This is a genomic window from Pseudomonas sp. TH41 (assembly GCF_016650695.1).
Classification (GTDB): domain Bacteria; phylum Pseudomonadota; class Gammaproteobacteria; order Pseudomonadales; family Pseudomonadaceae; genus Aquipseudomonas.
Genome location: NZ_JAEKFH010000001.1, coordinates 343,939 through 459,281, shown reverse-complemented (window position 1 = coordinate 459,281; position 115,343 = coordinate 343,939). Strand labels below are relative to the sequence as shown.

Below are 115,343 nucleotides of genomic sequence, written 5' to 3'. Positions count from 1 at the left end.
GTCTACCAGTGACTCTGCCAGTCAAGTGCGAGCCTGGTGCGCTGACGTCGCAGCCCTCACACGCTCTGTTGGCAAACGAGTCCCCTCCGGCAATTTGTCCTGTGTCTGTGGCTTCGGGTCCACCGCATGGGACACCTTGTTTGGCAGCCCGCGCCCCGCTTCACTGCACGGGTTTCGCGAGTTCGGTGCGCAGGGACGCCGAGCCGTTGCAACGCCTGGCGATATTTTGCTGCACATTCGTGCAGACCAGATGGATCTCTGTTTTGAATTGGTGACGCAGCTACTCTCAGCACTTGGCGAGGCAATCTCGGTCGTCGATGAAGTCCAGGGTTTTCGCTATTTCGATATGCGCAGCATCATCGGCTTTGTCGATGGCACCGAAAATCCCGTCGGCCGCAAGGCGGTCGACTTCACGATTGTGGGCAATGAAGATCCGGCGTTTACCGGCGGTAGCTATGTGCTGGTGCAGAAGTACTTACACAACATGACCGCCTGGAACGCGTTATCCGTTGAGGCCCAGGAGCGGATTATCGGGCGAACCAAATTGTCCGATATCGAACTTGATGACGCGGTCAAACCGACCTCTTCGCACAGTGCCCTGACGACAATCACCCAGGACGGGCAAGAAGTGAAAATCTTGCGCGACAACATGCCCTTTGGCCGGCCTGGCGCCGGCGAGTTTGGCACCTACTTCATAGGGTATGCGCGCTCGCCTGCCCCGCTTGAACAGATGCTTGAGAACATGTTTGTCGGCAGGCCGCCGGGTAACTATGACCGGCTGCTTGATTTCAGCACCGCGGTCACCGGAGGTTTATTCTTCGTACCGTCATCAGACCTGCTGGAGGAGCTGGCTGATCGTGTGCCTTAGGGCTGGCGATCAAGGATCAACTTGCCCCATCAGTTCAGCCACCGACTCCTGGCGCTTGGCATAACGTTGCGCGAGCACCGCACAGATCATCAGCTGAATCTGATGGAACAGCATCAGCGGCAGGATCAACACGCCAATGGTACTGCCGGCGAATAGCACCTGGGCCATCGGCACCCCGGTCGCCAGGCTTTTCTTCGAACCGCAGAAGAGGATGGTGATGCGGTCTTCCTGATTGAAACCAAAGGCTTTGCCCAGCACGGTAGCGGCCATTAACACCAGCCCCAGCACCACGCAGCAAGCGACCACCAAACCGGCCAGGTCCCGCAGCGGAATTTGCTGCCAGATGCCTTCGTTCACCGCTTCGCTGAACGCACCGTAGACCACCAACAGAATCGAGCCCTGATCGACGAACTTCAACCAACTCTTGTTACGCCCCACCCAGGCGCCGATCCAGCGCCGCGCGATTTGCCCGGCAATGAACGGCAGCAACAGCTGCACGCTGATCTTCACAATCGCATCGAGGGTCGAGCCGCCGTCGCCATGCACATTCAACAGCAGCGTCACCAACAACGGCGTCAGGAAAATCCCGAACAGGCTGGACGCCGCCGCGCTGCAAATCGCTGCCGGAATGTTTCCGCGAGCCAGAGAGGTAAAAGCAATCGCCGACTGCACCGTGGCGGGCAGCGCGCAGAGGTAGAGCATGCCCATGTACAGATCATCGCCGATCAGCGGAGACAGCAACGGCTTGAGCGCCAGACCCAGCAGGGGGAACAGCACGAAGGTCAGGCCGAACACCAGCAAATGCAGGCGCCAGTGACCGGCACCGGCGATGATCGACTCGCGCGACAGCTTGGCGCCATGCAGAAAAAACAGCAGAGCAATGGCGATGTTGGTCAGCCAGCCAAAACCCACCGCGACGTGCCCGGTGGCGGGCAGAAAACTGGCAAGCGTCACCACGCCGATCAGGGTCAGGGTGAAGTTGTCGGGTAAGAAACGGGGGCGGGTCATTGGGATCATCCGGGTTTGCCAGGAACGTGACCCCGACTCTAACGCGTCTGCAGATTACCGACTAACGCTAATAAGCCAGTAGATGTCGCCTAAAGGACATGACGCCATTCCGCGCGGGTCATTGATCGGAATACCTTCAGCAGGTCCAGCAATCGCACTAACCTGAACTGAGTGCTGCGAAAATGCACATTCAACTGCAATATCGCAGCACTCTTGATTAGCCACGCCCTCGCTCCCCAATGTTCGCGGGCATTTTAGTTGGCATGCGATATGCCCTTGTCTTAACCGCCTGAGTATTCAGCCAGGTTCCCCTAAGCCAAATCGAGCCGATCCACCGATGGATATACTGAATTTACTGGCCAACAAGGCGCAGCCCCTTTCCAGTACCGTCAGCGCTGACGGACACCTTGTCAGTCTGTCCGCCAGCCTGAGTGACCAATTGGGCTATGCGCCAGCAGAGCTACTGAATCAGCCGATCGAACGCATCTACAGCGTCGAGTCAGTGCGCACCTTGCAACTGCTGTTCACCAATCCCCCTGCCGACGAGCACATCCACAGCCTGGAGCTGACCTTGATTCGGCGCAATGGCGGTCTACTGCAGGTCGTCGCTTGCGGGCTGTTGGAGTGGCGCGCGGTTCAAACGGCGCGTCTGCATCTGCTGAAAATACCCCTCGGGGCGCTGGGCCATCGACTGCGGGAAATGCACAACGCCAATGAGGTGATGAGCCAGATGCTGCAGAGCGCCAAAGTTGCCTACTGGTGCATCGAGTTCGCCGAGGCGGTGGATATCAACAATTCCCCGGATGAAATCGTCCGCCAGGTCTTCGAAAACGACTCGCACTGGCGTTTGTGCAACCGTGCCATGGCCGAAGTCTACGAGATGCCGTCGGATGTCGATTTCAACCAGCAACCGGTACGCCTTTACTGGCCCCGCAGTCCGGCTAATGAAGAGTTCGTGCGGCGCCTGATCGAAGCCGGGTTCAGCGTCGATTGCGCACTCTCGGTGGATCGTCGGCACGATGGCTCCCCGGCCTACGTGGAAAACGATGTACGCGCGACCATCGTCAACGGGCACCTCCTTCGGATGTGGGGAAGCATCCGCGACGTCAGTCAGGAGTTGCGCATGCAGCACGACGCCGAGCAGCGCATCGACGCCTTGCGCCGGGTATTCGATGCGGTGCCTGACGCGGTGCTCGTGATCGATGAACACTTGCAACCACAATGGCGCAACGCCGCGTTCGAAGAGACCTTTGGCATCACCCATGGCGCCGGTATCGCCCGTTTGCTGTTGGATAACGCCCTCCCCGAGCGCACCTGGCACAGCGTGCCTCTCCCGGACCTGAGTGGACGCAACCTGAACTTCAATGTGCATTGTTCACGCATCCTGATTCGTGAAGGCGTGGCCTGGCGAGTCGCAGTATTCCGCGAAAGCCAAGGTGTGCGCTACGCAGAAGAGTTGCACCCATGAACGAAAAGAACCTGCCGCCCACGTTGCAGATGGGCATGCGGTCTTCGGTCAACGTCAGCAGCGAAGTCCTGGGGGCATTGCTGGAAACGCCCGCGCTGCATGCATTGCTCGACAGCTTCAGCGAAGCCTTGATCGTGACGGACGGTGAAGGCCGGGTGCGCTTTATCAACCTGGCCGCCGAGCGCGTCAATCGACTGTCCAAACAGCAAGCCGTCGGGCTGTTCGACAGTGATTTCTTCCAGCGTTCCGCGTTGAATTACGACGACTTGCAGGCGGCGTTGAATCGCGGGGGCAACAGCGCCTTGACCCGCTCACGGGAAGGCCGGGTTCTGCTCAGCAGTACCCACGCCATCCCCACCGGCGCCTACGAAAAACCGTTCAGGATGCTGACCCAGAAAGACTTCGACGGTAGCCAGCCGCAGCGTCGAGCATCGCTGGGCAACCGCCCCGTCGAGCCCCAAGGCCTGCGCGATCCCCAGGACAACGCGCTGCATCTGTCACCCCAGCTATCGAGCATCGCCGACACCGGGGTCCGAGCCTTCCGGCGTCGCGCGCGGTTGCTGTTGCTCGGCGAGCCGGGTGTCGGCAAGACCGCCATCGCCCGGCACATCCACCGTGCGGCCGGTTGGGGAGATCGCCCGTTCATTCACGTCAACTGCGGGAGTATTCCGGAGAGCCTGTTCGAGTCGGAGATGTTCGGCTATGAGCGCGGCGCTTTTACCGGCGCACTACAGGGGGGCAAGCAGGGATACATCGAGGCCGCGGCGGGCGGGACTTTGTTCCTTGACGAGATCGGCGAGATCCCGTTGCACGTTCAGGCCAAACTGTTGAAGTTCCTCGAAGACAGCACCATTCAGTCCGTCGGTTCGCCCTTGAGCAAAACGGTTCAGGTGCAAGTCATCGCCGCCACCAACAAGGACCTGCGACATCTTGTGAGTACCGGCGAGTTCCGCGCCGACCTCTACTATCGCCTGGCCGTCCTGCCGGTGGAAATACCGCCGTTACGCCAGCACCGGGATGATTTGCCGTTTCTCATCGACATCCTGCTGAGCCGCATCAACGGTGATCGCGAGCCGTCGCTGAGCCTGTCCGCCGGTTGCCGAAAGCGCCTGATGAGTTACGATTTTCCGGGCAACATCCGCGAGTTGGTGAACATTTTCGAGCGGCTGGCGGTCCTCGCCGACGATGAAGCGCAAGAGCATCATTTACCGGCCGAACTGCTTGAGCCGGCACGCCCTCAGGACCGCATGAAACAGGGGGGCGTGGACAGTGAAACGGAAGAAGACCCAGAGCAAAACCTCAAGCTCCAGGTGCAGCAGTTCGAACGGCAGGTCATCCTCAAGGCCGTGGATGTGTGCGGTAGCAAACGCAAGGCTGCGCAGCATCTGGGCATCGACATCGGCACGTTGATCCGCAAGCTTCAGCGCGATTGACTTCATGAGCCGTACCCGGTCTCTGTAGGAGCTGTCGAGTGAAACGAGGCTGCGATCTTTTGATCTTGATCTTCGAGAAATTGAAGCAGCCAAAAGATCGCAGCCTCGTTTCACTCGACAGCTCCTACAGGAATTCAAGGGTTCAGGAGTTCAAAGGTTCAAAGGTTCAAAGGTTCAAAGGTTCAAAGGTTCAAAGGTTCAAGGGTCCGCTTCCTGCGTATAAGCGCTGCGAAAATACCTACATACCTGGTTATTTCTGCCTGTCCCCTCCGCAATAAATAAAACAATTTCCTTTAAATTCAAACAGTTGAATATCTGGCACGACCTGTGCTCCTGCTATTGGCAACCCAGCGTCGTGGGTTTTGCATCAGAGCCGGCTTCCATCAGCGAGCCGATAGTCAGGAGATAATAAAAATGTTGATCACCGGGATCAAAAGCCGACCGATCTATGACCGGTTGCAACCGCTGCCGGGAGGCATCCGGCACATCATTGCCGGCCAGGGCAGCGGCGGTCAGGCCATGTTACGCCTGTTGAATGATATGGCCGGCCTGGATCGACCGATCACCCTGCTGTACTCCCTGGAGTCGTTTTCCGGCCAGGACTTCCTCGCCCAATTGCAGCAGCATCCTCAACACCCCTTACACGTTCACCCGACTAACCAGGCATTGATCGACGCACTGAATACCTTGCTCGGTGAAGCCCGCATGGGCACCCGCTTGTACCTCGCAGGTTCGGAAAGTTTCCTGGGCAGCGCCATGCAAGTGGCCACGCATTTCGACCTGAACCGCGACGAGGTGCTGCGCGAACACTCCGGTACTTTGGTCCGTCGAGTGTGGTGCGTGCACTGCGATACCTATACCGAAAATGTCACCCAGCGCGTCTATGACTGCCCCGGCTGCGGCCTGACGCTGGTGGTGCGCGATCACTATTCGCGGCGGCTGGCGGCTTTTCAAGCGGTCAAGGCCGATGCCGAAGTGCCGGGTGAATTGCCAGAAGCCGAGGAGCTCGACACATGAGCCAGAACAATGGGACGTTGAACCTGCGAGTCGCCCGAATCGAATCGGTGACCCCGGAAATCAAGCGCTTTACCCTGGTCTCGCCGACCGGTGCGCACCTGCCGGCATTCTCCGGTGGCAGTCACGTCGTGGTGCTGATCGCCAATCAACACAACACGTTGCGTAATTCCTATTCGTTGCTGAGTTCGCCTTACGACACCAGCAGTTATCAGATTGCCGTGCGCCGCGTGGACAGCGGTCGCGGGGGTTCGGTGTCGCTGCATGACAACGTCGGTGAAGGCGACCTGATCGAAGTCACACCACCGGTCAACCTGTTCCCGCTGATCAAACAGGCGCGCCTTCATGTGTTCATCGCCGGTGGGGTCGGGATCACGCCGGTGATTTCCCAACTGGAAGAATTGCGCCTGAGCAAGGTGCCTTTCGAACTGCATTACGCGGTTCGCGGCGAAGCGCATGCGCAGCTCGGCAAAGAGTTGCAGGCCACTTACGGCGAGCAGGTTCACCTGTACCGCAAGGGCGTCGAATCGCGCCTGGAGATTGGTCGGGTACTTGCCGACCGTCCACTGGGCAGTCACGTCTACGTGTGCGGCCCGGACAGCATGATCGACGCCACGCTGGCCTGTGCCCGCGACCTGGGCTGGACCGATAGTCATGTGCATTTCGAACGCTTCCTTGAACAAAGCAGCGGAGGCGAAGCCTTCAGTTTCACGCTCGGCCGCAGCGGCACCACTGTCGAAGTCTCGCCTGACCAGACCATGCTCGAAGCAGTTGAAGCCGCCGGCTTCACCATGCCCTACCTGTGCCGCGGCGGCGCCTGTGGTCATTGCGAAACCGACGTGCTGGAGCTCGATGGCGAGCTGCTGCACAGCGATGACTGGCTGTCCGACGAAGACAAAGCCAACTGCAAAAAAATCATGCCCTGCGTATCCCGCGCCAAGTGCAATCGCCTGGTCATCGACCTCTGATCGACGGAAAAAAACAATGAATATCAAATTCAATCCCGACGAAACCTATCGCGACGACTATACCTTCGCCAACAGCCCGGAAACCATCGCCCGCGCGCCCTTCCCGTTCCCCGACGACGACTACATGTACTCGATGAACCTCGAGCCGCATGTGTCGGTGGGCGATGGTGCGTTTCGCGCCGCGTTCGATATTGATGAACACTACATCAGCGAATGCCGGGACCGCGCGATCACCCTGGAAAAAGACCCAGGCATGCACTACGTCTCGGCGCCGCACATGATGGAGGCGCAATGGGACCTGCTCGAACTGATCATGGAATCCTACGCCCGGGACTATCCGCAGTACTTCAGCCTGGCGCGTGAAGGCCGGCAGTGGCATTGGACCAACCGCCTGCTGGACATCGACGATCACTTCACCTTCGGCGATCCGGCCACTCTCCCCTATGAGCCTATGGAGTACGTGACCCGTCAGGCCCAGGGCGATTGGGTGCTGCAAGAGGAACGTGACGGCACGCTGTACTGGGGCGCCGGCATCGCGACCCAACGGGCCGATTATTCGCTGCGTTTCAACCTGGGCATGAGCTGGGAAGAGTTCCACGGTCCGGTGCCGTTGGTGAAAGAAATCGGCATGCTCGACCGTGCCCTGAAGTTCCTGTTGCGCCTGCGCACTGGCCATCCGGTGCGTCGTCTGAACTGGTCGCTGACCGTCAACCCGCGCCTCGAAGTCTCGGCCGAAAGCTTGCCGGAATGGGCACCGGACCGGACCGTCGTGACCGCTGAAAATGCCGGCAAGCTGGTTTACCTGCGGATCGAATTGCAGCCGCTGCATCGTTTGCCGCGCAGTAACGCCATTGTCTTCCCGATTCGCACCTACTTGCTCAGCCTGGAAGACATTGCCACCAACCCGGCATGGGCCCGGCGCATGCACCGGGTCCTGCGGGACTTGAACCAGCAACTGGTGGATTACAAGGGCTTCAGCCGCTACCGCGATGCTGCGGTGGAGTGGCTCTCCCAGTACGACGACGAACCCAAAGCCTGACGCGCTCCTGTAGCAGCTGGCGGAGCCTGCGTCCGGCTGCGTAGCAGTCGTGAAATCAGGCCACATGGTCCTTCAGGAAAACCGTGGGCTCACGTTTTACGACTGCTTCGCAGCCGGACGCAGCCTTCGGCAGCTGCTACAGGATCGGCATCGCGATTAAGCCTGGTATCAACACAACAACAAGCGCGAAACGAGCATTGGCGGGCCGACCCGCCAGCAATAATCCACTGCCATTGATAATGAGGAAATAACATGAGTGGCTCACCCAATACGCGTGCAAGTGTCAGCGCCGATCAGGATGCGGAACAGCTCCGCGCCCTCGGCTACAGTTCGGATTTCAATCGCAGCATGAGCCTGTGGGAGAATTTTTCCCTCGGGTTTACCTACCTGTCGCCGGTAGTCGGCGTCTACACCTTGTTCGGTTTATGCCTGGCCGCCGGCGGACCGCCGATGTTCTGGTCCTATCTGTTGATTGGTGCAGGTCAGTTGTTGGTGTGTCTGATTTTCGGCGAAATCGTCTCGCAGTTCCCGATTTCCGGTGGTGTCTACCCTTGGGCGCGTCGCCTGGTGGGCAAGCGCTGGGCGTGGATGGTCGGCTGGGTCTATGCATGGGCCTTGTGCGCAACCATCGCAGGGGTAGCGGTGGGTGCCGGACCGTACCTGGCCATCATGCTGGGTTTCAACCCCGGTCCCGAGGCCAATACCTACATTGCCCTGACGATCATTCTGCTCTCCACCGCCCTGAATCTGGTGGGCACCAAACTGCTGGCGCGGGTGGCGATGTTTGGCTTCCTCTGCGAACTGGTCGGGGCAATTCTGGTCGGCGGCTACCTGTTGATCTTCGAGCGTCATCAACCCTTCAGTGTGTTGTTCGACACCTTCAATCTTCAAGTCAATGGCTCGTACTTGCCAGCGTTCCTTGCGGCGTCACTGGCAGGCCTGTTCCAGTACTACGGTTTTGAGGCCTGCGGCGATGTCGCCGAAGAAACCCCGAACCCGGGCAAGCGCATTCCCAAAGCCATGCGCATGACCATTTACATCGGTGGTGCAGCGGCGATGTTCGCGTGCCTGGCGCTGATCCTTTCGGTGCCGGACATGGCCAAGGTTCTGGCGGGCGAAGACACCGACCCGGTTGCCACTATCCTGGCCAACGCCTTCGGCCCGGTCGGTTCTCGTCTGGTGATGGCAGTGGTGATGGTGTCGTTCATCTCCTGCGTCCTCAGCCTGCAGGCCGCGGCCAGTCGGTTGCTATTCGCTTATGCCCGTGACGAAATGATCGTTGGCAGTTCGCTGCTCAAACGCCTCTCGGGCAACCACGTGCCATCGTTCGCATTGCTGATCAGCGGAGTGGTGCCGGCAGCGATTGTCTGCCTGGGGATGTTCATGGCCGATGCCGTGGCAACCATCGTCGGCTTCGCGGCGATTGGTATCTACGTCGCGTTCCAATTGATTGTCATCGCCGCGTTGATCGCCCGAGCCAAGGGCTGGCGCCCGAACGGTCAATTCACCCTCGGCGCCTGGGGTCTGTGGGTGAACGTGGCCGCACTGATTTATGGCGTGTGCGCGATCACCAATATGGTCTGGCCTCGTTCGCCGGATGCGCCGTGGTACATCAACTACTCGATGATCCTGACCACCCTGGTGGTGATGGGGGCCGGCGTCGTTTACATGCTGCTGGGCAAGCCTTACGACAAAGGCACGGCACCGGCGGGCGATGCGTGGAAGTTCTCCAAACCGCTGGCCAAGGCTGCTGATATTTCCGGCGCAGCGGTAAATAGATCAACGATCTGACAACGGCGATCCCTTGTAGGAGCTGCCGCAGGCTGCGATCTTTTGATCTTTCGCTTGGAGTTCGGGCGAACTCTAAAAAGATCAAAAGATCGCAGCCTGCGGCAGCTCCTACAGGGATCCGGTTTCCACAGAAGAACAATAGTTTTGAAGAGGACAATGGCATGCAAACCAAATTACTGATCAACGGCCAACTGCTCGACGGCGAAGGTCCCGCACAACCCGTGTTCAACCCGGCCCTCGGTCGGGTGCTGGTGGAAATCAACGAAGCCAGCGAAGCCCAGGTCGATGCCGCCGTGCGCGCCGCCGCTGCCGCCTTCGACAGCTGGTCGCACACCCCGCCAAAAGAGCGCTCGTTGTTGCTGCTCAAACTGGCTGACGTCATCGAAGCCCACGGTGAAGAGCTGGCCAAACTGGAATCGGACAACTGCGGCAAGCCTTACAGCGCCGCGCTGAACGACGAAATCCCGGCGATTGCCGACGTGTTCCGCTTCTTCGCTGGTGCCAGCCGTTGCATGAGCGGCTCGGCGGGCGGTGAATACCTGCCGGGCCACACGTCGATGATCCGCCGTGATCCGGTGGGCGTGATCGCCTCCATCGCGCCGTGGAACTACCCGTTGATGATGGTCGCCTGGAAAATCGCCCCGGCCCTCGCCGCCGGTAATACCGTGGTGCTCAAGCCGTCGGAACAAACCCCGCTGACCGCCCTGCGTCTGGCTGAGCTGGCGTCGGAAATTTTCCCGGCCGGCGTGCTCAACCTGGTATTCGGCCGGGGTCCTACGGTGGGCAGCCCGCTGGTCACGCACCCGAAAGTGCGCATGGTGTCGCTGACCGGTTCGATCGCCACCGGTTCGAACATCATTTCCAGCACCGCCGACAGCGTCAAACGCATGCACATGGAACTGGGCGGCAAGGCCCCGGTGATCATCTTCGACGACGCCGACATTGACGCTGCGGTGGAAGGCATCCGCACCTTCGGCTTCTACAACGCTGGCCAGGATTGCACCGCCGCTTGCCGCATCTATGCGCAGGAAGGTATCTACGACCAGTTCGTCGAGAAGCTCGGTGCGGCCGTCAGCAGCATCAAATATGGCTTGCAGGATGATCCGTCGACCGAGCTGGGTCCGCTGATCACCGCGCAACATCGCGACCGCGTGGCCGGGTTTGTCGAGCGGGCCGTGGCGCAGCCGCACATCCGTTTGATCACCGGTGGCAAAGCGGTGGACGGCAATGGCTTCTTCTTCGAGCCGACGGTGTTGGCCGACGCGCAACAGGACGACGAAATCGTGCGTCGCGAAGTGTTCGGGCCGGTGGTGTCGGTGACCAAATTCACCGACGAAGCGCAGGTGCTGGGCTGGGCCAACGATTCGGACTACGGCCTGGCGTCGTCGGTCTGGACCTCGGATGTCGGCCGTGCGCATCGCTTGTCGGCACGCTTGCAGTACGGCTGCACCTGGGTGAACACGCACTTCATGCTGGTCAGCGAAATGCCCCATGGCGGTCAGAAATTGTCCGGTTATGGGAAAGACATGTCGATGTATGGGCTGGAGGACTACACCGTCGTACGGCATGTGATGTTCAAGCATTAACAGCGAAAAGATCGCAGCCTTCGGCAGCTCCTACGCGCCTGTGGGCGCCTCCGCAGGCTGCGATCTTTTCAAGCTTCACAGTGTCCGTTGGCTGTTGCCGATACCTTTCGCGATGTCGATGCCCCAGTCCAACGCAGCTTCCATGTCCAGCAGATGCGGCTTTGGGTCGTGATCCTCGAAAATGACCGAGTTGTCTGGCCGGTAAACACCGATGAACATCTCCAGCGACCCATCCCTCAATATCTCGGCTTTGACCTCGATTTTGCATCCGTTCGACAATGTCTCCTTGTGGACCTCATGACGCTCAGTCATTGCTGCACTCCTCTCGTCGTTGACACTCGATTCACGCAAACACCCATTGGCCATGTTAGCTCACTGAAGTCCGCCATCAGTGCTCATTCAGGGTAAATGAGGCCCACCCTGACAGCGGCGTAATGCCATCTATACTCAAAGCCACCGCCCCCATGGGGTCTGCACGTCCAACAATAAAAAGCAGAGGTGGAACATGGTCTGGCAGCAAGTCTACGATCCATTCGGCAACCCGGTGATTTCGACCATCATGGCCGCAGTCCCGGTCGTGGTGATGCTGGCCTCCCTGGCGTTTTTCCACCTCAAGGCCCATATGGCGGCCTTGCTCGCCCTCACCTCCGCCCTGCTGATCGCAATCTTCGCCTTCGGCATGCCGGCGAACATGGCTGGCTCGGCGGCGTTATTCGGTGCCGCCAACGGGCTGCTGCCGATTGGTTGGATTGTGCTGAATATTATTTTCCTGCACCGGCTGACCACCGAGAACGGCTCGTTCAAGGTCCTGCAAGACTCTCTGGCGCGCATCACTGACGACCGACGCCTGCAATTGCTGCTGATTGCCTTCTGCTTCGGCGCGTTCTTCGAAGGGGCCGCCGGTTTCGGTACGCCGGTGGCGGTGACCGGGGCGATTCTGATCGGGCTGGGGTTCTCGCCGCTGGCCGCGTCGGGCCTGGCATTGATCGCCAACACCGCACCGGTGGCATTTGGCGCCTTGGGCACGCCAATCATTACGCTGGCCAAGGTGACCGGGCTGGATGAAATGGAGCTGTCGATGATGGTCGGCCGCCAATTGCCGTTTTTCTCGGTGCTCGTGCCGTTCTGGTTGATCTGGGCTTTCGCCGGCTGGCGCAAGATGCTGGAAATCTGGCCGCCGATTTTGGTGGCCGGGGTCAGCTTCGCTGTGCCGCAGTTCCTGGTGTCCAACTACCACGGCCCGATGCTGGTGGACGTGATCGCCGCGCTGATTTCCATGGCCTGCCTGACCGGCTTTCTCAAGGTCTGGAAACCCGCCATTGTGTATACCTCCGCCGCCCTGTCCGGGCGAGTCGACAACTCGAAAATCGATGCGGAGCATGAGGATAAACCCACCGCCACGGCGACGTTTTCCGCCGATGCCAAGCCTGCCGTGATGCGGGCGTGGATGCCGTGGATCATCCTCACGGTCTTCGTCTTCGCCTGGGGCACCCAAGGCTTCAAAAACATGTTCGATACCCGCCCGGCAATCGATCCGCAAACCAACTCGGCCAAGCTCGACCCTCAGGGCAAGCCGATGCGCGAAGCGAACCCGATTTTCTCGCCAGCGCTGACCTTCACCACCCTGCACCTGCAAGTCGAAAAGGTGCCACCTGTGGTGCCTGCGCCTAAAACCGAGGAAGCGATTTACAAGTTCACCTGGTTCACCGCTACCGGTAGCGGAATCTTGCTCTCGGCCATCCTCGGCGGTTTGCTGATGGGCTACTCCATTCCCCAGTTGGCACGCCAATACCTGCGAACGCTGTGGGTGGTGCGTTATTCGCTCATCACCATCGCAGCCATGCTTGCCCTGGGCTACCTCACCCGTTACTCGGGCCTTGATGCGACGATGGGACTGGCCTTTGCGGCAACCGGCATTTTCTACCCCATGTTCGGCACCCTGCTCGGCTGGCTCGGCGTGGCCCTGACCGGGTCGGACACCGCCTCCAACGTGCTGTTCGGTGGCTTGCAACGGGTCACGTCCGAACAATTGGGCATCAGCCCGGTGTTGATGGCTGCTGCCAACAGTTCTGGCGGGGTCATGGGCAAGATGGTCGACGCTCAGTCAATCGTGGTCGCCTCCACCGCCACCCGCTGGTACGGCCATGAAGGGGAAATCCTGCGTTACGTGTTCTTCCACTCGATCATCCTGGCGATTCTGGTCGGCGGGCTGGTGACGTTGCAGGCGTATGTGGCGCCATTCAGTCATATGGTGGTGGGCGGGCATTGACCGGCAAGATCAAAAGATCGCAGCCTTCGGCAGCTCCTACAGGGCGTACGCGTTCCAGTGTAGGAGCTGCCGAAGGCTGCGATCTTTTGAACTTCGCCCGGGCTTTCGTGAACGGAGTATCGTAAAGCGACTATGAACATTCTCTACGATGAACGTGTCGACGGTGTCCTGCCCGACGTGGACAAAACCGCGCTATTGCAGGCCTTGCAGGCGCAGTGGCCGGATCTGGAAGTCCTGCATCAGCAGGAAGAGCTCAGGCCGTACGAGTGCGATGGACTCTCCGCTTACCGCACCACGCCGATGCTGGTGGTGCTGCCCCGTCGCATCGAACAGGTGCAAGGCGTGCTGCGACTGTGTCATGAACGGCAGGTGCCGGTCGTCGCCCGTGGCGCGGGAACCGGCTTGTCCGGCGGTGCATTGCCCCTGGAAAAAGGCGTGCTGCTGGTGATGGCGCGCTTCAACAACATCCTGCACATCGACCCTGCCGCCCGCACGGCGCGGGTCCAGCCAGGGGTGCGCAACCTGGCGATTTCCCAGGCGGCCGCACCGTTTGGCTTGTATTACGCGCCGGATCCCTCCTCGCAGATCGCCTGTTCGATTGGTGGCAATGTCGCGGAAAACGCTGGCGGTGTGCACTGCCTGAAATACGGCCTGACGGTGCACAACCTGCTCAAGGTCGAGATCCTGACCGTCGACGGTGAACACCTGACCCTGGGTTCGGAAGCGCTCGACACTCCCGGCTTCGACCTGCTGGCGTTGTTCACCGGCTCCGAAGGCATGCTCGGGGTGATTACCGAAGTCACGGTCAAGCTGCTGCCCAAACCGCAGACTGCCAAGGTGTTGCTGGCGGCATTCGATTCCGTCGAAAAGGCGGGCCGCGCCGTCGGTGACATCATTGCCGCCGGCATCATTCCCGGCGGCCTGGAAATGATGGACAACCTGGCCATTCGCGCTGCCGAAGACTTTATCCACGCCGGGTATCCGGTCGACGCCGAAGCCATTCTGCTGTGCGAGCTCGATGGCGTTGAAGCCGACGTCCACGATGACTGCGACCGCGTGCGCCAGGTGCTGGAACAGGCCGGCGCCACCGAAGTGCGCCAGGCCCGCGATGAAGCTGAACGTGTGCGCTTTTGGGCCGGGCGCAAGAATGCCTTTCCGGCGGTGGGTCGCCTCTCGCCGGATTATTACTGCATGGACGGGACAATCCCGCGCCGCGAGTTGCCCGGGGTGCTACACGCCATCGCCGCGTTGTCGGCCGAGTACGACCTGCGGGTGGCCAACGTTTTTCACGCGGGCGACGGCAACATGCATCCGTTGATTCTGTTCGATGCCAATCAACCGGGTGAGCTCGATCGCGCCGAAGCCCTGGGCGGCAAAATCCTCGAACTGTGCGTGAAGGTCGGGGGCAGCATTACCGGTGAACACGGGGTGGGTCGCGAGAAGATCAATCAGATGTGCGCACAGTTCAACAGCGATGAATTGACCGTGTTCCATGCCGTCAAAGCCGCCTTCGACCCGAGTGGCTTGCTCAATCCCGGCAAGAACATTCCGACGCTGCATCGCTGCGCCGAATTTGGCGCCATGCACATTCACCTCGGTCAGATGCCCCACCCTGATCTGGAGCGCTTCTGATGCACAGTGAATGGGATCTCGATGACAGCGCTGCCCTGCTGGAGCAGGTCAATCAGGCGCTGGAAAACGCCACGCCGCTGCGCATCCAGGGTTCCAACAGCAAGTCGTTTCTGGGGCGCATCGTGGCCGGTGAAGTCCTCGACACACGCGCTCATCGGGGCATCGTCAGCTACGACCCGACCGAGCTGGTGATCACCGCACGCTGCGGCACGCCATTGGCAGAGCTTGCTGAAGTACTGGACGCGGCGCACCAGATGCTGCCGTGTGAGCCGCCCGCCTTCGGTGAAGGTGCCACCGTCGGCGGGATGATTGCCTGCGGGCTGTCGGGGCCTCGGCGGCCCTGGTCAGGCTCCGTGCGCGACTTCGTCCTCGGAACACGCGTCATCACCGGCCATGGCAAGCATTTGCGCTTCGGTGGCGAGGTCATGAAAAACGTCGCCGGCTACGACCTGTCGCGCCTGATGGTCGGCAGCTACGGTTCCCTTGGTGTCATCACTGAAGTCTCGCTCAAGGTCCTGCCCAAACCACGTCAAGTCTTAAGCATCAGCCTGGACATGGACAGCGATCGCGCCTTGCTGCGCCTCGCGGAATGGGGCCAGCAACCGCTCCCGATCAGCGCTGCGTGCCACGACGGGCAGCGCCTGCACCTGCGACTTGAGGGTGGCGAAGGCTCGGTGTCAGCCGCGCATGACCGTTTAGGCGGCGAGCTACTGGACGATTCGTATTGGGATGATCTCAACGAGCATCGATTGAGCTTCTTCGATGAGGATCAACCCCTGTGGCGCTTGTCATTACCGCACAACACCGCTCGGCTTTCCCTGCCCGGCCGGCAATTGATCGATTGGGGCGGTGCGCAGCGCTGGCTCAAATCGAACGCAGAAGCCGCGTTCATCCGCGAGGTCGTGGAGGACGTCGGCGGGCATGTGACCTGTTACAGCCACGGGCTGATCGACAGTCCCTTCCAACCGCTGCCGGCCGCGCTGTTGCGCTATCACCAGAACGTGAAGCATCAACTCGACCCACGGGGCATCTTCAACCCCGGGCGCCTGTACGCGGAGCTTTGAACCATGCAGACGACCCTGAGTGAACGCGCCCGCCAACTGCCTCGAGCCGCAGAAGCCGAAAGCATTCTGCGCACGTGCGTGCACTGCGGTTTCTGCAATGCCACCTGCCCGACCTATCAACTACTCGGCGATGAACTGGACGGGCCACGGGGCCGTATCTACCTGATCAAGCAAGTGCTGGAGGGTCACGAGGTCACTCAGAAAACCCAGCAACATCTTGATCGCTGTCTGTCATGTCGCAATTGTGAAACCACCTGCCCCTCTGGCGTCGACTATCACAACTTGCTCGACATCGGCCGCGCGGTGGTGGATGCAGCGGTGCCACGGCCACTCGGTCAGCGACTATTACGCGAGGGTTTGCGCGCGGTCGTCCCCAATCCGGAGTTGTTCAAGCGGATAGTCGGCAGCGGGCAGGTTTTCCGTGCATTTTTACCCAACACCCTGCAAATCAAATTGCCGCGCACCGTGTATCCGGCAAAGCCGCGGCCCCCCCTCCGGCATGCCCGGCACGTGTTGATGCTCGAGGGCTGCGTACAGCCGAGCCTGTCGCCCAACACCAACGCGGCCACCGCGCGCGTCCTGGATCGACTGGGAATCAGCGTGATCCCGACCCGCGAGGCCGGTTGCTGTGGCGCCGTGGATTATCACCTGAACGCTCAGGCCGCCGGCCTTGACCGTGCCCGCCGCAATATCGACGCCTGGTGGCCGAGCATCGAACAAGGTGCCGAGGCGATTGTGCAAACCGCCAGCGGCTGTGGTGCGTTTATCAAAGACTATGGTCACTTGCTCAGCACCGACCCGGCGTATGCCGATAAGGCGAAAAGGGTCAGTGCGCTGGCCAGGGACCTGGTTGAAGTGCTGCGCGAGGAGCCACTGGAAAAGCTCGGCGTCCACAGCGATCAACGCCTGGCCTTCCATTGCCCTTGCACGTTGCAGCACGCGCAAAAGCTCGGCGGCGCGGTCGAGGCGATGCTGACGAGTCTGGGGTTCAACCTCACGTCCGTTCCCGACAGCCACCTGTGTTGCGGCTCGGCGGGCACCTATTCGCTGACCCAGCCCGAACTGTCCCGGCAACTGCGCGACAACAAACTCAATGGGCTGGAAAGCGGACATCCCGACATCATTGTCACGGCCAACATCGGCTGTCAGTCCCACCTCGATGGCGCAGGCCGAACGCCAGTCCGGCACTGGATCGAACTGGTCGAAGCCGCGTTGCCCTCACCCAACACAGGAGAAACCCCATGAACAGTAAACCCGTACTGAGCCAGATCGAAGTCAGCCAGATTCTCGCAGCCGCCCGATCCGAAGCGCAAAACAATCAATGGGCCGTGACCATCGTGATTGTCGATGACGGCGGCCATCCCCTGGCCCTCGAACGCCTGGACGGCTGCGCCGCTTCCAGCGCCTACATCGCCACCGAAAAAGCGCGCACCTCCGCGCTGGGCCGCCGTGAGTCCAAAGGCTATGAAGAGATGGTCAACGGCGGGCGATTCGCCTTTCTGTCAGCGCCGTTGCTGACCTCTCTGGAAGGTGGCGTGCCGATCATCGTCGACGGCCAGGTGATCGGCGCGGTCGGTGTGTCCGGCGTCAAGTCCGAGCAGGATGCACAAGTGGCCAAGGCTGGGGCGCACTGCCTGAACTGTTGAATCGGGTGAGGCGCCGAACCTGATCCAACTCAAAAAATACCCGTATATGAGCCACAAGATGCCTTTGTTACTCGTATATAGGTAAAGAAAGGCCCAAGGAGGACACGCATAAATGCCCCGTCTCACTGCGAAAGACTTTGCCCCGGAACTGCTGGAGCTCTACGACTACTACGCCCACGGCAAGATCAATCGGCGAGAGTTTCTCGATCGGGCGGCGTTGTTCACGTTGGGCGGTTTGACGGCCAGCGCGTTGCTCGCCGCCCTCAGTCCGAACTATGCAATGGCCGAGCAAGTTGAATTCACCGACCCGGACATCCTTCCCGAGTACATCACCTATCCCTCACCCAAGGGCAACGGGCAGGTTCGTGGTTACCTGGTGCGCCCGGCGAAAGCCACCGGCAAAGTGGCGGCCGTGGTGGTCGTGCATGAAAACCGCGGGCTCAACCCTTACATCGAGGACGTCGCCCGCCGTTTGGCCAAGGCCGGTTTCATCGCCCTCGCCCCCGATGGCCTGACCTCGGTTGGCGGCTATCCGGGCAATGACGACAAAGGCCGGGCGCTGCAAGAGACCGTCAATCCTGAAAAGCTCATGAATGATTTTTTTGCCGCCATCGAGTGGCTGATGAAACACGACGCGACCACCGGGAAAGTCGGCATCACCGGGTTCTGTTATGGCGGCGGTGTCACCAATGCTGCGGCGGTGGCGTATCCGGAACTGGGCGCCGCAGTGTCCTTTTATGGCCGACAACCTGAGGCCAAGGATGTCGCCCGAATCAAGGCGCCGCTCATGCTTCACTACGGCGAACTGGACACGCGCATCAACGAAGGGTGGCCCGCCTTTGAGCAGGCCTTGAAAGCCGCGGGCAAGACCTACGAAGCCTACATCTACCCTGGCGTAAACCATGGTTTCCATAACGACTCCACACCTCGATACGACGAGGCGGCAGCCAAACTGGCCTGGGACCGCACGCTGGGGTGGTTTCGGCGCTACCTGGTTTAAACGGTCACCCTGTCGAACACACTACAGGGTGACCATTACCATTGATCGGTTACTTCGGCTGCGCCACGGTACGCAAATACGGTTTCAGCGTTTTGAAGCCTTGCGGGTACTTCTTCCTGGCGTCCTCGTCAGACACCGAGGTAGGAATGATGACGTCGTCGCCCGGACGCCAGTTCACCGGGGTGGCGACTGTGTGCTTGGCGTTCAACTGCAGAGAGTCGAGCAGACGCAATACTTCATCGAAGTTGCGCCCGGCACTCATTGGATAAATCAGCATCGCCTTGACCTTCTTGTCCGGGCCGATGATGAATACCGAACGCACCGTGGCATTGTCCACAGCGGTGCGCGAGCCGCCGCTGGCATTCGGGTGAATCATGTCGTAGAGCTTGGCCACCACCAGATTGTCGTCGCCGATCATGGGGTAGTTGACCGCATGCCCCTGGGTTTCTTCGATGTCATCAGCCCAGGCTTTGTGATTACTGACAGGGTCAACACTGAGCCCGACGATCTTGGTATTACGCTTGTCGAACTCCGGTTTGAGTCCGGCCATGTAACCCAGTTCAGTGGTACAGACCGGTGTGAAGTCTTTCGGATGCGAGAACAGAATGGCCCACTTGTCGCCAATCCACTCATGAAAGCGAAGGGTGCCTTCAGTACTTTCGGCGGTGAAATCCGGGGCTTCATCGCCAATGCGAATAGTCATGTTCGATCTCCTTTCAGTGGCTGATAAGGACGCTGTGTCTGCGTTGTGTCTGTCAACGCGGATCAGTATAGGAGAGGCGCTGGAAAAGGCTGAGAAACAGGAGCGAGGTGCAGGTGCGAATGGAGTTGCCGGTACGCGCCAACCAGTTGATCCAAGGTAAACGCACGATTTCGCCCACTCGGATTGGGCAATACCCATACCGCAGCATTGCCAAACGTCTTTGGCTGAAGCCCCCACGAAACCTCTCGCTGGCCAGACAACGCGCAATACGCCGCTTTACCGAGAAACGCCACGAAGCGTGGCGCATAGCGCGCGATCTTCCGTTCAAAATCCGCGGCGGCAGCCATGAATTCATGTAATGACAACTGATCCGCTCGCGCCGTAGGCCGTTCCACCACGGCCGTTAATCCACACTGATACTGCAAGATCGTCCGATCGTTTTCCGGGCGTATTTCCTCGGGGGTAAAACCGGCGAGATGGAGTGTGCGCCAGAAGCGATTACCCCTGCCTGCAAAATGATGGCCTTGGGCGGCCGCCATCACGCCCGGGTTAATGCCACAGAAAATCACGGCCAGTTGCCCAGCCAGAATATCGTCGAGTTTTTCTTCCACCCTTAAACCCCTCAACCACAGATGACGCTGACTGCATTGCGTGCAAGCTCGGTTAATTCAGCGCGGGATTTGCCCGCCCGTGCACGTATCGAAATGCTATGCAGCAGGGAAGACGCGAGTACCGCCAGGGCCGCTGGGTCCACGTCGCTTTTCAACTCGCCGGAATCGACGGCCGCTCGCAGCCGCGTTTCGAGATCGGTATCGAGCCGGCTCAGCCGATCAGAAAGAACCTCTCGTATTTCAGAATCCTCGACGGCTTCGGTTGTCGCCGTGCCGATCGCAAAGCAGCCGCGCGGTTGGCCTTCTCCCGAAAAATAAATCGATAGCTGCCCTTCGTAGAAACGCATCAACGCCTCGCTCAATGTCAGCTCTTTGTCGGTCAACGCCTCATGCATGGCCGCCGCCGCAAACTCCCAATACTGCTCAAGCGCTTTGATATAGAGCGCGTGTTTGTCACCGAATGCCGCATAGAGGCTGGGGCGATTCATCCCGGCCGCCGTAGCGATGCTGTCCAGCGAAGCGCCGGAATAGCCGGTGCTCCAAAACACACCAAGCGCTTGCTGCAGCGCTGTCTGCGGGTCATACGCGCGAGGGCGGCCGCGGCCTTTTCCCTCTGCAATCTTTTTTTGTGCCATGTCGTACAAAATCCTTGAATGAAGGTGGGTGAGTGGATATTCTTACACCATCGCACAAAATTAAGGAACCAAAAATTCCTTGATTTACGGTTTGTTGAAGCGGAGCTCGAACTGAGTGTTGCGGCGACGAAACAGGTGCGGCGGAGCGATCCTCTTGGCCGCGCTCGGGCTTGATTCCTCACAGCAACTATTGACGTCAACGCCGCAGGCGATTTCTGCGGGCACGACTTCCCGGTTAAAGGTGTATTCGATCATGACTAAACAGTTCGACATCCCAGCTTCGCAGACCTTCGAACACCCCCTGCCGAACCCGCCTGGCGCGCCGTTCAAGAAACCGTTCAAAGAGAAACTGCGCCCCTTCCTTATTGTCGGTTTGCCGGTGCTCTTCGCAGCGATTGGCTACACCCACTATCAGGCGGGCGCAGCGATTATTTCGACCGACAACGCCTACGCCCGAGTAGCGAAAGCTTCGATCAATGCCCGCATCTCCGGACAAGTCGTGGAAATCGCGGTTGAGGATAACCAGCCGGTTCGCAAGGGCCAGGTGCTGTTCCGGATCGATCCGAAGCCATTCCAGATCGCGGTTAACCGCGCAGAAGCCCAGCTGAGCGTTGCACGGCTGCGCATCGATGGACTCAAGGCCAGTTACCGCCAACAACAGGCCGAACTGCAATCGGCCAAAGAATCGGCCGATTTCGACCAACGAGAATTTGGCCGCAAGAAAGCGCTGGTCGCTACCGAGTTCGTCTCGCGCGCCGTTTACGAACGCGCCGACACCGATCTTAAAGTTTCACGGCAACGAATCGCTTCGATCGAACAACAGATCGCGAGCACGGTCGTTGCATTGAACGGCAATCCAAACATCGAAGCCGATACTCACCCGACGGTTCGCGAGGCCAAGGCCCAACTCGACGAGGCGCAGCTCTACCTTTCGTATACAACGGTCTATGCGCCGGACGATGGCATTGTGGCCAAGGTCGACGATTTGCAGGTTGGCAACTACGTCAACAACGGCGCGCCCGCCTTTGCGCTGCTGTCCGCTCGCGAGATTTGGGTGGAGGCCAACTTCCGCGAAACGGAGGTGACCCACATGCGTCCAGGCCAGGAAGCGACTATCAGTATCGATACGTACCCTGATCACGTATTCAAAGCCCACGTGACCAGCATGAGCCCGGGAGCCGGATCGGACTTCGCCCTGCTGCCGCCGGAAAATGCGACCGGCAACTGGGTCAAGGTGGTCCAGCGGGTTCCGGTCCGACTCGAACTCGATGAGACCGATCCTGCCCTGCCCCTTTTCTCGGGCACCAGCGCCACGGTCAAGGTTGATACCGGGTATCACACGCCTTGGTGGCACCCGCTTAAAGCGTTGTTGACCGCAGGTAACGACCGATGAACGCCCAACTTGCCGGACCTCAAGGCCCGGGGACGTTAAGGTTCGCCGCGTTGCTCGCGACCTACATGCAGTCGGCGAACCTGCCTTTGCCGAACGCGGTGCTCAGGTTTATCCAGGGCAGCCTGTCGATGACCGACGACCAGGCTGGCTGGGTGTTCACCTCGTACCTCGCGGCGAGTGCGATCACCCTGCCGATTGCGCAATGGCTTGCCGGGCGCTATGGCCTGAAGCGGATTTATCAAACCGCATTAGCCTTCTTCGTCCTGGGTTTGCTGCTCGCTACGCAGGCAACGACACCGCTGGAATTCGTCGGTGTGCGCATCATTCAAGGCCTGGCGAGTGGCGTGCTGGCGCCCCTTTCAATGGCGATTTCAATGGAGACATTGCCACTGGAGAAGCGTGCGAAGTTTGGCGCGACATGGACGGCAATCGTGCTCTTCGGCATCGTCAGCGGCCCGAGCATTGGGGGTTGGATCAGCGAACATTTCGGATGGCGCCCGATTTTCTACATCAGCGTTCCGCTGTCGGCGTTTATCTTTCTGGTGATGGCGCTTTTGCTTGCCGAGAAAAAGGCCGAGAAACGTCCAACGTTCGATTTCCTGGGCTTCGGCAGTTTCACGCTCGCGTTGATCAGCCTGCAAATGTTACTCGACCGTGGTGAACGCCTGGACTGGTTTTCCTCGACCGAGATCTGGCTGGAAGCGATGGGCTGTGCACTGGGTCTCTACCTGTTCGTTGTGCATGTACTGACCACCAAGGTGCACTTCCTCAACAAGCGTTTGTTCAACGACCGCAACTTCGTGCTGTCGACGGTCATCTTTTTCGCTGTGGGTTTCGTGCTGTTGTCGACCATGGCCCTGACGTCGCCCATGCTGGACGAAATTCTCGGCTACCCGCCTGACATCACAGGTTCCCTGACGATACCGCGCGGGGTGGGACTGGTCGGTGCGTTCCTGCTGATGGGCCGTGTTCCCGAGCGTTTCGACCGCCGGCTGTTCGTGGCGGCAGGCGTCGCCGTGGTGATTTATGCCAACTGGCTGATGCTCGGCTATTCGCCGTTGATGGACTGGTCGCCCGTGGCGGTGGCCGGTGCGATCCAGGGCATTGGCATCGGCATCTTGATGCCCTCGCTTACCAAGGTCGCGTTCAGCACGCTCGACCCCACGTTACGCCCGGAAGGTACCGGTTTTTTCAATCTGTCACGGGTGTACGGGAGCACCCTCGGCGTTGCGATTGTGCAACTGTTCTTCTTCAACAATACCCAAGCGATGCACATGGCGCTGGCCAGCAATCTGACGCCCTATCGCGCCGCTGCGCATTCCGTGCCGACATCGCTGCAAGCACTGGCGGGGCTCAACGAAATGATTACCGGCCAGGCGGCTTTTATCGCCGTGATCGACCAATTCAAGATTTTGATGTTCGCGATGCTGGTGGTGAGTCCACTGGTGATCTTTCTTCGCAAGCCCGTTCCGACCAACTAGTTATAGTGGAGTTTGCCAAATGAAATCCAATGCGCTCTTCATCAATAGTCATCTGTTCAAAACCACGTTCGGTGCGGTGTCGGCGCTGGTGTTCCTGACCGCCTGTACCGTCGGCCCTGATTATCAAATGCCCCCACCAAGCCTGTCGCAACACTACGACCAACAGGCCGAGCAGCGCCTCGACCAACGCGGCAACAAGCCCGGTGAACAACACATTGACCTTGGCAAGAAGGTCAGCGGTGACTGGTGGACGGCCTTCCATTCGCAGAAGCTCGACAAGGTTGTACGTCGCGCCATTGAAGGCAATCTTGAACTGGTGGCGGCAGATGCAACGATCCGGCAAGCAGCCTCCTCCGTCGCGGCGGCGGAAGGGGCGCTGTATCCGCAGGTCGACTTTGGCGCGACTGCCGGCCGCCAGCGGGTACACACCGCAAAAGAACCGTCCATCTCCAATTTCTATGCGATTGGACCACGGGTCGGTTTTGACCTTGACGCGTTTGGCGGTAACAAGCGGCTGGTCGAACAGCAGGAAGCGTTTACGGACCTGCAGAAGCATCGCTACGACGCGGCGTACCTGACCCTGACGGGCAATGTTGCCAGCCAGGCATTGTTGGTCGCCTCTGCAAATGCGCAGATGAAAGCTGTCGAAAAGCTGCTCGCCAATGACACCAGGAACCTCGACCTCGTGCGCATGGCCCACATCAATGGCACCACCACGCAGATCGATGTTTCGCTGGCCGAGACCCGGCTCGCTCAGGACCGCACGCTGCTGCCGCCCCTCGCCCAGCAGCGTGATGCGGCACGCCATGCGTTGTCGATACTCACGGGTAAAGGCCCGGGTGACTGGATCGCGCCTGACTTCGATTTTGCCGAGTTTGTATTGCCGGCAAATGTGCCCGTCAGCTTGCCTTCGGAAATGGCCCACGGCCGGCCCGATGTGCTGCAAGCAGAAGCCGAACTGCACATGGCCAGCGCGGCCGTTGGCGTCGCGACCGCGAACCTCTATCCCCATGTAACGCTGTCCGCATCGCTCCTGCAGGCCGCTTCCGGCAATGGCGGCGCCGCGCTCTGGGGCTTCGCTGCGGGGTTGGCGGGCCCGATCTTCGATGGCGGAACACTCAAGGCTGAACGTCAGGCTGCCGTCGACGGCTACAAGGCGACGCTCGCCGGTTACCAGCAGACGGTCATTAGCTCGTTTGGTCAGGTCGCAGACTCGTTGCAGGCGATCAACCATGACGCTGAGGAAAACCTGGCACAGGAAGACGCGTTACGCGCGGCCGACACCAGTTTTCGGTTGAACCAGCAAGCTTACGCGCAAGGCGAGAACAGCATCCTTCAGGTACTGGAAGCGGAACGCGCCTACGAGCAGGCATTGCTGGGCCAAATCCGCGTGAAGACCGCACAGTATCTCGACACCGTGCAGTTGTATGTGGCACTCGGCGGCAACTCTGCAGGCGCGTTCGAGCAACGAGTGGCCAGTCGCGACGAGCAGAAACCTTCATATCAATAGCGGCTGCGGCCCCGGACGTTGGAGTACAGACATGCCATACGAATCATTTTACGACGCGCTTCGCGACACGAAATTTCCGCTGAACCATGGCTCTGGTGAAATACCGGCCGTTGGATTTGGCACACTGTTCCGCGATCCAAGCGTCACCACACAAGCGGTCAAGGACGCGCTGGAAGTCGGGTTTCGTCATTTCGATTGTGCCGAGCGCTATCGAAATGAAGAACAGGTCGGCGTTGCACTACAGGAAGTTCTGTCAGCGGGAACAGTTCGCCGGGAGGACGTGTTTATCACCACGAAACTGTGGAACACCAACCATCGTCCCGAGCGTGTCCAACCTGCGTTTGAGGCCAGTTGCCGACGGCTTCAGGTTGACTACATCGACTGCTACCTGATCCATACGCCCTTTGCCTTTCAACCCGGCGACAACCAGGACCCGAGAGACGAACAGGGTCACGTCATCTACGACTCAGGTGTAACACTCTTAGAAACCTGGCGAGCGCTTGAGCGCCTAGTGGATGAAGGCCGGTGCAAGGCCATCGGTTTGTCTGATATCACGTTGGAGCGTTTACGAGAGATCGTGGCCGTGGCGCGGATAAAACCCGCCGTCGTGCAGGTCGAGTCCCACCCTTTTCTGCCGGAATGGGAACTGCTGGAGTTTTGCAAACAGCATGGAATCATCGTCCTTGCGTTTGCGCCACTCGGCCATGGCATGGAGCCGAATGTACTGGAAGACCCGGTGATGACACAGATCGCGCAACGCCTGCAGAAGACCCCGGCTCAAGTGGCGTTGGCCTGGTCTGTACAGCGAGGAGTCGCTTTCCTGACCACTTCTGCAACACTGAGCCATATCCGGGAAAACTTTGATATTTCAACCCTGCCTCATAGGGCCATGCTTGAAATCAAGGAAGAGATTACGACCCGAGTGCGATTCAACTCGGTAGTGGAAACGGGTGTGCCTGGATTTATTCCGCGCAAGAAGTAATACACCACAAGGGGCGGACTTCTGCAGGACCGCCCCTTTACGCACTCCCAAAGAGGTGAAAACGATGGACGTTTTCCAGACCCTGCGTGTTTTCGTTGCTGTCGCTCAAAGCGGCAGCTTTACGGCGGCCGCGGATATTTTGGACACCACGACAACCAACGTTTCCAAAGCTGTCTCCAGTCTGGAGGCCAGGCTTCAAACGCGGCTGATTAACCGCACGACCCGACGCTTGGCGTTGACTGAAGCAGGCACGCGTTATTTGCATCGATGCGAGCGGATTCTTGATGAGGTCCGTGAAGCCGATGAGGAAGCAGGTACGGCTCATACCCTGCCCGTTGGCCGGCTGAAAATTCACGCCATGTCAGCCATTGGCAACCATTACGTGATCGATGCGATCGCCCGGTATAGAGCGACTCATCCCTCGGTCATGTTTGATTTGACCCTGACCAATCGGCTACCCGATCTGCTGGAGGAAGGGTATGACATGTCGATTGTTTTAGCGCGGGATCTACCCGATTCAGGATTTGTAGCTCAGCAACTCGGCATCACTTACAGCATTCTCTGCGCCTCGCCAACGTACTTGAAGAAACGCGGGCACCCTGCTTCGCCGAGTGATCTTTGCTCACATGATTGTTTGAGAATTGTTAATACGGTCATGCCGGTTGAAAACTGGGCATTAGAAGGGCCTGAAGGCGTGGAGACGGTGCACATCCCGCAATCTCCCTTTCACGTCAACACCGCCGATGCGATGACCGTCGCTATAGCGAATGGGATGGGGATTGGTATTCAGCCGATTGCTTCTGCAGTTGACGGCCTGAGGGCAGGCACCTTGGTGCGGGTGTTGCCGGGGTATAAATTTGAGCAGTTCAATTTATTTGCAATATACCCATCACGAAAATTCGTCGATGCGAAAACAAAGACATGGGTAGCGTTTCTCAAGGATCACATACCGGGGTTATTGGCAGCCGATCAAAAAATCGTAGGCTCATAACCAAATAAGCAATCTTGATTCACCGTTGCTGCAGGCATGGAGTGTCGACCCTCCATCGTCCGCACCGTACTCAACCGTTTGAACAACCAGTGCCCATCACTTGGTACTGCATGACATGTTGTTGACCGTGAGAGTCTTCATAAGTCATTTGAACCGGAACCGGGGCACACTCGTCCGGGATCTCAGAAATCGTAATGACTTTGCTGATGTCCAGTTTTGTGCCGTAGGTATAAATTTCGACAGGTGCGTTGCTGGCCGCCTCCGTTGAATGGCTCTCGTCTGCAAAGGCCTGTGCGCCTATACCGGCAAGAGCAAGAACTACCGCCAACTTCAAGATCCTCATGATATTCACCGTCTCGTTTAAGGCTCACTCTGCGACCGGGATGATCGTAAAGGTCGCATTGGATTTCCGATTTCTCGCCTCGTGAGTTAGTTGATACCTACTCGGTTTGCTCACGGGGTAGAGACGATGCTAGGTGTTTACCCTTCCCCCAAACAGCGACCTACTGGACAAAGACTGTTGCCAGATTTCGCATGAATGGTGGGTGACTTTCCAAGAAAGGTAACGTGAACGAATGCTGCGTCTGTAACAGGGGTTCTCACGCAGGATGATTCAGTCAGTGAGAACGCCTGCAGGGATGCAGTGAAAGGAACATCAGGACAAATTCGTATACCATATCGCCAACTCATTCCGAACGACCGCCGCCGTGACCCTACCCAAATTCAATGCTCCAGACCTTGGCAATGCGCCTTCGACGTCGGAAATCATCACCCGTCATCTGCGGGACGCCATCGTCGCCGGGCATTTTGCCGAGGACGAGCCGATTCGGCAGGACGACATTGCCCGTCAGTTCAACGTCAGCAAGATTCCGGTGCGCGAGGCGCTCAAGCGCCTGGAGGCCGAAGGCCTGGTGATGTTCCAGCGCAATCGCGGGGCGATGGTGACGCGGGTGTCCGATGCGGAACTGGCGCAGATGTTTGAAGTGCGCATGTTGCTCGAAGACAAAGTGCTGCGCCTGGCCATTCCCAACATGACTGAAGAAACCTTCGCCCGTGCCGAACGTATTTGCCAGGAGTTCATTGGCGAAGATGACGTGGGACGCTGGGCCGAGCTCAACTGGGAACTGCACGCCTGCCTGTACGAACCGGCGCAACGGCCGTTTCTGGTCGGCCTGATCCGCTCGGTCAACGATAAGCTGGAGCGTTACCTGCGCATGCAGATGAGCCTCTCGGCCGGCAAGGATCGCGCCGATCATGAACACCGGGAAATCCTTGCCGCCTGTCGCGCCGGCGATGTGGACCTGGCGGTAAAGCTGCTCGACGAGCACATTGCCGGGGTGTGCAAGACGCTGTTCGAGCACCTGCCTCACCCTCACTGATCGCTCACCGCACTGTGCCGATTTCGTCATCGGCACTGGATAAAACCATCAAGCCGGCAAGCCCCGGTACAAGCCACTCTTTCGTTCACTCATCTAAATGGACGTGGCCATCTTATGAAACGCATCAGCGTGATCGACTCCCACACCGGCGGCGAACCGACCCGCCTGGTGACGGCCGGTTTTCCAGACCTGGGCAGCGGCAGCATGGCCGAACGTCGACAGCGACTGGCCGAACATCATGACCAATGGCGCGCCGCCTGTGTGCTCGAACCACGGGGCAGCGACGTGCTGGTCGGCGCCCTGCTCTGTGAGCCGGTCGACCCGTCGGCCTGTGCTGGGGTGATTTTCTTCAACAACAGTGGCTACCTCGGCATGTGCGGCCACGGCACCATCGGCCTGGTGGCTTCGCTGGCGCACCTGGGCAAGATCGGCCCCGGCGTGCACAGTATCGAGACGCCGGTGGGCACCGTGCAGGCGACACTGCACGAAGACCATTCGGTGAGCGTACGCAACGTGCCGGCCTATCGTTACCGCAAAGCGTTGGTGCTTGAAGTGCCAGGTATCGGCCAAGTGGTGGGCGATGTTGCCTGGGGTGGTAACTGGTTTTTCCTGATCGCCGAACATGGTTTGCGGGTTGCCGGCGACAACCTCGATGCATTGACCGCGTATACCTTTGCCGTGCAGCAGGCACTGGAAATACAGGGGATTCGTGGCGAGGACGGCGGGCTGATTGACCACGTCGAGCTGTTTGCGGATGACGAGCAGGCCGATAGCCGTAACTTCGTCCTCTGCCCCGGAAAGGCCTACGACCGTTCGCCCTGCGGCACCGGCACCAGTGCCAAACTGGCGTGCCTGGCGGCCGACGACAAGTTGCAGCCGGGACAGATCTGGCGCCAGGCCAGTGTCATTGGCAGCGAGTTCGAAGGCTCCTACGAACTTCAAGGCGAGCGCATCGTGCCGACCATTCGTGGACGCGCCTACATCAGCGCCGAAGCCAGCCTGATCATCGAACAGGACGACCCGTTTGCCTGGGGCATTCGCCCGTGAGCGAAGGCCTGGTGGCCGATGTGATCGTAATCGGCGCCGGCATTATCGGCGCGGCCTGTGCCCAGGCGTTAGCGCGGCGTGGCTTGCGCGTGCTGGTGCTGGATGCCGGGCTGCCCGGCGCCACGGCCGCGGGCATGGGTCACCTGCTGGTCCTCGACGATAACCCGGCCGAGCTGGCCCTCAGTCAATATTCCCTGCAACGCTGGCGCGAGCACGGGCCGGACCTGCCAGACGGCTGCGCCTACCGCAGCAACGGCACACTCTGGCTGGCGGCCAATGCCGAAGAAATGGCGGTGGCCCACAGTAAATACCTGAACCTTCAAGCCCGAGGCGTCACCTGCGAGCTGATCGCCCGCCGTGCCTTGCGCGAGCGCGAGCCCGAGTTGAACGAGGGTTTGGAAGGTGGCTTACTGATCAATGGCGACGGCATTCTGTATGCCCCCGCGACCGCCAACTGGATGCTCGAAACGCCGAACATCAGCCAGCGCCGGGCGCGGGTCGGCGAAGTCGATGGCGACCGCGTGCGCCTCGATAATGGCCAGTGGTTGAGGGCTGAAGCGGTGATTCTGGCCAACGGCATTCAGGCCAACGATCTATGCCCGGAACTGCCGATCGAGCCGAAGAAAGGCCATTTGCTGATCACCGACCGCTACCCCGGAAAAGTCACCCACACCCTGGTGGAACTCGGTTACGTCACCAGTGCCCATAACGCCACCGGCCCTTCGACGGCGTGCAATATTCAGCCTCGGCCGACCGGCCAATTATTCATTGGCGCCTCCCGGCAATTCGGCACCACCGATCCGCAGGTCGAAGGCTGGATGCTCGCGAAAATGCTCAGGCGCGCCACCGAGTACATGCCTGGTCTGGCGCAACTCAATGGCATCCGCGCCTGGACCGGGTTTCGTGCCGCCAGTCCCGACGGCTTGCCGCTGGTAGGCCAACACCCGCAACGCAAAGGCCTATGGTTGGCAGTCGGCCACGAGGGGCTGGGCGTTACCACGGCCCCCGGCACGGCTGATTTGCTGGTCGCCCAACTGTTCAACGAAACGCCGCCGCTGGCTGCACAACCCTATCTGCCACAGCGTTTTCTCGGAGAACCTGCCTATGCCTGAATTGATGCTGGACGGCCGTGCCCTGCGCGTTGTCGAAGGCACGAGTGTCGCCGCTGCGCTGGCCCTGGGCGGCGACGGTTGCAGTCGAACCTCGGTCAGTGGCCAACGCCGCGCCCCCCTGTGCGGCATGGGCATTTGCCAGGAATGCCGGGTGACCATCGACGGTCGACGGCGCCTGGCCTGCCAGACGCTGTGCCGTGACGGCATGCATGTGGAGACGCGCCCATGAACGAATACGCCGACCTGCTGATCATCGGTGCCGGTCCTGCCGGTATGGCCGCCGCGCTCGCCGCCGCGCCAAGCGGTGCACGCATCGTCCTGCTCGACGACAATCCACTGCCGGGCGGGCAAATCTGGCGCGATGGTCCGCAGGCCAAACTGCCGAAACAGGCACGCCAGATGCGCGAACGACTGGAGGTATGCAGCAACATTCGCCGCCACGCCGGCACCCGTGTGATCGCCTGCGCCGCGCCAAAACAACTGCTGGTTGAAGACGCTGAGCGCGGTTGGCTGATCGCTTACGACAAACTGATTCTGTGCACCGGCGCCCGCGAGTTGCTGCTGCCCTTTCCCGGCTGGACGTTGCCTGGCGTAACGGGCGCGGGCGGCCTTCAGGCACTGATCAAGGGCGGTCTTGCGGTGCAAGGCGAACGATTGGTCATCGCCGGCAGTGGGCCGTTACTCTTGGCGAGTACTGCCACCGCAAAACATCATGGCGCAAAAATCCTGCGCATCGCCGAGCAGGCCTCCACCGCCGCTGTCGCCGGTTTCGCCGCGCAACTGCCACGCTGGCCCAACAAACTGCTGCAGTCGTTCACCTTGTTCGACCGCCATTACCGCACCGCAACCCACGTGCTCGCAGCCCTGGGCACTGAGCGACTGGAAGGTGTGCGTCTGCAACAGCAAGGCAACATCATCGAACTGGAATGTGATCGCCTGGCCTGTGGCTTCGGTCTGATCCCCAACACTCAACTTGGCCAGGCCCTGGGCTGTGATCTCGACGGCCAGACACTCGCCGTCGATGCCTGGCAAACCACAAGCCGCGCCGATCACTACGCGGCAGGTGAGTGCACCGGGTTCGGTGGCAGTGAACTGGCGTTGGTCGAAGGTGCGATTGCCGGCCATGCGGCCGTCGATGAACATGAGGCGGCCCAGGCATTATGGCCGCGTCGTGCACGCTGGCAGGGTTTCGCCAACGCCCTGAACGCAGCGTTTGCCCTCGACCTGCAACTCAAGTCACTGGCGCAGGCCGACACCCTGGTGTGCCGTTGCGAAGACGTGCCCTACGCGGCACTGACCGGGCACACTGACTGGCGCGCAGCCAAACTGGCCAGTCGCTGCGGCATGGGCGCCTGTCAGGGGCGGGTGTGTGGCGGCGCGTTGCAGCACCTGTTCGGCTGGCAACCTTCGGCGCCACGCCCGCCGTTCAGCCCGGCGCGGATCGAGACACTGCTGTGCCTGGACGACACCCCGCCAGTTTGATTACCGGGCCAGGGCTTTCGGGAGCGCGGCCGAGTCTTTATGATCCCGAGGATTACCACCAGACGCCCAGCGCCATGTATGCCTCGCTCACGACCTTCAAACCTTGCGACCTGCCGACCCTGCTGAGCAGCCTGCAGCCCATCGCGGCGCTGTTCGACACCCTGTCGGACGTGGTGTTTTTCATCAAGGACAACGAGGCCCGCTACGCCTTCGTCAATCAGACCCTGGCCCGGCGCTGTGGCTTCAAACACCGTGACGAGTTGCTCGGGCTCACCGCCGAAATGGTCTTTCCTGCGCGCTACGGCCCGTTGTACACCGAGCAGGACCGGCGCGTGCTGTCCACCGGCCGTGAATTGGCCGACCAACTCGAACTGCACCTGTACTTCGGAAACCAGCCCGTGTGGTGCCTGACCCACAAACTCGCGCTGCAGGATGAACAGGGTCGAATCGTCGGCCTGGCCGGCATCTCCCGTGACCTGCAATTGCCCCAGTCCAGCCATCCGGCATTCCAGAAACTTGCGGCGGTGGACGCGCATATCCGCAGCCACTTCGCCCGCCCTATCAGCCTTGCCGAGCTGACTGCGATCGCCGGGTACTCCGTGGCGCAACTGGAGCGCCACTGCAAACGCGTGTTCCAGCTCACCCCACGGCAGATGATTCACAAGGCCCGCCTGGAAGAAGGCTCGCGGCTGTTGTTGCACACCGACCTGCCCATCACCGAAATCGCGCTGCGCTGTGGTTACACCGACCACAGCGCCTTCAGCCGACAGTTCCGCGCCTTGACCAGCCTGGCGCCGAGCCAGTTTCGCGACAACCGCCGTTAGAGTGTTCCTTTAAGGGGCGCCAGAGACCGGTGGTGCTCCCTTCTGTAACACCTCCCTGATCCGCACCACGGTGCTGTTTTTGGCCACCCTTCTCTGAACCCCCTCTGACTCAAGGGCTGACAATTAATTCTGTCCACGGGAGGAAAACAGGCACGTCCGTTGCTATGGTTAATATCGTATACGAAATCCCCAATACGATATCTGACAGCACACCAACCACAACGAGGCCTCTATGAAAAACCCCGCATTTGCCGTAGCCCTCAGCGCTGTTCTCAGTACTTCCTTTATCGCCACCGCCCAGGCCGACAAGCTCGACGACATTATTGGTTCGGGCAAACTGCGTTGCGCCGTGACCCTGGACTTCCCGCCAATGGGTTTCCGCGATGAAGGCAACAACCCTGCCGGGTTCGACGTGGACTACTGCCGGGACCTGGCGAAAATCCTCGGGGTCGAGGCCGAAGTGGTTGAAACGCCCTTCCCTGATCGCATTCCGGCGCTGGTCTCCGGGCGTGCCGACGTGATCGTCGCGTCCACCTCCGACACCCTCGAACGGGCCAAGACAGTCGGTCTCACCGTGCCGTACTTTGCCTTCCAGATGGTGGTCCTGACCCGCGATAACACCGGCATCAACAGCTTCGCCGATATCAAAGGCAAAGCGTTGGGTAACACCAGCGGCACCTATGAAGCCATCGCCCTGGAAAAAGACGTGAAGAACTGGGGCAGCGGTTCCTTCCGTGCCTACCAATCGCAAAACGACACGCTACTGGCGGTTGCCCAGGGCCACATCGACGCCACCGTCGTGACCAATACCGTGGCCGCCGCCACGATCAAATCAGGCAAGTACAAGAACCTGAAAATCGCCGGTAATGCGCCGTACACCATCGACTACGTCTCCCTCGGCGCCAAGCGCAACGAGTATGGCCTGCTTAACTACCTCAATCTGTTCGTCAATCAGCAGGTGCGCAGCGGTCGTTACAACGAGTTGTTCACCAAATGGGTCGGCACCGAAATCTCGCCCTCCGACCTGACCGTGCCTAAGGTCTACTACTAAGGTGTCCTGCATGCCTAGGTTCACTTCTCTGACCGGTCGCAGTCTGGTCGCGGGTGCCGCCCAAGGCGCCCTGTTGTTCGCCGATGTCGGGCTGAGTTTCTGGGGCGGCGTTGACCCGTTTAGTGGTGAGGTCATTGACCGTCATCACCCCCTCAGCGGCGAGCACCTGGCCGGCCGTGTGCTGGCCATTCCCAGTGGCCGCGGTTCGTGTACCGGCAGCAGTGTGCTGATGGAGTTGATCAGCAACGGTCACGCACCGGCCGCACTGGTACTGGCCGAACCCGATGAGATCCTGACCCTGGGCGTGCTCGTGGCACAGACCCTTTTTGAGCGTTCCCTGCCGGTGCTGTGCATCGGCCGGGAAGCCTTTGCCGCGTTGCGCGGCAAGGCCTTCGCTCGGGTCGAAGACACATCGCTGACACTGTTCGATCACCTGCCCGGCAATGCCTGGCAGGCACTCGGCACTCCATTGAACACAGCAGAAACAAGCACCTCGATCGAGCTCACCGAGCACGACCTGGCGCTGCTTGATGGCAAGCATGGCAAGGCCACGCAGATCGCCATGCAGATCGTCCTGCGCATGGCCGAGATACAAGGTGCCCGGCGCTTGGTGGATATCACTCAGGCACACATTGATGGCTGCATCTATACCGGTCCGGCAAGCCTGAAATTTGCCCAACAGTTGGTGCAGTGGGGCGCAACAGTACGGGTGCCGACCACGCTCAATTCGATTTCCGTCGACCAGCGCCGCTGGCGTGAATTGGGCATCGACCCGGCATTGGGCGTACCGGCCAGCGCCTTGGGCGATGCTTACATGGCGATGGGCGCACAGCTCAGTTTTACCTGCGCGCCCTACCTGCTGGACAGCGCGCCAACGGCGGGTGAGCAAATCGTCTGGGCCGAATCCAACGCCGTGGTCTATGCCAACAGTGTGCTCGGCGCACGGACCCTGAAATACCCGGACTACCTGGACATCTGCATCGCCCTGACCGGCCGCGCGCCCCTGATCGGTTGCCACCTGGATGCCCAGCGCAAAGCGCGTCTGCACATCGAGTTACCGGCATTGGGCGAGCTGGATGACTCGTTTTATCCCCTGCTTGGTTATCACATCGGCGCTCTGGCAGGCAGTCGGATCCCGCTGGTGTCCGGGTTGGAACAGCGCAAGCCAAACCTCGACGACCTGAAAGCCTTCGGCGCGGCGTTCGCCACCACCTCCGCCGCACCGTTGTTCCATATCGCCGGGGTCACGCCGGAAGCACTCGATCCGACACAGGTTCTGGAGCCGGGTGAAACCTTGCCGGTGGAAAAAATCCACCTGCGAGACCTGCTGCTCAGCTGGCGCGAACTTAACAGTGCCCGCGACAACCGGGTAGACGTGGTCTCGCTGGGCAACCCGCATTTCTCCCTCAGCGAATTCGCCCACCTGGCGCGGCTATGCCGCGGTCGGCACAAGCACCCTGACGTGGTTCTCGCCATCACCTGCGGCCGCGCGGTGCTGGAGCAGGCCCGCGAAGCCGGGCACATCGCCGTGATCGAGGCGTTCGGTGCGACTCTGGTCACCGACACCTGCTGGTGCATGCTCGGCGAACCGGTGATCCCGCTGGCCGCAAAAAACTTGATGACCAACTCGGGCAAGTACGCCCATTACGCACCCGGCCTAGTGGGTCGAAAGGTGCACTTCGCCAACCTCGCCGAATGCGTTGACGCCGCTTGCCGCGCCACGGCCAGCGGTCGACTGCCAGCCTGGTTGCAACCGGCCGCCCTCCTGGAGAACCCCGCGCATGTTTGATTACACCTTCCAATGGCGCTCGGCCCTGCGCGCCTTGCCCGACATGCTCGCCGGTGCCCTGGTCACGTTCGAGACCGCTGCGTTGTCGATGATCCTGGGTGTGCTGATCGCCCTGGCCCTGACCGTGATGCGCGAAGCCAAAAACCCGATGCTGCGCGGCATCGGCAACGGCTGGGTGTCGATCGCCCGTAACACCCCATCGCTGTTTCAGATCTACGTCCTCTACTTCGGGCTCGGTTCGCTGGAGTTACACGTCAGCTCATGGTTCGCGCTATTGGCGGGGATCACGTTCAACAACGCCGGTTATCTCGCGGAAAACTTCCGTGGCGGCCTCAAGGCTGTGCCCGACACGCAAGTGCGTGCCGCGCGCTCGCTGGGCATGAGTGCCTTTCAGGCCTACCGGATGATCATCGTTCCGCAGTTATTGCGGATCGTGTTCTACCCGTTGAGCAATCAAATGGTCTGGGCGGTATTGATGACATCGCTGGGCGTGATCGTCGGGCTGAACAATGACCTCACCGGCGTGACCCAGGACTTCAACGTCAAAACGTTCCGCACCTTCGAATACTTCGCCATCGCCGCGGTGCTGTATTACCTGATTGCCAAGGCGATCGTCGCGACGGCCCGGCTGATGGCCTGGCGGCTGTTCCGTTACTGAGGACGTGAGTATGTTTACCACCAGCTTTTCCTGGAATGACCTGCATTTCCTGCTCAACGGCGCCTGGGTCACTCTGCAACTGACGTTCTGGTCGATCATCCTCGGCTCTTTCGCCGGGCTGTTATTCGGCGTAGTGCGGGCGCTGTTGCCACGGGCCAGTCTGCCACTGGCCTGGGTGCTGGACGTGTTTCGCAGTGTGCCGTTGCTGATCCAGTTCGTGCTGTTCAACTCGCTCAAGAGCATCGTCGGTTTGAACATCAGTGCCTTCAGCGTCGGCTGCATCGTGCTCGGGGTCTACGCCGCCGCGTACTTCACCGAGATCGTGCGCGGCGGCGTGCTGGCGGTGCCGTTTACGGTGCGCCGGGCCAGTCGTTCGCTGGGCCTGAGCTTTCTGCAGGACCTGCGCTGGATCGTCTTGCCAATGGCCACGCGAGTGGCGTTCCCCGGCTGGCTGAACCTGGTGCTCAGCGTGATGAAAGACACCGCGCTGGTGATGTGGATCGGCATCGTCGAACTGCTGCGCGCCTCGCAAACCATCGTGACCCGCATCCAGGAGCCGTTGCTGGTGTTGTGCATCGCGGGCCTCATCTACTACGTCATGAGCCTGGTGGTTGCCCGCCTCGGCGCTCGTCTGGAAAGAAGGTGGCAAGAAAATGATTGAGATCGACAACGTACACAAATCCTTCGGCGACCTAGAAGTGGTCAAGGGTGTGAACCTGACGGTGAGCAAGGGCGAGGTGGTGTCGATCATCGGCGGCTCCGGTTCGGGCAAGTCGACCCTGCTGATGTGCATCAACGGCCTGGAGCCGATCCAGAAAGGCAACATCCGCGTCGACGGCGTCGAGGTCCACCACGGCGCCACTGACCTCAACCGCCTGCGGCAAAAGATCGGCATCGTGTTCCAGCAATGGAACGCCTTCCCGCACCTGACCGTGATGGAAAACGTGATGCTGGCGCCGCGCAAAGTACTGGGCAAGAGCAAGGCCGAAGCCGAGGAACTGGCGGTGCGGCAACTGACGCACGTTGGTCTCGGTGACAAGCTCAAGGCTTTCCCGGGCAAGTTGTCCGGTGGTCAGCAGCAGCGCATGGCCATCGCCCGCGCCTTGGCCATGTCCCCGCACTACATGCTGTTTGACGAAGCCACCTCGGCCCTCGATCCGCAATTGGTAGGTGAGGTGCTGGACACCATGCGCATGCTCGCCGAAGACGGCATGACCATGGTGCTGGTGACCCACGAGATCCGCTTCGCTCGTGATGTGTCGGACCGCGTGGCGTTCTTTCGTAATGGTTTGGTGCATGAGATCGGCACGCCGGATCAGGTGATTGGCAATCCGGTGCATGCGGAAACGGCGGCGTTTCTGAAATCAGTGAAGTAACGGATGGCCCCTTCGCGAGCAAGCCCGCTCCCACATTGAATTTGTGAACGCCACCGATCCACTGTGGGAGCGGGCTTGCTCGCGAAGGGGCCTCAACAAACAAAACAAGGAGTAAACCATGCGTTCATCAAAAGTAATTCACGTCGTCAGCTGCCACGCCGAAGGCGAAGTCGGCGATGTGATTGTCGGCGGCGTCGCCCCACCGCCCGGCGCCACCGTGTGGGAACAATCGCGGTGGATCGCCAAGGACCAGACCTTACGCAACTTTGTACTCAACGAACCTCGCGGCGGCGTGTTCCGTCACGTCAACCTGCTGGTGCCGGCCAAGGATCCGCGGGCGCAAATGGCCTGGATCATCATGGAACCGGCAGACACCCCACCAATGTCCGGCTCCAACTCGCTGTGCGTGGCCACGGTATTGCTCGACAGCGGCATCCTGCCGATGACCGAACCGCAAACGCGGCTGGTGCTCGAGGCACCCGGTGGGTTGATCGAGGCCGTGGCCGATTGCCGGGATGGCAAGGTCGAACGGGTCGAAATCAAGAACGTGCCCTCCTTCGCTGATCGCCTCGACGCCTGGATCGAAGTCGAAGGCCTCGGTTCATTGCAGGTCGACACCGCTTATGGCGGCGATAGTTTTGTGATCGTCGATGCCCAGCGCCTGGGCTTTTCCATTGGTCCCGACGAGGCGGCCGAGCTGGTTGAGGTCGGGCTGAAAATCACCCGGGCGGCCAACGAACAATTGGGCTTCGTGCATCCGCTGAACCCCGAGTGGTCGCATATCTCCTTCTGCCAGATCGCCGCGCCCATCGTTTATGAGAATGGCATCGCCACCGGCGCCAACGCGGTGGTGATTCAACCCGGCAAGATCGATCGATCGCCCACGGGGACCGGCTGCTCGGCGCGCATGGCGGTGCTGCAGGCCAAGGGATTGATGCAGGTGGGGGAGCGTTTTATTGGCCGTTCGATCATCGGTTCCGAGTTTCATTGCCGCATTGATTCGCTGACGGAGGTGGCCGGGCGTCCGGCGATCTACCCCTGTATTTCCGGCCGGGCCTGGATCACCGGGACTCACCAATTGCTGCTCGACCCAAGCGATCCGTGGCCACAAGGCTACCGCCTGTCAGACACCTGGCCTGACGCCTGACAGCGGCGCTTTAGTGCAGAGGGAGCAAGCTCCCTCGCCATACGACCAACGGCTGAAAAAAACCACAGATTGATTGAAAAAAGCACTAGCCGAGTATTGTCACTTAACATATCGTATACGAAATACAATTAACGAACCGGAGGCAACAATGAGCAAGCGCATTAACTGGAGTGGTGTCTTCCCAGCGGTGACCACTCAATTCAACGATGACTTCTCCATCAACCTGGAAAAAACCCATCAGGTGATTTCCAACGTGATCCGTGACGGTGTGTCGGGCCTGGTGGTCTGCGGTTCGGTGGGGGAAAACACCTCGCTGACCGCTGAAGAAAAAATCGCCGTGACCGAAGTCGCGGTCGACGCCTCCCGTGGTCGTGTCCCCGTCATCTGCGGTGTGGCTGAATTCACCAGCGTGGCAGCGGCCAAGGTCGCCAACGCGGTGCGCCGGGTTGGCGTGGATGGCATCATGTTGATGCCGGCATTGGTCTACGGTTCCAAGCCGTTCGAGACCGCCGAGCACTACCGCTACGTGGCGAAAAACGCTGACGTACCGCTGATGGTCTACAACAACCCGCCGATCTACAAGAACGACGTCACCCCGGACATCCTGATTTCCCTGGCCGACTGCGACAACGTGGTGTGCTTCAAGGATTCCTCCGGCGACACCCGCCGCTTCATCGACATACGCAATGAAGTCGGCGATCGTTTCGTGCTGTTCGCCGGTCTCGACGACGTGGTGCTGGAAAGCATCGCGGTGGGTGCCGAAGGCTGGGTCTCGGGCATGTCGAACGTGTTCCCGAAAGAAGGCGAAACCATCTTCCGCCTGGCCAAGGCCGGTCGCTTCGCCGAAGCCATGCCGATCTACGAATGGCTGATGCCGATCCTGCACCTCGACGCCCGTGCCGACCTGGTCCAATGCATCAAGCTATGCGAAGCCATCGCCGGCCGTGGCAGCGCGTTGACCCGTCCGCCACGCCTGGCGCTGCCGGAAGCTGACCGCGTGTTCGTCGAGCAGATCATGGCCAAGGCCCTGGCCAACCGTCCGGAGTTGCCGGACGTCGGTCTCTGAGTGATTGCCGGGCGGGTCTTTGCGGACCCGGCCCGGCTGCCTGTCTTTGCGCCCCCACAAGGATCGTCAGCATGTCCAATCCCCAAAGCACCTCTAGCTCAACCACACCCTCGGGACTCAAGCGCGTCGTGGCCGCCGCCATGGCCGGCACTGTCGCCGAATGGTACGAATTCTTTCTCTACGGCACCGCTTCCGCACTGGTTTTCGGGCAATTGTTTTTTCGCCAGACCGACAGCCCGGTCGACGGCATTCTTGCGGCTTTCGCCTTGTATGCCGTCGGCTTTCTGGCCCGTCCGCTAGGTGGTTTGGTGTTCGGTCACTACGGTGACAAATTCGGCCGCAAGCGCCTGCTGCAATTGAGTCTGGTGGTGGTCGGCATCACCACGTTCCTGATGGGCTGCCTGCCTGGCTTCGACCAGATTGGCTATGCCGCGCCGGTATTGCTGGTGCTGCTGCGGCTGATCCAGGGTTTCGCCTTCGGGGGTGAATGGGGCGGCGCGATTCTGCTGGTGTCCGAACACTGCCCGGATAATCGACGAGGATTCTGGGCCAGTTGGCCGCAAGCCGGTGTCCCGGCCGGCAACCTGGTGGCTACCATCGCCCTGTTGCTGCTGTCGTCGAACCTGTCAGAAGCGCAATTCCTCGCCTGGGGCTGGCGCGTCGCGTTCTGGTTCTCAGCGGTGGTGGTGCTGATCGGCTACTGGATTCGCACCAGCGTCGATGACGCGCCGATTTTCAAGGAAGCTCAAGCGCGTCAGGCACAGAACAAGCAGCAGCAATTGGGCGTGGTCGAAGTGTTGCGGCATCACTGGCGTGCCGTGCTGGTTGGTATCGGTGCGCGGTTTGCCGAGAACATCCTCTACTACACCGTGGTGACCTTCTCGATTACTTACCTGAAACTGGTGGTGCACAAGGACACGTCGCAGATCCTGTTGCTGATGTTCGGCGCGCACCTGCTGCACTTTTTCCTGATCCCGTTGATGGGTTATCTGTCCGACCTGATCGGGCGCAAACCGGTGTACCTCACCGGCGCGGTGCTGACTGCTTTTTGGGGCTTCGTCGGCTTCCCGATGATGGACACCGGCAACAACTGGCTCATCATCGCCGCCATCACCCTGGGCCTGGCCATCGAGTCGATGACCTACGCCCCCTACTCGGCACTGATGGCCGAGATGTTCCCGACCCATGTTCGCTACACCGCGCTGTCTCTTTGTTATCAGGTGGCGCCGATCTTCGCCGGTTCGCTGGCACCGCTGATTGCCCTCACCTTGCTCAACAAATACCACAGCTCGACACCGATCGCTTTCTACCTGGTCGGTGCTGCGCTGATATCGATTGTCGCCGTTGGCCTGACCCGTGAAACCCGTGGCAAGTCGTTGCATCTGGTGGACAGCGAATCCGCCGCGCGCATTGCTGCACTGGATAACGCCCAACCGGCGGCCACACGCCGCAGCGATTCGTTGGCCTGAACCCCGCCCCTGTAGGAGCGAGCTTGCTCGCGATGAACTCAACAGCGACGCGTTTATTCAGAAAGTACGCGTTACCGTTGACGTCCATCGCGAGCAAGCTCGCTCCTACAAGGGACCGGATCCCAGCCTCATTTTGATAGGAGTTTTTTATGCCCGAGATCATCGGCCACAACTACATCGGCGGTGCGCGCAGCGCCGCTGGCGATATCCGTTTGCAAAGCCACGACGCCAGTACCGGTGAAGCCCTGCCCTATTCCTTTGTGCAAGCCACTGTTGAGGAAGTCGACGCTGCCGCCCAAGCCGCCGCTACCGCCTACCCGATCTTTCGCAACCTGCCGGCGAGTCGGCGTGCGGAATTTCTTGAGGCCATCGCCGCGCAACTGGATGCACTGGATAATGACTTCGTTGCGCTGGTAACCCGTGAAACGGCGCTGCCGGCCGGGCGGATTCAGGGCGAGCGCGGGCGCACCAGCGGCCAGATGCGTCTGTTCGCTCAGGTCCTGCGCCGTGGCGATTTCTATGGCGCGCGCATCAATCGTGCGTTACCCGAGCGTCAGCCGTTGCCACGGGTCGATCTGCGTCAATACCGGATTGGCGTCGGACCGGTCGCGGTGTTCGGTGCAAGCAATTTTCCGCTGGCATTCTCTACCGCCGGTGGTGACACCGCTGCCGCCCTCGCGGCGGGCTGCCCCGTGGTGTTCAAAGCTCACAGCGGACATATGGCGACCGCCGAGCGTGTGGCCGATGCGATCATTCGCGCCGCTGAGCAAACCGGCATGCCCAAGGGTGTGTTCAACATGATCTACGGCGCGGGTGTCGGTGAAGCGCTGGTCAAGCACCCAGCCATTCAGGCGGTAGGGTTCACCGGCTCGCTGAAAGGGGGTCGAGCCCTCTGCGACATGGCCGCCGCTCGGAAGCAGCCGATCCCGGTGTTTGCCGAAATGAGCAGCATCAATCCAGTGGTGGTGTTACCCGAAGCGCTGCAATGGCGGGGCGAGAAAATTGCCAGTGAACTGGTGGCTTCGGTGGTACAGGGTTGCGGCCAATTCTGCACCAACCCAGGCCTGGTGATCGGCATCAGCTCGCCAAGGTTCAGTGCTTTCACTGCGCTGCTCAGTACGTTGATGAACGAACAACCGGCACAAACCATGCTCAATGCCGGCACGTTCCGCAGCTACAGCAACGGCGTGCAAGCCTTGATGAGTCATCCAGGTATCCGTCATCTCGCCGGTAAGGCTCAACAAGGAAATCAAGCCCAGCCGCACCTGTTCAAGGCCGACGTCAATCTGCTGCTCAACGGTGATCCGCTGCTGCAGGAAGAAGTGTTCGGCCCCACCACCCTCGTTGTCGAAGTGGCCGACAAGGTCGAGTTGCAACGGGCACTACAGAGCTTGCACGGTCAACTCACCGCCACATTGATTGCCGAAGCAGGCGACCTGAGAACCCATGGCGAACTGCTGCCGCTGCTGGAACAAAAGGTCGGCCGGGTGCTGTTCAACGGCTACCCGACCGGCGTCGAAGTCTGTGATGCAATGGTGCACGGCGGGCCTTACCCGGCCACTTCCGATGCCCGCGGCACGTCGGTCGGCAGCCTCGCCATCGACCGCTTCCTGCGCCCGGTGTGCTACCAGAACTGTCCGGATGCGCTGCTGCCTGAAGCGCTTCAAGACGCCAACCCGTTGGGCATCAATCGCCTGGTCGACGGCCACAGCCATCGAGAACCGCTATAGAAAACAATGATCTCCTGTGGGAGCGAGCTTGCTCGCGATGTACGTTAACGATAACGCGTGTTTTCTGAATTAACGCGTTGCTCTTGAGTTCATCGCGAGCAAGCTCGATCCCACAGGTTCCCTGGTCATTTCAGTCAATCCAGCAATGCCTTCAAGTCGTTGTACAAGGCCTCGGGGATCTGCACCCCGTCCACCAGACTGCGCGCCCGCGCCTCATAACGGCGTTGCGACGGCAAGCGGGCGCCCTGCCCTTGAATGCTCTCGAACAACCCTTCGGCACGGGCCAGGTGCTGCTCGGTGGCCTCGCCGAGAAAGCGCCGCGGATCGAGGGCGATGATCAGCTCGCCATGGTACGGCGACGATTTGCTGCCCGCGTCGTAGGCCAGCGACTCGGCGCTGGTCAAGTCACCGATCAACGGGCCCGCAATCAACTCCACCATCGCGGCCAGCGCCGAACCCTTATGACCACCGAACGTCAGCATCGCACCGGCATCGAGCACCACGTTAGCGTCGGTAGTCGGTTGCCCCTCGGCATCCACCCCCCAACCTTCGGGGATCGGTTTGCCGGCACGCCGATGCAACTCGATATCGCCACGGGCAATCGCACTGGTGGCGAAATCGAATACAAACGGGTCCTTACCCGAACGTGGCCAGCCAAACGCGATGGGATTGGTACCGAACACGGGCTGGCTCCCTCCCGCTGGCGCGACCCAGGCGTGGCTAGGATTACAGGCCAGCGCCACCAGACCCGCAGCGGTCAATTGCTCGATCTCCACCCACAGCGCAGAGAAATGCACGCAGCGATTGATCGCCAGCGCCGCAATACCGTTGGCCCGGGTTTTCTCCGCCAGCAGCGGCAGCCCCGCCTGAAAGGCCAATTGCGAAAAACCGCCCGCCGCGTCAACACGCACGATCGAAGGCGCCTGATCGATCACCTGCGGTTCGGCATCAGCCACCACCTTGCCGGCCCGCAGCGAGTTCACGCAGCCCAGAATCCGGTACAAACCATGGGAGGCACAGCCATCGCGCTCGCCGGCAATCACCGTGGCGGCCACCGCCTGCGCGTGGGCAAGGTTGAAGCCGTTATGCAGCAGGATCGATTCGGCCAGCGTACGAGCCTCGATCAGGGACAGTCGGATCATAATCAACTCCTTGAACAGACCGTCCAGACTGGCCCAATCCAAGGCCTGCGGCTTGATCGCTTTAGGCAAGGTCGATGACGAATTCGGCATACCCCGAAAACGGATCTCAGTGTGGAACGCCCAATTTGGTCGCAATATCTTCAGGCTTGAGATGCCGTCCATCGACTGACACCAGCTCCAGCTTTCTGATCGGCTGACGGTCCTTCGCATCGACCATCACCGATCCGAGTTCACCGGGCTCGTACATAAACTCGTTACCCCACTGCGAGAGCGCAATGAGGACTGGCTGCAACGCTCTGCCCTTTTCGGTTAACGCGTATTCCTTGTAAATACTCCCATCAGCGGCTGGCTCCATCCGCATCACACCCTCTGCGACCATGTTTTTCAGGCGCGTGCTCAAAATGTTCTTCGCGACATCCAGGCTTTTCTGGAAATCGCTGAAGCGCCGCGTGCCCGCGAGCGCATCACGAATAATCAGCAACGACCACCAATCGCCGATAAGGTCGAGTGATCGAGCGACTGGACAAGCATTCCCCTGCAAACTTTTACGCTTCACGTAAGACGCCTCTCTCTAATGGTTTCCAGCACCGACGCCAATGCGTCATCAACAAGTGGTTGCATGATACAACCTTTGGTGGTAAAAATCGCTTCGTGTGGTTTTATTATGAAACCACAAATTCAACTCATGCGACGTAAGCGGATGCCTTTTGCACATTTGTGTCGGCACCAAAGGTTGCATAATAAAACCATCGGAGCATCCCCATGAAACTGGCTGGAAAAACGGCATTTATCACCGGCGGCAACAGCGGCCTGGGCTTGGCCACTGCAAAACTGTTCATCGCTGAAGGCGCAAAAGTCGCCATCACGGGCCGCAGTCAAAAAACCCTGGATGAAGCCAGAGAGGCTTTGGGCCCTAACCTGCTTGCAATCAAGGCAGACCTCGCCGACGTTAAAGAGATTGAACGCGCCGTGGCCGAGGCCGTCGCCGCATTCGGGAAGTTGGACATTGTGTTCGCCAATGCGGGCATAGCCGGGCTGACGCCGGTTGGCGGCACCACCCTGGAGACGTTCCAGAACATCATTCAGACCAACCTCACTGGCACATTTTTTACCGTGCAGGCGGCTGAGCCACACCTCAATCCGGGTGCATCGATCATTTTGAATGGCTCGGTACATGCCGTCATGGGATGGCCTGGCTACAGCGCTTACGCGGCAACCAAAGGCGCTGTTCGCTCAATGACACGCGTCATGGCCGCCGAATTTGCCCCACGTGGAATTCGGGTCAATCAGATCACACCCGGGGCTGCACGCACACCAGTCTGGAATCCTCATGCCGCCAAGACAGGAATGGATACGCTGGAGAAAAAGCTTGAAACCACTATCCCACTTGGCCGCATGGGCGAGGCCGAAGAGGTTGCCAGCGTTGCGTTGTTCCTCGCCTCCAGCGATTCCAGCAACGTCGTGGGTGCAGAGATCGTCGTCGATGGCGGTGCAACGAGTTCACCCATGGGCGCCCCTGCTCACACAAAAAACTGGGCGTCATAAAGGCGCCCCTACCTCGGTAAGCGCAGTGGCAACGCCTCTACCGCACCACATCAATCAGCTGTTCGCGCTGCGCGCCTGTCAGCATCAGACCAAAACCGGCCCCGGCATTTTCCGCCATGTAGCGCGGGTTGCCGGTGCCGGGGATGACGCAGGTCACCGCCGAGTGAGCCAGCAGGTACTTGAGCGCCAGTTGCGGCCAGGTTTTGACCTGCACTTGCGCAGCCCAACCCGGTAGAGGCTTGCCTTTCAAGCGTTCGATCAAGCCACCGCCGCCGAACGGACGATTGCAGATGACCGCCACGCCTCGCTCGCGACACAGCGGCAGGATGCGTTTCTCGACCGCACGATCATCCAGGGCATAGTTGATCTGCAAAAAATCCATCGGCTCGGCCCTGAGCACCGCTTCCACTTCGTCATACGCCGACGCCGTGTAATGGCTGATGCCGATGTAGCGGATGCGCCCTTCTTCCTTCCATTGGCGCAAGGTGGGCAAATGGGTTTTCCAATCCAACAGGTTGTGAATTTGCATCAGATCAATGCGGTCGGTCTGCAGCAACTTGAAGGACTGCTCCATCTGCGCGATGCCTTCTTCGCGGCCGCGGGTCCAGACCTTGGTGGCCAGAAACGCCGGCGAGCGCGGTTGATGAATCGACAACAGTTCACCGCTGGTCTGCTCAGCGCGACCGTACATGGGCGAGCTGTCGATCAAGGTTCCGCCCTTCTCGAACAACGCATGGAGAACAGCCGGCAGGTTTTTGTAGGAGGGATCCACGGGTGCGACATCCAGCCCCCGATAAGTGCCCAACCCGACGACAGGTAACGGTTCAGCGCTGGATGGAATGGCTCGGGTCAGCATGTTCTTGCCTCCTGATTTCATGGAGCGGCTGGCCCCGCTATCGATCTACTACACTCTGAAAGCGATCAAGCGATAGCCGTCTTCAGGTCCAGAACAGTCAATGTCGCCCCTTAAACTTAGTCGAATGTCGCGCGCCCTGATGACTCTCGTCGTAATCATTGTCGCTGTGTACCTGCTGCTCTGCGCTGCGCTGTTGGTGTTCCAGCGCGCGCTCATCTACTTCCCGCAACCCCGTGCCATCGGGACGTCGGCTAGCCTGATCACACTCTCTGTCGACGATGCACAGGTGCTAGTCTCGGTCCGACCGCACGATGGCCCCAATGCGTTGATTTACTTCGGTGGCAATGCCGAAGACGTGTCTCGCAGCCTGCCCTCGTTTTCCGCAGCCTTTGCCGATCAAGCGCTCTACTTGCTTCATTACAGAGGCTACGGTGGCAGTTCCGGTTCACCCTCCGAAGAGGCGATCCAACGCGATGCCGTCGCCTTGTTTGACCAGGTCCACGCCACCCATCCCCATGTTGCAGTAGTCGGTCGCAGCTTGGGCTCGGGAGTCGCCATCCGCCTCGCCAGCCAACGCCCTGCATCGCGCCTGATCCTGATCACGCCCTATAACAGCGTGGAAGAACTCGCCGCCCGCCAGTTCCCGGTCTTTCCGGTGAAGTGGCTGCTGAAGGATAAATTTGAATCCTGGAAGTACGCCGACCGCCTCACCGTGCCCACACTGCTGATCGCAGCGGAGCACGACGAAGTGATACCGCGCTCAAGCACGGAGCGACTCCTCGGGCATTTCGCCAAAGGTGTTGCTTCGCTGAAGGTCATTCCGGGGGCGGGGCACAATTCGATCTCGGAGAGCCCCGAGTATCTAAAACTGCTGGGCGAAGGGTTGTGAGCGGTTGCTGTACTCAGCATCCAGCGCGCAGTTATGACCGCTGATCAGTGATTTTTCTGCGAGCCAATAAAAACATATTTATATGCTTTAATTGATATTGTCGAACAATCCCAAAAACCAAAGGGTGCCGTCATGAATATCAAAACCTTGGCTTTAATACTGTTGGCCTTCTGCGCGCAACCGGCCTGGAGTCAAACGCCCCCCGCCTCCCCGCCAGCGGCCGATAGCCTCGCGCTCACCATGCGTCTGGCGCTGCGCGACCTTTGGGTCGAGCACATTTTCTGGATCAGGAATTACGCCATCGCCAACCAGGCGGCCAACAAGCAGCAAGCCAAGGTGGCGGCTGACCAGGTCGTCGACAACGCCACAAAAATCGCCAACAGCATTGCGCCGCTCTATGGCCAACCCGCTGCCGATCAACTGCTCAAGCTGCTTGCCGGTCATTGGGGCGCGGTGAAACACTACAGCGACGCCACGGTCGCCAAGGACGCGAAAGGCAAGCAGGCCGCCGTCACAGACTTGACCAGCAACGCCAAGGCGATTGCGGCATTTCTGGCCAAAGCCAATCCCAACCTGCCTGAAAGTACGCTGGTCACGATGTTGGCAGCCCACGGCGGCCACCATATCGCTCAGGTCGATCAACTCGCCGCACACGACTACGCTGGCGAGGCTGGCACCTGGCAGATGATGCGTACCCATATAGTGTCGCTGGCTGAGGCGCTGACGGCCGCGCTGGTCAAGCAGTTCCCGGACAAATTCTGATACCGCGCGAGGCATACCATGCTTGAAGGACTGGGCCGCACACAGCAGGACTTGCTCAATGCGTTGCTGTACCACGCCAGTGGCATGAGCATTGACGAGTTGGCCGACCATCTGTCAGTCACCCGTACAGCGATTCGCCAACATCTGGCGGCGCTGGAGCGTGACGGGTTGGTGCTGCGCGGCGAAACCCGTCCGACAGGCCGGCGTCCGGAGCAGCTGTATCGGCTCACGGACCATGCGAAGGAGCAATTCCCTCGCCAGTATCTGTTGCTCGCCAGCGTGCTGATCGACGAAGTGGCCGACATCATCGGCCCTGATGCCCTCGCGTCGCTGATGCGCAGCATGGGCCGCAAACTGGCGCTCGACCGTGAGCAGCAGGTGGTGGATGAGGCCAAAATCGTCCAGCACATGAACCATGCGGGCTATGAAGCCGAGGTGATCTTTCGCACCTCGAACGACAAGGAAATTGTTGCGCACAACTGCGTATTCCACCGCCTCGCCGCCGCGCATCCCGTGGTCTGCGAGCTGGACCTGGCCTTGATCGGCGCGTTGGGCGGTGGTGAAGTCGAGCACACCGAATGCATGGTGCGGGGCGGTCATGTCTGTCGCTTCAAGCTGCGACCGAGTTAAACCCCTGACGCCGCGACAGAGGCTGCTTCAGCCAATATCGATCAGTCAGCCTAGCGCTTGCGTGACAGCCGTTGCTGCCAGTTTCCGGCGTTGTCCCGCAGGCAGGCTTCTTCAGAGTCGAGCAGTACTTGGGGCGACGTTCTGTGGAAGTGAGAAAATGCCACCGTGGACCCTTGCGAGTTGCCGGCAACGGCGCGGCAGTCCGTTATAACTCGCTTACGCTGACCACAACATTATCAATAAGCCGAGTCTTCCCTAGACGCGCCGCGACGAGAATAACAAGATGGCCGGACGTTTCCGACGTAAGGCTCAAATCATACGCGTTCCTTATTTCCAGATACTCCAACTGAAACCCAGAGGAGGTTATGCGCTTACATTGCTCATCCAGCAGTTGTTCAACGTCCAGACATCCGCGCTGTAAAGACAGGGCAACGTCCTTGAGGCATTGATAAAGGATCGGAGCAGCGGCGCGCTCCTGCTCATTGAGGTATCCATTACGGGACGAGAGCGCCAGACCATCAGCGGCCCGGACGGTAGGAGCACCCAAAATTTCGATCGGGATGTTCAGGTTTCTGACCATCGACCTTATGACGGCCAACTGCTGATAATCCTTCTCCCCAAATACGGCTATGTCTGGCTGAACAACGTTGAACATCTTATTGACGACGGTCGCCATTCCATTGAAATGTCCCGGCCGAGCCGCACCACAAAGCCCGTCTGATACTCTCGGGACACTGACCATCGGTTGAGCCTCAAATCCCTCGGGATACATCTCAGCCACATCGGGTAAAAACAGCAAATCACAGCCAGCGTCTTTTAACTTGGACTGGTCTGCCTCTGGTGTCCGAGGATATTTTTCCAAATCCTCCGTAGGCCCGAATTGCAGGGGGTTTACAAAAATAGTCGCCACAACGAAATCAGCGTGTTGCTTGGCGACGTTAATCAACGCTACGTGCCCTTCATGCAGGTTGCCCATCGTAGCGACGAGCGCAACTTTCTTGTTGTCGCTCCGTGCGCCCCCCACCAGCGTGCGAAGCGCGAGAACCGTTTCCACAATAACCATCAGCTACTCCCCTTTCGTATTTCGACCACAAGCTTGCCGACCGCCTTGCGCAGACGTAGCGCTTCGAGCGCATCACCTGCGCGAGCCAATGCATAGTGCTGTGAAACCAATGGACGCAACTTGCCTTCTGCGTGCCAGGCAAACAACTGCCGGTAGTTGGCCTGGTTTTCTTGCGGCTGGTGCTGGGTGAAAGCCCCCCAGAACACGCCCAAGACAGCCGCGCCCTTGAGCAGCGTGAGGTTGACCGGCAATTGTGGAATGCGCCCGCTTGCAAAACCGATCACCAACAAACGGCCATTCCAGGCAATAGCGCGGATCGCTTGATCGAACAAATCGCCGCCCACCGGATCGAAGATCACGTCAGCACCCCGGCCTTCGGTCAGTGCATTGACCTGCTCTTTGAGGCTGCCGTTGCCATAACAGATGAGCTCGTGAGCACCTGCCGCTCGAGCAACTTCCAGTTTTTGCCTGCTGCTGGCGGCCGCAATGACGTGTGCTCCCATCGCCCTGCCGATCTCCACGGCAGCAAGGCCCACACCTCCAGAAGCTCCCAGCACCAACAAGGTTTCGCCCTTTTGCAGCCTGGCACGCTGACACAAAGCATGCATTGACGTGCCATAGGTCACACCGAAACCTGCTGCGCCGGCAAAATCCATACTGGCCGGCATCGGCATGACATTTTTTGCTTGTACTACAACCTGCTCGGCGAAACTGCCCCAGCCGGTCAACGCCATGACTTTGTCACCCGGCTGCAAATGGCTGACACCCGCCCCCACCGCGGCGACTACACCGGCCGCCTCGCCTCCCGGCGCAAAGGGAAATGGCGGCTTGATCTGGTATTTGCCTTCGATAAGCAAAATATCGGGAAAGTTAACGCCGGCCATGTGCACATCGATAAGGATTTCATCGCTCTCTGGCACAGGGCTCACGATATCTTCCAGGACTAGGCTGTCGGCGGTGCCGAATGCTTTGCACAGCAACGCTTTCATAAGTGTTCCATGTCTGGGATGGGTACCAGCCTGAAAATAACTGTCATATCATCAGTTATACCCACCTCAGACACTGGAAGCAATCGTGAACGAAGAAGTCATTTATCAGGACCTACAAGGCGGTATTGCGCTGATCACCCTCAATCGCCCGAACAAGCGCAATGCTCTCAACGTCAGCGCTTCGCGCGCCCTCGCCCACATGGTCGAAAAGACTGAAACCAACCCGGACATCCGCGTCGTAGTCCTGACAGGCTCCGGGCCTCTGGCGTTTTGCGCAGGTGCCGATCTCGACGACATCGCTGCCGGTATCGGCGAGCAAATCGCCATCAACGAAGCCGGCATGGGGGGGCTGATCCATACCAATCGGCGCAAGCCCTGGATTGCCGCCGTTCGCGGTGCGGCACTTGGCGGCGGCACTGAACTGGCACTCGCTTGTGACCTGATCGTTGCAAGCAAAAATGCCACCTTCACCTTGCCCGAGGTCAAGCGTGGTTTGATCGCTGGCGCAGGCGGTATCTATCGACTGATCCGACGCATTGCGCCGGCCATCGCCATGGAACTGCTACTGACTGGCAATCGGCTTGAAGCTGATCGTGCAAAGGCGCTCGGCTTAATCAATCACGCAGTGGACGATGAACACGTGTTGGAGACGGCCCTTCAACTGGCCCGGCAAATTGCTGCCAACGCCCCACTGGCAGTTCAAGAAACCCTGATGATTGCCCGCCAAACCCTGGCGTTCGGTGAGGCAAAACTGCGCGTTGACGTCGAAGCTGCGGGGTTGCGGTTACAGACATCTGAGGACGTGCAGATCGGTGTGCGTGCCTTTCATGAGAAACGTACTCCCGAATGGAAAGGCAGATAATCATCGGTGGCACAGCGCGACTGGGTTGCCACCACACAATATCTGACCACATGTTAGTTATTCGGAGATCCCGCCCCTCCGGCTTGCCCCCGGATAAAAAAGCCTGGGCGTAGTTGGCACCCATGAAATCCGCAGTTATATTACTAAAGAGTAACGTATAAAAGTCATCCAACCGTTCGCCCAAGGTAAAAACTGATCAACAGTCAATAACCCTTGCCCCGCCACGCCACGCCAAAAACATAACAAGAGGCTGATGGAAGTGAAGAAATGGCAGTGCTTCTTCTGTGGTTTTACCTACGACGAAAACCTGGGCTTGCCTGAGGAAGGCATCCCGCCCGGGACGTTGTGGACGACATCTCCGAGACCTGGGTCTGCCCAGAGTGCGGAGCGGCCAAGCAAGACTTCGCGATGATCGAAGCAAGCTGAAACAGCCACGCCAGTCATAACCCTTACCGATTACCGACCCCGGCACCCGGCGGTCCGGTGGTGCACCAGCTCCCAAGCAACAGAACAACAAAACTACCTGGGGCAGCAAAATGAATGAGCAATACGACTACATCATTGTGGGTGCCGGTTCCGCAGGCTGCGTCTTGGCGAATCGACTTTCATCTTTGCACTCAGTCTCCGTGCTGCTGATCGAAAGCGGCCCGGATGACAGCAACGCATTGATTGCGATGCCCCGCGGCATAGGCAAATTGCTGACTCCGGGAAACCCGCATGTCTGGGATTACAAGGTTTCGCGCGGCCCCCGACAAGCTGAAGACATCTGGCTCAAAGGTCGCGTCCTCGGTGGGTCCAGCTCGATCAATGGCATGGTCTATGTGCGTGGTGCACCCGAGGACTATGACGCGTGGGAAGCCGCCGGGTGCACCGGTTGGGGTTGGAACAACATGGGGCGGCATTTCGTTGAGCTCGAAGGCCATATATTGGGGGCAGCGCCAGGGCGGGGTTCCGGTGGCCCTCTAAAGATTTCAGTTCACGCCTCAGGCGACCCACTCTGCGAAGCCGTGCTGACTGCGGGCGTGCAGGCGGGAACACCTCGGGTCGATGATATCAACCTGGCCAATACTGCCGGGCCTGGTGGATTGGGTTACCAAACCCAGAACATCTGGCACGGCCAGCGCTACAGTGCCGCGAAAGCCTTTCTCGATCCAGTGCGCAACCGCCCGAACCTGGACATCGTCACCCAGACCGACGTCCTGTGGATCAACTTTGAAAACAAGCGTGCAACCAGCGTGACCGTACGCGACAACAAGGGTGAACGCGCGATTTGCGCGGGAAAAGAGATCCTCGTCTGCGCCGGAGCCATTCAATCACCCAAGTTGCTGCAGCTTTCCGGCGTAGGGCCTGCTGCCCTTCTTGAGTCCCATGGCATTGCCGTGATCAAGGATGCTCCCCAGGTGGGCCACAACCTGCGCGAACATTTCTTCTTGGCCATGCAGTACCGTGTGAAGAGTCACAGCCTGAATCATCGCTTTTTCGGCTTGGGCCTGTTGCGCTCAGTGTGGCAGTACTACACCGGCAGAAACGGACCGCTGACCCATAGCGCACATGAAATTGGTGGCTTCGTTAAAACCCGCCCCGAACTCGACCGTCCCGACGCGCAAGTCGGTATCAGCCTGTACTCCCTGACCTACGGAGAAGATGAAGTCATACCCGAAAAGCAACCCGGGCTGACCCTGGGGGGCTATTTCATGCGCCCACAAAGCCAGGGTGAAGTGTCGATTCGCTCTGCCAACCCCAATGTACCGCCCTACATCTGTGCCAACTATCTGGAGTCGGTAACGGATCGTGCTGCCGCCATTTCCATGTACCGCTGGATCCGTAAGCTTGCCTCGCAACCGGCCTTGGCGCCGTTCATCGTCGGCGCTACTACACCAAACGCCGATGCACAAAGCGATGAAGAAATCCTTGAGGCATTCAAACAGTGGGGAGGTACCGCCTACCACGTGTCCGGCACCTGCCGCATGGGCAGCGATGCCGAATCGGTATTGGACCCCAGCCTGAAGGTTCGCGGGGTATCGGGGCTCAGGGTGGTGGACACGTCGATCATGCCGGCATTGATCTCAGGCAACACCAACGGCCCTGCCATGGCTATTGCATTGCGCGCCGCCGAAATCATCGCGGCGGAACTGGCCAATCCGCTGGCAGCGACATCGGTGAACCTTACCGAGATTGCAAGCTGAATACGGCCACCTTCCATTGCACAAAAATAAAAAAGGATGACCGCAATGCCGACGCCCTACACCGACATTAAGAACTTTTACATCGACGGCCAATGGGTTTCCCCCTCCGAGGGCTACGAAACCATTTTCAATCCAGCGACCGAAGAAATCATTGGTCGGGCCCCGGTGGGTGGCAAACCGGAAGTCGACCTTGCCATTGCTGCTGCCCGCAACGCTTTCGATAACGGCCCTTGGCCAACCCTGCAGATGGCCGAGCGCATCGAGGCCATCAAGCGTTTTCGCGCATCAATTATCAGCCGCCAGGACCGGATCAAGCAGTTACTGATTGAGGAAGTCGGTGCCGTACACATGCTGATGAACAGTGCTCAGTTTAACGGCGCTATCGAAGCTATCGACTATGCGATTGCACTGGCGCTAAAGATTGAGCCCGAACCAATAGCGATAGAGTCAAAACCCAATCCCTTCGACCCTTCGGCACCCGATCTGCTGGGAGGCGGCGTCACTCTGTTCGAACCCTACGGTGTAGTGGTCGGTATTACACCGTACAACTACCCGTTTTTGCTCAATATCGTCAAAGCTGTGCCGGCGTTGCTGACAGGCAATACGGTTGTCATCAAACCCTCGCAATTCACACCTTTCTCTGGCTTGCTGCTGGCTGAAATCATCATCGAGGCACAACTGCCCAACGGCGTACTAAGTGTTGTGACCGGTGGCCCGGAAGTCGGGGCGATGCTCACCGAGGATCCTCGGGTCGATTTGATCAGCTTCACCGGCTCCGATGCCGTCGGCTCGGCCATTTTACGTCAGTCAGCCAGCACCCTGAAGAAAGTCCACCTCGAACTAGGCGGTAAATCGGCAATGATCGTCAGGCATGACGCTGATGTAATCAAAGCCGCGAGCCTGGCAGCGTTCAGTGTTTCCCTGCATGCAGGCCAAGGCTGCGCCCTGCTGACTCGTTTCCTGGTACACAACACCATTCGTCCTGCGTTTGTCGAAACCGTCAAGGCGATACTCGGCCAACTGAAAATTGGCGACCCACAGGACCCCAGTGTGATCGTCGGCCCATTGATCCGCGAAAGTGCCCGCACCAAGACCGAATACTACGTACAACTGGGCATAGACAGTGGCGCAACCCTGGTCGCCGGTGGCAAACGCCCGGCGCATCTTGATAAAGGCTATTTCTACGAACCGACCGTTTTCGACAATGTGGACAACGCATCTCGACTGGCGCAAGAGGAAGTCTTCGGGCCAATCGGCGTGATCATCGGTTTCGACACTGATGAGCAAGCGATACGCCTGGCCAACGACTCCAGATTCGGACTCAGTGGTGCGGTAATGTCAGCCGATCGCTCTGCCGCATTTCGCATTGCGCAAAAACTCAGAACAGGCGGCGTGGCCATCAACGGCGGTACCGGTGATCTCTATGTCAAAGCACCCTTTGGTGGATACAAACACTCGGGTATCGGGCGGGAGTTCGGCCCACACTGGCTCAAAGAATACCTGTTGGAAAAAGCCATTACCTATCCGATCGGTTAATCGCCTGAACTCGCCCCCCCGCACCACGCTCAGCGCGTCGATGCGGGGGATTCACTTCGTTCACTAGCGAATGGCGCCTGCTTCGCGCAATGCGCTCAGTTGAGTGTCGGTCAAACCAATTTCGCGCAGAACTTCGTCGGTATGCTCGCCAAATCCGGGGCCAGCCATGAGCCTTCCGATCGGTTGCTCATCGAATTGCGCTGGCGAGACCCCTACCAGGTACTGGCTTTGTGCATCAATGTCCACTGCGCTGATGAAACCGTTTTCCAGTGCCTGAGGATCAGCCAGTACTTCAGAGGGGCTCTGGATCGGGGCCCATACACCTTCCAGCGTCTTGAAGCGTTCGCACCACTCTGCGTAGTTACGGGTGGCGAACACTTCGTTGAGTTCGCCCACCAGCGCGCGGGAGTTGGCATGCCGTGAAGCCGCATCCTTGAAACGCGGGTCGCTGAGCAGCGCCGGCCGTTCGATATGAGCGACAAAATCGGGCCACCACTTATCCATCAACAGGCAGATAGTCAACCAACGGCCATCGCGAGTGCGGTAGTTGTTTGCCAGGGCGAACGAACTGTCCTCCTGCCTCTCGATGGGAATGGTCGGCACGCCAATGCTGGTGGCCAGCAGAGACTGTGACATCAAATACGTTCCAACCATGTAAAGCGCGTTGTCCACCACTGCGCCCTTACCGGTGCGCTCGCGGCGAAACAGGGCAGCGGCAATGGCCCCTGCCAGGGTGACGCCACCGGTAAGGTCGCCGATGGATCCGGGTTGTTTGGGTGGCGGTTCGTCCGCCAGCGTCTGGTTGAACGCCGCACCGGCCCGACACCACGCCGTGGGGTAGTCGAATCCGCCGTCGTTGGCCATGGCACCATGCAAACCGTAGCCAGTACCGCGTGCGTAAATCAAACGGGGGTTGCGCTTGAGCAAGTCCTGAGGCTCGATACCCAGCTTTGCCCGCGCATCGGCACGCAAGTTGGTGAGGAACACGTCGGCACCTTCGATCAGTCGATACAACTGCTCTCGACCCTCAGTCTGGGTCAGGTCCAGGGCGATGCCCCGTTTACCGCGGTTGCCGGTTTCAAAGAATGGATTGACCCGGCCATCCGTGCCTGGCAGACGCATATGCCGCGAAGCATCGCCACCTTGCGCGCGTTCAACCTTGATGACATCCGCGCCCCAGTCCGCCAACACCATCGCCGCGGCTGGCACATAAGTGTGTTCCGCAACTTCGATTACACGTACACCGTTCATGACATCGTACATAGCCTCTCCCGTGGGTAACTGACACTCATGATCACGTATGCATTCCTTCGCAGCGCCACGGTGTAGTGGCTGCTCAATCCGGACGCGGTGCGTAGCCCGCGAGAAAAAAACGCACGATTTCTCTTAGGTGAGGCTCCACCTGTTCTTGCGCCAACTGCACCCCCATCAAACGCTCATGGGTGCGACCCGCAAGGGTCAAAAAGATAATCGCGGCGTCGATCGAGTTCGGTATTTGCACAACCCCTTTTGTGTTGAGTTGGTCGAGCCAACCTGTCAGCTGCGACATGAAACCGCTCATGACTTCTTCACGAAAACTGATGATCAGCTGAGGAAACCTGACGCTTTCATGCGCGCCTAACCGGGACATGGCTAAGACACGCGGGGTACCGAGCTTTTCGTAAAACAGTTGGGCCAACTCGTAGAGCAACTGTGCGACTGGCCGATCAACCAGCAAAAAACCTAAATCGAGTTCGAAATCCTTGGAAATGTGCGCAAGCACAGCCTCAAACAACAATTCCTTGCTGGGGAAACGTCGATACAGCGCCGGCTTTGTTGTCTTCCCGGCCTCGGCGATACGGCCGAGATTGGCATCGGTGTAACCGAACTCCAGAAACTCGTTGGCGGCTGCCTGGAGCAGCGCCTCATCCAATTCACGACGAGGCCTCCCCTTGGGTTTTACTGACATGAAAGTCCTTCCACCATTTTGCTGTTCACCCTACCTGATCAGTACCAGGCAGGCCGTTCTACGGCGCAAGGAAACTTAACATAACAGTCGGCTGAATCAGGACAGGCCTACCACTGGAATGACGGCGCCATTGAGGGCGCTAGCAGCATCACTTGCCAGGAATCCGAAAACTGCTGCCAACTGCTGCGGCGAGACCCACAGGGCCGGATCAACATCAGGCATCGCGGCACGGTTGGCAGCGCTGTCGATGATGCTCGGGGCAACGGCGTTGACGTTAATGCCATGGCCACGAAGCTCCTGGGCCATGGACTCGGTGATCCGCGCCACGCTGCTCTTGGCTGCGCAATAAGCGCCCATCGAGCCCTTGCCCGTGACGGCGGAAGCGGCCGATACGTTGATGATCTTGCCTGCACCAGCCGCCAGCATCCCCGGAACAGTGGCGCGACAAGTGTTCAGCACAGTCGCGACGTTCAGGTCCATCATTTGCTGCCAGACAGTGCCGTCAGCGTCATGCACGTCGTTACCCATGGCAAAGCCACCGGCAATGTTGCACAACACACCCGCCGGCCCTTTCGCCTGGAATACCTTGCCTAGGGCCATCTGAGTCGCGGCGGTGTCGGTCAGGTCGACGACCAGAAAATGCTTGTCGCCACCAATACCCTCATAAACCGATTGCAACGCTTGCTCACTGCAGTCGACCAGTACAACCGGGCGCCCCTGTTCCAGAAAGGTTTGCGCGACAACACGGCCCAGTGCACCTGCTGCCCCGGTGACCACTACTAATGCGTCCGACATCTTGATTCTCCTCTCTTCTTGTTAATAACTGACCATGTATCAGCTTATACAATAGAAAAAGCGTCTTCGGCAACATCCTTAGGCCACAGAATGATGTCGAGCAAACATCTTATAGGCGCCTATTGCATCTTTGTTTGAGATGATCTAAAAATAACAACATGTTAGTTTTAAGCGATTCATGACTAGCGGTGGAAGCACTATGCGAGCTCAAGCATGATGTTCACTTTCCCCCCGTCAACGCTGGAGATCCGAATGAGCACTGCCTACAAACGCGTATTGCCACAGCTGGATGATCTCAACCGGTTTTTCTGGACCAGTGGTGCCGACGGCCAATTGCGCTTTCTGCGCTGCAACGACTGCGACCATTGGCTGCATCCACCAGGAATCATCTGCCCGCAGTGCCTGAGCCGAAACCTCGCACCGCAGGCGGTTTCGGGCCTGGGCACTATCGAGGCACTGACGATCAATTATCAGCCGTGGTCGCCTGACCAACCTGTGCCTTATGCCGTCGCCATCGTTTCACTCGACGACCACAAAAGCCTGCAACTGACCTCCAACATCGTCGGTTGTGCACCCGAGTCGGCCTTCATCGGTCAGCGGGTACGTGTGGTCTTCGAAGCGATTGAGGATGTTCATTTACCTCTGTTCACGCCTGTCTGAGAGAGTCCGCATGCAAGAAGAACACGCCGAAAGTCTCGCTTCGATCCGCGAACAGGCCAGGCGCCTGCTAGAAGATCAAGCCACCCCGGAACACTTGAAGTCGCTGCTGGATACACCCGCCAGTTTTGACCGGCACTTGTGGGGCCATGCCGTCGACCAGGGCTGGCCGAGTGTCGCAGTAACCGAGCAATCAGGTGGTTTGGGTTTGGGTTGGAGCGGCCTTGGCGTGCTTTGCGAAGAAACCGGACGCATGACCGCCTCATTACCGCTTATAGGTAATGCTGTGGCAGCCAATGCGCTGCAATGCGCCAAAGGCACCTGGGATAACTTGATAGAGGGGCTGGCCAACGGCAGTAAAATCGCCTGCGTGGCATTGTCCGACCCACATGACAGCGGTTTGTCATCCAGTCCGTCACTGTTAGCCGGCAACGGCTTATTGCAGGGTGAAAAGGCATTGGCTGCCTTTGCCAGTGTTGCCGATATCGCTTTGGTCCAGGCGCAGGGCGAACAAGGCAACGAGCTCTACCTGGTCGATCTTGCACATCCCGGAGTATCACGTCGGACATTCGATACCGTCGACAACGCGCGTGCCGCAGCTGTCCTGCAATTCAAACAGGTTCCAGCCACTCGGCTAGGCGGTGTCGAAGCACTTCTGAAGGTGTCGAGCCTGGCTGCCCTCGCCTGTGCCTCCGAGCAGATTGGTGGCGCACAAGCCAGCCTTGAACTCGCCTGTAACTATGCCCGCGAGCGTCGTGCCTTTGGTCAACAGATTGGTAGTTTCCAAGGGATCAAGCACAAGCTCGCCGAAGCTTACTGCCTGCTGGAAATCGCCAAGGGCTGCACCAATGACGCACTCGATGCCTGGGAAAACGGTCTGCTAGAAAGCCGTCAATTGAGCGCAGCAGCACGTATCGCAGCGACCAAGGCCTACGACTATATCGCCCAGGAAGGACTGCATACCCACGGCGGCATGGGTATGACCTGGGAAGCCATGCCTCATCACCACTATCGTCGCTCACGCACTCTCGCCCTGGAACTGGGCAGCATCCACTACTGGCGTGAATGTCTGCTGAACGAAATCGGTCTGGAAACGGCGAATCATGGATAACGGTGGAATCATCATGAGCAATTCACTCGAACGCTATCGTGAGCGCGCCAGTTCCTGGCTGGCAGAGCACGCCCCTCTTTACGCAAGTCAAGCACGGCACGGGTTGAGTTTCAAAGAGGATCTGGCCCTGGCTCGTGCCTGGCAAGCCCTCAAGGCCGAGCATGGCTACGCCTGCATCACCCTGCCAACGGAGTTTGGTGGTGCGGGTGGCAGCGAGCTGGAAAAAGTGATCTTCAGTGAAGAAGAGATGCGCTATGACCTGCCATTGGTCTACTTCAGCATCAGTCTCAACAACCCCCTGCCAATTTTCCTGCGCTACGCCCCGTCCTATTGGACCGAGCGGCTGGCCAGGCCCACTGTCCGTGGCGAGCTGATCTGGTGCCAGCTGTTTTCCGAGCCTTCGGCTGGCTCTGACCTGGCGTCGCTACGTTTAAAGGCTGTTGCAGTGGAAGGCGGCTGGCGCCTGAGCGGGCAAAAGGTCTGGACCAGTTGGGCACAAATCGCCGATTGGGGGGTAATCGTCGCCCGCACCGATCCGAGCCTGCCCAAACACGCCGGACTGACCTACTTCTTTGTCGATATGAAATCCCCTGGCGTAAGTGTCGTGCCGATCCGCCGTCTGGGCGAGGAAAGTGACCTCAACGAAGTGTTCTTCGATGATGTATTCGTCCCCGATGACCAGCGCCTTGGCGAGATCAACGGTGGCTTCAAGGTCGCGGTAGAAACGCTGATGATCGAACGCTACTCGGTGACCGACGAATCCGGCTACGCCCCCAGCCTGGAAAAATTCATCGCATTGGCCGAACAGTCGAAAATCAATGGCAAGCGTGCGCTTGATGACGGTGAAATCCGCACCACCATTGCCGATGTATTCGTCCAGCGCCAAGGCCTGCGCGCCATCCATCGCCAAGCTTTGGAGGCATTCGCCAAGGGCCAGGTCCCGGGCCCTGAAGGTGCCATGCGCAAATTATTACTGGGGCGCACACGCCAGTCTTTGAGTCGGATGGCGACGAACATCCAGGGCCCGAACAGCCTGGTTCTGCATGAAAACTCTCAGGCGAAGACAGACTTCACCAGCGCCTGGCTCGACCCCAGCTTGCGTATCGCCGGCGGCACCGACGAACTGCTGCTCAACACGTTGGCAGAGCGTGTACTGGGCTTGCCGCAGGATTCACGGCCAGACAAGGGCCAGCCATTCAACGCCACCAAATAATTGACCCGGGCGGCCCCTCGCTGCCCGCCACCGAAGGATCTCGCTCATGCATTTCACCCTCGACCAGGAAGACGAGCGCTTCCGTCAGGAAGTCCGTGCCTTCCTCAAAGCCAAGCTTCCCCAGGATCTGGCTGAACGCAACCGCAGGGGTTACCACCCTTTGCGTGAAGACACTCGCCAGTGGACCAAGATCCTTCACGCCCAGGGCTGGGCTGGCGCCAACTGGCCGACGTCCTGGGGTGGTACTGGCTGGTCGCCTCTGCGACAGTTCATTTTCGATGAGGAAAGCCTCCTGGCGGGTGCGCCAGCGGTGGATACCGCCGGTTTCAAGATGATCGGTCCGGTGATCATGACCTTCGCCAGCGACACCATGAAAGCGCAGTATGGCCCACGCATCCTCAGCGGTGATGTGTTTTGGGGCCAGGGTTTTTCCGAACCCAATGCCGGTTCCGACCTTGGCTCTCTGACCACCCGTGCCGAACGCGACGGCGATGAATATGTCATCAACGGGCAGAAGATCTGGACTTCGTTCGTTGAAACCGCGGATATGATCTTCATTCTGGCCAAGACCGACCCGCAGGCGCGTCAACGCGGCATTTCCATGATCCTGGTAGATCGTCAGGCCCCAGGCGTAACCATTCGCCCGATCCACGACATCGGTGAAAGCCACAGCCTCAACGAGGTCTTCTTCGATAACGTGCGGGTGCCGGTCAGCAATTTGGTCGGAGAGGAAGGCATGGGCTGGACCTACGCCAAGTTCCTGCTGGAAAACGAGCGCGCATTCAGTGCCGAATGGCCGCGCAACAATGCCCACCTGGCTCGCCTGCGAACCTTGCTCAATACGCCACAAAGTGATGGTCGGAGATTAATAGACCGGCCTGGCTTCGCCAGTCGCCTGGCACAATTGGATACCGACTTGCTGGCATTGCGTTGGTTGAGCCTGCGTGCCCTGCACGAAAAAGCAGGAGGTCAGGTCCGTTTGCCGGTGGGTTCGCTGCTGAAAATCCGCGGCTCGGAACTCCTACAAAAAATCGGCGAGTTACAAGTCGAAGCACTCGGCAGTCACGCCTGCTACGTCTACCCAGACCCATTGGGCAACGCCAAACGCCAGCAGGCCTGGCCACCAGGCCCGACCACGGCGCCCGGCATCATGGCCGATTACTTCTACCGTCGTGCGACCACCATTTACGGCGGTGCCAACGAAGTGCAACGCACCATCATCGCCCGTTCGTTCCTGGAGCTCTGAGCATGGATTTTCAACTGAATGAAGAGCAAAACATGCTCAAGGACAGCGTCCGTCGGTTCATGGAGGACAATTGCGCCTTCGAACAGCGCGGCACGACCGTCGACAATGGCGCCTTCGACGGCGGTCACTGGCTTCAATTGGCAGAACTCGGGCTCCTGGCCCTAGGCCTACCGGAAGATTTAGGTGGAATGAACTGTTCGGCCATCGAAAGTGCCTTGGTTATGGAGGAATTCGGCCGCGTGCTGTGTGTCGAACCCTACTGGGCAGTGGCCATCCAGGCGGCGCAAACCCTCTTGGCCAGCAACGACCCGAAAGCTCACGCGGTACTGCAGGCCATGGGTGAAGGTATGGCATTGCCCGTGCTGGCCCACGAAGAAGCACCTGCGCGCGGAGAACTGGCTTTTGTCCAGACCCGCGCCTTCGAGACCGGACAAGGTCGCTGGCGCTTGAACGGAGAAAAAATCGCTGTGGTCGGTGGCAATATCGCCGAGCTGTTCATTGTTTCGGTACGGACCTCCGGTGCGTCTGGAGACCGCGAGGGCATCACACTGTTCTTGATCGACGCCAAAACAGCCGGCATCGACAAGCGCAATGTCCGCCTGATCGATAACCGTTGGGCCAGTCACCTGGTATTCACCAACGTCGAGGTGACCGAGTCCCAGGTACTAGGCAAGGTAGGTAACGGCTATGCAGCGCTGAGCCACGCCAATGCGCATGCGATGGTAGGACTGTTCGCCGAAGCAGTTGGAGTCATGGAACAGTCGCTGTGGATTACCCGTGACTACCTGAAAATTCGCAAACAGTTCGGCCAGACACTTTCGAACTTCCAGAGCTTGCAACACCGCATGAGCGAAATGCTCATTGAGCTGGAGCTGTCGCGCAGCATGCTGCACCTGGCATTGGCCAGCCTTGATCTGGATGCAGTACAGCGCGACCGCGCGCTATCGGCTGTCAAGGCGCATATCGGCAAAAGCGGTCAATTCGTTTGCGGCCAGGCTATTCAGCTGCATGGCGGGATTGGCGTGACCGAGGAATATGTCATCGGTCATTACTTCAAACGCATGACCCTGATCAACGCCGCGCTTGGCACCAGCATGCATCACTACGAGCTACTGGCAGAGGCAGAGCGCGCGGCCTGAGGGGGCTCGCTCTGCCCTGTTTGCCATGGAAAATCCGGACTGTGCACATGGCTCCGGATTTTCTAGCGCCGCGTCGCATCGCCTGGGTCACCCGGCACCGATGACAACAAACACACCATTATAAAAAAACCAAGAGGACCGTGTGATGTTGAACCTTTCCATGAAACCTACCGGCTGGTTCCAGATCGGCTGGAGCGATGAGCTGGCTCCTGGCGCGGTCAAGCCGATGAAATATCTTGGGCATGACCTGGTGGCATTCCGTAGCGAAACAGGCGAGCTTGCCGTACTTGATGCCCACTGCCACCACATGGGTGCCCATTTGGGTTATGGCGGCAAAGTGAAAGGCGACTGCATCGCTTGCCCTTACCATGGCTGGCAGTGGAACACCCAGGGCGAGAACGCCTTGATTCCCTATCAGGACCATCCCATTCGCAAAAAACTGCGCAAATGGGACGTGATCGAGCAGCACGGCATCATGTTCCTGTGGCACGATCCGGCAGGTGGTCCACCCCGCGACGGCTGGTTGCCCGACGTATTCAATCACCCAGAACACCCGGCGGATCCTGCCGATTATTACCCCTGCTATCCCGATGCCGTGGTCTTCGCGCCCGATGAACCCATTCATCCGCAACTGATTACCGAAAACGCAGCCGATACCATGCACTTCCGCTTTGCCCACAACGCTCCCGAAGACCCGCTCCTGCTGGCCTTCGACACCAGCACGCCGATCTGGCAATCGACCATGGGCTTTCGCTCGAAAGTCACCAAAGAAGTCGCGATGCTGCTGCATGCACGCAATGCCGGGGTTGGTCTGAACTTCTCAATATTCGATCATCCGTTACTGGCTCGTCGACTGGTGCTGTCATGCACCCCCATCGATGATGAAAAATCAGACCTGCGCGTGAGCTACTACTTCCGGCGCAATCCAGAGTCCCCTGAGCACATGCCTGAATCTGTTCGGCAAATGGCACGGCATACGCGTGTACTCTTCGAAGAGGACGCTGTGATCTGGAGACACCAGAAGTTTGTGCAAAGGCCGATCTATGCCAGACAGGACGTCGCTGGTTATACCGCGCTGAGAACCTGGTGCGAGCAGTTCTACGAGGCGACAGTCAGTGCCCAAGGGCCGCTGAAAGTCCTGGAGGACACCGACGAACCGGTCAATTGCAGTCTGCTGCGACACGCTGTGGAGACTCACTCTCAACTGCCCGGCCCATAAAGCTATTTCACCCGACCTTCTTGCGTGATATCCCCACAGAAAATATCGACGTTTCCATCAGGCGGTGCCGTTCGCACGACGATCGAGTATCCGCCTGAAAGCAGGTCCGCCATGGCGATAGGTGCGCTTCTTGAATAGGTCCAACCGCGTACTGCGGCACGCTCGGTATTGATCTGATCATTCATCGCATAGGCAACTGGCCCGGGCTGCTGGCAATGACCTTTATTGATGAAGGTGTAGAGTCGCAAGGGCAGAGAAACGCCGCCTGGAATACCACTGATGAAAAAGCTGAATCCGGTTTGTGTACCCCGGCTTGCCAAAATGACATTGGCGATCTGACCGGGGTTGCGCTGGGTGGCGAGTAAAGGAACAGTCACCACCTGCTCTGATGACGTTGTGCAGCCGGTGCTGCAGGCAATGACCAGAGAAGCTGCCAGTTGATTTGTGACGTTCATCGTTCACTCCGTCGACCGGATCAGTGGTGCCTTAGGCTTATGGTCGCCTGGCACTCAATGACGATGCAAAAACCTGGAATCCAGTCCGGATTCCAGGTTTTTTAAGTAATGCTCAAGGTTCAAGAATAGACTTCAAACAACCCCGCTGCGCCCATACCGCCGCCAACGCACATACTCACGACGACAAAACGTACGCCACGTCGACGTCCTTCGAGCAAGGCGCTGCCCACCAGCCGCGAGCCGGTCATGCCGAATGGATGCCCAAGGCCAATGCCACCGCCATTGACGTTGAATATTTCGGGATCGATTCCCAAGTAGTCACGGCAATACAAAGCCTGGCAGGCAAATGCCTCATTCAACTCCCAGAGCCCGACATCGCCGACAGTCAAGCCATGTTTACCCAGCAGTTTCGGAATGGCTGTCACCGGACCAATCCCCATTTCTTCTGGTGCACAGCCAGTGACGATCATTCCCCGATAGGCGCCAAGTGGCTTCAACCCGCGTTGTTCGGCAACACGCGCTTCCATCAGCAGACAAGCCGAGGCACCGTCAGACAGTTGACTGGCATTGCCGGCGGTAATGCTTCCGCCCTCAATGACAGGCTTGAGTGCCGCCAAACCTTCGGCAGTCGTGCTCGCACGCAGGCACTCGTCTTCGCTGAACAGGAAATTCTTGTAGCTGATCTCTCCGCTCTGTTTGTCGACTAGCTTCTGCGAAACCTGTAACGGTGCGATCTCTTCAGCGAAGACACCCCGAGCCTGGGCCGCAACGGCGCGCTGCATGGCTTGCAGGGAGAATTCATCCTGGGCCTGGCGTGAAATGCCATATTGCCTGGCGACATACTCGGCGGTTTCGATCATCGGCATGTAGGCAGTGGGTACGCGCTCGACCAGATCCAGATCCTTGTCGCGAATGGCCCACTCAAGATAGCTGGGGGTCAGCGCGCTGACGTTCTCCGAGCCACCACCAATGACGATGTCCATGCCATCGACCATGATCTGCTTGGCGGCCATACCAATGGCCATCAACCCCGAGGCACATTGCCGATCGACGGTGGAGCCGGCAACACCGACACCAAAGCCGGCACGCAATGCAGCCGCACGAGCCAGGTTGCGCCCTGCTGTCCCAGCGCCCATCGCTGCGCCAATGATCACATCCTCGACTTCAGTAGGATCAACAGCCGCGCGCAGCGTGCTGTGCAGTAACGCATGGGCTGTCAGGCTCGGCGACTTGATGTCGTTCAAAGCGCCCCGATGTGCCTTGCCGATCGGTGTGCGTGCAGTGGAAACAATAACCGCTTCTCTCATGATGTTATCCGGTAGTTCACGGTGGCATGGGCCTCAGGTGCGCGGGGCACTGGGCAGTTTCAGGACAGCCTTGGCCAGAATGTCGCGCTGGACCTCATTGGCGCCGGCATAAATCGATACAGGCCGCGCCATCATCAATGGCCAGTGCAGGTCAGTGAGCAGCGAGCCGATTTGCACATCGCCGACAACACCGCCAGAGTCACCGGCGATTTCGGCGCAAAATTCGGTGATGCGTTGCAACAGCTCCGATATGTAAACCTTGAGCATCGAAACCTCTGGCCCCGGCTGTTCATCAGCTTCGGCGATTCGGTCGCAAATTTGCGCATAGAACAATCGATAGTCATGCAGGTCGGTTTGCAAACAAGCCAGTCGATCGAGCACGCCACGGTCATCGGCCAGACCCAGTTCCGTTACCAGCCGCTGCGCCAGATCCAGTGCACTGCCGGCCATGGCCGCGCTGCCAAGCCAGATCCGTTCATGGCCCAGCAATGCCTTGGCCAGGCTCCAACCTTGATGCAATTCCCCCAGCAGGTTGCTGGCTGGCACTCGAACGTTGTCGAAGAACACTTCGCAGAACTCATCCTCGCCAGCGATGTTGGCGATCGGTCGGATACTGACGCCCGGGGCACTCAGGTCGATCAACAGGAAGCTGATTCCCTGCTGCTTCTTTTCGAACTTGCCTGTGCGCACCAGTGCATAGATATGGCTGCACTCGGCGGCGTGTGTGGTCCAGATTTTCTGCCCATTAACGACAAACTCATCGCCGTCGAGATCGGCCCGCGTGCGCAAACTGGCAAGATCCGAGCCAGCACCTGGCTCGGAATAACCCTGACACCACATATCGTCGCAGGCCAGGATCCTGGGCAGGATGCGTGCACGTTGCTCTTCAGTGCCGCCCTTGATGATGGTCGGACCAAGTTGTGTTTCTCCGTTGTCGATAATTCGCCCGACGCCTGCGCGCTCCATTTCCTGCTGGTAGATCAACTGTTTGCGAAAGGAGATGCCCATACCGCCGTATTCACGGGGCCAGGCCGGAGCGCGCCATCCATGTTCGTTGAGCAGGCGTAGCCAACCGGTCAAGTCGTCGCCGCGCAGGCGCAGGAATGGCCGGCGGTCGTTCTGACGCAGGTCATCCGGATAGAACTCCACCAACCAGGCACGCAACCGTGCCCGAAACTCCTCATCGCTCCACTCACGAGGATCACTGGAGCTCGACACTTCGAATGGCGCCAGCTCTTCTTCACGTTGGTTCTCGCTATTGACCGCTGCAAATTGCCGACGGTGATCCCAGACCGTCCCCAGCCAGGCCGATCCGAACATCGCCGCACGCAAGTACAAGCCGATGTCCACTTCCTCGGCAAAGCCCATCGCACCATGCAGTTGCACTGCCTGTTTGCCCGTGATGATGGCGGCTTGAGCACAACGCGCCTTGGCGGCACTGATGGCTGCCTGAGTGGCCTGAGTTAAGGGTGCCTGTTCATGGCAGGTCAGAGCATGCTGCCAACTGGCCTTGGCCAGCGTCTGTTCGATGCTCAAGTCGACGCACCGATGTTGAACGCTCTGGAACGAGCCCAATGGGCGTTCGAACTGAACCCGCTGGCTGACGAAATCCAGGGTCTGTTGCAAACAACCCGCCGCTTGCCCCGCCAATTCCGCCGACGAGGTAATGCGCCCGCCTGCCAGGCTAAGTTGCAAGGCATCGAGCGCCGGTTGCCCTTTGAGCAACGGCTGTGTGTAAAGCACAGGGGCTTGGTTGAAGTCGACGTGATACTGAGCACCGATGCCAGCGGAAAAGGCTTCAATGCGTACTCCTGGCGCATCTGCAGAAATGGCAACAATTACCGGTTGTCCGTGCTCGATCGCAGACACCAGCAAGACCGCTTGCTGTTCGGCGCCCAGGACAAAAACCTTGCGGCCACTGAGCCGACCTTGCTCAAACCTGCAGTCAATCGGGTGCGGGTGCAACTGCTTGGCCTGCTCTTGCCAAGCCAAAGCAAGCATGCGTTCCCCACTGACCAGCCAAGCGGCCAATTGCTCGGTGGCGGGTCCTTCCTGCGCCTGTGAAAGCAACAACGATGGCATCACACAGCAGCCCACGAAGGGTTCGGCAAACAAACGCTCGCCCATCACTTCACAGAGAACCGTCGCCTCGCGCAATCCCAGTCCGCTGCCACCTAGCGCCTCCGGAAGCAGCAACCCGGTCCAGCCCAATGCTGCAATGTCATGCCATAACGATGATTCCACCGGTCGCGCCCGGCCGATCCAGCCCCGCAAGCGCGATGGGCTGTGCGATCCTGTCAGAAAGTCATCGGCCGACTGGCGCAGCATGGCTGACAGCGATTGATCCGCAATTACTCCCATCAGAGACTCCTGAATACTTACATCAATTAACTAACGTTATGTCAGTTTTCATTCTATACTCAACTGGTGTCAACCACTATTTCAACCTGCCCGTCGTGGCCAGACTGCTTGAGAGGAATTCATGCTTAGAGGATTTGAAGCTGGAAAACGCCCTGCGCTGTTGATCAGCGAATGTCAGCTTGGCGTCATTGACCCTGTGCTATCAGACTTTCCGGGGCTTGCAGAGCAGGTTCAACAACGTGGCGTGCTGCCGCGCATCGCTCGTCTGGCGGATGCCTTCAGGGCCGCAGGGTTGCCGGTATTGCACCTTCACGTGGCCCATCGCCCGGGTTATGTCGACCTGCCTCGCACCAGTGTCATCATTGCGCGTTCGACCAAGAAAAACAGAATGATCGTCGGTTCTGAGGATGTTAAGTCCGTCTCTGAAGTGGCACCCCACGAATCCGACATCGTGCATGCACGCAGCTTCAGCCTGGTGGGTTTCCACGGCACCGACCTGGATTCGATTCTGCGCAACATGGGGGTCACGACTTTGGTGCCTGTAGGCGTTTCAACCAATGTCGCGATTTCTGGATTGTCGCTCTGCGGCTCTGACCTGGGCTATCAAGTGGTGGTTCCGGAAGACTGCATCGCCGGTGCCACGCCACAAAGCCACGACTTCATCGTGACCAACCTGCTGCCGCTCTATAGCACCCTCAGCGACAGCGAGTCGGTGATCGCCTCGCTCAGCGAGCGTAGTGCTCACGCAGGACGTGCTTGAGTATTTTGTTCAATGTTTGATTGCGCGGCAGTTGCTCGACGACCTCCAGTTGCTCGGGAATCTTCTGCCGCATCACCTGCGCCTGGATGAAGTAATCAACCATCTCTTCGAACTGCAGCGCCGGGACACCTGGCTTCAGTTCGACAACGGCGCAGACCCGTTCGCCGCGCAATTCATCCGGTAGGCCTATGACCGCCACGGCCGCCACTTTAGGGTGGGTGAACAGCAGGTCTTCGATTTCCCTGGCCGAAATATTTTCGCCCTTGCGGATGATCACATCCTTGAGTCGCCCGGTCAGGACAATACGTCCATCGGCCCGGCGCATGCCCAAGTCGCCGGTGCAAAAAAAACCGTCTTCATCGAACGCAGCATCATTCAATTCGGGGTCGGTATATCCCTTGAATACCGCATTACCACGCACACGCACTTCGCCCGACTCGCCCTCCCCGGCCAGACGCCCACCGGAGCAGACGATCCGCAGTTCGATACCCTGCATCGGCGTTCCATCGGCATTGGCCAACTGCTCGTCGGTATCGGCCTCACAGCCGGCACAAATCAACGGTACTTCCGTCATGCCGTAGTTATGAATCAAGCCACAGTTCATCTCGTTACGGACTTGGTAATAGAGCTCCGGCGGTTTTGGAGCCCCGCCGCCGCAGAGCAAACGCATTGCCGGAAGGAGTGGCGCTTCTGGCTGACGGCGTTGCTCGGCAAGCAGCAGTTGATAATGTGCCGTGCTGCCACCTGCCAGTGTCACGCTGTAGCGACGATAGATCTCGGCGGCCTCCTGCGCCTGGAAGCGGTCAAGCAACACCGCACTCATGCCGGCGGCCAACAGCATACCGGTATACATCGCACCGCCGATGTGCGCATAGGGGAACGCCACGCTACCGATATCGGCTGCACTGACGTTCATCGATCTGGCCAGGTTTCGCCCACCAATCATCAAGGTCTCGTCGGTATGACAGGCGCCCTTGGGTTGCGAGGTGGTACCCGAGGTGTAATAGACCCACCGTACGACCTGACCGTCCTGCGGCGGCGGTGGTAACCCGGATACTCGTCCGCGAGGCAACTGACTACCCATGACGATCACCTGCGGTGGCTGTTCGAGCTGCTGGCAAAGTTGATGGGCCATCGCCGGAAAATCACGCTCACCGCTGTCGGGGATCAGCAAGAATTCCGAGCGATTGCGCTCAAGGATGCCGAGCACCTCGCGTTCACCATATAGAGAGATGATCGGGTTCTGCAAAGCGCCCAAACGTGCCAGGGCCAAGGCTGTCATGACTGCCGGCATGCCGGTCGGCAGCATCCAGGTGACCAGGCTGCCGGAGCCGATACCACGCTCGTGAAAGCCCGCCGCAAGCCGCCCGGCAATATCCAGTGCCTGGGCGAAATTCATGTGCAGATGTTTGCGTCCATCAATCAGCATGGGCGCGTCCGGCGTCAACGCAGCTCGGCGCTCCAACAGTTGCCAGAGGGTTGTTGCTTGCAAAAGGGACGTGATCAAGGGAACTCCAGAGTTCTACCAGGCACTGCGATGGCTACCACCATCGACCGGAATAAGGCAGCCATTCATGTAACCGGCCAGTGAAGAGCACAAGTACACCGCTAGCGAGGCGATCTCTTTCGGATCGCCCGCGCGGCCAACAGGAATGCCCTTGGTCAAGCGCTGCAGCATGGCATCGGCAGCCATGCCTCGCTCCCTTGCCATGCGCCCGACTTCATCAAGCATGGTCGTTGTGGCGATCCAGCCAGTGGCGAGTGTATTGACGGTGATACCATCGACGGCGAACTCATCGGCCAAAGATTTGTTCAGGGTCACGACCGCCGCACGTGCGGTGGTTGCGGCCATCAGGTTCAATCCCGACGCCGGCTCCTTTGCTGCTGCCGTGCCGATGGTCAACAGACGCCCCCAGCGTTGCTCACGCATGTGCGGTACTGTCGCCCGTGCGAGATGCACGACGCTCATCACCAGATTCTGGAAAGCATCGACAAACGCATCCGCATTACCTTCTAAAAAATCGCTGGGCTCACCGCCATGTACGTTGGTGATGACAATGTCCGGCGAGCCAAAAGTCTGCCGCGCAACCCCCACCGCTCGCTGCACATCGCCGGGCAGGGTCAGGTCAGCAATCACACCGCAGGCAATGCCACCGGCGTCACGCAGGGCCGCTACCGTTTGCTCGATTGCATCGCTACTACGCGCGACAACCACCACTTTGCACCCTTCGGCCGCAAGCAGCTCACAGCACGCGCGGCCGATGCCCTTACTGCCACCGGAAACAAAGGCAATTTTTCCTTCCAGACCAAGATTCATCAGCAGCCCCGGCTCTTCCACAGATTATTAAAGGTGCGCGCAAGCACGGAGCAGATAATTCTGCCCCGTGCCTTAGCTGGACTCAGGCGGTGGTACGGAGTTTGACGGCGAGCTTGTCCGCGTCGTCTGGAGATACCGTTGCGGGCATCGCATCCTGCTCCCCGGTGGTCACTTGTTCCTTGTCACGATCGGCGTCATCCGCCGGCGTGCGCAAAAGGAAGTAGGACAGTGCCGGAATCAGTACCAATGCACCCACCATATTCCAGAGGAACATGAAGCTGAGAAGGATGCCCATGTCGGCCTGGAACTTGATCGGAGACCAGATCCATGGAATCACCCCGGCCGCCATAGTCAGACCGACCAGACCCACGATCCGTCCGACGAAATCAAGCGAACCTTCATACGAACGCGCGAGCGTCAGGCCATGTCTCTGCAAGCCCAGTTGAACGCTGAGCAGGTACAACGCGTAGTCGACACCAACACCGACTCCAACCGCAATGACCGGCAAGGTTGCCACCTTGATGCCGATGTTCAGCATCACCATCAGCGCTTCGCAGAGGATAGAGGTAATAATCAATGGAATCAGCGCCACAACCACTGCCCGCCAGCTGCGGAAGGTGAGGAAACAAAGCAGCGCCACGGCACCGTATAGCACCAGGTGCAGGGTCCAGAAGCTGCGCTTGACCACAATGTTCGTCGTCGCCTCGATGCCTGCGCTGCCGGCCGCCAGCAAAAATGTGCGCGATTCGGTGCTGTACTGGGCGCTGTAGGCCTCCACTTCCTTGACCACACGTTCCAGCGTGGCCGCCTTATGGTCGGCCAGGTAGGCAATCACGGGAGTGATCACGCAGAACCGATCGACCAGTTCCGGACGGTCAGTGGCAAACATGTTGAATGCCTGCGTGCGGTTACTGGCGTTACGCGGGATGGTCTGCCATTTAGGGTTGCCCTCGAACAGCCCGGAGGTAGTCAGGCGGATGCCATCGGCCGGCGAAAACGTGGTCTGTACACCCGGTAGCTCGCGCAAGCGGGCACTCAGTCGATCCGCTTCAGTGAGCGAGGCGAATTCGGTGCACCCATTTGCCGGGGTTTTTAGCATGACCACGAACTGGTCAGTGGACAGGCCATAGTTCTGCGTCACAAAGGCAACATCGCGGTTATAGCGCGACTCAGGACGCAACTCCGGCGCACCGGGGTTGAGATCCCCAAACTGCACATGGTGTCCGATCATCAGCCCTCCCCCGGCCAACACCACGGCGCCTGCAACAGCGAACATGGCGGGACGACGCTCAGTCAAACGGATCAGACCCGCGCGTATCCGCTGCATCGGGCTATGGCCCGACTCCAACTGTTCAGAGGTCTGGATGCTACGTTTGGCAGCAAGGTCGCTGACACCGAAATACGACAGCAGCACCGGGATCAGAAACAGTTTGGTGAAAATCAGGATAGCCACGCCCAGACTGGTGGTCAGGGCCATGTCGCGGATCACCGGGATGTCGATGATGATCAATACGGCAAAGCCGACGATATTGACCAGCAACGCTGTCAAACCGGCCATGAACAGTCGACGGAATGTATAACGGGCAGCGACGTACTTGTGCGTCCCGCGCCCTACATCTTGCATGATGCCATTCATCTTCTGCGCACCATGGGACAGGCCGATGGCGAAAATCAGGAACGGTACCAGGATCGAATAAGGGTCCAGTACATAGCCCAGAACACTGAGCAGCCCCAATAGCCAAACCACCCCAAGCAAGGCGCAGAACACCAGCAGCAGCGTGCTACGCAGGCAACGGGTGTAGAGCAGCACCAGGGCAGTTGCGATCAACACAGAGAAACCGAAATACGCCATGACCGAATACAATCCGTCGATCAGGTCACCGACAATCTTGGCGAAGCCAATAATGTGAACCTTGATCTTATCGGTTTCCAGAGAACGCACTTGCGCTTCCAGTTGCCGGGAAAACTGTGCGTAGTCGAGTGGCTTGCCTGTTTCAGGGTTAATGTCGAGCAACGGCACAAAAATCATCGACGACTTGAAGTTGTTGGCGACATAGCTGCCAACGATACCCGCACGATTGATATTCTCACGCAGACGGTCCATGGACTGCGCACTGCCGTCCCAGCGATCGGGGATGACCGGCCCTCCGCGATAACCCTCTTCAGTCACTTCCGTCCAGCGCAGGCTGCTGGTCCACAAGCTGCGCATCCAGCCCTGGTCAACACCCGACATCAGGTAGACGGCGTCATTGACCTTCTGCAGGGCAATCAGGTAATCCTTATCGAAAATGTCACCCTGGGTGTTTTCAACCACGATGCGGGTCGCATTGCCCATACCGCGAAGTGCATCCCTGTGCTCCAGATAATTCTGGATATAAGGGTGAGACTGCGGAATCATTTTTTCGAAACTGGTGTTGACTGGAAGTTTCAGTGCACTCCAGCCAAAGAACAACGTCAGTAACCCACAGAACAGGATCACGCTGATGCGGTGATTGAATACCAGCCGCTCGAGCCAATTGCCGCTGTTCTTGTCGAACTCGGCAGGGTCCGCGATGACAGGCATTTGCAGCGCTTTCAAATCAACCATATTTGCCTCTGAAAAGACTGGAGCCGTTGACGCCTATTGCACAGTGACTTTCCGTACACCGGAAAAACCAACGCTAACGGCACTACCATCCTTGAGCCCCACCAAGCTGGTGAACCTTCCAGGACGCGACACCGCCAAGGGTTTGAAACTGCTTACCGAGGCATCACTGATAACGACTTTGCCATCGACCCCGGCCAGCAAAAAACGGCCATCGGGCAAACTCTGCACATCGCTGAGTGCCACATTGATTCCGGTGGGCAAGGATTGCCACGTGGCGCCGCCATCCAAGGATTTGAATGCAGTGCCGCGCAGACCTGCAGCAACCAGTGTCGTCGGCGTCGCCTTGATGCTGAAAAAACTGCCCGTATAACCGGTATCCAAGCGCCTGAAGCGTTGCGCCTGAGGATCCAGCTTGAAGACCACCCCACGCTCAGAAGCGATGTACATCTCATCATCGCGTCCGCTGACCGCCATGTAGTGCAAGAAATCCGGGTTATCCACCCGTTCCATCCAGGACTCCCAGGTTCGTCCGCCGTCATGGGTCGCGAAAATGGTTCCAAACGTTCCCACAACGACACCGTTGTTCTCGTCAGAGAACCACACGCCCATCAGCGCTTGCTCAGGGCCGTCCTGATAGTTCAGCTTGACGCCATCTTGAAAGCTGATGGCTGACTCGTCACCGGCAGCAACCAACTTGTCAAAGTGCTCGGTCAACATCTTGCTCGCCGCCACGCCATCGAATTGCTTGACCCAACTGCGCCCACCATCAGTGCTATGCAGAATCACGCCATCGTGGCCGACCGCCCAGCCTTGCTTTGCGGTTGGAAAATAAACGCCCAACAGGTCGCTGGAGACGGGGGAAGAAGCTTGGGTCCAACTGGTACCGGCATCGTCGGAAACAATGATCAGACCGCGTGCTCCAACTGCAATCAATCGCTCGCCCGCAGTGGTCACACTATTGAGATGTGCGCCAGCCAAATTACCGACAGTAGACGCTGGACGATCCAGTGGATCGATAAAATCCGTTTGCGCACTTACCGGGTTCGACAGCCCTGCTACCAGGGCTGCCGCCAGAACGAACATATTACGTACAGTTGCCATTTCATCCTCACAGCACTACTGAGCCAGGTAGGTTCGAAGAGTCGAGCACACAGTGCTCGACTCTTCCCAGGTTTCAGCGTACGCCGGAGCCGGACAAAGCACCGGATGAGAAGTAGTTGGCCGGGTAAGGATCAACTTTGTAGAAACCTGTCATCTTCGGTGCACCCATCAACGAGCCGTTGGAGTACACGTTCTTGGTCATGTCGTAGAGCACATATTGACCATTGCGATAACCGGGTTTCTCGTACTGTTGTACGGCGGGCTGGTACATCAAGTGGTGAACCTTGCCTGCCTGATCCAGCGCGTAGTAGGTCAGGATGCTCCAGCTGTCCTCGTCCAGATAGAAGCGCTTGACCTTCTGCACATGACGTTCGCCAGGCTTGAGCGTTGCTTCCACCTCCCACACCCGGTGCAGTTCCCAACGCAGGTAATCCGGGTTCAAGTGCTTGGGCGTGTTGATTGCTGTTGGATCAGCCGCCCAGGTTTTGTAGGCGTTGTACGGCACGTACATTTCGCGCCTGCCAACCAGTTTGAAATCAAACTTGTCCATCTTGCCGTCGAAGCCGTTGATCTCATCGAACAGCAACACACCGCCGCTGGACGTACTGACCGTATCGTATTTGAACTCAGGCGCCAGGCGAACACGACGCTGCCCAGGAACATAGCTCCAGGCCATGTTGTCGCGTTCCTGAGTTTCCAGGAAGGCATGACGCATCTGCTTGACGCCTGCAGAAGCAGCAGGTGACAGGGTGCTGGCAATCAAAGCCCAGAACGGCTGATTGTCAGGCACTTTGTCGATCGTGTTATCCCAGAAGAGGTTACGGTTTTCGATTTTCTGAACGTTGGTAAGAGTCACGCCACCGTTGTTATCGATCAGGTAAGCCGCCTGAGTTCCTTCGGAATAGGGCAGTTCAAACTTGACGCTGGCATTCCACATTGCCTCGTAACCGTTCTTGGGGATCGGGAACGGATACTGGGCGTGAGCGTTCACCAAGCCTGGCGCTGAACCAGCCAACTGCGGATTTTTAACTCGCGAAATGGTGTTGTCATAGACCCACTTCGGATAACAGGCCGTCCGATGGGTTGGGAAAACGTCCACGCGGAAGCTGTCGGGATAGCGTTTGAACAGCTCTTGCGTTCCCTCGTCAAGCTTGTCCTTGTATTGCGCCATATTGGCCGCCGTGATGCTCACAACCGGCTTTTCATTGGCGAAAGGATCAACATAAGGTGAACCGCCCTTGTCGCCCATGATCGGTTTGTAACCGGCGGGTGCCGTGCACAAGCCACCTTCCCAGGAAGGAATGGCGCCATTGGCATTACCCGCCTTGACTGCGCCGAGAGGTGTGAGGCTGTTGCCCAGTTGCTTGATCTCTTCATCGGTCGGTGCGGCCAAAACTTGGCCCGCTAACAGAAGGCTTGCCGCCCCCCATACCATCATATTCTTGTAATTCATTGATGAACCCTCACATCAGGCAGGTAAAGGGAAGCCAATCAAAAGGTTGTCTTGTAAGTGAACGACAGCCAGCCATGGTCGTTCTGCACCGCCGCGCCGTTCGTGTAGTCACTGGTGACGTAGCCGCGAGCCGGATTGTTTTTGTAATCGGCGTGCGAGTCTATCCATTTGAGGGTGAAGTTGTGCAAGTTCATCCACTTGCCACTGATACCGACCGAGTAGTTGTAAGCGCCCTCGTTGGTACCGCCCAGGGTCGGACTGTTGCCATCAATGCCATAGGCCCATGTAACCGGCATCGAAACGTCCCAGCCCGGAAACAGTTGCGGCCACTCGGGAGTAAACCCTACTTGCGTACCGACCGAATGGTCATCCGCACAGTTTTTACTGTACGCGGTCACGCATCCGTACCCACGCCCGTTGTATCGCCCCTCGTTTTCAGTGATTTTGTCCAACTTGTTATAAGTCAGTTCAGCCTGAAGCGTACCTCCCTCCCATAGGGGGGTGCGTGGTAGCAGATAGATTCCGTTAATCAACGCATGGTAGCTGTCGCCGCGTGCACCTTCGGCCTGGGAATAGCTGGCGTCCCCGGTGGAAATCACGGTGTAGCCTGCTACCGAGTTCAGCGCGGTGTTTTTGCGGTAGGAAACTTCACCTGCAACACTGACTGTGCCCAGGTTTTTGGTCAGGCTCAGGCCATACAACTCGGTGTCACGAGCGTAGTTGTAACGGATGGCATTGGGCACGCCTGCAAAACGGCCTGGCGCCACCTGCACGATACCGACCTGAGTAAAGCTCCATGGCAATTTCTCACCGAACTTGCGGTAGTAAACCCCGGCCGTGCCTTCCAGCCAGTAGGGGCTCCAGCGCAAGTTCAAGCCGAAGTCACCATGGCTGTCGGGCTCAATGTCATCGCCGTTGGGGATCTTGAAAATCGCAGCAGGCGAACCAAGGTCGGATCGTGCTCCGTCAGCATTTGAGAAGTAGGTACCACCTGGCACCAAGCGAAACGGTTTCCAGTCCAGCAGGTATTGCGCACCAAACGAAAGTTCGTCAGTCAGTTGGACATCCGTGGAAATTTGCTTGAGAGGCAGGAACAACTCTTTGGCTTCCGCACCAGGGCTGGTAGCAGCTTTGATGGTGTCAACCGGACCTTGGGAGTAAGCGATACTGTTACCGAGGGTAAACAGCGACTCCCCCCAGTAAACGTTGTGCTGACCAGCTTTCAGGTTGACACCTACGCTACCCAGCTGAAACCCGGTAAAAGCGAAAGCATCCAGGATTTCACCTGAAGGGCCCGCAATATAGCGGTTGGCATAACCGTTGTAATGGTTATTGGTGTAGTTGCCGCTACCGACCAGGTTGGGGTTGGGCTCTGCACTGTCCTGATAGGCATCGTCATACCAGCCAGCAGCACTGATTCGGAAACCATGCTTCTGCTTCCAGGCGACATCAAGTTCGGTGAGAAGGTCAAGACGATTGGTGACCATATCGCCCTTATCGAACTTGTGCTCCGTATCATCGTAGAACGGCGACTTATCAAAGTCGTCATTGCGCCCTTCCATCCGCCAACCGGCATTGTAGCGAACAGTATTGTCCCAGCGGACGCTGACATCTGGGTTCCCGGTTTCAACTTCAAACGCCGCAGCTTCGTTGCCGACAGCCGCCCCCAGCAGCAACACAATTGAACAAGACACATAGACCGGTTTTTTGGAACTGACACTTCGACCGCTAACGCTGCGTTTTGTGGTTGTTTTCACTGCCTGCCTCTCCGATTCGAATCGGTTTCTTATTTTCGGCTATGACCCTCTGCAACCGAGGGCCTAGACACTGGGCACGAAGAACAAATGACTGCAGCAAGGACGAGCGCAAATAGAGCATTTGACCTTGAGGCTGTCAATGACGATCCTTCAGAACCGCTAGGTCACAAGCTAACAGATCGTCAGCTATTGGCAAGTCGTTTTCTCTTGATTTTTTTTATATTTTAATCTTTTTCCATATTTATCAACCAATTAGTAGATAAAAAAGACCTTCCATCAGCATCAGATCATTACTGAATGACAGTTACATAGCAGTGCAGTACCACTCGTCAAGTCAGCGCCCCGAGACAGAATAGTCCAATTGGACTAGCGGATTTTCCCGGATTCAGGCGCCCTTCTGCCCTACGAGTTAACAGGGACGTAATAACCACTGGCATTCGAAAAATAACTGATATATCGTCAGCTTTATCACATAACAACAAACCAGCAGCTTTTCATGCGTCCACGTCAATGCCCCAGTGGACACGCGTGCGATAAGCGAAAAAGCCAGGAGTCAGCTGATGTCCACCGTGCCCTACCCACATCTGTTCGAACCCATTCGACTGCGTAACCTGGACATTCCCAACCGAACGGTCATGGCGCCGATGTCAACCAATCTGGCCGGCCATGACGGTCAAGTGACGCCGCAGCAGATCGCCTTTTATCGCGAACGTGCGGAAGGCGGTACGGGCATGATCGTGGTGGAGTTTTGCTGTGTGGATGCAGCCAGTGGCCGCTCTGAGCACCGTCAGCTGACGCTGGAAACGCCCGCCTTCGTAGCAGGCCATCAGCGCTTGGTCGAAGCCATCACCTCGGCTGGCTCCGTGGCTTGCCTGCAGCTGCAACATGGCGGCCAAGGCGCCAAACGTGACCTGGTCAAGGACGGCATGCCCTGGGCGCCGAGCGATATTGGCTCACGCTCGGATCCTACGCGACTGGTCGCACGCGGCATGACCGAAGAGCAAATCGAACACTTGATCGAATGCTTCGGCCGCAGCGCCGAGCTAGGCGTACTGGCTGGCTATCAGGCCTTTGAATTGCACGGTGCCCATGGCTATTTGCTGACATCCTTCCTCTCGCCTTTCAGCAATCATCGTGATGACGCCTGGGGTGGCGATGAAGAGCGTCGTCTGAATTTTCCTCGCCGGGTAATCCAACGGGTGCGCCAGAGCATCGGCGACCGTCCGTTGATCTATCGACTCTCGGCAGACGAATTCACCCCCAAGGGCCTGGATATCGACGATATGGTGCGCATCGCACCTAAGCTGGTGGCTGCCGGCGTCGATGCGCTGCATGTGTCCATGGGATTGGGCTGGACCAGTTTTGACAAGGTCATCGAACCGATGTCGACTCCCGAAGGCTGGCGCCTGCCTTATTCGCGGCGCATCCGCGAAGCGGTCAATGTACCGGTAATCAGCGTCGGGCAGATTCGCTGGCCACAAACAGCGGAAAATGCCATTCGTGACGGTGATGCCGACATGATCGCCCTTGGCCGCCCGCTGCTGGCTGATCCCGAGTGGGCCAATAAAGCACGGCGCGATGCCGCGCTGGATATCCGACCCTGTACTTCCTGCAACTATTGCGTCGCCATCAGCTCCGGCGCCCACGGCACCATCGGCTGTGCCGAGAACCCCCGTAGCGGTCATGAACTCGATCGCTTGCCTGACGCTGGCAGCCTTCGCGGCCAGCGCGCAGTGGTTGTCGGCGGTGGCCCTGGCGGCATGGCCGCCGCATTGATGCTGCAGCAAGCCGGTTTCGCCACCGAGTTGCATGAGAGCCGCGGCGAACTGGGCGGTGGTTTGATCGCCTCGGCGGCACCGCCTTTCAAGGATAAGTTGACCTGGTACTTGAACTACCTGATTCGCCAGCTCGACAAAAGTGCGGTGCAGGTGCATCTAAGCAGTCATGTCGATGCCAGCACCCTGTCCGGCCCCGGTGCGCCGGCCATTGTATTGCTGGCAATCGGCGGCAGAGCCCTGCGCCTGCCGATCGAAGGCATCGACTCAAGCCATGTGCGCGATGCCTATGAGTTGCTAATGGGGCACACACAAAACTTCCCCGCCGTCGACGAGAGCTTACCGTTGCTGGTCTATGGCGGCGGCGAGACCGGCTGCGAAACCGCCGAGCTGCTCAGTGAAAAAGGTTATGCAGTGGTACTGGTCAGCCGCTCACCGGCAAAACAACTCGCGCGCTCGGCCGAAGTGATCTATCGCGGCGTGCTCAATACACGCCTGGCCAGCAACCCCCGTATACGCATTATCGATAACAGCAGCATCGTCGCCATTGCCGAAGACGGTCGCGTGCAATTGCAGCACAACGACGGTGCACTAAGTGAACTGCAGACCCTCGGCGTATTGATCGCCCAGGGACGCAGGCCCGATGACACCTTACTCAATAACTTGCTCGAAGCTGGTATCGCTGTAGCGACCATCGGCGATGCGCGCAAGGGCGGACGCATCGGCGATGCCGTTCACGATGCCTATCAGACCGTACTCGGGCTGTGCGCCAGCGATGCGCCGCTACGTCCGCTGGCGTGCTGATGCTCAACCGAACTGGATCTTGCCCAAGGAAACCATCATGCAACTGACGCTCTCCCCCGAGGATCTGGCCTTTCGCGAGTCGGTCCGGGCCTTTCTCAAGGACAAGTTGACCGAAGATGTCATTCGCCGCAGCCGTACCGGCATGCATCCGCCAAACGAAGACGACCGCCGTTGGTGGAACCGCGTGCTCAATGAACAAGGCTGGGCCGCACCGCACTGGCCGGTCGAATACGGAGGCACCGGATGGAGCCATCTGCAGACCCACATCTTTGAATACGAGTGCAAAGTCGCCGGCGCGCCAGAACTTCGCTGGCAAGGCCTGCGCCTGCTTGCCCCGGTGCTCTACACCTATGGCAGCGAGCAGCAAAAGGCACGCTACCTGCCGCCGATCCTCAATGGCGATGAGATGTGGGCGCAAGGTTTCTCCGAGCCTGGTGCCGGCTCCGACCTAGCCGCGCTAAAGACCCGCGGCGTGCTTGAGGGCGATCACTACGTGGTCAACGGCCAGAAACTCTGGACCACCGAAGGTCAATACTGCGAGCAAGGCTTCTTCCTGATTCGTACGGAAAACAGTGACCGTCCGCAAAAGGGCATCTCGATGATGATCATCGACATGAAGTCGCCCGGCGTCACAGTGCGACAGATCCCGATGATCAACGGCGAGGGTTCGACCTGCGAAGTGTTTCTCGACAACGTTCGGGTCCCGCGGGAAAACATCATCGGCGAAGTCAACCAGGCCTGGTCCCAGGCCAAATTCTTGCTGTCCAACGAGCGCACCTCCAGCGCCGACATCTATAAGGCCCGCACAGACCTTGAACGCATCCGCCTGATTGCCGGTGCCGAACACAAGAATGGTTTACCGCTGCTGCAAGATCCCGAATTCGTGCGGCGCTTCACCCAGGTGCGCCTGGAAGTCGAAGCGCTCGAATGGTCGGTACTGCGCGTACTCCATGAAGCCCCCAGCCGGCACCCCATTGCCGCCTGCGCCTCAGTGCTGAAGGTACGAGGGTCGTCCCTGCAACAGAAGCTCACCGAGCTAATGGCCGATGCATTGGGTCAACGCAGCCTGCGGGTTTACAGCCGCGAAGAGGCGTTTGCCAATCCTTCTGGCGACCCGCTTTGGCCGGCCCACGTGCCTGGCGTAACCGCAGACCTCATGTACTTGCGCGCTTGCACCATTTTTGGCGGAGCCATGGAAGTACAAAAGAACATCATTGCCAAACTGGCTTTCGGGTTTTGATCATGAATTTCGATCTCACTGATGAACACAAGCTGCTGGCAGAAAGTGCCGAGCGCTACATGCGCGAACGTTATGTATTCGAAGAGCGTCGGCACACCGTTACCAGTGGAGCCCATTTCTCGCGCAAACACTGGCAGCACTTCGCCGACATGGGCTGGCTGGCGCTGGAAATCGCCGAAGTAGACGGTGGGCTGGGTGCAAGCAGTTTCGAGCTGACACAGCTGATGGAGCCACTGGGTAATGGTCTGTTGCTCGAACCTGTGGCCGACACAGCCGTGCTCTGCGCCCACATCCTGGGCACGAGTGACAATACCGGCGAACGCCAGCGCCTGCTTGCGTCGATCGCCACCGGTGAAGCCGTGATGGCCCTCGCCCATCAGGAACAAGACTCACGCAATGAGTACCAGGTGCAGCTGCGCAGCAGTGCTCGACGTGTTGCCGATGGCTGGGCCTTGAATGGCCATAAGCACCGCGTGTTCCATGGCGGCGTGGCGGATAACTTTCTGGTGAGCGCCATCCTTGAAGAAAGCAACGAAGCGGCGCTGTTTGTGGTCGACCGTGCGGCTGTCGGAATGACAGCCAACACCTATGAGTTGATCGACGGCAGCTGCGCCGCCGACCTGCATTTGCAGGACGTGCAGGTCAGCGACGCAAACATGTTGTTGCGCGGTGAAGTCGTGCAACAAGCCATCGAAGCCGGTCTCGACCGCGCCATCCTGGCACTGTGTGCTGCAAGCGTTGGCTCCATGGAAGCGGTCATGGCCATGACCGCTGACTATCTCAAGACGCGAGTGCAATACGGCAAGCCTCTGGCGCAATTCCAGGCCCTGCAACATCGCATGGCGGAGATGTTCGTGGAAACCGATCAGGCCCGGGCTATGTTGTTCAGCGCGATCAATGCCTTCGACTCAGGGACTGTCGAGAACCGGCGCCAGACACTGTCCGGCGCCAAGGTATTCATTGCCCGCGCCCACTATTTCGTTGCAAGCCAGGGCATTCAGTTGCATGGCGGCATCGGCACCACCGATGAGTATGCGGTAGGCCACCATTACAAGGCAGCTGTGCTTTTTGAAAAGCGCTTTGGCGACAGCGATTTCCACCTGACTCGCGCTGCCGGCAGCCTGCAGCAACCCATCGGAGGAGCTTTGTATGCGTGATTATCTGCCACTATCTTTCGCCGATGACCTGGAACAACGCGCTCGCTTTTATCGCAATGACCCGGCTTATATTCTGGGCGAAAAAAGCATCAGCCACGGCGAGCTGCTATCCAGCGCGAAACTGATCGGCTCGGCCTTGCATGTGGCCGGACTGCAACATCAGGATCGGGTCGGGATCCTCTCGATGAATTCAATTGAGTTCGGCGAAATCATGGCTGCCACCCAATGGGCCGGCTATATCCTCGCACCGGTCAATTTCCGGTTGGCTCCGGCTGAGATCGCCAGCATTGTCCGTGATGGCTCGCCTCGTCTGTTCTTTTTCGAGGCTCAGTACCTGTCGATCATGGAGCAGTTGCGTCATGAGATGCCATCAGTGGAGACCTTTGTCTGCATCGATGGTGAGAGCGACTGGGCCATCGGCTATGAAGACTTCACCGCCACTGGCGATCCGCTCGGCCCACCGATCCGCGCCACCGAAGAAGACATCTGCTGCCTGATTTACACCAGCGGGACCACCGGAAAACCTAAGGGCGTGATCTGGGGTCACCGGGAGTATCGGCAGTTGGTTCAGGTCGATACCTGGTTGATCGACATGCAGCAACCGGACGTCACCCTGATCGTTATGCCTATGTTTCACTTGGGTGGCATGGTCATCAGTCTGTCCCAACATGTGCGTGGCGGCGCTGCCTATCTTCAGCGTCAGTTCGAACCGCTGGATGTACTGAAGGCTATCGAGAAGGAACGTTTGAGCATACTGCTACTGGCACCGACCATGGTGCAGATGGTGCTTGAGCATCCTTACGTGAACCAGGCAGATCTCTCCAGCGTACGCACCATCATTTACTCCGCGGCCCCCATGCCAGTGCCGGTACTGAAAAAAGCCATCGATGTGTTCAATGGCTGCAACTTCGTCAACCTGTTCGGCCAGAGTGAAATTTGCATGTTCTCGCTGTCCTCGGCACAGCATCGACCTGATGGTACCGAGCAGGAGCGCAAGCGCCTGGGCTCGGTTGGCAAACCCTACCCCAACTTGCTGGCCAAAGTGGTCGATGAGGATGGCAACGAGTGTGCACCTAACCAGCCGGGCGAGATTCTAGCCAAGAGTAGCGCCATGTTCCGCGGTTACTGGAACAACAATGCCGCCACCCTGCAAACCCTGCGTGATGGCTGGTGCCATACCGGTGATATGGGGCGCTTCGATGAGGATGGGTTCCTGTACCTGGTCGATCGCAAAAAAGACATGATCATTACCGGTGGCGAAAACGTCTACTCGAGGGAAGTCGAAGAGGCCCTGCTTCAGCACGCTGCGGTGTCTGAATGCGCGGTGATCGGAATTCCCGATGCCAAGTGGGGTGAGAGCGTCTGTGCGGTCATCACCTTCAAACAAGGCGAAAGCTCGAGCGAAGTCGACCTCATCGAACATACCCGCGCGCTGATCGCCAGTTACAAGAAACCGAAGAAAATCATTGTGGTCGATGCACTGCCCAAGCTGGTCACCGGCAAGGTCAACAAGATCGAACTGCGCAAGCTCTACGCACAACCGAACTGAACCCAAGCGAGGTTGCCATGAACTTGAATTTATCCGAAGAGCAGCAATTGTTGCTCAACTCCGTCACCCGTCTGCTCAGCGTTGAGTCCAGCCCTGCACGCGTCCGCGCGGCAGAAGTCAGCGGGTTCGACGCCGACCTGTGGCAGCAACTGGTGGCTTTCGGTATCACAACCATGCGCATCCCGGCATCCGCCGGAGGTTCAAACATGGGGCTGTTGGAGGCATTGCTGGTTGCCGAGGAAGCCGGACGCCATCTGGCCTCGGTGCCTCTGGCAGAATCGCTGCCTGCGGCGCGCCTGCTCGCACAACTCAACAGTTCGGCAGCCACAGCGCTGCTCGATCAGGCTAAACAGGGCAAACTGATCACCCTCGCTCCGCAGCCCTACAGCGCGGGGCGATCCATTGCCCTGCCAGGTGCCAATGCAGCGGTTGCAGTGCTTGTTCGTCAGGGCGATGCCATTCTGGCCATGACGGGCCTGGCGGCAAAAACGCCAAGCGCTAACTTAGGCACTGACAGCCTGCAGATACTCACCGCCGATGACAACACTGTCGAAAGCCACATAATTGCCAGCGGTGCCGAGGCCTGCCACGCATTCGAACAAGCCGTGGAAGAATGGAAATTGCTCAAGGCGGCGATGCTGATGGGCCTTGCTCATCAAGCATTGAAGTTAGCCGCTGCCTATTCATGCGAACGCCAGCAGTTCGGTCGGGCCATCGGTGGTTTCCAGGGGATCGCCCACCCACTGGCCGATGCCCTGACCGAAATCGAAGGCGGCCAACTGCTGGTGCGACATGCGGTCTGGAGCATAGCGCGACAACAACCCGACGCCGCAGCACTGACCTCGATGGCCTGGTGGTGGTCAACGCAATCGTCAGGACGTACGGTCGCCCGTGCCTTGCATACCTTTGGTGGCTACGGCGTTTCGCTGGAATACGACGTGCAACTGTATTACCGCCGGGCGAAAGCCTGGGGAATGCTCAATGGCGACCCGCAGCTTGAGCTGGACAGGGTTGCCGCACGCTTGTGGACTGACGGCCACACCGTCGCCCTGCCGGACGTCGGTGAGGTCAATCTGGAATTTGGCCATGGGCCGCAAGCTGCACTCTTCGCCGAAGAGGTCCGAGAGTTTTTCCGCACACATCTGACCGATGAATTGAAAGCCCACGCCCATCATTCGGTCGATGGATACCATGCCGGCTTTAACCGCATGCTGGCTGACGCAGGTCTGCTGTTTCCTCATTGGCCAGTTGAATTCGGCGGCAGAGGCAAGAACTCTTTTGACATGGCTGCCCTGCAGGAAGTGTTCGAAGCGCACAACTGGCAACGCATCACCACCCCAATCACCAACCAGGTAGCGCAGATCGTCATGCGCTTCGCCAGCGAAGAAGTCAAAACAGAAGCCCTGCCCCGCTTTGCCAGTGGCGAAGCATTGGCTTGCCTGGGCTTCAGCGAGCCTTCGTGCGGCTCCGACGTTTTTGCCGCTAGGACCCGTGCCACGCGCACACCCGACGGCAACTGGGTAATCAACGGGCAGAAGATGTTCACTACCGCGGCCAACCTTGCGGATTATGTTTTCCTGCTGGTGCGGACGAATCCAGATGTTCCCAAGCATGCGGGTCTGACGCTGTTCCTGGTGCCGATGGACTTGCCGGGCATCGAAGTGCATCCGGTACATACCCTGCAGGATGAGCGTACCAACATCACCTACTTGAGCGAAGTTGTCGTCGCCGATCGCTATCGGATCGGTGACATTGACGGCGGCACCGCCGTCATGGCCGCGACTCTGGAACTGGAGCACGGCGGTGACCAGTACCGCATCAGCTTCGATAACATGTACAAGCATGCGCTGGAATGGGCGCAATCTACTCAGCGCGATGGCCAACCCATGTTGGCGAATGCCGATGTACAGCGTCGATTGGCGCGTGTAGCGGTACACACGACCATTGCCCGCGACCTGTGCTATCGGACCATTTGGGGAGTACAGGAGCAAGTGCCTGGCCGTGCCGCATTCGGGCCGATGTCCAAACTGTTTTCCACGGAACAGTACCAGCGTGACGCGCTCGACTTGATGGACCTCTGCGCACCCGACACCTTGCTGCAATCAAACAGCGGACTGGGGCATGTGGAACTTGGCTATCGGCAGTCGATCGGCATGACTATTTACGGCGGTACCAGCGAAATCCATCGCAGCCTGATTGCCGAACAGGCATTGGGCATGCCGCGTTCCCGGACCTGAGGATCCATAGATGCCACGCTTGCAACTTGAGCTCCCGGAAGAATCGTTCTGTTTCAGCACAACGTTCAGGGTACGGATGAGCGAAATCAATGCCGGAAATCACTTGGGCAACGACACGTTGATTTCCTTGATTTCGGATGCACGCACACTGTTCCTGTGCCATTACGGAATGCCACCCGAGGATGTCGCCAACAGCCGCAGCGGTACACTGATCACTGACCTTGCAACGCTTTACAAGGCACCCGCCTATTTCAATGATCAACTGCTTATAGAGGTAGGAGTGGCTGACCTGAATACGTATGGAGGGGATTTTACTTACCGCATTACCCGCCAGCGAGACGCGAGCGTGATCGCCCTGGCAAAAAATGGCTTCGTGTTCTTCGATTTTGTCGCATCGAAAGTCGTGCAAATACCTGATGAGTTCAGAGAGCGATTCGGTGCCCTTGCACACAATTGACCCTGCAACTGCGAAGTCGCCAGCCCTAAGCCGGCGACCTCCTCGTTGTCAAACCCCTCTGAAATTGGGAGGGCGTTTGTTCATGAACGCCTCGACCGCTTCACGATGATCCTGAGTCAGGTACAACGCCGCCTGGTTATCCATCTCGTAACCCAGCGCCTCATCCAGGGTGCCCATGCCGCGGGACAACGCCGAACGTACCAGCGCTACCGACAGCGGTGCATGGGCGGTGAAGCTTTGTGCCAGGTTGAGTGCTGTCGACAGTAAATCGTCAGCATCGGCGACCAACGTATCGATGATCCCCAACCGTAAACCCTCCTCCGCTTCGACCACCGCAGCGCTGTAGAACAACCGTCGTGCCTGAGCTATACCGATGCGCTGGGGAAGACTCCAGAGCAATCCAAGATCGGGTACCAGCCCTACTTTGGCAAAGGATGAAACGAATTTGGCACTTGGCGCTGCCACGACATAGTCGGCGGCTGCAGCCAATGAAAACCCGGCGCCCGCGGCATAGCCTTGCACGGCGGCGATCACCGGTTTGTTGCCCGAAACCATTGCCTTGACCACACGATGCCCAAGCACCATCCGTCCACGGCCTACGGGTAGCGGGCGCTCGGCCGACATGCCGGAAACATCGCCACCGGAACAAAAATGCCCATTGGCACCATTGAGCACAATTGCCCGGCATTCCACGTCGTCGTTAAGTGTCTCGAGACAATCTGCAAGAACGGTGAGCAAATCTCGAGACAAGGCATTACGGGTCTTGGCATTGTTCAACGTCACAACCGCCACGGCACCGTGACGTTCCAGCAAAACCAGGTCATTCATATTTGGCTCCATTGGCGAGAAGTCCGCGTATCAACGCGATAAGTGCAAGAGGCTGATCGATCATCATGTGATGGTAGGCGCCCGGTATGCCGAACGGTCCTCGCCCATCAGGCAACCCCGCGACAACGCGTTCGGCCATGGCTCTGGAAACGATCGCGCTTTGCTCGCCGTAGACGAAATCCACCTGCCGCGGGACCCTGGGCAGCAAACTGGCAGCGGTCTCCTCATAGGCAACCCCAGAGGGCAACATCGGGTCGAACTTCCAGCAAAAGCCTTGCTCATACTCGGCCAGTGAATGCCTGGCGATATGGTCCACGATGTAGGGCAGTGCGCCTGGCTGTTCCGGCAATAGGCGGTAACGCCCCAGGGCTGTTTCGCGGTCCGGGTAGTAGCGCCTTGGCGAAGGCTTTACCGGATCGAAGGGCGGAATGTCCTCGGGGTAAACCACCAGTGCATCGAGAATGATCAGCCGCTGGAAAAGATCGGGGCGATCGGCACAGGCACGCAGCACCCGCGCTCCCCCGTAGCTATGGCCTACGGCAATGACCGGCCCCAGGCCCGTCTGTTCTATAAAGCCGACGATATCGGCAGCAGCGATCTGGAACGGATAGTCCGAACGATGACCACTGTCACCCATCCCGGAAAGATCGAGGGCAACAACCCGGTAATGTTCGGCGAAGAACGGCGCTATGCAGTCCCACCAATGCGCATGCGCACGCAGACCATGCACAAACAGCAACACCGGCTTGTCTGAATTGAGTGGCGACCAGCTCAGGTAATGTAGCTCGATACCCTCGACGCTGACGCAACGTGATTGTCCCGCCTGGGCGATAGCCCAGCTAAACCAGCTGGGCACCTCCAGGGCGCGGCGGCCTAAGGCTGCCTGGGCGAAAGAGGCGCTCAGCATGTTTGATCAACGCTGATTGAATTTAGGTGCGCGCTTCTCACGGAAGGCCGCGATGGCCTCGACATGATCCTTGCTCGCCGACGAAACGTTCTCGTATGCCATACCCACGTCCATCATGCTCGCCGCCATCTGGCGCAGTGGTACGTTGATGGTCGATTTGCTCCAGCGCAGCGACTGCACCGGCATGGCCGCCAGTTTGTCCGCATAGGCATCGACGTAGGCGTCCAGCTCAGCGGCCGGCAGGGCAGCGTTGACCATACCAAACTCGACGGCTTGCTTGGCAGTGAACTTCTCGCCGGTGAACAGATAATGCTTGGCACGGGCATAACCCATTAGGTACGGCCACATGATCTGACCACCATCGCCGCTGATCAGGCCAACATTGTTGTGCGGGTCGCCAAAGCGTGCAGTTTCGGATGCGAAAACCACATCGCAGAACACCGCGACGGTGGCCCCAAGGCCAATCGCATCACCGTTGACTTTGGCAATGATTGGCTTGTCACACTCAAGCATGCCGTTAACGATGCGCTTGGCTTCGCGAACGCAGCGATAGAACTCGGTCGGGTTGTCATGCAGCCACTGCATGTACTCGATATCGCCGCCAGCACTGAAGGCGCGCCCGGCACCGGAGATTACGATGATGTCGCTTTCAGTGTCTTCGACCAGATCGTAGAACAGCCATGACAGTTCTGTATGCGATGGCCCGGCGAAGCTATTGAGTTTCTCGGGCTGGTTGAAAGTCACGTTGAGAACACGGCCACGACGTTCAAAAGCAATCGTCTTATATTCAGCGAAATTCATCATCACCCTCCACGGGTTATTGTTGTTAAGCTCACTCAAAAGCTGACATTTGGTCAGTTATGTGTAGAATGTATATCAGCATAAACAGTGAAGCAAGCCAAAAAAGCCAAATAAAAATACAATAACCAACTGACATTCATTTTTAGGAGCTTCCCATGCGGATATTTGCGGCAACCTCGCGCTATGTTCAGGGCGACGCAGCACTGGATGAACTGGGACGCCATTGCAAAGTACTGGGTAGGAGCGCTTTGGTGATCACCGACGCCGATATGGCCCGGTTGCTGGGCGACCGCGTGCTGGCGAGTTTCAAGGCAGCCGACGTTGCCTGCGCACTTGAAGTCTTTCCGGGGGAAATCACCCATGCCGCGATTACTGCTCTGGCACAGGACAGCTTGCGATTTGGTGCTGACATGGTGGTTGGTTTAGGCGGCGGGAAGGCACTGGACACTGCCAAAGGTGTTGCCTTGAAGCTGGGCTTGCGTAGCGTCAGCGTGCCGACCATCGCTTCGAACGATGGCCCTGCCAGTGCCGCTATCGCCGTTTACGACGATGAACACATCATGCAGGACATCCTTCATTTGCCACGTAACCCGGACTTGGTGCTGGTCGATACGGGCGTCATTGCCAATGCACCGGCTCGCTTTCTGCGGGCGGGTATCGGCGATGCCATTTCAAAGAAATTCGAAGCTGAAGCATGTGCATCCGCCGGCGCCCCTACCCTGCTTGGCACCCCGGCATCGCTCACGGGTCTGATGGCCGCCGATGCCTGCTACAGCATCATTCGCAAGTACGCCGCCCCGGCCTTACGCGCCGTAGAAGCCAAACAGGTAACCGACGACCTGGAAGCGCTGATAGAAGCCACTGTACTGCTCAGCACGATCAGTTTCGAGAACGGCGGTCTGTCGGTATCCCATGCGATTGCCCGTGGCTTCTCTTACTTGCAGCGCGCCCGAGGTACTTTGCACGGCGACCACGTTGCCTATGGCCTGCTCGTTCAATTGGTGCTGGAGAAACGGCCGTCGGCATTCATTGAAGAGCTGTACAGTTTTTATCGGGAGATAGGACTACCGACCCGACTGCAGGATTTCGGTCTATTGCAACCGAGCGCCGAAGAAATTCATGAGTTGGCGGAGAAGTCCATGGTCAGCCCGAGTGCCGCGCGCTTCTCTCCACCCGTAAACGCCGGCCAGTTGGAAGCGGCAATCAGGCGCGTCGAACAGTTGGGTGAGTAACATCGTCATCTGGACAGCAAAAAAGGGAGCCTAGGCTCCCTTTTTTGCTGTTCGGAATCAGGAGAAGCGTGCGAGCAACTCAGCCATGCCCGGGGATGGAATCATTTTTGCCGGGTTGTAGAACGGTGACAGCACCTTGACCAAGCGCTTCTTGCTGGCCTTGGCGATTTTTGCCTTCAGCAGCTTCTGGCGCTCAATCGACGCCTGGCGCTGTTCCTCGGTCATGCCCTCTCGATCTTTGTCAGTCAAGTAGGCCGCCACCCGCGCGGTATGCGAACCGATGTGCTTGACCGCATAGCCGAAGGCCCAGACCCGGTATAGCCAGGCGAAGAGTCCATTGCCATACAGCGCTTTATAGGCCTGGAAGCATACTTCCCGGTGTTCGAACTCTTCTGCCAGGTGCCACTTCCACAAGTCCACTGCCTCTTGGTCGGCACCTTCGAGGTACTCGTTCAGTTCTTCGAAAAACACCTGCCCGGCCGAAGAGCCCATAGCCTCGAAACCTTCGCAATAGGCGACGTTGAAGCGCAGCGATTTTGTCTCGAGGAAACGCTGATAGTCATCCTTGTAGGGTTTCTCCAGGGTTTGCATGCCTTCGTAGCCGGACTTGTACAACATCTTGTTGAAAGCCACATGCTGCTTGCAGTGCTGTACTTCCTGCTTGTTGAAAATCTCGATGCTTTCACGCAATTTCGGGTGGCTTTCGCCAAGGGCTTCCTTGACGCGCATCATGACTTTTACCAGAAACGGTTCGATATGCGCCGGGACCGTGGAAAATGCATTGTAGCTCTGGGCAAACTCATGAACCGGTGCCCAATGAGGTCGAATACTGGAAAAATCGAAGTTGGGTAGACGGACTTTCATCACCACGGTTCCTCTTATTGTTATTGATTGTGCTCAAGTCGGGTCGCAGGCACCCAACGGCTAGAATAATAAATGACTGTTTGTCAGTTGTATTCCGATCCTCGCTCCGCGTCAATTGTCGCGGATGCCCTCGGACTAACGGCTTGTCGTTACGGATGCGCCCCAGCGGCGAATGTCTTCGACGAAGTGTCCAGGCACTTCCATAGCCGCAAAATGCCCGCCTTCAGGCAGAGATGTCAGCTCGGTCAGGTTGTACACCAGCTCAATTCGGCTACGTGGCGGTACGGGTGTAAGCGCATCACCCGAGTATTGGGCGAAGGTGGTCGGAGTTTCACAGCGAACACCGGCCGGCAAGATCGTGAAGCCGTCTATGACCACCCCGGGGTAATACCAAAGCGCACTGGTGAAGCTACCGGTCATCACATACAGCACGATGTTGCTCAACAAAGCGTCCAGGTCGAATACCTGTTCGAAGCTGCGCTGGCGCAAATCCGCCCAATCATGAAAGCGCTCCAGAATCCATGCTGCCTGGCCCATTGGATTGTCGGCAGTTGCCCAGGCAATCGACTGTGGCTTGGTCATTTGCACGGCGGCGTAACCGCTGTAGCCCCGCTGAGCCGCTTCCGCTTGTCGCTGCCAATTGAGCTCGGCGTCATCGCGCGGCGGCGTCAGCGAGCGAAAACCCAACAGGTTTAAATGAATCGCCTCAACATGATCGCCATGGTCCAGACCAAGCCAGGACGTGACGATAGCGCCCCAATCCCCGCCTTGGGCCAGGTAGCGCGGATAGCCGAGTACGTCGGTCATCAGTTTGTTCCACAGGGTTGCCGTCTGACGCTGACCGAAAACCCCTGCAGGTTTGCCGCTGAAACCGAAGCCCGGCAGGCTCGGGATGATCAGGTCGAAGGCCTGGTCCGCACTGCCTCCATGACGTGACGGGAACGCTAGCGGCTCGATGACATCCCAGAATTCCAAGTGGGAACCCGGCCAGCCATGGGTCAACAGCAATGGCCGACGACCTTCGGCTTCGCCTTTGACATGGACGAAATGCACGTCCAGGCCGTCGATCTCGACGATGAATTGCGGGTAACGATTGAGCCGGTCCTGGCAAGCCTGCCAGTCGAATGACTCAAGCCAGTGGCGTTGCAGTCGGTGCAAGAAATCACTGTCACAGCCAAGCGTCCAGCCACTATCGACAGGCGCCGGGGGCAACCGACAATCTTCGACCTTACGCATCACCCGCGTGATTTCGGCATCGGTCCATTGCACTTCGAAGGCTTTCATATCAGCTCCAGGTCCAGTTCGGATCGCGCTTTTCCATTTGGGCACGGCGCGCTTCAGTGGAATCGTTGTAGCGCGTCACCCGGCCCGTGTAATCCTGCTCGATACGATAACCTTCCTTGAGCCCCAGGTCCTCGACCCGCGTCAGGGACTCTTTGCCCAAACGCAAACCAATCGGACTGTTGCGAGCAATACTGGCGGCCAGCCCCAGGGCAGTGTCCATTAACTTCTCAGGTGCGACGACTTCCTCGACAGCGCCCAATCGATAGAACTCTTGCGCCGGAACTGCTTCGCCAGTGAAAAACATCTTGCGCGTCTTGAACGGCCCGACCAGCCTTTGGAGGTGCCGCGCACCACCGAGCACACCGACCTTGATTTCCGGAACGGAGAAGGTGGCATTCTCGGACGCAATAATCAGATCACAGCACGCCACCAGTACCAGCCCGGCACCAATAGCCTTGCCGTTGACTGCCGCGATGACGGGTAGCGGGCAATCGAGGATCGACCAGAAACACTCGCGCACCACCGCCCCCGGGTCGAGCAGATCGATGGTGGTGTCACCCTCGGCTGGCGTACGAGCATGTCGACGCGCTGAGTCATTGAGGTCGATGCCCGCACAAAACAGCCGATCACCAGGTGCAGTGAATACGATCACACTGGCCTCGGTGGACCGCGCCAGGGCATTAAAGGTGGCGGTCAGCTCACGGACAGCAACCGAATCGAGGGCGTTGACCGGTGCGCGGTTGAGGGTAACGACAGCGATCCGATCGCGGATTTCAGTGTGCACATATTGCATTGGCGTGCCTGTGACAGTGGCGCTCATGAAAGTCTCTCTCCAGTGGATCAAAGGGTCTCAGCTGTGCCGAGGATCAACGTGGCCTGGCTCGACAATGTGCCGCCGTTTGCGTGTGCAAGGGCCAACCGGGCATTGGCGACTTGCCGCTGCCCGGCCTCGCCACGCAGTTGCAGGCAGGATTCGACGATAGTGAACAGCCCGTACATGCCGGGGTGGCAACAGGACAAACCTCCACCATTGGTGTTGACCGGCAACGAACCGCCCGGGGCAATGTTGCCGTTCGAAACGAAGTGCCCGCCCTCGCCTTTCGGGCAAAAACCAAGGTCTTCGAGAAACAGCAATGTATTGATGGTGAAAGCGTCATATAGCTGCACCACGTCAATATCCGCCGGCGTAACTCCGGCCAATGCGTAGGCGCGTTGGCCCGATTCACGCGCGGCCGTGACTGTCAGGTCTTGCGACTGATCGACACCGGAGTACCAGGTGGCGGCAGCACCGCCAAGCAGATAGACCGGGCTCGCTTGCAGGTCACGGGCGCGGTCGGAGCGAGTCAGCACAATCGCCGCTGCGCCATCGGTGACCAGGCAGCAGTCCCGCACGCTCAAAGGGTCGGAGACCATTCGCGCTTTCAAACAATCCTCGATTGTCAGTTCGTCGCGGGCGAAAGCATCAGGGTTGAGCTGAGCCCACTTGCGCGCTGCCACAGCAACCTCGGCCAGATGCTCGCGGGTCGTGCCGTACTGGTGCATGTGCCGCGCTGCCGCCAGTGCATAGGAGGACAGCGGCGTCAGCGGCTTGTAGGGTTTCTCGTAGGGCGAAGCCAGGCGCATGGACACAAGCCCGCCGGACGCTGTGCGCTGGTTACTGCCATAAATAATTAACGCCGTGTCGCAGTAACCACTTTCGAGCATCAGCGTTGCGGCAATCACATGAGAATGGAATGCCGACCCGCCGGTCCGGTTGTTTTCTGTAAAGCGTGGCTGAATGCCGAGGTATTCCGCTGCGCTCAGACCTGACAATGCGTCATCTGGTGTGCAGACGAACAATGCATCGACTTCCTTCAAGCTGACGTTGGCGTCCTTCAGTGCCAAGACGGCGGCCTTGGCTGCCAGGTCCAGCGGTCGCATGCCAGGGGACTCGCCCATGCCAAAGGTGGCAGCGCCGACGATTGCCACCTGCCCTCGAGGAAAACGCTCCATTACTGCACTCCGCTTCGGTCCGGTCGAAACCGGCGATTGGTCTGGACTTCGAATTAATAACTAACATAGTATCAGCTATGAAGACAAATTAGCCTAAGCTGCAGAGCGCTGCAATAGCGCCAGGAATATTCCGAAAACAGGCCATTGAAAGGACCGCCCCCATGAGCGAAACCCCACAGCATCAAACCAATGAATCTACGGGGCGTCCCGCCTGGTTCGAGTGGGCGCTGGACAACCCGGGACGCTCACATTTCATAGAAGCCAACGGTAGCCGCCTGCACCTGCTGTCCTGGAACTTCGAAGCACATGACAAACCTGTTTTGCTGTTCGTTCACGGCTTTCGTGGACACGCGCACTGGTGGGATTTCATTGCCCCCTTCTTCGCCGACCAATACCGTGTCATCGCCCTGGACCTGTCCGGAATGGGCGACAGTGCCCACCGCACAAGTTATGGCCCGCATACCCTGGCCGAAGATGTCATTGCCGTCGCCGAGTGGCTGGACACGCCGCACTTGATTGCAATCGGCCACAGCTACGGTGGCTCCCGCGTGCTACGTGCTTGTGCAGATCGTCCGGAGCTGTTCGAGCAGCTGATCATCATTGACAGCTACGTAGTGTTTTCCGACCAGGAAGCGGTCAGAGAGCCGGCAAAAATTCGCGGTGATCGCGAATACCCGGACTTTGAAAGCGCCGTTGCACGTTTCCGGCTACTACCGCAGCAGCCCGACGCAATGCCCTGCCTGGTCGAACATGTGGCAAGGCACTCACTGCGCACGACGGCTACCGGCGTGCGCTGGAAATTCGACGTCAATCTGCCACCCGGTGGTGCACGCGAGGCCGACGGCGAACACCTCCTGTCCAGGATCAAGCGCCCCGTCGCGTATGTGTTCGGCGAACGCAGCGTCGTAGTGAGCCCAACCATGGCCCGGCGCATCGCCAGCCACCTCGCGGATGCACGCGGCCCCATCGCCATACCCGACGGACACCACCACTTGATGTTCGACCAACCCATTGCATTGATCAGCACGTTGCGCGCGCTGCTTGCCTAACCCCTGCTTTTTGTCAGCCCGAGGACCCGAACCATGGCCATCGATTACCACAAGCTGCTTGATCTGCAGATCCCCGATACACAGCAGAGCTACACCCACAAGGACAGTATTCTGTACGCCCTGAGCCTGGGCTACGGCAGCGATCCGCTGGACACCCATCAGTTGCCCCTGGTGTATGAAGCCGAGTTGCGCGCGGTACCGACTATGGGCGTGGTGCTCGCTCATCCCGGCTATTGGCCGCGCACCCTCGACACAGGTCTCGATTGGGTGCGCATCGTGCACGCCGAGCAGGGACTGGTCTTGCACAAGCCGTTGCCCGCCGAGGCCCGGGTTATTGGCAAATCGCGGGTCGTCGACATCATCGACAAGGGTGCTGACAAAGGCGCGTTGATCACTTACGAGCGACGCATTCTGGAGGCTGACAGTGGCGAGCCGCTGTGCACCATCAGCCAGACCATGCTGGCACGCGGCGACGGCGGTTTCGGCGGACCGCAACGCAGTGCCCCAGCGCCCCACACCGTGCCCGAGCGTGCCCCTGACTACATCATCGATCTGGCTACTGCCGAAAACATGGCGCTGCTCTATCGCTTGAATGGCGACTGGAACCCTTTGCACGCCGATCCAGCGGTAGCCGCCAAGGCCGGTTTTCAACGGCCGATCCTGCACGGACTGGCCACCTGGGGTCTGGCGGGGCGCGCGATCATGCAAGCGGTGTGTGCATTCGATGGTCGCCAGATTGCGTCCATCTTCGGGCGCTTCACCGCCCCCGCGTACCCCGGTGAAACCTTCCGCACGGAAATCTGGATCGATGGCCCGGTCATCTCATTTCGGGTTCGCAGCGTTGAACGCGATGTAGTAGTCATCAATAACGGTCGAGCCGAACTCAGAAGCTAAGGCCACTGACAGCCATGGAGCACTTCATGACACCCAATGACATTCGTTTGGACGGAAAAGTCGCCCTGATTACAGCCGGGGCCAATGGTATCGGCGCCGGAATTGCCCTGAACCTGGCCCGCTTCGGAGCCCACGTGGCCATCGCCGATATCGACCGGGCCAGCGGCGAGCAGTTGGTGCACGCCATCGAGACAGAAGGCGGCCAGGCGCTGTTCCTGGAAACCGACGTCAACCATACGGAGCAGATCACCGCAGCCGTGGCGCGGACTGCCGAGCATTTCGGCCGCCTCGACATCCTGGTCAATAATGCCGGCGGCGTGCGCAACGGCAGTTTTCTGGAACAAAGCGAACGCAGCTGGCGGCGCCATATCGACTTCAACTTTATCAGCATGCTGACCGCGACCCAGGCTGCCGCGAAAGTGATGGTTGAAGCCGCCCAAGGCGGTACGATCATCAATATCGCCAGCAGCGAAGGCTTGCGAGCGGCGCCGGGCTTTGCCGTGTACGCCGCTTGCAAGGCCGGCATGATCAGTTTCAGCCGTTCGATGGCGCTGGAGCTTTCCGGGCATGACATTCGCGTGCATGCATTGGCGCCAGACATGATCATGACCGACGGTTTGAGACCCTATATGGAAGCTGGCGGCGAAGCCGGCAAAGCCGCCCGCGATCGTTACATCCCTCTTGGGCGTACCGGATCGACCGATGAATTGGCTGGCGTTGTGGTGTTTCTGGCGTCGAACATGTCGTCCTATGTTACCGGCTTGACCGTACCGGTGGATGGCGGTGCCATCGCCTCTAGCGGCTGGACGCGTTCACCCACCACCGGCGAGTGGAACCTCTATCACGCCTGAGCAGTACCCGAAGGCTTGCGGATTGAATGCCGCAAGCCTTCGGGCAAGGGTTACTCGCTGGACAGCAGCACGGCCCCGGCCAAAGGGCCGCCGCCATTACTTGCCACCGCCAGACGCGGTTGACCCGGTACTTGCCGCGCCCCGCCTTCGCCGCGCAATTGCACCACGGCCTCATGCACATGACCTAGCCCATGTAGTCGTCCGGCCGACAGCTGACCGCCATGGGTGGCCATTGGCAACTGGCCGTCCAGAGCAATGCGCTGACCGCCTTCGACGAACGCCGCCGCCTCACCGCGCCCACAGAAGCCCAGGCCCTCCAGCCAAAGCAGACTGAGGAAACTGAAACCGTCATACAGCGCGGCGACCTTCACATCAGCAGGCTTGTAATCGGTTCGCTGCCAAAGCCGCCGACCTGCCTCTTCGGCGCAATAGCGCGTCAGGTCGCCCATCTGATCCCAGGCGTCGCGACCGGTGAACGGGCCACAGATTGATTCGATGTTGACCGCCCGAGAACGCAGGTCCGGCGCCGTATCACGGTGAGAAACGATCAGCACCGTCGACCCATCGACCGGCACGTCGCAGTCGTACAGGCAAAGCGGCGTCGAAACCATCCGCGATGTCAGGTACTGCTCCATGCTCAAAGGCTCGCGATAGACAGCCTTGGGGTTGAGCGCGGCATTGCGACGGGCGTTGATGGCAACCGCCGCCAGTTGCTCGCGGGTCGCGCCAAATTCATGGAAATAACGGCTGGCAACCAACCCCACCCAGTTGGCGGCCGAGGCAGCCTGAAACGGCACCTGGAATTCACCAAAGCCCGATACGCGCCCTTCTCCTCCAACGGAGCTTGAACGCACGCCCGTAGCCAACGCGCTGGATTCGGTGACGGTACGAAAACAGATGACGTGCCTGGCCTGGCCTGAGGCGACCGCCATGCAGGCATTGATCAAGGCACTCATCTGCGTGGCTTCGTTACCCGCGCTGTACCAGCTCAATTCCAGGCCTAGCGATTCCTTGACCTGGCCGATGGACACCGGGGAAAACGCCGGCATATCGGCACGGTAGCCTGGCCAGCTGGCAACACCGTCGATTTCCTTGCGGTCCAGGCCGGCATCCTCCAGCGCCGCCAATATGGCTTCCAGCGTCAGGTCCAGGCCACTACGCCCAAGCCTGCGTCCGACTGCCGATTGCCCGATGCCGGAGATGATCGCTTGGCGCTCTGGAGCCGTGGTCATGAAAATTCCTCTTGTTTTTTTGATCTGGAGTCATCGCCTGTCTTCACTTCGGACCGGCATATATGCAATTGCCAGGGTCTTGAGTATTGACCCACCTGCAACACTGCGGCAGACTCTAAAAAATGTCAAACAGTCAGTTATTGGAAGTTGCGGATGTTACGCAGGTCTGGAACTGGCGCTAAGATAGCGGGAAATCTCTGCTCTCGTCCCGAGCGTAGAGAGGCACCTACAAAAACAAAATTCGAGGTGAAGATCCATGGCAGCACGTGAACCCGGCTGGAGCACTGACCAGCTAGACACCATCAACGCCGTCTTGCAGCGCGCTACCGAGAAGTATGGCGACCGCCAGTTCATGGATTTTCTTGGCGACACCTACAGCTTTGCCGATATCAACCAGGCCGCCTGTCGCCTGGCCAATGGCTTGAGCAAACTGGGGGTCAAGAAAGGCCAGACCGTGGTAACGCTGCTGGATAACTCCGCCGACGCCGTCTTTATCTGGTTTGCCATCAATAAACTCGGCGCTGTCAGTGTGCCGGTCAACACGGCACTCAAAGGTGAGTTCCTGCGCCATCAAGTGGGTGATGCCGGCGCCGCCGTGGTCATTGCCGAGAGTGACTATGCCGATCGGGTCGCGGCCATTGCCGACATACTGCCTGAACTGACCACCCTGGTTCACCGCGGCGCCATCCCAACGGTGACAATCAATCAGACACTGCTGGCCTGGAATGACCTGCTCAGTGACGACTCCAGCGAGCCGGACGTGCAAGTCATGCCCCATGACCTAGCGATGCTCATCTATACCGGCGGCACCACTGGCCCTTCCAAGGGTTGCATGGTCAGCCACAACTATACCTGCAGCCTAGCGCGGCAAATGCTGGTGATTACTAATCGCCAGGAAGACACCATTACTTGGTCGCCGCTGCCACTGTTCCATCTCAACGCGGTGGCCACGACCGTCGTTGCCAACATGATGGTCGGCGCCCGGATCGCCATTTACCCACGTTTCTCTGTGTCCAATTTCTGGCCGCAGATAGAGCGTACCGGCGCCAACGATGTGCAATTGCTCGCCGCGATGATGCCCATGCTGGCGGGCGCACCGGACAACGAATCCAGCCTGCGCTGCCGCGGCCAGGTCAAGGCGGTCTGGGGGGCGCCGTTCCCCGAGACGGTGCAGCAACAGTGGAAGGAACGATTCGGTGTCACCCACACCGTTTGTGGCGGCTTTGGCCTCACCGAATGCTCGCTGCCGAGCATTCTGCCTTTCGGTACTGTTGGCAAGCCGGGCAGTTCCGGCCTGCGCAATACCGAAGACTTCGACGTGCGCATCGTCGACGACAACGATGTCGAGCTGCCACCCAACACCCCAGGCGAGATCATCGTTCGCCCGCGCAAACCAAACGTCATGTTCGAAGGCTACTGGAAGCGCCCTGAAGACACCCTTAAAGTCATGCGTAACATGTGGTTCCACACCGGCGATATCGGCAAGTTCGACGACGATGACTTCTTCTATTTCGTCGACCGCAAGAAAGACTATCTGCGTCGTCGCGGCGAGAACATCTCCAGCTTCGAAGTTGAAAGTGCATTCCTGCAACACGAAACGGTCGACGAGGTGGCAGCTCACGCTGTGCTCTCTGACCTGGGCGAGGATGAGCTGAAGGTCACGATTACCCTGAAGCCAGGCAACGCGCTCAGCGAGGAAGAGTTGTGCCGCTGGGCCGCCGATCAGATGCCCTACTATGCGGTACCCCGATACATCGAGTACCGCTCGGCGCTGCCCAAAAGCCCGCTAGGACGCATATACAAGTTCCAGCTGCGCGATGAAGGCGTGACCGCAACTACGTGGGACCGGGAAAAGTCCGGTCTGAAACTGGCCAAACGCTAAATGACGGCGGCCAAGGAGTTTGCAATGCAACCCATACCTGTCTGGTTCACGGGCGGTGCAGGCAATCGCCTGGCCGCCGATGTTTCCGGCCCGAAGAGCGGCCCACCGATTTTGCTATTGCACGGTGGTGGTCAGACCCGCCACTCCTGGTCACGGGCCCATAGGACGCTGGCCGGTGCGGGGTATCGGGTAATCTCCCTGGACGCCAGAGGGCACGGACAATCGGACTGGATCGAAAACGGCGATTACGGCCCGCAATCCCAAGTCGACGACCTGCTTGCGGTCATCGACACTTTGGGAGCAGCACCCGCGTTGGTGGGTGCGTCGATGGGCGGGGTCAACTCATTGCTGGCCTGTGCATCGGAGCCGAGGCTGGCCTCGTGCCTGATTCTGGTCGACGTCGCCCCGCGCCTGGAACTTGAAGGAATCGAACATATCTTTCAATTCATGACCGGTAATGCCGATGGATTTACCTCCCTGGCACAGGCGGCCCAGGTCGTCAGTGCCTACAACCCCCATCGTAAGCAAACGAGTGATACCAGCGGGCTGGAGAAGAACCTCAGACTGCGTGATGACGGGCGTTGGTACTGGCACTGGGACCCGCGCTTCATGGCCGGAGATCATCGTCAGAAGGTTGCCCGCATAGCACAACGGATGCAGGACGCCGCTGGCAAGATCAACATCCCAACCCTGCTGGTGCGCGGACAACAAAGCGATGTGGTCAGCCCCGAGGGTGCACAAGAATTGCAGGCGATGATTCCACATATGACCTTCGTCGACGTGGAAGGCGCAGGTCATATGGTTGCTGGCGACAAGAACGACCTGTTCAATGCCGCCATTATCGAGTTCCTCCAACGCCACTACCCGGCACACTAGAAGAGGGCAACGCGCATCACTTCAAGGGCCGTCGCGGGCCCTTTTTTTATCAGGAAAATGCAAAGTGTGTGGCATGTGGCGCCGGCAGATCGAGGACGGAGCGACAGCCTGGTGCCGCTAGCACGACACCCGGCACAAAATTGACCGCCCGCGCTGCGTTCAGCGCTGCAGCGTGATCCATCCCATCCTCCCCCGGCTGTGCCGACAGCTCACAGCAGATGCGAGGCGAACCATCAATCTCGACCCGCCAGTTGGGTTCGTCAGCCCGCTGTCGCCAGTTCGGGCCGAGCCTCAGACACGCAACCTGCTCGTTCACGATTTCAAGGAAAGGACGACCATAGGAATAGGCGGTGAAGGTCCATCTCACGCCAGCCGGAGTTCCAGCAGGAATGTGCAGTCCACTGGCTTCGAGCACCAGGTCCTCCGGAGCCAGCGCGTATTCCTTGTTGGTAATTTTCACATCGTCCAATTCCAGCCCCAGGCCGTCGGCCACCATGCGAGCGGATTGACGCATGCCCCACAGCCATAAATTGTCCACCATCGCGCCGCTCGTTTGCTGCTGCACCGGAATGCCGAATCCGCAACCCTGGCTCAATTGCACGGCGGACGGATAGTGGGCGTTATAGCCGCGTTGCCAGGCTCGGATCGACGTGACCCGGCCGGCGTAACCGGAAAGAAACAAAGGCAGAACATCACTGATTAAACCAGGGATGTTGCCCCCTGCGACCAGCGTGGCGTTACCCGCTCGGCAGGCTTCTTCCAGTGCCGCAAGTTCTGGCTCTCCCTGCAGGTACCAGCCGCCGATGCCGGAATAGACATTGATGCCGCGGCGCAGAAAGCGCTCCACGATATCGACGTTCCACGATGTACCGTGCCATAACGCGCAATCGGCACGCACGGTGAGCAACTGTTCCAGATCCCGTGTCGCCGCCATACCCAAGGCCCCGATGCCGCTCAGGATGCCTGCATCGACGCCGTCCTTCTTTTCGTCATGAACGAGTACACCGACGAGCTCAATCTTGGGATGACCATCGAGAAGGCGGATGATTTGACGGCCCACGCCGCCGGTATAACAGACGATAACCCGAAGTTTTTTCACGGCGATATTTCTCCAGAGCCGTCAGGCGCAAGGTGACATGGCAAGGGTGCGAACAGCTTGGCTCAATCGCGCTCGTCCATCAGGCAATCCTGGGCAATCGACGCCAATAACTGTCGGTGCTGGTCGTAGATCCGCACATTGGACAAGGCACGTCCAGATTGCAGGCTAGGGCTGTCACAAACGAACAGCAGCCATTGATCGGCGCGGCAAGGGCGATGAAACCAGAGGGAATGGTTGAGGCTGGCGATAAACAAACGGTCGCGCGCCTCGATCAGGGCGACATGGTGCAGAATCGCCGCACTGTTGACCCAAAAATCACTGAGATAGGCCAGGCCAGCCGCCTGCACCGCGTCATCTTCGGGCAAGCGTTGGTGCAATTTTACCCAAAAGACCAGGTTCGGCTCGTTTGAGGGCTGGCATAGATAACGTTGCGGTTCGACGATGCGCAATTGCGCGCAGTTTTTTTCAAACCGCCCCCAGTCCGCCCGGTCACCAAGACGCAACTGAGTCATCGTGGGCAGTTCTTCAGGGTCTGGTACTTGCGGCGGCGCCTCGACATGAAAGAAGCCTTTAATGGGAGCCTGAAAGCTGACCTGAACATCGATCACCCGCCGCGTCTGTTGCAACCCACTGACATGAAAGTTGGCAAAGCGTTTGCCCTCCTGCAGCGGCGTCACCTGATAGGTAATCGGCAGCGTCGGTAGCGCGCCTTGTAAAAACAGACAATGCAGCGTCGCTGGCTGCTTGTCCGGGCAACAGTGCCGGGCAGCCAGAAAAGCCTGCGCCAACAGTTGCCCACCAAAGACTCGGCCATTGAGGTTGGCATCATGAACGTCACCGGTAAAAACCAGTGAATCTCGTTGTGTGATACACAGCAGGTCCGCCAATACCTGCTGATTCCAGAGCCGGGCTTGCACAACATCAGACGGGTTCATCGGGTATCCCGGCAGGCTTGTCAGAGAACGGAAACCGGACGTTTGATGTATTTGAACGTACCGGATGCGGTAGCTAGCAACTCACCCGCTTCGTTGCGCACTTCAGCATCGCAGAACGCCAGCGAGCGGCTGCTCGAACGCAGAAAACCTTGCGCATTCAGCACGTCCCCGGCCTGCCCGCCGGGGCGCATGAAACTGCTCTTCATCTCCACGGTGACGCAATGCTGGTCGCGCCCAGAGGCGAAGGTGCTGCAGGCCATGACCACATCCATCAGGGTCATGATCAACCCACCATGGGTGCTGCCACCGCCGTTCATGTGGAAACCCTTGAGCCGGACCTGAAGTCGCGCCCCCTCTTCGTACATCTGAGGCGCCCCGAGAATTTCCAGGTGCTGCATCAAGGGATCGATACCCTGGTCCGCCATGAGATTGGCCAGGAAAGCTGCACCGTCTGCCATGTGTTTATTCCGTTGTTCAAAGCGAGGTTCGGGAGGCGGGTTGGCCCACGGCCAACGGCTTGCCTGCGGATGAGCGCTCAAACGTTGCCGATCCGTCGAAGCGCGGATAGCGGCCCAAGGTCAACAACAGCAGCGAACACAGCGGGAATGCCAGAACGCAATAGGTCAGCATCGAGTCGTAGGTTCCGGTGCGGGAAAAAAGAATAGCAAAGCCGAAGGGTGCCAGGGTACTACCCAGGCCAATGACGCCCATGTGCAGGCTGTAGACCCTGGCGTAGTCGCGCATACCGAAATAACGCGCCATCAGGAACGCCGCGATGTCCATCTCCGCGCCGGCACCGAGGCCCACCAGAATCGAACCGAGCATGAAAATATGCATGTCGCTTTGCGTCATGAAAATGAAACAGCCAATGGCTGGCGTCATTAACACCACGAAGGCCACGCCCGGAGCCCAGAACCGATCGATCAAATACCCCACCACCACCCGGCCGAGCACCAGGGAAACGCCATAAATACTGAATACGCGGGCTGCGTCCGCCGCCGAAAGCCCTTTGTCGCGCAGCATTGGCACGGTATTGATCACCATGCCGATCATGGCCGTGACCGCCAGCAGCAGCGCAAAGTTACAGATCCAGAAGCGCCGTGACCGTGCGGCTTGACGTAAATCCATACCTGGCAGCTTGACCGCTTCGACATCAGCCCCTTCAGCCACCGCGATTTGCTTGATCAGCGGCGCTGCCGTGGACAGCCAGCTCAACGACAGCGGCAAGGTTACCAACAATGGCAACAGGCCCAGCAGCCAGTAACCTGCGCGCCAGCCCCACTGCCCGATCGCCCAGCTCAGTACGGGCGGCAGCACCAAGGCTGCCAGCCCGGTGCCGGAAAGGATGATCGCCAGAGCCAGGCCGCGATTAAGGTCAAACCACAGATTGACCAGCTGCGTCCAGGTTACCTGCATGGTCCCAAGCCCGGCGAACGCCAACAGCGCATATCCGCCGTATAACTGCCATATGGAGCCGGTGTTGAAGGTCATCAGCGCATAGGCCAGGGCCAACGCCACCAACGAGCACAGTGTCACCGGGCGTATTCCGTAGCGTTTAAACAGCCAGCCGGTGATCTGGATGGAGATCACCGAGCAAGCGAACAAAAAGGAAATGGCCGGCTGTATCTCGCCACGGGTCCAGCCGAAGGCTTCCTGCAGGGGTACGATCATGGAGCCGAAGGCATATAGCGGCGCAACACTCACGGAGGTACCGATCCCGATCAGGGCGAGGATCAAAACTCTCCACCCCAGGCGGAACTCGGTGAAGTCGATCGAAAACGTTCTTCCAGGCTTTTCAACAGGACGAGACATGCTGACACTCCATCATTTTTCATGACAGTCTGCCAGCAATCGTCCTCGACTAACAGGGAAATCAATGAAACAATTTCACCTGATTTCGTTAGACTTTATAAATATTTATGCAGATAAACGCGCGAATCACGCAAAACACAAAAAAATAATAGCTAACGATTTGTTATTTTACTCCATCCAGCCTCACCAGCTTCCGGATATCAAATTTGTTCGACTCACCCGATTGATGTCAGCACATCCACTCAAGGCCATGGTCGCATCGAGCTCTTTATGAATGATGCTCAGGCACTGGGTGACGCCCGCTTGCCCCGCCGCCCCGAGCCCATACAGGTAGCTGCGCCCGATCAATACGCCAGTGGCCCCCAGAGCGCAGGCCTTGAACACATCCTGACCACTGCGCACTCCTCCATCCATCCACACTTCAATAGAAGAACCCACTGCATCGACGATTGCTGGCAACATACTGACTGACGAAGGTGCTCCGTCCAGTTGACGCCCGCCATGATTGGAAACAATGAGGGCATCGGCCCCCTGATCCACGACGATTCGCGCATCCTCTTCATCCAGAATCCCTTTGATAACCAAAGGGCCATCCCAGAGCTTCTTGACCCACTCAACATCATTCCACGTCACGGTTGGATCAAATTGCGACCCCACCCACGCGCGCAGCGAAATCTCGTCACTGACACCTTTGGCGTGACCGACGATATTGGCGCAATTGCGGTGTTTGGTTTTCAACATGTCCAGGCACCAGCGCGGCTTGCTCAACACGTTGGCGTAGCGGCTCATGGTATTGCGCGAATGGGCCCGACCATTACGCACATCCTTGTGCCGCTGGCCAACCAGCGCCAGATCCAGGGTCAGTACCAGGCCTGAGCATCCCGCTGCTTTTGCACGCTCGATCAGGGAACGGGCGAACACGCGGTCGCGCATCAGATAAAGCTGAAACCAGAACGGCTTGGACGTAGCAGCAGCGACGTCCTCTATCGAGCACACGCTCATCGTACTCAGGGTGAAGGGAACATCAAATTGCTCCGCTGCCCTGGCCGCAAGAATCTCACCGTCAGCGCGCTGCATGCCGGTCAGTCCTGCCGGGGCCAACGCCACGGGCATGGCCACTTCACGACCGAGCATAGTGCTCCTTAGTATGCGTACTCCTACATCGACAGCCACGCGCTGACGAAGCTTGATGCGCTGGAGGTCCGCCTCATTGGCACGAAACGTCGTCTCGGTGTAGGACCCGGCATCCACCAGGTCATAAAACATCCGTGGAACCCTGCGGCTGGCGAGCCGTTGTAAATCATCAATCGTTGCAACGATGGTCATTGCGAATATCCTTTGGTCTGAAGTCCGGGCAGATCAAAAAAGGTGAACCTGCCAGCCGAAGGCGTACACACTCAACGGCCGACAGGCTGGATCGGGCAACCGGTCTAATGGACCCGATCCTCACCAAAAGCGTCGGCAATGCAGCCGCGATCAGCGCACGCCGGTTCCCGCCAGCGAGCCTGCCGAAAAGAACGTCTTGGGATATTGGGCAACACGGTAGAAACCCGTGGACTTGTCAGCGCCCATCCTTGTGTTATTGGTGTAAACGCGCTTGGTAAAGTCATAGAGAATATTCGGCGCGGCGCGGTATTGAGGCTTGTCGTACTCCTGAAACCCTGGGAAAAAAGTGACTTTCTGGATTTTCCCGCTCTGGTCGAACGCGTTGTAGACCATCACCGCCCAGCTGTCTTCATCCAGGTAGAACACTTTGGTTTTCTGCACGTGCCGCTCACCCGGCTTCAGTGTGGCCTCCACCTCCCATACACGCCGCAACTCGAACCGCAGATAATCAGGGTTGGCGTGGCGCGGTGTATTGACCACTTCGCCAGGCGCAGAATTGAACGCATAGTCATTGGCCGGCACATACATCTCTCGCTTGCCCTTGAGGACGAAATCAAACTTGTCCATCTTCCCGTCAAAGCCACTGATTTCATCGAATAACAACACGCCACCGGAGCTAGTCGAAACCGTATCGTATTTGAATTCCGGTGCCAGCCTCACTCTGCGCTGGCCCGGAACATAGGACCAAGCCATCGGATCCTGCTTCTCTGTATCGAGGAAGTTGTAGCGCAATTGCTTCACGCCAGCTGACGCTGCCGGAGCGATAGTGGTTGAAACCAACGTCCAGTGAGGTTCATTGTCGGGCACTGACGTTAAAGTGTTGTCCCAATAGGGTTTGCTTTGTTCGATCCGATTGGTCGATGTGAGTGTGACGTTGCCACTGGCATCGACCAGCCAGTTTTCCTGGTCCCCTCGCAAATACGGTGTATCGACCCGCAAGGACTGGTTCCACATGGCTTCATAACCGTTTTTTGGGATCGGGAACGGAATCTGCGCATGTGCATTGATAAGCCCGGGCGCCTTTCCCACCAGTTTCGGATTGCGCACATTCTTGATCGTGTTGTCGTACACCCATTGCGGATAGCAGGCTGTTCGGTGCGTGGGGTAAACATTGACGTGGAATGTCTCGGGATAGAGTTTGAACAAGGTCTTGGTCCCCTCATCCAACTTGTCGGCATACTGCGCAAGGTTCGCCGGAGTAATGCTGACCACGGGTTTTTCCCCTGCGAAAGGATCGACCCAAGGCCCGCCGCCGGCCTCCCCTCTTTTCGGGCTATAACCAGCCGGTGGCACACAAAGGCCACCGTCCCAGCGTGGAATCGTGCCCGCCGCGTTACCGGCCATCTCGGCTCCGATAGGCGTCAGCGTGGTACCCAGTTGGCGGATCTCATCTTCGGTCGGTGTTGCACTGGCATGCAGGGAAAGCCCAAGGCTCACAGTTGCCAGCATGAAGCACTCAACATATTTCATTATTGTTCTCCAGATGCGTTACGGATGCGCAGTGCCCCGATGCCGACCAGCCGGATGCGCCGGCTGGCCGAAACCAGTCAGTTCAGAACGTCGTTTTGTAGGTCAGGGAAACTCGTCCGTGATCATTCTGCACCGCGGGCCCTGCGGTGTAGTCGGTGGTCACGGTGCCGTCGGGACGGGTGTCATAACGCGCATAGGAGTCGATGTAACTCAGTACGAAACTATGCACACTGTGGTAAACGCCACCTATACCCACCGTCCAGGTGTAGGCGCCCTCGTTGGTGCCACCCAGTGCCGGGCTGTTGCCTTCGAGCCCGTAGGCAAGGTTCATTGGCATTGACAGGTCCCAGCCTGGAAGGGCTTGCGGCCATTCCGGGGTGAAGCGCATTTGCATGCCCCAGGCATCCTTCGTCGCGCAATTGTCGGTGAATGCCGTTGTGCAGCCATGACCGACTTTATTGAAACGATTCTGTGGGTCATCGGTGATGCTATCGAGCCGGGTGTAAGTGAGCTCGCCCTGCAAGGTCCCTCCGTCCCATAAAGCCGTTCTGGGCAGCAGATAAACGCTGTTGATCAGCGCGTGCCAGGTATTACCTCGGGCACCTTCCACTGCGTCGTAATCGGGTTCGATGCCCGCCGCGGTGGTTCTGACGGTATAACCGGAGCGGGAAACCAGTGCAGTGTTCTTGCGGTACGAAAGTTCCCCGGCCACGCTCATCTGAGCAATATTCTGGCTGAGGCTCAGTCCCCATAGTTCGGTGCCCCTGGCATATGCCAGGCGCACCGCAGTCGGCGTCCGACCTTGAATCTCGGTGAAACTCCACGGCAGTTTTTCATCGAATTTGCGATAGTACAGCCCCATCGTTCCACCGAACCCTGAAGGGCTCCACCGCATGTTCACGCCATAATCGCCGTACTTGTGGTCTGGCTCGACATCAGGGCCATTGAGCAACGCCGGAGGGGAAGCGATATCCGAGCGCGAACCGTCCGAACTTGCGTAGTACGTGCCTCCTGGCACCAGGCGGTAGGGCTTCCAGTCCAACAGATATTGCAAACCAACAGTCAGTTCATTGGTCAGGCTGATCGAAGCAGAAAGCTGATTGATCGGCAGAAACAATTCTTTGGCTTCAGTACCAGGGCTGGCTGCCGATTTGATGGTGTCGACCGGGCCTTGCGAATAGGCAATGCTGTTGCCCAGTGTGAACAGCGACTCGCCCCAATAGACGTTGTGCTTGCCCGCTTTCATACCCACGCCGACATCTCCGAGCTGGACGTTGGCGAATACAAAAGCATCGAGGAACTCGCCGGAGGGTCCAGAGTTATAACGCGTGGCGTAGTGGTTGTAGTGATTGTTGATGTAGTTTCCGCTTGCGATCAAATCATCGTTAGGCTTGGCACTTCCTTGGTAAGCTTGGTCGTACCAGCCTGCAGTACTGACACGAAAGCCGTAAAGGCCCTGGTAAGCCACATCCAACTCGTTGAGCAGATCCACGCGATTGGTCACTGCATCGCCGCGATCAAATTTGTTTTCGGTGTCGTCGAACCCGGGTGAGACGAGAAAGTCCTTGTTCTGCTTTTCCGTGCGCCAGGCAACGTTGTAACGCACGGTATTGTCGAAGCGTACTTCCCAATCAGGGTTGTCCAGCTCCAGCAGGGCTGCGTCTGCGCACAAGGGAATTGCCGGTGCGAGCAAACACAGCAAGGACCGGTTACCTACCCGCTGCCAACGCCGGGCTCTGCCGGTATCAGATTTTCTTATTATTATTGTTTTCATGAAGACACTCTCCGCCTCACTGTCATGTATGAGCGATTTGAACCTACGGTTTACAATCCGGTATCGATCCTCGAGCCAAACCCGGCATCCAACAACGAGCGGTAGCTAGCGAGAAAATCGTGTGGGTAGTGCAAAGCCGGCGCATTGAGCCGATCAAGTTCATGCAATTGCTCAGGTGTCAGCTCGAAATCCAGGCAGCCAAGGTTGTCTTGCAGTTGGTTCAACGTACGTGCCCCGAGTATCGGGATAACGCGCGGTTGTGCCCGCACCCAGCTCAACGCTACTTGTGATGGCGTCCGGTCGATCGCCTCGGCCATGCGCGTGACTCCTCGAGCAATCTCGAGGCTGCGCTCATCGATTTTTTTGAGAGAGGAATGATCGAGCCGCTTGCTGCTCTGGGAGCTGCTTGCACCGCTGTATTTGCCACTGAGAATGCCGCTGGCCAGTGGCGACCAGGCTGCTACGCTGAGCCCAAAGTCACTGGCCATCGGCACCAGTTCATGCTCGACCGAACGCTCCAACAAGTTGTATTCGGCTTGTATTGCGACAAAGGGTGTCCAGCCCCTGGCGTGCGCCAGGGTGTTGCATTTAGCGACCACCCAGGCTGGGGCATTGGAAATTCCGAGGTAGAGCACCTTGCCTTCGCGCACCAAGTCATCGAGGGCCCGCATGGTTTCCTCGACCGGCGTCAGACGATCCCAAGCGTGAACCCAAAGTACATCCAGGTAATCCGTGTTTAGACGACGAAGACTGCTCTCTACCGAGCGACGCAAACTCTTGCGCTGATTCCCCCCCGCATTGACGTTGTTGCCACCGGGGTAAGCAAATGAGTATTTGCTGGCTAACACAATGTCGTCTCGATGCCCTGCCATCAGCCGCCCCAGCACCTCTTCTGAACGCCCCGCCGCGTAGACTTCATTAGCGGTATCGATGAAATTTCCTCCCGCCTCTCGAAACCGGGTGTAGATAGCCGCTGCCTCAGCCTCTTCTGCACCCCAGTTTTGCGTACCAAAGGTCATGGTGCCCAGGCACAGCTGTGACACCCTTAAACCCGAATTTCCGAGCAATTTGTAGCGCATAACCACCCCTCTAAAACTAACTATCTGTCAGTTATATATGCGTATTTATCCCGTACCAGCTCCCGCAGAAACTAGTCCTTCACTTGAATCGGTTCAGTAGTGCCCCAGCAGTCCACCATCGACAGCCAATACCTGCCCTGTCACATAGGATGCCGATGCCGATGAGAGGAAGACGGCTGCTCCTGCAATTTCCTCGGGCCGCCCCCAACGCCCCAGCGAGCTGCGCGCGGCCAACCAGGTCCGAGATTTTTCGCTTTCGGCCAGGGCCCGGTTGGTTTCTGTGGCAAAGGGGCCCGGCGCAATGGCATTGACTGTAATGCCGTGAGCGCCCAATTCCGCCGCCAGCGCTCGGGTCAACGCCACCAAGCCACCTTTAGCAGCGATGTAAGCGGCGTCTCCGGCCGAGGCCAGGAAGGCAGACACCGACACCATGTTGATGATGCGTCCCTCACCCTGCTCGATCATGATGCGCGATGCTGTCCGGGCAAGGTCGAAAGCCGCCACCAAGTGGTTGTCCAGCAGGGCGCGCAGGGCCTGACGGTCCAGCTCAAACAGGCCGCGACGATCACGCATACCGACGTTATTGATCAGGATATCGATCCGCCCTTGCTGTTTAAGCAAGTGCTCGAAAGCTGCAGCGACCGCGTGCTCATCCTCGACATCGAACGCCAACAGAGAAACCTGCAGTCCCCAGTCGGCCAACTGCTGCTGCGCAGCCTGCAACGCTGCAAGATTCCGTCCGTTGATCCACACCTCGGCCCCCGCCTGCGCCATGCCCTTGGCCATCTCAAATCCCAGACCGCGACTCGCGCCAGTGATCAAGGCCACCTTGCCCGTCAGCGAGAGGCCGGGCAGTCCACCTGCGAGATGTTTTCCATCGTGCATTTATCAGTTCTCCCATTCGAGTCGCATACCCGACCGCGCCCTATCAGCCTTCGTCGTTGATCCACCGGACCAACCGCGACATCGGCAAAAAGCCATCGTGGGCCAACCCCGCTTCCATACCGCCGGAGCCACCAATGCAGGTCACTCGTTGGGCTCCGGCCGAGGCCAGCAAGTCACGCAGTTGCGTCTTGCGCTGATCGGGGTAGATGCTGACCGTCTGTGTTGCGACATTCACGTAGCGCAGGGCATCTTGCAGGTCCTTGACCGGCACCACATTGACCACACGCCCTTCCGGATGGAAATCCACCGGTTCTTCGGAGCGGATGACCACACCGGCGCCCTGATAGTCGCCCCACACTTTGTAGTACGCCGACATACCGCGCAGGCCGTCGATTTCCTCACGCAGGTGCGAGGCCAACGGTCGTCCTTCAGCCGACGACAGGGGGCGCTCGAAGCCCATTCGTTGTTGCAACAGCTCGGCGAATCGATCAACTTGCGCGGGACTGCCTTCGACGAATTGAATACGGCTGGAAGCGCACGCCAACTGCTCGAGCAGGGTCGCATCGGCCGCGGCCTTATCGGCCACCTCTGCAAGAATTTCATCAGAGACGAAGGCTTCCCGACCAATTAGCGAAATCGAGGTTTTCGGGTCGAACGAGACCAATTCGAACCCCGGGCAGATGTAGTTCTTCGCGCTGCGCAAAGTACTGTCGCCGCCCCAGGCGGCCAACTTGTCGAAGAACTGCGGACGCATTAACAGGCTTTCGACTTTTTCATCCCCTCCGCGCCAATACGCTGCACTGAATGAGCGGGCCAGGGCATGACCGGGCGCGACGGCAGCAATCCCACGCAGGATCGCGGGTACCGTGAACAAATCGTTGGAAGGCAACTTGATCAGGTTCACCGCCTTGGTCACTGCGCCACGGGCGATGGACACCGCCGCGACACCCGGCGCATTGCCGGCAATCACATGCAGGATGCGTGACGGGAATGCCCGCATCCGTGCAGGGCGGCCACTGACCAGATTCTCCACCGGATACCAGCCATCGACGGCCCGGGTGCCACCGAGCTCATTTTCGATCTGGCACAGCAAGCGGTCACGATCGAATATTCGCGGCAGCATTTCGTAGGAGCGCTGCATGATCCGCGGGTGCATGGGGTTCTTTTGGATGGCGTTTTCCAATGCCTGGGCCATCAAACCTTGCGGATCGCGCTGCAACCACTTGCCGGTCTCGGCCAGGATCGCAAGGATGTCTTCCAGCGGAGTGTCGAATGCCGGGCCGGGTTCCTGCCGCGACCATACCAGTTCGTCAAGATTCAGGGCCGGCGTGGAGAAACGCGCATGCGCCGGTCCATATTCGAGTTCTGCGCCTTCCACTACGCGGCCTTTGACGATATGGCAGACTTGTATGATCGGTTTGGCGGTCAGGGTATTCATGCAATCGACCCCCGAATGTAGGCATCGATGGTACCGGCACAGCCGATATTGTCTTCCTGACCCATCTGGGTGAAACGCACGATCGTGTCGTGAATGACCGGACCCGGACGACCACAGGAGCAGGTCGGCGTGAAATCGACCGAAACCTTGTCGCCAGTGATCAACCCACCCCAACGGCCTTCATAGGCCAAGTCGAGGAACGCGAAGCGGCCCTCCTTGATCCCCTTATGCTCCGCTTCAGGGTTGAGCAACGTCTCGCCCGATTCGTCGAGCAGCAGCATGATCAACCCTGGTGGCACGTGATAGTGCCCGTGTTCGCAGCGTGGCATTGGTTGGGACAATTCAGTCATGGCATACAACCCCGGGCGCCGGACATTGCCATAGAAGGCGTTGACCTGTTCCCGATAATCCGCTGGCAGAGGAATGCCTTTGACGCCTCCGCCCGC

The 115,343-nt window shown here is 58.8% G+C and carries 102 protein-coding genes and 1 pseudogene (2 of these 103 only partly in view); 61 read left to right on the top strand and 42 right to left on the bottom strand.

The annotated features are described in order from the left end of the window. Positions 1-868: the 3' portion of a Dyp-type peroxidase gene (locus JFU37_RS02100; protein ID WP_201112649.1), read on the top strand. The gene continues 80 nt to the left of window position 1, outside the view; only the last 868 of its 948 coding nucleotides appear in the window; the start codon falls outside the window, past its left edge; the stop codon is at positions 866-868. A gap of 9 nt (positions 869-877) precedes the next feature. On the opposite strand, the gene JFU37_RS02095 is transcribed toward JFU37_RS02100, so the two are convergent. Then, positions 878-1,876: a bile acid:sodium symporter family protein gene (locus tag JFU37_RS02095; protein WP_201112353.1), complete on the bottom strand. Its 999-nt coding sequence runs from the start codon at positions 1,874-1,876 to the stop codon at positions 878-880. A gap of 337 nt (positions 1,877-2,213) precedes the next feature. On the opposite strand from JFU37_RS02095, the gene JFU37_RS02090 reads away from it, so the two are divergent. The 7 genes from JFU37_RS02090 to JFU37_RS02060 all read left to right on the top strand — a co-directional run bounded on the left by JFU37_RS02090 (position 2,214) and on the right by JFU37_RS02060 (position 11,175). Further along, positions 2,214-3,344 carry a PAS domain-containing protein gene (locus JFU37_RS02090; RefSeq protein WP_201112351.1) on the top strand — a complete coding sequence of 377 codons (1,131 nt, stop codon included), beginning with the start codon at positions 2,214-2,216 and terminating at the stop codon, positions 3,342-3,344. Further along, the gene (locus JFU37_RS02085; protein ID WP_201112349.1) at positions 3,341-4,777 is read left to right on the top strand and encodes a sigma-54 interaction domain-containing protein; all 1,437 of its coding nucleotides are present in this window, start codon (positions 3,341-3,343) and stop codon (positions 4,775-4,777) included. Before JFU37_RS02090 ends, JFU37_RS02085 begins: the two co-directional genes overlap by 4 nt. A 414-nt stretch (positions 4,778-5,191) precedes the next feature. Beyond that, positions 5,192-5,794, top strand: coding sequence for a dimethylamine monooxygenase subunit DmmA family protein (locus JFU37_RS02080; protein ID WP_201112347.1), 603 nt, complete (start codon positions 5,192-5,194; stop codon positions 5,792-5,794). After that, positions 5,791-6,759 carry a PDR/VanB family oxidoreductase gene (locus JFU37_RS02075; protein WP_201112346.1) on the top strand — a complete coding sequence of 323 codons (969 nt, stop codon included), beginning with the start codon at positions 5,791-5,793 and terminating at the stop codon, positions 6,757-6,759. The genes JFU37_RS02080 and JFU37_RS02075 overlap by 4 nt, the downstream gene beginning before the upstream one ends. 16 nt (positions 6,760-6,775) lie before the next feature. Continuing rightward, the gene (locus JFU37_RS02070; RefSeq protein ID WP_201112345.1) at positions 6,776-7,798 is read left to right on the top strand and encodes a heme-dependent oxidative N-demethylase family protein; all 1,023 of its coding nucleotides are present in this window, start codon (positions 6,776-6,778) and stop codon (positions 7,796-7,798) included. A gap of 252 nt (positions 7,799-8,050) precedes the next feature. After that, on the top strand, positions 8,051-9,589 hold the full coding sequence (locus tag JFU37_RS02065; RefSeq protein WP_201112344.1) for an APC family permease: 1,539 nt from the start codon (positions 8,051-8,053) through the stop codon (positions 9,587-9,589). Positions 9,590-9,750: 161 nt separating this feature from the next. Continuing rightward, the gene (locus JFU37_RS02060; RefSeq protein ID WP_201112343.1) at positions 9,751-11,175 is read left to right on the top strand and encodes a gamma-aminobutyraldehyde dehydrogenase; all 1,425 of its coding nucleotides are present in this window, start codon (positions 9,751-9,753) and stop codon (positions 11,173-11,175) included. Positions 11,176-11,250: 75 nt separating this feature from the next. Here JFU37_RS02060 and JFU37_RS02055 read toward each other — a convergent pair whose 3' ends face one another. Continuing rightward, positions 11,251-11,487: a hypothetical protein gene (locus tag JFU37_RS02055; protein WP_201112342.1), complete on the bottom strand. Its 237-nt coding sequence runs from the start codon at positions 11,485-11,487 to the stop codon at positions 11,251-11,253. A gap of 193 nt (positions 11,488-11,680) precedes the next feature. Here JFU37_RS02055 and JFU37_RS02050 point away from each other — a divergent pair, with 193 nt between their 5' ends. From JFU37_RS02050 to yghX, 6 genes are all read left to right on the top strand, one after another. Beyond that, positions 11,681-13,444 (top strand): L-lactate permease, encoded by a 1,764-nt coding sequence (locus JFU37_RS02050; protein WP_201112341.1) that lies wholly within the window; start codon positions 11,681-11,683, stop codon positions 13,442-13,444. Between the two features lie 132 nt (positions 13,445-13,576). Continuing rightward, positions 13,577-15,076 carry a glycolate oxidase subunit GlcD gene (gene glcD, locus JFU37_RS02045; protein WP_201112340.1) on the top strand — a complete coding sequence of 500 codons (1,500 nt, stop codon included), beginning with the start codon at positions 13,577-13,579 and terminating at the stop codon, positions 15,074-15,076. Beyond that, the gene (gene glcE, locus JFU37_RS02040) at positions 15,076-16,140 is read left to right on the top strand and encodes a glycolate oxidase subunit GlcE (RefSeq protein ID WP_201112337.1); all 1,065 of its coding nucleotides are present in this window, start codon (positions 15,076-15,078) and stop codon (positions 16,138-16,140) included. Before glcD ends, glcE begins: the two co-directional genes overlap by 1 nt. 3 nt (positions 16,141-16,143) lie before the next feature. Then, positions 16,144-17,385: a glycolate oxidase subunit GlcF gene (gene glcF / locus JFU37_RS02035; protein WP_201112335.1), complete on the top strand. Its 1,242-nt coding sequence runs from the start codon at positions 16,144-16,146 to the stop codon at positions 17,383-17,385. Continuing rightward, positions 17,382-17,786: a heme-binding protein gene (locus JFU37_RS02030; protein ID WP_201112333.1), complete on the top strand. Its 405-nt coding sequence runs from the start codon at positions 17,382-17,384 to the stop codon at positions 17,784-17,786. Before glcF ends, JFU37_RS02030 begins: the two co-directional genes overlap by 4 nt. 112 nt (positions 17,787-17,898) lie before the next feature. Continuing rightward, entirely contained in the window at positions 17,899-18,786 is an 888-nt protein-coding gene (gene yghX / locus JFU37_RS02025; RefSeq protein WP_201112331.1) for a YghX family hydrolase, read from the top strand. A 49-nt stretch (positions 18,787-18,835) separates the two neighbouring features. Here the strand turns inward: yghX and JFU37_RS02020 are convergent, their stop codons facing one another. The 3 genes from JFU37_RS02020 to JFU37_RS02010 form a co-directional block, all read right to left on the bottom strand. Beyond that, positions 18,836-19,489 (bottom strand): peroxiredoxin, encoded by a 654-nt coding sequence (locus JFU37_RS02020; RefSeq protein ID WP_201112329.1) that lies wholly within the window; start codon positions 19,487-19,489, stop codon positions 18,836-18,838. A gap of 62 nt (positions 19,490-19,551) precedes the next feature. Beyond that, entirely contained in the window at positions 19,552-20,100 is a 549-nt protein-coding gene (gene mug / locus JFU37_RS02015) for a G/U mismatch-specific DNA glycosylase (protein ID WP_201112327.1), read from the bottom strand. An 11-nt stretch (positions 20,101-20,111) separates the two neighbouring features. Further along, complete coding sequence (locus JFU37_RS02010) at positions 20,112-20,735, bottom strand: TetR/AcrR family transcriptional regulator (protein WP_201112325.1); 624 nt, start codon at positions 20,733-20,735, stop codon at positions 20,112-20,114. Positions 20,736-20,988: 253 nt separating this feature from the next. Between JFU37_RS02010 and JFU37_RS02005 the strand changes: the two genes are divergently transcribed. The 5 genes from JFU37_RS02005 to JFU37_RS01985 all read left to right on the top strand — a co-directional run bounded on the left by JFU37_RS02005 (position 20,989) and on the right by JFU37_RS01985 (position 27,092). Continuing rightward, positions 20,989-22,128: an HlyD family secretion protein gene (locus JFU37_RS02005; RefSeq protein ID WP_201112647.1), complete on the top strand. Its 1,140-nt coding sequence runs from the start codon at positions 20,989-20,991 to the stop codon at positions 22,126-22,128. Next, positions 22,125-23,609, top strand: a complete 1,485-nt coding sequence (locus JFU37_RS02000; protein WP_201112323.1) for a DHA2 family efflux MFS transporter permease subunit — start codon at positions 22,125-22,127, stop codon at positions 23,607-23,609. Before JFU37_RS02005 ends, JFU37_RS02000 begins: the two co-directional genes overlap by 4 nt. A gap of 19 nt (positions 23,610-23,628) precedes the next feature. After that, entirely contained in the window at positions 23,629-25,119 is a 1,491-nt protein-coding gene (locus JFU37_RS01995; RefSeq protein ID WP_201112321.1) for an efflux transporter outer membrane subunit, read from the top strand. 31 nt (positions 25,120-25,150) lie between these two features. Then, a complete protein-coding gene (locus tag JFU37_RS01990; protein ID WP_201112319.1) occupies positions 25,151-26,101 on the top strand; it encodes an aldo/keto reductase in 951 nt (316 codons plus the stop codon). 64 nt (positions 26,102-26,165) lie between these two features. Next, positions 26,166-27,092, top strand: coding sequence for a LysR family transcriptional regulator (locus JFU37_RS01985; protein ID WP_201112317.1), 927 nt, complete (start codon positions 26,166-26,168; stop codon positions 27,090-27,092). A 70-nt stretch (positions 27,093-27,162) separates the two neighbouring features. On the opposite strand, the gene JFU37_RS01980 is transcribed toward JFU37_RS01985, so the two are convergent. Next, positions 27,163-27,435: a DUF2790 domain-containing protein gene (locus tag JFU37_RS01980; protein WP_201112315.1), complete on the bottom strand. Its 273-nt coding sequence runs from the start codon at positions 27,433-27,435 to the stop codon at positions 27,163-27,165. A gap of 364 nt (positions 27,436-27,799) precedes the next feature. On the opposite strand from JFU37_RS01980, the gene JFU37_RS01975 reads away from it, so the two are divergent. The 15 genes from JFU37_RS01975 (at position 27,800) to JFU37_RS01905 (ending at position 43,222) form a co-directional block, all read left to right on the top strand. Then, positions 27,800-28,471 (top strand): FCD domain-containing protein, encoded by a 672-nt coding sequence (locus JFU37_RS01975; protein ID WP_201112313.1) that lies wholly within the window; start codon positions 27,800-27,802, stop codon positions 28,469-28,471. Positions 28,472-28,585: 114 nt separating this feature from the next. Next, positions 28,586-29,518, top strand: coding sequence for a 4-hydroxyproline epimerase (locus tag JFU37_RS01970; protein ID WP_201112311.1), 933 nt, complete (start codon positions 28,586-28,588; stop codon positions 29,516-29,518). Next, positions 29,515-30,630: an NAD(P)/FAD-dependent oxidoreductase gene (locus tag JFU37_RS01965; protein WP_342214904.1), complete on the top strand. Its 1,116-nt coding sequence runs from the start codon at positions 29,515-29,517 to the stop codon at positions 30,628-30,630. The genes JFU37_RS01970 and JFU37_RS01965 overlap by 4 nt, the downstream gene beginning before the upstream one ends. Next, the gene (locus tag JFU37_RS01960) at positions 30,623-30,859 is read left to right on the top strand and encodes a (2Fe-2S)-binding protein (protein ID WP_201112309.1); all 237 of its coding nucleotides are present in this window, start codon (positions 30,623-30,625) and stop codon (positions 30,857-30,859) included. Before JFU37_RS01965 ends, JFU37_RS01960 begins: the two co-directional genes overlap by 8 nt. After that, complete coding sequence (locus tag JFU37_RS01955) at positions 30,856-32,112, top strand: NAD(P)/FAD-dependent oxidoreductase (RefSeq protein ID WP_201112307.1); 1,257 nt, start codon at positions 30,856-30,858, stop codon at positions 32,110-32,112. The genes JFU37_RS01960 and JFU37_RS01955 overlap by 4 nt, the downstream gene beginning before the upstream one ends. A gap of 74 nt (positions 32,113-32,186) precedes the next feature. Next, positions 32,187-32,936: an AraC family transcriptional regulator gene (locus JFU37_RS01950; protein WP_201112644.1), complete on the top strand. Its 750-nt coding sequence runs from the start codon at positions 32,187-32,189 to the stop codon at positions 32,934-32,936. Positions 32,937-33,168: 232 nt separating this feature from the next. After that, positions 33,169-33,987, top strand: coding sequence for an ABC transporter substrate-binding protein (locus tag JFU37_RS01945; RefSeq protein WP_201112305.1), 819 nt, complete (start codon positions 33,169-33,171; stop codon positions 33,985-33,987). A gap of 10 nt (positions 33,988-33,997) precedes the next feature. Continuing rightward, positions 33,998-35,776: a cis-3-hydroxy-L-proline dehydratase gene (lhpI, locus tag JFU37_RS01940; RefSeq protein ID WP_201112303.1), complete on the top strand. Its 1,779-nt coding sequence runs from the start codon at positions 33,998-34,000 to the stop codon at positions 35,774-35,776. Beyond that, entirely contained in the window at positions 35,769-36,434 is a 666-nt protein-coding gene (locus tag JFU37_RS01935; RefSeq protein WP_201112301.1) for an amino acid ABC transporter permease, read from the top strand. Before lhpI ends, JFU37_RS01935 begins: the two co-directional genes overlap by 8 nt. Before the next feature lie 10 nt (positions 36,435-36,444). Next, positions 36,445-37,095 carry an amino acid ABC transporter permease gene (locus tag JFU37_RS01930; protein ID WP_201112299.1) on the top strand — a complete coding sequence of 217 codons (651 nt, stop codon included), beginning with the start codon at positions 36,445-36,447 and terminating at the stop codon, positions 37,093-37,095. After that, positions 37,088-37,810 carry an amino acid ABC transporter ATP-binding protein gene (locus JFU37_RS01925; protein ID WP_201112297.1) on the top strand — a complete coding sequence of 241 codons (723 nt, stop codon included), beginning with the start codon at positions 37,088-37,090 and terminating at the stop codon, positions 37,808-37,810. The genes JFU37_RS01930 and JFU37_RS01925 overlap by 8 nt, the downstream gene beginning before the upstream one ends. A 118-nt stretch (positions 37,811-37,928) precedes the next feature. Then, positions 37,929-38,957 carry a trans-3-hydroxy-L-proline dehydratase gene (locus tag JFU37_RS01920; RefSeq protein ID WP_201112295.1) on the top strand — a complete coding sequence of 343 codons (1,029 nt, stop codon included), beginning with the start codon at positions 37,929-37,931 and terminating at the stop codon, positions 38,955-38,957. Positions 38,958-39,105: 148 nt separating this feature from the next. Continuing rightward, the gene (locus tag JFU37_RS01915; RefSeq protein WP_201112293.1) at positions 39,106-40,023 is read left to right on the top strand and encodes a dihydrodipicolinate synthase family protein; all 918 of its coding nucleotides are present in this window, start codon (positions 39,106-39,108) and stop codon (positions 40,021-40,023) included. Positions 40,024-40,094: 71 nt separating this feature from the next. Continuing rightward, a complete protein-coding gene (abaF, locus tag JFU37_RS01910; RefSeq protein ID WP_201112291.1) occupies positions 40,095-41,492 on the top strand; it encodes a fosfomycin efflux MFS transporter AbaF in 1,398 nt (465 codons plus the stop codon). Positions 41,493-41,641: 149 nt separating this feature from the next. Continuing rightward, a complete protein-coding gene (locus JFU37_RS01905; protein WP_201112289.1) occupies positions 41,642-43,222 on the top strand; it encodes an aldehyde dehydrogenase (NADP(+)) in 1,581 nt (526 codons plus the stop codon). Positions 43,223-43,356: 134 nt separating this feature from the next. Here the strand turns inward: JFU37_RS01905 and JFU37_RS01900 are convergent, their stop codons facing one another. Both JFU37_RS01900 and JFU37_RS01895 read right to left on the bottom strand, forming a co-directional pair. Further along, positions 43,357-44,364 carry an Ldh family oxidoreductase gene (locus JFU37_RS01900; protein ID WP_201112287.1) on the bottom strand — a complete coding sequence of 336 codons (1,008 nt, stop codon included), beginning with the start codon at positions 44,362-44,364 and terminating at the stop codon, positions 43,357-43,359. Between the two features lie 106 nt (positions 44,365-44,470). After that, a complete protein-coding gene (locus JFU37_RS01895) occupies positions 44,471-44,920 on the bottom strand; it encodes a winged helix-turn-helix transcriptional regulator (protein ID WP_201112285.1) in 450 nt (149 codons plus the stop codon). A 206-nt stretch (positions 44,921-45,126) separates the two neighbouring features. On the opposite strand from JFU37_RS01895, the gene JFU37_RS01890 reads away from it, so the two are divergent. After that, a complete protein-coding gene (locus tag JFU37_RS01890; RefSeq protein ID WP_201112283.1) occupies positions 45,127-45,909 on the top strand; it encodes an SDR family oxidoreductase in 783 nt (260 codons plus the stop codon). Positions 45,910-45,946: 37 nt separating this feature from the next. On the opposite strand, the gene JFU37_RS01885 is transcribed toward JFU37_RS01890, so the two are convergent. After that, on the bottom strand, positions 45,947-46,765 hold the full coding sequence (locus JFU37_RS01885) for an aldo/keto reductase (RefSeq protein WP_201112281.1): 819 nt from the start codon (positions 46,763-46,765) through the stop codon (positions 45,947-45,949). A 100-nt stretch (positions 46,766-46,865) separates the two neighbouring features. Here JFU37_RS01885 and JFU37_RS01880 point away from each other — a divergent pair, with 100 nt between their 5' ends. From JFU37_RS01880 to JFU37_RS01870, 3 genes are all read left to right on the top strand, one after another. Continuing rightward, positions 46,866-47,654, top strand: coding sequence for an alpha/beta hydrolase (locus tag JFU37_RS01880; RefSeq protein WP_201112279.1), 789 nt, complete (start codon positions 46,866-46,868; stop codon positions 47,652-47,654). A gap of 132 nt (positions 47,655-47,786) precedes the next feature. Continuing rightward, on the top strand, positions 47,787-48,416 hold the full coding sequence (locus JFU37_RS01875) for a hypothetical protein (protein WP_201112277.1): 630 nt from the start codon (positions 47,787-47,789) through the stop codon (positions 48,414-48,416). A gap of 18 nt (positions 48,417-48,434) precedes the next feature. Then, a complete protein-coding gene (locus tag JFU37_RS01870) occupies positions 48,435-49,046 on the top strand; it encodes a helix-turn-helix transcriptional regulator (RefSeq protein WP_201112275.1) in 612 nt (203 codons plus the stop codon). Positions 49,047-49,251: 205 nt separating this feature from the next. Here the strand turns inward: JFU37_RS01870 and panC are convergent, their stop codons facing one another. Beyond that, positions 49,252-50,109 (bottom strand): pantoate--beta-alanine ligase, encoded by an 858-nt coding sequence (gene panC / locus JFU37_RS01865; protein ID WP_201112273.1) that lies wholly within the window; start codon positions 50,107-50,109, stop codon positions 49,252-49,254. Further along, positions 50,109-51,098, bottom strand: coding sequence for an NADPH:quinone oxidoreductase family protein (locus JFU37_RS01860; protein WP_201112270.1), 990 nt, complete (start codon positions 51,096-51,098; stop codon positions 50,109-50,111). The genes panC and JFU37_RS01860 overlap by 1 nt, the downstream gene beginning before the upstream one ends. A gap of 85 nt (positions 51,099-51,183) precedes the next feature. Between JFU37_RS01860 and JFU37_RS01855 the strand changes: the two genes are divergently transcribed. From JFU37_RS01855 to JFU37_RS01840, 4 genes and pseudogenes are all read left to right on the top strand, one after another. Further along, positions 51,184-51,960, top strand: coding sequence for an enoyl-CoA hydratase-related protein (locus JFU37_RS01855; RefSeq protein WP_201112267.1), 777 nt, complete (start codon positions 51,184-51,186; stop codon positions 51,958-51,960). 253 nt (positions 51,961-52,213) lie between these two features. Continuing rightward, positions 52,214-52,386, top strand: a pseudogene (locus JFU37_RS01850) (rubredoxin). Positions 52,387-52,496: 110 nt separating this feature from the next. Further along, on the top strand, positions 52,497-54,146 hold the full coding sequence (locus JFU37_RS01845; protein ID WP_201112265.1) for a GMC family oxidoreductase: 1,650 nt from the start codon (positions 52,497-52,499) through the stop codon (positions 54,144-54,146). 45 nt (positions 54,147-54,191) lie between these two features. After that, complete coding sequence (locus JFU37_RS01840) at positions 54,192-55,682, top strand: aldehyde dehydrogenase family protein (protein WP_201112263.1); 1,491 nt, start codon at positions 54,192-54,194, stop codon at positions 55,680-55,682. Between the two features lie 63 nt (positions 55,683-55,745). Here JFU37_RS01840 and JFU37_RS01835 read toward each other — a convergent pair whose 3' ends face one another. The 3 genes from JFU37_RS01835 to JFU37_RS01825 all read right to left on the bottom strand — a co-directional run bounded on the left by JFU37_RS01835 (position 55,746) and on the right by JFU37_RS01825 (position 58,425). Beyond that, a complete protein-coding gene (locus tag JFU37_RS01835; RefSeq protein WP_201112261.1) occupies positions 55,746-56,945 on the bottom strand; it encodes a CaiB/BaiF CoA transferase family protein in 1,200 nt (399 codons plus the stop codon). Positions 56,946-57,018: 73 nt separating this feature from the next. Further along, the gene (locus JFU37_RS01830; RefSeq protein ID WP_201112259.1) at positions 57,019-57,594 is read right to left on the bottom strand and encodes a TetR/AcrR family transcriptional regulator; all 576 of its coding nucleotides are present in this window, start codon (positions 57,592-57,594) and stop codon (positions 57,019-57,021) included. A 132-nt stretch (positions 57,595-57,726) separates the two neighbouring features. Beyond that, complete coding sequence (locus JFU37_RS01825; RefSeq protein ID WP_201112257.1) at positions 57,727-58,425, bottom strand: SDR family oxidoreductase; 699 nt, start codon at positions 58,423-58,425, stop codon at positions 57,727-57,729. A 252-nt stretch (positions 58,426-58,677) separates the two neighbouring features. On the opposite strand from JFU37_RS01825, the gene JFU37_RS01820 reads away from it, so the two are divergent. The 6 genes from JFU37_RS01820 (at position 58,678) to JFU37_RS01795 (ending at position 65,010) form a co-directional block, all read left to right on the top strand. Next, the gene (locus JFU37_RS01820; protein WP_201112255.1) at positions 58,678-59,085 is read left to right on the top strand and encodes a Zn-ribbon domain-containing OB-fold protein; all 408 of its coding nucleotides are present in this window, start codon (positions 58,678-58,680) and stop codon (positions 59,083-59,085) included. A gap of 10 nt (positions 59,086-59,095) precedes the next feature. Then, positions 59,096-60,193: an acyl-CoA dehydrogenase family protein gene (locus JFU37_RS01815; RefSeq protein WP_201112253.1), complete on the top strand. Its 1,098-nt coding sequence runs from the start codon at positions 59,096-59,098 to the stop codon at positions 60,191-60,193. Between the two features lie 13 nt (positions 60,194-60,206). Continuing rightward, a complete protein-coding gene (locus JFU37_RS01810; RefSeq protein WP_242485687.1) occupies positions 60,207-61,406 on the top strand; it encodes an acyl-CoA dehydrogenase family protein in 1,200 nt (399 codons plus the stop codon). Positions 61,407-61,452: 46 nt separating this feature from the next. Then, positions 61,453-62,652: an acyl-CoA dehydrogenase family protein gene (locus JFU37_RS01805; protein WP_201112249.1), complete on the top strand. Its 1,200-nt coding sequence runs from the start codon at positions 61,453-61,455 to the stop codon at positions 62,650-62,652. Positions 62,653-62,654: 2 nt separating this feature from the next. Next, on the top strand, positions 62,655-63,791 hold the full coding sequence (locus JFU37_RS01800) for an acyl-CoA dehydrogenase family protein (protein WP_201112247.1): 1,137 nt from the start codon (positions 62,655-62,657) through the stop codon (positions 63,789-63,791). A gap of 145 nt (positions 63,792-63,936) precedes the next feature. After that, positions 63,937-65,010 carry a Rieske 2Fe-2S domain-containing protein gene (locus tag JFU37_RS01795; RefSeq protein ID WP_201112245.1) on the top strand — a complete coding sequence of 358 codons (1,074 nt, stop codon included), beginning with the start codon at positions 63,937-63,939 and terminating at the stop codon, positions 65,008-65,010. A 2-nt stretch (positions 65,011-65,012) separates the two neighbouring features. Here the strand turns inward: JFU37_RS01795 and JFU37_RS01790 are convergent, their stop codons facing one another. The 3 genes from JFU37_RS01790 to JFU37_RS01780 form a co-directional block, all read right to left on the bottom strand. Beyond that, a complete protein-coding gene (locus tag JFU37_RS01790; protein ID WP_201112243.1) occupies positions 65,013-65,465 on the bottom strand; it encodes a hypothetical protein in 453 nt (150 codons plus the stop codon). A gap of 119 nt (positions 65,466-65,584) precedes the next feature. After that, positions 65,585-66,772 (bottom strand): acetyl-CoA C-acyltransferase, encoded by a 1,188-nt coding sequence (locus tag JFU37_RS01785; RefSeq protein ID WP_201112240.1) that lies wholly within the window; start codon positions 66,770-66,772, stop codon positions 65,585-65,587. Between the two features lie 33 nt (positions 66,773-66,805). Beyond that, positions 66,806-69,133 carry an acyl-CoA dehydrogenase gene (locus JFU37_RS01780; protein ID WP_201112238.1) on the bottom strand — a complete coding sequence of 776 codons (2,328 nt, stop codon included), beginning with the start codon at positions 69,131-69,133 and terminating at the stop codon, positions 66,806-66,808. Positions 69,134-69,254: 121 nt separating this feature from the next. Between JFU37_RS01780 and JFU37_RS01775 the strand changes: the two genes are divergently transcribed. Continuing rightward, entirely contained in the window at positions 69,255-69,893 is a 639-nt protein-coding gene (locus tag JFU37_RS01775) for a cysteine hydrolase family protein (RefSeq protein WP_201112236.1), read from the top strand. On the opposite strand, the gene JFU37_RS01770 is transcribed toward JFU37_RS01775, so the two are convergent. The 6 genes from JFU37_RS01770 to JFU37_RS01745 form a co-directional block, all read right to left on the bottom strand. Continuing rightward, positions 69,859-71,400, bottom strand: coding sequence for a class I adenylate-forming enzyme family protein (locus JFU37_RS01770; protein WP_201112235.1), 1,542 nt, complete (start codon positions 71,398-71,400; stop codon positions 69,859-69,861). The two genes, JFU37_RS01775 and JFU37_RS01770, sit on opposite strands and share 35 nt — an antisense overlap. A gap of 15 nt (positions 71,401-71,415) precedes the next feature. After that, a complete protein-coding gene (locus JFU37_RS01765; RefSeq protein ID WP_201112233.1) occupies positions 71,416-72,210 on the bottom strand; it encodes an SDR family oxidoreductase in 795 nt (264 codons plus the stop codon). Positions 72,211-72,292: 82 nt separating this feature from the next. Further along, complete coding sequence (locus JFU37_RS01760; protein ID WP_201112231.1) at positions 72,293-74,797, bottom strand: efflux RND transporter permease subunit; 2,505 nt, start codon at positions 74,795-74,797, stop codon at positions 72,293-72,295. Positions 74,798-74,830: 33 nt separating this feature from the next. After that, entirely contained in the window at positions 74,831-75,898 is a 1,068-nt protein-coding gene (locus tag JFU37_RS01755; protein WP_201112229.1) for a WD40/YVTN/BNR-like repeat-containing protein, read from the bottom strand. 73 nt (positions 75,899-75,971) lie between these two features. Next, a complete protein-coding gene (locus JFU37_RS01750; protein WP_201112227.1) occupies positions 75,972-77,351 on the bottom strand; it encodes a DUF1329 domain-containing protein in 1,380 nt (459 codons plus the stop codon). 38 nt (positions 77,352-77,389) lie between these two features. Beyond that, a complete protein-coding gene (locus JFU37_RS01745; protein ID WP_342214903.1) occupies positions 77,390-79,108 on the bottom strand; it encodes a DUF1302 domain-containing protein in 1,719 nt (572 codons plus the stop codon). Between the two features lie 560 nt (positions 79,109-79,668). Between JFU37_RS01745 and JFU37_RS01740 the strand changes: the two genes are divergently transcribed. Genes JFU37_RS01740 through JFU37_RS01715 form a run of 6 tightly spaced genes read left to right on the top strand, consistent with a single transcriptional unit; the run spans position 79,669 to position 88,327 of the window. Beyond that, positions 79,669-81,687 carry an oxidoreductase gene (locus JFU37_RS01740; RefSeq protein WP_201112225.1) on the top strand — a complete coding sequence of 673 codons (2,019 nt, stop codon included), beginning with the start codon at positions 79,669-79,671 and terminating at the stop codon, positions 81,685-81,687. A 37-nt stretch (positions 81,688-81,724) separates the two neighbouring features. Next, a complete protein-coding gene (locus tag JFU37_RS01735; protein WP_201112223.1) occupies positions 81,725-82,927 on the top strand; it encodes an acyl-CoA dehydrogenase family protein in 1,203 nt (400 codons plus the stop codon). A 2-nt stretch (positions 82,928-82,929) separates the two neighbouring features. Further along, positions 82,930-84,084: an acyl-CoA dehydrogenase family protein gene (locus JFU37_RS01730; RefSeq protein WP_201112221.1), complete on the top strand. Its 1,155-nt coding sequence runs from the start codon at positions 82,930-82,932 to the stop codon at positions 84,082-84,084. Continuing rightward, positions 84,077-85,633 carry a class I adenylate-forming enzyme family protein gene (locus JFU37_RS01725; protein ID WP_201112219.1) on the top strand — a complete coding sequence of 519 codons (1,557 nt, stop codon included), beginning with the start codon at positions 84,077-84,079 and terminating at the stop codon, positions 85,631-85,633. The genes JFU37_RS01730 and JFU37_RS01725 overlap by 8 nt, the downstream gene beginning before the upstream one ends. A 17-nt stretch (positions 85,634-85,650) precedes the next feature. Beyond that, positions 85,651-87,870 (top strand): acyl-CoA dehydrogenase, encoded by a 2,220-nt coding sequence (locus JFU37_RS01720; RefSeq protein ID WP_201112217.1) that lies wholly within the window; start codon positions 85,651-85,653, stop codon positions 87,868-87,870. A gap of 10 nt (positions 87,871-87,880) precedes the next feature. Then, complete coding sequence (locus JFU37_RS01715; RefSeq protein WP_201112215.1) at positions 87,881-88,327, top strand: acyl-CoA thioesterase; 447 nt, start codon at positions 87,881-87,883, stop codon at positions 88,325-88,327. A gap of 48 nt (positions 88,328-88,375) precedes the next feature. Here the strand turns inward: JFU37_RS01715 and JFU37_RS01710 are convergent, their stop codons facing one another. From JFU37_RS01710 to JFU37_RS01700, 3 genes are read right to left on the bottom strand one after another with little or no spacing between them, the layout of a single operon-like run. After that, positions 88,376-89,155, bottom strand: coding sequence for an enoyl-CoA hydratase/isomerase family protein (locus JFU37_RS01710; RefSeq protein WP_201112214.1), 780 nt, complete (start codon positions 89,153-89,155; stop codon positions 88,376-88,378). Further along, complete coding sequence (locus tag JFU37_RS01705) at positions 89,148-90,062, bottom strand: alpha/beta fold hydrolase (RefSeq protein WP_201112213.1); 915 nt, start codon at positions 90,060-90,062, stop codon at positions 89,148-89,150. Before JFU37_RS01705 ends, JFU37_RS01710 begins: the two co-directional genes overlap by 8 nt. A gap of 6 nt (positions 90,063-90,068) precedes the next feature. Then, on the bottom strand, positions 90,069-90,863 hold the full coding sequence (locus JFU37_RS01700) for an enoyl-CoA hydratase/isomerase family protein (RefSeq protein WP_201112212.1): 795 nt from the start codon (positions 90,861-90,863) through the stop codon (positions 90,069-90,071). Between the two features lie 155 nt (positions 90,864-91,018). Here JFU37_RS01700 and JFU37_RS01695 point away from each other — a divergent pair, with 155 nt between their 5' ends. Then, a complete protein-coding gene (locus JFU37_RS01695) occupies positions 91,019-92,095 on the top strand; it encodes a glycerol dehydrogenase (RefSeq protein ID WP_201112211.1) in 1,077 nt (358 codons plus the stop codon). Between the two features lie 57 nt (positions 92,096-92,152). Here JFU37_RS01695 and JFU37_RS01690 read toward each other — a convergent pair whose 3' ends face one another. From JFU37_RS01690 to JFU37_RS01675, 4 genes are all read right to left on the bottom strand, one after another. Next, positions 92,153-92,959, bottom strand: coding sequence for a metal-dependent hydrolase (locus JFU37_RS01690; RefSeq protein WP_201112210.1), 807 nt, complete (start codon positions 92,957-92,959; stop codon positions 92,153-92,155). A 135-nt stretch (positions 92,960-93,094) separates the two neighbouring features. Continuing rightward, entirely contained in the window at positions 93,095-94,243 is a 1,149-nt protein-coding gene (locus JFU37_RS01685) for an epoxide hydrolase family protein (RefSeq protein WP_201112209.1), read from the bottom strand. 1 nt (position 94,244) lies between these two features. Beyond that, positions 94,245-95,063: an enoyl-CoA hydratase-related protein gene (locus JFU37_RS01680; RefSeq protein WP_242485686.1), complete on the bottom strand. Its 819-nt coding sequence runs from the start codon at positions 95,061-95,063 to the stop codon at positions 94,245-94,247. Positions 95,064-95,083: 20 nt separating this feature from the next. After that, a complete protein-coding gene (locus JFU37_RS01675) occupies positions 95,084-96,235 on the bottom strand; it encodes a thiolase (protein WP_201112207.1) in 1,152 nt (383 codons plus the stop codon). Between the two features lie 161 nt (positions 96,236-96,396). On the opposite strand from JFU37_RS01675, the gene JFU37_RS01670 reads away from it, so the two are divergent. The 3 genes from JFU37_RS01670 to JFU37_RS01660 are packed head-to-tail and all read left to right on the top strand — an operon-like array spanning position 96,397 to position 99,029. After that, positions 96,397-97,284 (top strand): alpha/beta fold hydrolase, encoded by an 888-nt coding sequence (locus JFU37_RS01670; RefSeq protein ID WP_201112205.1) that lies wholly within the window; start codon positions 96,397-96,399, stop codon positions 97,282-97,284. Positions 97,285-97,317: 33 nt separating this feature from the next. Then, the gene (locus tag JFU37_RS01665) at positions 97,318-98,178 is read left to right on the top strand and encodes a MaoC/PaaZ C-terminal domain-containing protein (RefSeq protein WP_201112203.1); all 861 of its coding nucleotides are present in this window, start codon (positions 97,318-97,320) and stop codon (positions 98,176-98,178) included. Positions 98,179-98,204: 26 nt separating this feature from the next. Beyond that, positions 98,205-99,029 carry an SDR family NAD(P)-dependent oxidoreductase gene (locus JFU37_RS01660; RefSeq protein ID WP_201112201.1) on the top strand — a complete coding sequence of 275 codons (825 nt, stop codon included), beginning with the start codon at positions 98,205-98,207 and terminating at the stop codon, positions 99,027-99,029. 50 nt (positions 99,030-99,079) lie between these two features. Here the strand turns inward: JFU37_RS01660 and JFU37_RS01655 are convergent, their stop codons facing one another. Then, positions 99,080-100,261, bottom strand: a complete 1,182-nt coding sequence (locus tag JFU37_RS01655; protein WP_201112199.1) for a thiolase family protein — start codon at positions 100,259-100,261, stop codon at positions 99,080-99,082. 256 nt (positions 100,262-100,517) lie between these two features. On the opposite strand from JFU37_RS01655, the gene JFU37_RS01650 reads away from it, so the two are divergent. Together JFU37_RS01650 and JFU37_RS01645 are read left to right on the top strand one after the other, a co-directional pair. Continuing rightward, positions 100,518-102,143, top strand: coding sequence for an AMP-binding protein (locus tag JFU37_RS01650; protein WP_201112197.1), 1,626 nt, complete (start codon positions 100,518-100,520; stop codon positions 102,141-102,143). 24 nt (positions 102,144-102,167) lie between these two features. Next, a complete protein-coding gene (locus JFU37_RS01645) occupies positions 102,168-103,019 on the top strand; it encodes an alpha/beta fold hydrolase (RefSeq protein ID WP_242485685.1) in 852 nt (283 codons plus the stop codon). Between the two features lie 49 nt (positions 103,020-103,068). On the opposite strand, the gene JFU37_RS31100 is transcribed toward JFU37_RS01645, so the two are convergent. The 11 genes from JFU37_RS31100 to JFU37_RS01590 all read right to left on the bottom strand — a co-directional run. Further along, complete coding sequence (locus tag JFU37_RS31100; RefSeq protein ID WP_201112193.1) at positions 103,069-104,118, bottom strand: dihydrodipicolinate reductase; 1,050 nt, start codon at positions 104,116-104,118, stop codon at positions 103,069-103,071. 62 nt (positions 104,119-104,180) lie between these two features. Further along, positions 104,181-105,053, bottom strand: coding sequence for an acyl-CoA thioesterase (locus tag JFU37_RS01635; protein WP_201112191.1), 873 nt, complete (start codon positions 105,051-105,053; stop codon positions 104,181-104,183). Between the two features lie 20 nt (positions 105,054-105,073). After that, positions 105,074-105,511, bottom strand: a complete 438-nt coding sequence (locus JFU37_RS01630; protein WP_201112189.1) for a PaaI family thioesterase — start codon at positions 105,509-105,511, stop codon at positions 105,074-105,076. Positions 105,512-105,527: 16 nt separating this feature from the next. Continuing rightward, positions 105,528-106,865 (bottom strand): MFS transporter, encoded by a 1,338-nt coding sequence (locus JFU37_RS01625; protein WP_201112187.1) that lies wholly within the window; start codon positions 106,863-106,865, stop codon positions 105,528-105,530. 183 nt (positions 106,866-107,048) lie between these two features. Further along, complete coding sequence (locus JFU37_RS01620; protein WP_201112185.1) at positions 107,049-108,191, bottom strand: alpha-hydroxy acid oxidase; 1,143 nt, start codon at positions 108,189-108,191, stop codon at positions 107,049-107,051. Between the two features lie 150 nt (positions 108,192-108,341). Beyond that, positions 108,342-109,721 (bottom strand): DUF1329 domain-containing protein, encoded by a 1,380-nt coding sequence (locus tag JFU37_RS01615; RefSeq protein WP_242485684.1) that lies wholly within the window; start codon positions 109,719-109,721, stop codon positions 108,342-108,344. Between the two features lie 82 nt (positions 109,722-109,803). Continuing rightward, positions 109,804-111,495, bottom strand: coding sequence for a DUF1302 family protein (locus JFU37_RS01610; RefSeq protein ID WP_201112182.1), 1,692 nt, complete (start codon positions 111,493-111,495; stop codon positions 109,804-109,806). A 50-nt stretch (positions 111,496-111,545) separates the two neighbouring features. After that, a complete protein-coding gene (locus JFU37_RS01605) occupies positions 111,546-112,574 on the bottom strand; it encodes an aldo/keto reductase (protein ID WP_201112180.1) in 1,029 nt (342 codons plus the stop codon). A gap of 93 nt (positions 112,575-112,667) precedes the next feature. Continuing rightward, entirely contained in the window at positions 112,668-113,459 is a 792-nt protein-coding gene (locus JFU37_RS01600; RefSeq protein WP_201112178.1) for an SDR family oxidoreductase, read from the bottom strand. A gap of 43 nt (positions 113,460-113,502) precedes the next feature. Then, complete coding sequence (locus JFU37_RS01595; RefSeq protein WP_201112177.1) at positions 113,503-114,897, bottom strand: acyl-CoA reductase; 1,395 nt, start codon at positions 114,895-114,897, stop codon at positions 113,503-113,505. Then, positions 114,894-115,343: the final stretch of a hypothetical protein gene (locus JFU37_RS01590; protein ID WP_201112175.1), read on the bottom strand. The gene runs 903 nt beyond the window's last position; only the last 450 of its 1,353 coding nucleotides appear in the window; its start codon lies beyond the right edge, outside the window — the gene reads right to left on this strand; it ends in the stop codon at positions 114,894-114,896. Before JFU37_RS01590 ends, JFU37_RS01595 begins: the two co-directional genes overlap by 4 nt.

What these genes read in the sequence shown, in the direction of transcription:
- JFU37_RS01900 (WP_201112287.1), bottom strand. Translation starts at nt 44,364, where the DNA reads ATGATCCGACTGTCCCTGATCGAGGCTCGTACGCTGGCCGAATCGATC.
- JFU37_RS01955 (WP_201112307.1), top strand. Translation starts at nt 30,856, where the DNA reads ATGAACGAATACGCCGACCTGCTGATCATCGGTGCCGGTCCTGCCGGT.
- JFU37_RS01725 (WP_201112219.1), top strand. Translation starts at nt 84,077, where the DNA reads ATGCGTGATTATCTGCCACTATCTTTCGCCGATGACCTGGAACAACGC.
- JFU37_RS01980 (WP_201112315.1), bottom strand. Translation starts at nt 27,435, where the DNA reads ATGAGGATCTTGAAGTTGGCGGTAGTTCTTGCTCTTGCCGGTATAGGC.
- JFU37_RS01765 (WP_201112233.1), bottom strand. Translation starts at nt 72,210, where the DNA reads ATGAATCTTGGTCTGGAAGGAAAAATTGCCTTTGTTTCCGGTGGCAGT.
- JFU37_RS01665 (WP_201112203.1), top strand. Translation starts at nt 97,318, where the DNA reads ATGGCCATCGATTACCACAAGCTGCTTGATCTGCAGATCCCCGATACA.
- panC (WP_201112273.1), bottom strand. Translation starts at nt 50,109, where the DNA reads ATGGTTATTGTGGAAACGGTTCTCGCGCTTCGCACGCTGGTGGGGGGC.
- JFU37_RS01710 (WP_201112214.1), bottom strand. Translation starts at nt 89,155, where the DNA reads ATGAATGACCTGGTTTTGCTGGAACGTCACGGTGCCGTGGCGGTTGTG.
- JFU37_RS02085 (WP_201112349.1), top strand. Translation starts at nt 3,341, where the DNA reads ATGAACGAAAAGAACCTGCCGCCCACGTTGCAGATGGGCATGCGGTCT.
- JFU37_RS01870 (WP_201112275.1), top strand. Translation starts at nt 48,435, where the DNA reads ATGCTTGAAGGACTGGGCCGCACACAGCAGGACTTGCTCAATGCGTTG.
- JFU37_RS01875 (WP_201112277.1), top strand. Translation starts at nt 47,787, where the DNA reads ATGAATATCAAAACCTTGGCTTTAATACTGTTGGCCTTCTGCGCGCAA.
- glcF (WP_201112335.1), top strand. Translation starts at nt 16,144, where the DNA reads ATGCAGACGACCCTGAGTGAACGCGCCCGCCAACTGCCTCGAGCCGCA.
- JFU37_RS01995 (WP_201112321.1), top strand. Translation starts at nt 23,629, where the DNA reads ATGAAATCCAATGCGCTCTTCATCAATAGTCATCTGTTCAAAACCACG.
- JFU37_RS01630 (WP_201112189.1), bottom strand. Translation starts at nt 105,511, where the DNA reads ATGGCAGACGGTGCAGCTTTCCTGGCCAATCTCATGGCGGACCAGGGT.
- JFU37_RS02080 (WP_201112347.1), top strand. Translation starts at nt 5,192, where the DNA reads ATGTTGATCACCGGGATCAAAAGCCGACCGATCTATGACCGGTTGCAA.
- lhpI (WP_201112303.1), top strand. Translation starts at nt 33,998, where the DNA reads ATGCCTAGGTTCACTTCTCTGACCGGTCGCAGTCTGGTCGCGGGTGCC.
- yghX (WP_201112331.1), top strand. Translation starts at nt 17,899, where the DNA reads ATGCCCCGTCTCACTGCGAAAGACTTTGCCCCGGAACTGCTGGAGCTC.
- JFU37_RS01645 (WP_242485685.1), top strand. Translation starts at nt 102,168, where the DNA reads ATGCAACCCATACCTGTCTGGTTCACGGGCGGTGCAGGCAATCGCCTG.
- JFU37_RS01650 (WP_201112197.1), top strand. Translation starts at nt 100,518, where the DNA reads ATGGCAGCACGTGAACCCGGCTGGAGCACTGACCAGCTAGACACCATC.
- JFU37_RS02005 (WP_201112647.1), top strand. Translation starts at nt 20,989, where the DNA reads ATGACTAAACAGTTCGACATCCCAGCTTCGCAGACCTTCGAACACCCC.
- JFU37_RS01825 (WP_201112257.1), bottom strand. Translation starts at nt 58,425, where the DNA reads ATGTCGGACGCATTAGTAGTGGTCACCGGGGCAGCAGGTGCACTGGGC.
- JFU37_RS01990 (WP_201112319.1), top strand. Translation starts at nt 25,151, where the DNA reads ATGCCATACGAATCATTTTACGACGCGCTTCGCGACACGAAATTTCCG.
- JFU37_RS01715 (WP_201112215.1), top strand. Translation starts at nt 87,881, where the DNA reads ATGCCACGCTTGCAACTTGAGCTCCCGGAAGAATCGTTCTGTTTCAGC.
- JFU37_RS01880 (WP_201112279.1), top strand. Translation starts at nt 46,866, where the DNA reads ATGTCGCCCCTTAAACTTAGTCGAATGTCGCGCGCCCTGATGACTCTC.
- JFU37_RS01690 (WP_201112210.1), bottom strand. Translation starts at nt 92,959, where the DNA reads ATGAAAGTCCGTCTACCCAACTTCGATTTTTCCAGTATTCGACCTCAT.
- JFU37_RS02060 (WP_201112343.1), top strand. Translation starts at nt 9,751, where the DNA reads ATGCAAACCAAATTACTGATCAACGGCCAACTGCTCGACGGCGAAGGT.
- JFU37_RS01960 (WP_201112309.1), top strand. Translation starts at nt 30,623, where the DNA reads ATGCCTGAATTGATGCTGGACGGCCGTGCCCTGCGCGTTGTCGAAGGC.
- JFU37_RS02090 (WP_201112351.1), top strand. Translation starts at nt 2,214, where the DNA reads ATGGATATACTGAATTTACTGGCCAACAAGGCGCAGCCCCTTTCCAGT.
- JFU37_RS01950 (WP_201112644.1), top strand. Translation starts at nt 32,187, where the DNA reads ATGTATGCCTCGCTCACGACCTTCAAACCTTGCGACCTGCCGACCCTG.
- JFU37_RS01805 (WP_201112249.1), top strand. Translation starts at nt 61,453, where the DNA reads ATGCATTTCACCCTCGACCAGGAAGACGAGCGCTTCCGTCAGGAAGTC.
- glcD (WP_201112340.1), top strand. Translation starts at nt 13,577, where the DNA reads ATGAACATTCTCTACGATGAACGTGTCGACGGTGTCCTGCCCGACGTG.
- JFU37_RS01835 (WP_201112261.1), bottom strand. Translation starts at nt 56,945, where the DNA reads ATGTACGATGTCATGAACGGTGTACGTGTAATCGAAGTTGCGGAACAC.
- JFU37_RS01925 (WP_201112297.1), top strand. Translation starts at nt 37,088, where the DNA reads ATGATTGAGATCGACAACGTACACAAATCCTTCGGCGACCTAGAAGTG.
- JFU37_RS01635 (WP_201112191.1), bottom strand. Translation starts at nt 105,053, where the DNA reads ATGAACCCGTCTGATGTTGTGCAAGCCCGGCTCTGGAATCAGCAGGTA.
- JFU37_RS01930 (WP_201112299.1), top strand. Translation starts at nt 36,445, where the DNA reads ATGTTTACCACCAGCTTTTCCTGGAATGACCTGCATTTCCTGCTCAAC.
- JFU37_RS01820 (WP_201112255.1), top strand. Translation starts at nt 58,678, where the DNA reads ATGAGCACTGCCTACAAACGCGTATTGCCACAGCTGGATGATCTCAAC.
- JFU37_RS01595 (WP_201112177.1), bottom strand. Translation starts at nt 114,897, where the DNA reads ATGAATACCCTGACCGCCAAACCGATCATACAAGTCTGCCATATCGTC.
- JFU37_RS01845 (WP_201112265.1), top strand. Translation starts at nt 52,497, where the DNA reads ATGAATGAGCAATACGACTACATCATTGTGGGTGCCGGTTCCGCAGGC.
- JFU37_RS01885 (WP_201112281.1), bottom strand. Translation starts at nt 46,765, where the DNA reads ATGCTGACCCGAGCCATTCCATCCAGCGCTGAACCGTTACCTGTCGTC.
- JFU37_RS01740 (WP_201112225.1), top strand. Translation starts at nt 79,669, where the DNA reads ATGTCCACCGTGCCCTACCCACATCTGTTCGAACCCATTCGACTGCGT.
- JFU37_RS01700 (WP_201112212.1), bottom strand. Translation starts at nt 90,863, where the DNA reads ATGAATTTCGCTGAATATAAGACGATTGCTTTTGAACGTCGTGGCCGT.
- JFU37_RS01915 (WP_201112293.1), top strand. Translation starts at nt 39,106, where the DNA reads ATGAGCAAGCGCATTAACTGGAGTGGTGTCTTCCCAGCGGTGACCACT.
- JFU37_RS01920 (WP_201112295.1), top strand. Translation starts at nt 37,929, where the DNA reads ATGCGTTCATCAAAAGTAATTCACGTCGTCAGCTGCCACGCCGAAGGC.
- JFU37_RS01810 (WP_242485687.1), top strand. Translation starts at nt 60,207, where the DNA reads ATGAGCAATTCACTCGAACGCTATCGTGAGCGCGCCAGTTCCTGGCTG.
- JFU37_RS01675 (WP_201112207.1), bottom strand. Translation starts at nt 96,235, where the DNA reads ATGGAGCGTTTTCCTCGAGGGCAGGTGGCAATCGTCGGCGCTGCCACC.
- JFU37_RS02050 (WP_201112341.1), top strand. Translation starts at nt 11,681, where the DNA reads ATGGTCTGGCAGCAAGTCTACGATCCATTCGGCAACCCGGTGATTTCG.
- JFU37_RS02030 (WP_201112333.1), top strand. Translation starts at nt 17,382, where the DNA reads ATGAACAGTAAACCCGTACTGAGCCAGATCGAAGTCAGCCAGATTCTC.
- JFU37_RS01600 (WP_201112178.1), bottom strand. Translation starts at nt 113,459, where the DNA reads ATGCACGATGGAAAACATCTCGCAGGTGGACTGCCCGGCCTCTCGCTG.
- JFU37_RS02095 (WP_201112353.1), bottom strand. Translation starts at nt 1,876, where the DNA reads ATGACCCGCCCCCGTTTCTTACCCGACAACTTCACCCTGACCCTGATC.
- JFU37_RS01945 (WP_201112305.1), top strand. Translation starts at nt 33,169, where the DNA reads ATGAAAAACCCCGCATTTGCCGTAGCCCTCAGCGCTGTTCTCAGTACT.
- JFU37_RS01905 (WP_201112289.1), top strand. Translation starts at nt 41,642, where the DNA reads ATGCCCGAGATCATCGGCCACAACTACATCGGCGGTGCGCGCAGCGCC.
- JFU37_RS01785 (WP_201112240.1), bottom strand. Translation starts at nt 66,772, where the DNA reads ATGAGAGAAGCGGTTATTGTTTCCACTGCACGCACACCGATCGGCAAG.
- JFU37_RS01815 (WP_201112253.1), top strand. Translation starts at nt 59,096, where the DNA reads ATGCAAGAAGAACACGCCGAAAGTCTCGCTTCGATCCGCGAACAGGCC.
- JFU37_RS01735 (WP_201112223.1), top strand. Translation starts at nt 81,725, where the DNA reads ATGCAACTGACGCTCTCCCCCGAGGATCTGGCCTTTCGCGAGTCGGTC.
- JFU37_RS01730 (WP_201112221.1), top strand. Translation starts at nt 82,930, where the DNA reads ATGAATTTCGATCTCACTGATGAACACAAGCTGCTGGCAGAAAGTGCC.
- JFU37_RS01660 (WP_201112201.1), top strand. Translation starts at nt 98,205, where the DNA reads ATGACACCCAATGACATTCGTTTGGACGGAAAAGTCGCCCTGATTACA.
- JFU37_RS01775 (WP_201112236.1), top strand. Translation starts at nt 69,255, where the DNA reads ATGCTTAGAGGATTTGAAGCTGGAAAACGCCCTGCGCTGTTGATCAGC.
- JFU37_RS01840 (WP_201112263.1), top strand. Translation starts at nt 54,192, where the DNA reads ATGCCGACGCCCTACACCGACATTAAGAACTTTTACATCGACGGCCAA.
- JFU37_RS01890 (WP_201112283.1), top strand. Translation starts at nt 45,127, where the DNA reads ATGAAACTGGCTGGAAAAACGGCATTTATCACCGGCGGCAACAGCGGC.
- JFU37_RS01970 (WP_201112311.1), top strand. Translation starts at nt 28,586, where the DNA reads ATGAAACGCATCAGCGTGATCGACTCCCACACCGGCGGCGAACCGACC.
- JFU37_RS02000 (WP_201112323.1), top strand. Translation starts at nt 22,125, where the DNA reads ATGAACGCCCAACTTGCCGGACCTCAAGGCCCGGGGACGTTAAGGTTC.
- JFU37_RS01695 (WP_201112211.1), top strand. Translation starts at nt 91,019, where the DNA reads ATGCGGATATTTGCGGCAACCTCGCGCTATGTTCAGGGCGACGCAGCA.
- JFU37_RS02065 (WP_201112344.1), top strand. Translation starts at nt 8,051, where the DNA reads ATGAGTGGCTCACCCAATACGCGTGCAAGTGTCAGCGCCGATCAGGAT.
- JFU37_RS01620 (WP_201112185.1), bottom strand. Translation starts at nt 108,191, where the DNA reads ATGACCATCGTTGCAACGATTGATGATTTACAACGGCTCGCCAGCCGC.
- JFU37_RS02075 (WP_201112346.1), top strand. Translation starts at nt 5,791, where the DNA reads ATGAGCCAGAACAATGGGACGTTGAACCTGCGAGTCGCCCGAATCGAA.
- JFU37_RS01750 (WP_201112227.1), bottom strand. Translation starts at nt 77,351, where the DNA reads ATGAATTACAAGAATATGATGGTATGGGGGGCGGCAAGCCTTCTGTTA.
- JFU37_RS01605 (WP_201112180.1), bottom strand. Translation starts at nt 112,574, where the DNA reads ATGCGCTACAAATTGCTCGGAAATTCGGGTTTAAGGGTGTCACAGCTG.
- JFU37_RS01780 (WP_201112238.1), bottom strand. Translation starts at nt 69,133, where the DNA reads ATGGGAGTAATTGCGGATCAATCGCTGTCAGCCATGCTGCGCCAGTCG.
- JFU37_RS01860 (WP_201112270.1), bottom strand. Translation starts at nt 51,098, where the DNA reads ATGAAAGCGTTGCTGTGCAAAGCATTCGGCACCGCCGACAGCCTAGTC.
- JFU37_RS01610 (WP_201112182.1), bottom strand. Translation starts at nt 111,495, where the DNA reads ATGAAAACAATAATAATAAGAAAATCTGATACCGGCAGAGCCCGGCGT.
- JFU37_RS01615 (WP_242485684.1), bottom strand. Translation starts at nt 109,721, where the DNA reads ATGAAATATGTTGAGTGCTTCATGCTGGCAACTGTGAGCCTTGGGCTT.
- JFU37_RS02010 (WP_201112325.1), bottom strand. Translation starts at nt 20,735, where the DNA reads ATGGCACAAAAAAAGATTGCAGAGGGAAAAGGCCGCGGCCGCCCTCGC.
- JFU37_RS01760 (WP_201112231.1), bottom strand. Translation starts at nt 74,797, where the DNA reads ATGGTTGATTTGAAAGCGCTGCAAATGCCTGTCATCGCGGACCCTGCC.
- JFU37_RS01795 (WP_201112245.1), top strand. Translation starts at nt 63,937, where the DNA reads ATGTTGAACCTTTCCATGAAACCTACCGGCTGGTTCCAGATCGGCTGG.
- JFU37_RS01800 (WP_201112247.1), top strand. Translation starts at nt 62,655, where the DNA reads ATGGATTTTCAACTGAATGAAGAGCAAAACATGCTCAAGGACAGCGTC.
- JFU37_RS01790 (WP_201112243.1), bottom strand. Translation starts at nt 65,465, where the DNA reads ATGAACGTCACAAATCAACTGGCAGCTTCTCTGGTCATTGCCTGCAGC.
- JFU37_RS01670 (WP_201112205.1), top strand. Translation starts at nt 96,397, where the DNA reads ATGAGCGAAACCCCACAGCATCAAACCAATGAATCTACGGGGCGTCCC.
- JFU37_RS01935 (WP_201112301.1), top strand. Translation starts at nt 35,769, where the DNA reads ATGTTTGATTACACCTTCCAATGGCGCTCGGCCCTGCGCGCCTTGCCC.
- JFU37_RS01755 (WP_201112229.1), bottom strand. Translation starts at nt 75,898, where the DNA reads ATGGCAACTGTACGTAATATGTTCGTTCTGGCGGCAGCCCTGGTAGCA.
- glcE (WP_201112337.1), top strand. Translation starts at nt 15,076, where the DNA reads ATGCACAGTGAATGGGATCTCGATGACAGCGCTGCCCTGCTGGAGCAG.
- JFU37_RS01720 (WP_201112217.1), top strand. Translation starts at nt 85,651, where the DNA reads ATGAACTTGAATTTATCCGAAGAGCAGCAATTGTTGCTCAACTCCGTC.
- JFU37_RS02020 (WP_201112329.1), bottom strand. Translation starts at nt 19,489, where the DNA reads ATGACTATTCGCATTGGCGATGAAGCCCCGGATTTCACCGCCGAAAGT.
- JFU37_RS01705 (WP_201112213.1), bottom strand. Translation starts at nt 90,062, where the DNA reads ATGCTGAGCGCCTCTTTCGCCCAGGCAGCCTTAGGCCGCCGCGCCCTG.
- JFU37_RS01680 (WP_242485686.1), bottom strand. Translation starts at nt 95,063, where the DNA reads ATGAGCGCCACTGTCACAGGCACGCCAATGCAATATGTGCACACTGAA.
- JFU37_RS01655 (WP_201112199.1), bottom strand. Translation starts at nt 100,261, where the DNA reads ATGACCACGGCTCCAGAGCGCCAAGCGATCATCTCCGGCATCGGGCAA.
- JFU37_RS02055 (WP_201112342.1), bottom strand. Translation starts at nt 11,487, where the DNA reads ATGACTGAGCGTCATGAGGTCCACAAGGAGACATTGTCGAACGGATGC.
- JFU37_RS01985 (WP_201112317.1), top strand. Translation starts at nt 26,166, where the DNA reads ATGGACGTTTTCCAGACCCTGCGTGTTTTCGTTGCTGTCGCTCAAAGC.
- JFU37_RS01685 (WP_201112209.1), bottom strand. Translation starts at nt 94,243, where the DNA reads ATGAAAGCCTTCGAAGTGCAATGGACCGATGCCGAAATCACGCGGGTG.
- JFU37_RS01625 (WP_201112187.1), bottom strand. Translation starts at nt 106,865, where the DNA reads ATGTCTCGTCCTGTTGAAAAGCCTGGAAGAACGTTTTCGATCGACTTC.
- JFU37_RS02070 (WP_201112345.1), top strand. Translation starts at nt 6,776, where the DNA reads ATGAATATCAAATTCAATCCCGACGAAACCTATCGCGACGACTATACC.
- abaF (WP_201112291.1), top strand. Translation starts at nt 40,095, where the DNA reads ATGTCCAATCCCCAAAGCACCTCTAGCTCAACCACACCCTCGGGACTC.